This window comes from Mycolicibacterium holsaticum DSM 44478 = JCM 12374, from assembly GCF_019645835.1.
GTDB classification, from domain to species: domain Bacteria; phylum Actinomycetota; class Actinomycetes; order Mycobacteriales; family Mycobacteriaceae; genus Mycobacterium; species Mycobacterium holsaticum.
The window spans coordinates 4,048,244-4,160,757 of sequence record NZ_CP080998.1 but is presented as its reverse complement, the minus strand read 5'-3'; the positions used below and the strand labels follow the sequence as shown (position 1 = coordinate 4,160,757).

Genomic DNA, 112,514 nt, shown 5'->3' with positions numbered 1-112,514 from the left:
GGTTGGGTTGGAGCATGTTCCGGGTGTCGGCGTGGCGTTGCGGATCGTCTCCGTGCTTTTCTCGTTGCTGATCAGCTGGATGCTGTTCTCGTGGATCATCGCGCGGCTGCCACGGGAGTCGGTGAGCTTTCGCAGCGCGCTGCGGGCCGGGTTCTTGGCGGCGGCGGCGTTCGAGGTGTTCAAACTGGTGGCGTCGATCTACTTGCGCTCGGTGGTCACCGGTCCGGCGGGTGCGACGTTCGGCCCAGTGCTGGGGCTGATGGTGTTCGCCTACATCACCGCGCGGCTGATCCTGTTCACGACGGCGTGGGCGGCGACGGCGACCGACAACATGCAGCCCGCGCCGGTCGAGCCGCCCGGGCGCGCGTTGATCGCCCCGCGGGTGCAGGTCCGCGAGGGGGTGGGGCTTACCGGTGCGTTGACTGCTGCCTTACTGGGCGCCGTTGGCGCGCTGAGCCTTTCGCGGTTGATGCGGCGCTAACTGCTGACGAGTTGCAGGCCGACCACACACCCCACGATGCCCAGCAACAAGGCCACCTTGATCGGTGAGGCGCTTTCGGCCCCGGTCGCCAGCGAGTAAACGACGGTGAGCGCCGCGCCGACGCCCACCCATACCGCGTAGCCCGTGCCGACCGGCAGGTCGCGCAGCGCGATGCCCAACCCGCCCATCGAAATGATCAGCGCCACAACGAATATCGCGATCGGTACCGGTTTGCTGAACCCCTCCGATTTGCTCAGCGCAACGGCCCACACCGCCTCGAAGGCACCGGAGACGATGAGTATGAGCCAGGCCATGAAACACCTCCGCGAGGGATCAGCGGGTGAGCTGGGGGCGTCGGTTCAACGACCGGGCGCCCATGATCAGACTGAACACGATGATGGCCCCCACGACCGCCACCCCGACGCGCACCGGCATGGCGTCGACGTCGGAGAGCATGGGCGCGGCATTGACCCCGGCAGCGGTGTCGGCGGCCGGTTTGCGGTCGAGCAGGGAGGGGTCCGGTTCGATCAGCGTGCCCACCTTGGTGCCGGGCGGGGTCGCGAAGCCGTAGTCCAGCAGGTGCGCCGCCTGCTCCCACGGGGCGATCGGCTGGCGGGTGCCGCGCAGCAGCACCGCGACCAGGCGGCGCCCGTCACGGTCGGCGGCGCCGACGAACGTCTGGCCGGCGTCATCGGTGTATCCGGTCTTGCCGCCCAGCGCGCCGGGATAGTTGTTGAGCAGCTTGTTGTCGTTCTCGATCGGATAGCCGACGTCGCCGCGGCCGGGGAAGTCGAAGCTGCGGGTGGACACGATGTCGGCGAACACCGGGTTCTGCCAGGCGTAGCGGTAGAACAGGGCCAGGTCGTAGGCCGATGTGCTCATGCCCGGTCCGTCCAGGCCGGACGGGCTGGCCACCCGGGTGTCGCGCCCGCCGAGCTTGCGGGCCAGGTCGTTGAGCTTGTTCAGCGCGACGTCGTAGCCGCCGAGCTGGGTGGCCAGCGCGTAGGCGGCGTCGTTGCCGGAGTACATCATCAGGCCGTGCAGCAGGTCGTTGACCGAGTAGTGCCCCTCGGGTCCGACGCCCACCTTGGTGCCTTCCTGGGCCGCGTCTTCGGGGGTGCCCGCCACCACCCGGTGAATCGGGAGTTCCTTGATGGCCGCCATCGCGGTGAGCACCTTGATGACGCTGGCGGGCCGGTGCCTGCCGTGGGGGTCCTTGGCCGCGATGACATCGCCGGTGTCGAGGTCGGCGACGATCCATGCCTCGGCGGAGACGTCGTTGGGCAGCGGCGGTGTGCCGGGCGCGGTGATCACCCCGCACCCCGAGAGCGCGTCACCGCCGAGCGGGGTGGCGGGCACCGGTAGCGGGGCGGGTGGGTCCTGGCCGGGCTTGGGGACCTCGGAGGCGTCGACCGCCGGGGGTGTGGTCTCGCGGTACGGGCAGGTGGTGCCTTCCGGCGCCGACGGTGGCTGAGCGCTCGCGACCGCCGGGCTGACCAGCACGAAAAGGGCAGCTGCCAGGCCGACAGCGCGCCGAGACGCGGTTCGAAAATTCGCCATCGTGAGCGCAGATTAGGCCGTCGAGCCCGCGATCGCCCGGAGGCGCGCTGTGACTGATGAGGTTCATGTGACTCGGGGTCGTGGGCGCCGCTCCTCGCCCAAAGGGACAAACGGGCGGGAAAGGTCGAGTAAATCCCGCCATTCCGTCGATCTCGGCGCGGGGGCGTGGCTCGGGTCAGAGGGTGAGCGCCGACAACTCCGCCCACGCGACGGCGCGTGCGCCGATGCTGCCCATCCAGAGCCGGCCGTCGGCCTCCACCAAGCCGGTCACCATGCCGAACCCCGGATGCTCGGTGCGCAGACCGGCGACCACCTCACCGCTGTCCGGGTCGAACGCGACCACCCACACCGTCGACTCCGGCTTGGGCTGCAACGCCTCGGGCAACCGCCACACCAGCTTGCGCAGCAGCGGCGCACCCTTGGCCAGCCGCTCGGCGACCGCGTTGACCGGGGTGACCATGGCGCACCAGATCCGCCCGTCGGCGCCGGTGGACAGGTTGTCGGGCATCGCGGGAAGGTTCACCGCCAGCGGGGTGACCGTGCCCGCGTCGGGGCCGGTGAGCCACAGCTTCGACAGGCAGCGGCCCTGCGTCTCGGCGAACACCAGCGCCGACCCGTCCGCGGTGGCCGTCACCCCGTTGGCGAAATACAGCCCCGACAACACCGTCAACACGGTGCCGTCGGGATCGCGCCGAAACAGGCTGCCGCGCCCACGCGCCTCCAGGATCGCCCCCACATAGTGGGCGTAGGTGAACGCACTGGTGGACTCGGTGAAAATGATTGTGCCATCGGCTAATTCGACAGCATTGGAGCAGAATTGCAGCTTTCGGTTGTCGACTTCGTCGACCAACGTCTCGACCGCGCCGCTGCGCCGGTCCACGGCCAGCAGGCCACGCGGGCTGTCGCACACCAGCAGCCGGTCGTCGCGCCCCATGGCCAGCCCCAGCGGGCGACCGCCGGTCTCGGTGACCACCGACACGTCACCGCCGGGGGAGAGGCGCAGGATGCGGCCGTCGTCGATGCCGGTCCAGATATGGCCGTCGGTGTCGACCACCACGTCTTCGGGTGCGTTGCCGGGCACCGGGACGACGGTCAGCGGCGCCGACGGCAGGTCCGGCAGCGGATCCACCGGCGGGGGCTGCCAGCGGACGGGGTCGATCGGCGGTTTGGTCGGTCCGGCGTTGGCGGGCATGCTGCCAGTCTGGCAGCGTCGGCTACAGCAGGCGGCTGGCTTCGGCGAGGACCCCGCGCAGGATCTCGTAGATGGCGTCGAACTCCTGTTGCCCGCTGATCAGCGGCGGCGCGAGCTGCACCACCGGGTCCCCGCGGTCATCGGCCCGGCAGTACAGGCCCGCCTCGAACAGCGCGGGCGTCAAGAAGCCCCGCAGCAGCCGCTCGGACTCCTCGTCGTTGAACGTCTCCCGGGTGGCTTTGTCCTTGACCAGCTCGATGCCGTAGAAGAAGCCCTCACCGCGGACGTCGCCGACGATCGGAAGGTCGTAGAGCTGCTCGAGCGTGGCCCGCAGCGCCGGCGCGGTGTGCTTGACGTGATCGTTGATGCCCTCGCGTTCGAAGATGTCGAGGTTGGCCAGCGCGACCACCGAGGAGACCGGGTGGCCGCCGAACGTGTAGCCGTGTGCGAACACCGTCTTGCCGTCGTTGAACGGTTCGAACAGCCGGTCGCTGGCGATCATCGCACCGATCGGTGAGTAGCCCGATGTCAAACCCTTTGCGCAGGTGATGATGTCGGGTACATAGCCGAAGTCGTCACAGGCGAACATCGAGCCGATCCGCCCGTAGGCGCAGATCACCTCGTCGGACACCAGCAGCACGTCGTACTCGTCGCAGATCTCGCGGACCCGCTCGAAATAACCTGGCGGAGGCGGGAAACAGCCGCCGGCGTTCTGCACAGGTTCCAGGAAGACGGCCGCTACGGTGTCGGGTCCCTCGAACTCGATCGCTTCGGCGATGCGGTCGGCGCAGTACTGCCCGAAGGCCTTCTCGTCGTCGCGATACGGGGCAGGCGCGCGGTAGAAGTTGGTGTTGGGTACCCGGAAGCCGCCGGGGGTCAGCGGCTCGAACGGCGCTTTGAACACCGGCAGACCGGTGATCGCCAGTGCGCCCTGCGGTGTGCCGTGATAGGCCACCGCTCGCGAAACCACCTTGTGCTTACCGGGTTTGCCGGTCAGCTTGAAGTAGTTCTTGGCCAGCTTCCACGCCGACTCGACCGCTTCACCGCCGCCGGTGGTGAAGAACACCCGGTTCAGGTCGCCCGGCGCGTAATTGGCCACCCGTTCGGCCAGTTCGATCGCGGTCGGTGTCGCGTAGGACCACAGCGGAAAGAACGCCAGCTGCTCGGCCTGCTTGGCCGCGGCCTCGGCCAGTTCCTGGCGGCCGTGGCCCACCTGCACGACGAAAAGTCCTGACAGTCCGTCGATGTAGCTCTTGCCGTTGCTGTCCCAGATCGTGACACCCTCGCCGCGGGTGATGATGGGCGGGGTGATACCGGCGCCGTGCCGAGCGAAGTGGCCCCACAGGTGACGGTCGGCTTTGGCGCCGAGTGCAGCCGAAAGCCCTTGTGCGGTATCGATGTCGGTCACCTGGTCCCCCAGTCATATTGTTGTTTGACCAACTTCAGGTAGACGAGCGTCTCGGTGGAGAGAACGCCCGGCAGGGCGCGGATCTGGGTGTTGAGCAGATCGAGCAGGTCGTCGTCGTCGGCGCACACGACTTCGACGATCACGTCGAACGAGCCGGCAGTCAGCACCACGTAGTCGACCGAGTCGACGGCGGCCAACTTCTCGGCCACCTTGGTGGTGTCGCCCGTGCAGCGGATGCCGATCATGGCCTGACGCGCGAAACCCAACTGCATCGGGTCGGTGACCGCGACGATCTGCATGACGCCCGCGTCGACCATGCGCTGGACGCGCTGGCGGACCGCGGCCTCCGACAGCCCGACCGCCTTGCCGATGCCCGCATACGAGCGACGACCGTCTTCCTGCAGCTTCTCGATGATCTGCTTCGAGAGCTCGTCGAGCTGAAACGCCGCACCAGGGCGGGACTGGTTGACCCGGAACGACGCCGGTCCGGCGCCGTGCACGGGACCCGGGGTAGCCATGCCCAAGATTGTGCACGGAATCCGTCGTGGCAAGCAACCAGGGCTATGAAATCACGCGTGACGGGTGGCTTTTGCGGTTGTAATGCGTAGCTGGCGTGCGCGACGTCGGTTAGCGTTGGCCCATGAACGTCGCGGGTAGCTGGATGGTGGGGGCGCCGGTGGTAACCGGCGGCCGGGCGCATCAGGTTCTCAACCCGGCCACCGGCCGGCCGGTCGCCGGGTACGCGTCGGCTGCGCCCGCCGACGTCGACACCGCGGTGGCTGCGGCGCGGGCGAGCATGCCCGGGTGGGCGGGCGCGACGCCTGCGCAGCGGTCGGCGGTGCTGGCCGCGTTGGCGCGGCTGGCGGGCGAGCATGCCGAGCATCTGGTGGCCGAAGAGGTCAGCCAAACCGGCAAGCCGGTGCGGTTGGCTGCCGAGTTCGACGTGCCCGGCAGCCTCGACAACATCGACTTCTTCGCCGGTGCCGCACGTCATCTCGAGGGAAAGGCCAGCGCCGAGTACTCCGCTGAGCACACTTCGAGCATCCGGCGGGAGGCCGTCGGCGTCGTCGCGACCATCACGCCGTGGAACTATCCGTTGCAGATGGCGGTGTGGAAAGTGTTGCCCGCCTTGGCCGCCGGCTGCACCGTGGTGATCAAACCCAGCGAGCTGACCCCGCTGACGACGCTCACGCTGGCCCGGTTGGCCACCGAGGCGGGACTGCCCGACGGCGTCTTCAACGTCGTGACCGGCGCGGGACCCGACGTCGGGGCCGCGCTGGCCGGCCACTCCGGGGTCGACATGGTCACGTTCACCGGATCCACCGCGGTTGGGCGCACGGTGATGGCCGCCGCGGCCGCACACGGGCACCGCGTGCAGCTCGAACTGGGTGGCAAGGCCCCGTTCGTGGTGTTCGACGACGCCGATCTGGACGCCGCGATCCCGGGTGCGGTGGCCGCCGCGCTGATCAACACCGGCCAGGACTGCACGGCCGCCACGCGCGCGATCGTGGCCGCCGACCTCTACGACGACTTCGTCGCCGGGGTCGCCGAGGTGATGGGCAAGGTGGTCGTCGGTGACCCCGGCGACCCCGACACCGACCTTGGCCCGCTGATCTCGACGGCGCACCGGGCGAAGGTCGCCGGCATGGTGGCGCGGGCGCCCAGTCAGGGCGGGCGCATCGTCACCGGCGGCGCCGCGCCAGAGCGCCCGGGGTGTTTCTACCTGCCGACGCTGATCGCCGGCGTCGGCGAACAGTCGGAGGTCTACCGCGACGAGATCTTCGGCCCGGTGCTGACGGTGCGTGCCTGCACCGACGACGACGACGCGCTGAGGCAGGCCAACGACACCGCCTACGGGTTGGCGGCCTCGGCGTGGACCCGTGATGTGTATCGGGCGGAGCGGGCAGCACGGGAGATCAAGGCGGGTTGCGTGTGGATCAACGACCACATCCCGATCATCAGCGAGATGCCCCACGGCGGCGTCGGCGCCTCGGGCTTCGGCAAGGACATGAGCGATTACTCGCTCGAGGAGTACCTGACCGTCAAGCACGTCATGAGCGACATCACCGGGGTCGCCGACAAGGCTTGGCACCGAACGGTTTTCACCAAACGCTGATGGGGTCGAGAAGCGACTGGGCAAGGGGTAAACTCAGCTCATGACCGCGAGCACGCGGGTCGACGAGTTCGAGGACCTACGACCGCACCTGCTGGCTGTGGCCTACCGGCTCACCGGAACCGTCGCCGACGCCGAGGACGTCGTGCAGGATGCGTGGCTGCGCTGGAACCGGGCCGAGGACGACATCTACGATCTGCGGGCCTGGCTGACGACGGTGGTCAGCCGGCTCAGCCTGGACCGGTTGCGTTCGGCCGCGCACCGGCGCGAGATGTACTTCGGCGAGTGGCTGCCCGAGCCGGTCGTCACCCCGTTGGACGGATCGGATCCGCTGGCGACCGTCGTGGCCGGCGAGGACGCCCGGTTCGCGGCGATGGTGGTGCTGGAGCGTCTCACCCCCGACCAGCGGGTGGCGTTCGTGCTGCACGACGGCTTCGGGCTGCCGTTCGCCGAGATCGCCGACGTGCTCGGGGTCAGCGTCGCCTCAGCGCGCCAACTCGCGTCGCGGTCACGGCGGACCGTGGCGGCCGCGCCCGCCCCGGTGACCGACGACACGCACAACGAGGTGGCCGGGGCGCTGATGGCCGCGCTGGCCGCAGGCGACATGGAAGCCGTTGTGCGCCTGCTCCATCCAGAGGTCACCTTCACCGGTGACTCCAACCGCAGAGCCCCCACCGCGGCCCGCGTCATCCACGGCCCCGACAAGGTGGCGCGGTTCCTGTTCGGGCTGGCGCGCCGCTACGGGCCGGGCTGGCTGTCGTCCAATCAGCTGGCGCTGGTCAACGGTCAGCTCGGCATCTACAGCTCCGGGATCCCTGCGGCCGACGGCCACCCGGAACTGATGCCGCGCGTGACGGCGATAACGGTGCGCGATGGAAAGGTCTGCGCCATATGGGATATCGCCAACCCCGACAAGTTCACCGGTTCGCCGCTGGTTCGTCCGTCGCCCACGGCACCCGGCACGCATCCCCAGAGTTGAAACCCTGCTCGGTGATGCCGAGCGCGGAGTACATGCGCGCCCGCATGTTCTCCACCCCGATCTGATAGGTCAGCTCGACCACCCCGGCGTCGCCGAATCGGCGTTTGAGGTCGTCGACCTGTTCGTCGGTGATGGTGTGCGGGTCAGTGGTCATGGCGTCGGCGTAGGCGATCGCGGCCCGCTCGTCGTCGCTGAACAGCGGCGAGGTGGCGTAGCTGTCGATGTGCTTGAGTCGGTCGACGTCGAGGCCGTCGAGGCGTTGCAGCATCGAGCCGAAGTCCACGCACCACGAGCAGCCGACGGTGCGCGCGGTCCAGAACACCGCGAGTTCCCGCACGCTGACGGGCAGCTTCTTGGAGCCCGACTGCAGCATGCTCTCGTGCACGGCGTTGGCCACCATCAGCCGCGGATGGTGCGCGGCCACGGCGAACGGTTCGGGCACCTCGCCGAAGCGCCGCCTGGCGACCCGGTAGAAGATTCTGGTCAGCAGCGAGGCCTGCTTCGGGGCCACGGGTTCGATGCGGGTCTTCTGTGCGTTCTCGGTCATATCCGTTAGACGAGGCAGCCTGCCGACGTGTGACACCTTTTCCGCCCAAAGGGACAAACGGGCGCGAAAGTGCGGGTGGATTTCGCCCAAACGTCACATTCGGCGGCGAAAAGGCGGCGTTGAGAACTCTCCAAGAATCCCTCAAGGGGTCAGCCTGAACCTTCTTCCAGACCACGCGCCGCCGAGGCGCACCGGAAGAAGGGGAAAGCTCATGACGAAGTTCCGCAAGATGGTGCGCGCGGCGGTGATCGCCGCGCTGATCGGGGCCGCGGCCCTCGGCTTGTCCGGCGGCATCGCCGCGGCGACCGTGTACGGGGACCCCGTCGACGCCGCCCAGTACTGGGTGCAGCAGAACCTCGACGATTGCTCGTTGATGGCCACCGCTGACGTGGTGGGCCAGTTGACCGGGCGGCAGCCGTCCGAACCCGAGATCGTGCACCTGGCCGGGGTGACGCCCAGCGCGCACCACGACGGCCCGGTCTACCTGCCGCCGAGCGACCCCGACGACCCGGACTCGGGACGCGGCACCGATTCGCGCGATCTGCCGATTCTGTTGGCGCACTATGGTATCCACTCGGTCTACACCGACGACGACGTCGCCGACGAGGTCGGCGTGCCGACGGGGTTGACCTCGTTGGCAATCGCGCTCGCCGCCGGTCACAAGGTGATCGCCGGCGTCAACGCCGAGACGATCTGGGACATCGACGGCGATCGCAGCATCGGAAACCACGATCTCGTGGTCACCGCGATCGACACCGACGCCGGCGTCGTGCACCTCAACGACAGCGGAACCGAGGACGGCGCCGACGAGCAGGTCTCCATCGCCACCTTCGAGCGGGCCTGGCAGGCCAGCGACCATGACATGGTGGTGGCCCTGGTCGCCGCGTGAGCCGCTTGGACGCGATGGCGGGCAGCCCGGCCGGGCCGCCCGCCATCGGCGTATCCGCCGCCACAGGTAGTACCGTTTTCAACCAGCCAAGGAGGGGACCCCGCCCACCATCCGACACGATGCGGGCTCGAGGAGAGTGGCAATGGACGACACCCCGCAGCACTCGCGGGTGGGCTCGCGGTTCGGGCCGTACCTGATCAAGCGGCTGATCGGCCGCGGCGGCATGGGTGAGGTCTACGAGGCCGAGGACACCGTCAAGGGCCGCGTCGTCGCGTTGAAGCTGCTGCCCGACGCGTTGTCGGGCGACCCGGTGTTCCGCGAACGGCTGCAGCGTGAGGCCCGGTCCGCAGGCAAGCTCCAGGAACCGCACGTGGTGCCGGTCCACGACTACGGCGAGATCGACGGGCACCTCTTCGTCGACATGCGCCTGATCGACGGCATCGATTTGCGAACCACGCTGCAGCGCACCGGGCCCATGCCGCCCGCGCAGGCGGTCGGGCTGGTCCGTCAGATCGCGGCGGCCCTGGACGCGGCCCACGATGCCGGTGTCATGCACCGCGACGTCAAGCCGGAGAACATCCTGGTCACCCGCGACGGCTTTGCCTACTTGGTCGACTTCGGCATCGCCAGCGCGGCCACCGACCACACGCTCACCGAGAAGGGCACCGCGATAGGCACATACGCCTACATGGCGCCCGAGCGCTTCAGCAGCGACCCGGTCACCTACCGCGCCGACATCTACGCGCTGGCCTGCGTGCTGCATCAGTGCCTGACCGGATCGCAGCCCTACCGGACCGACAGCCTCAGCATGCTGATCACCGCGCACCTGATCCAGCCGGCGCCGCGGCCCAGCCAGGTGCGACCGGGTGTCCCGCCGGCCTTCGACGCCGTCGTCGAGAAGGGAATGGCCAAGCGGGCCGAGGACCGCTACGCCAGCGCCGGTGAACTGGCCCGCGCCGCCGAGGCCGCAGTGGGTCCGCCCGACAGTTCGGCTTACCCCGGTCGCGGCGGCCGCGTTCGCCCCACCGCCACCACGCGGCCGGCGGCGGCCGCTGGTCATCGGGGGCGCGGCGGCGCTGGTGGTGGTCGTGGCCCTGGCGGGCGTCGTCACGTGGCTGGTCGCCCGGTCACCGGGCAACGCATCGGGGATGTCGGAGACACTGACGATCACCCGCACCGTGGCGCGCGGCCCACGCGCGCCGATCGAGACCACCGCCGCGCTGACCCCCCACGAACGCAAGCTGCTCAGCCTGGTCCCCGATTCGGCGGCATGCACGCCGAACAAGCTGTGGAGCGATGCGCTCGCGGCGGTCGACTGCGCGCCGGCCTCGACGGACGATGGGCACGGCTCGGCGTTCTACGCGTTGTTCGGTGACCCCGACACGCTGGAAAACCAGTTCCAGTCCGTCATCGCCGACGACGTGCTCACCGCCTGCCCCGGCGCCGATGACTCGCCGACCAACTGGAACTACGACGACGGCAGCGACGACGCCGAAGGGTCGCTGGCGTGCGGCGCGTTCGACGGCACCGCCGACATCGTCTGGACGAGGACCGCCGACCTGCTTCTCGGCAGCGCCGCGGGCACCGACCTGAGCCGCCTCTACGACTGGTGGGTCAACACCGCGTGAGCGGCTAGCGCGAAATCACGTTCCCGGCCCGGGGATTGAGGTTACCGTTAGCCCTTCGAGGGAAAGGGCGATGCACTGGCGATGGCTGGCTCTGGTGTCGGTTTCGGGGTGTTGGGACCGTTGCAGATGTCCATCGACGGGATCGACGTCTCGGCCGGAACCCCCAAACAACGTGCGGTGCTGGCGATGTTGGTCATCAACCGCAATCGCGCCGTCGGCGTCGACACGCTGATCGGCGCGGTGTGGGGTGAGTCGGCGCCGGCCGCCGCGCGGGCCAGCCTGTACTCGTATGTCTCCAACCTTCGCAAGACCATCGGCGGGGCCGGGGTCGAACCGCAGGCGATGCTGGCCAGCGCACCGCCGGGATACCGACTCGCGGTCGCCGAGCAGGATTGCGACATCGGTCGATTCGGCGCGCAGAAGGCCGCCGGGGTGCACGCCGCGGCGACGGGTGACTTCGAGCGGGCCGCCGGTCTTCTGAGCGCCGCGCTGGGCCAGTGGCGCGGCCCGGTGCTCGACGACCTGCGCGACTTCGCGTTCGTCGACCCGTTCGCCACGGCGCTGGAGGAGGAACGGCTGGCGGTGGTCACTGCCCTGGCCGAGGCCGAACTCGCCTGCGGCCGCGCGGCCGACGTGATCGGCGACCTGGAGAAGTTGACGACCGAGCATCCGTACCGAGAACCGCTGTGGGCCCAGCTGATAACCGCCTACTACCTCGCCGAGCGGCAGTCCGATGCGCTCGAGGCGTATCGGCGGCTGAAGGTTGCGCTTGCCGACGACCTCGGCATCGACCCCGGACCCACCGTGCAGGGGCTCTACGAGCGCGTCCTGCGTCAGCAACCCCTCGATGCCCAGCGGTCGGCGCAGAGCGCGGCCGTCGCCGCCGAAACCGTGCTGGACCAACGCACAAAGGTCGACGGCGCCACCACCTCGGCGTGGTTGGTCGACGCGTCGGGGCAGCGCCACCCCCTGCAGGAGGTCGCCACCCGTATCGGCCGGCTGCCCGACAACGACATCGTCATCGACGACGCCAGGGTCAGCCGACACCACGCGGCGATCATCGACACCGGATCCGGCTGGGTGCTCAGCGACCTGCGCTCTGCCAACGGGGTCTGGCTGCGCCACAGCCGGATTCGCGGCAGTGCGCCGTTGACCCCCGGTGACCCGATCGGCATCTGCGGGCACACGTTCACCTTCGAACTCGCCACCGGGTGATTTCGGTGTAGTTGGTCAACCTCAGCGTGACGAACTACACCGAAATCGCAACGGTTAGCGCGCGAACATCAACGCGCGCTTGACCTCCTGGATCGCCTGGGTGACCTGGATACCGCGCGGGCAGGATTCGGTGCAGTTGAACGTGGTGCGACACCGCCACACCCCGTCCACCTCGTTGAGGATGTCGAGGCGCTCGGCGGCACCCTCGTCGCGGCTGTCGAAGATGAACCGGTGCGCGTTGACGATGGCGGCGGGTCCGAAATAGGACCCCTCCGACCAGTACACCGGGCAACTCGTCGTGCAGCACGCGCACAGGATGCATTTGGTGGTGTCGTCGTAGCGGGCACGGTCGGTCTGGCTCTGGATGCGTTCCCGCGTCGGGGGATTGCCGCTGGTCATCAGGTACGGCTTGATCGCGCGGTAGGCATCGAAGAACGGCTCCATGTCCACCACGAGATCCTTCTCCACGGGCAGGCCGCGGATCGGCTCGATGGTGATGGTCAGCTGCTTCTTCGGGTTCTTCGGCAGCATGTCACGCATCAGCACCTTGCACGCCAACCGGTTCACACCGTTGATGCGCATGGCATCCGAACCGCACACCCCGTGCGCGCAGGACCGCCGGAACGTCAGCGTGCCGTCGAGGTACCACTTGACGTAGTGCAGCAGGTTCAGCAGCCGGTCGGTGGGCAGGCACGGCACCCGGAAGCTCTGCCAGCCCGCCGCGTCGGGGTCCTCCGGGTTGAACCGTGCGATCTTCAACGTCACCATCACCGAGCCCTCAGGCACCGGCGGCAGCTCCGGATCCCTGGTCTGCACGTCAGGAGTAACGGTCATCAGTACTTCCGTTCCATCGGCTCATATCGCGTCTGTACCACCGGCTTGTAGTCCAACCGGATGTCGGAGAGCAGTTCGGTGCCCTGTTTGTAGGCCATCGTGTGGCGCAGGTAGTTGGTGTCGTCGCGGTTGGGGTAGTCCTCGCGGGCGTGGCCGCCGCGGGATTCCTTGCGGTTCAACGCACCCACGACGGTGACCTCGGCCAGCTCCAGAAGGAAACCCAGCTCGATCGCTTCGAGCAGGTCACTGTTGTAACGTTTGCCCTTGTCGTGCACCGTGATCCGGCTGTAGCGCTCCTTGAGGGCGTGGATGTCGGTCAGCGCCTGCTTGAGCGTCTCCTCGGTGCGGAACACCGCGGCGTTGTTGTCCATCGACTGCTGCAGCGCGCCGCGGATATCGGCGACGCGCTCGTTGCCGTGCTCGGAGAGGACGTGACCGACCCAGCCGACGACCATGCCCGCCGGGTCCGCAGGCAGGTCGACGTGGTCGTGGCCCAGCGCGTAGTTGGCCGCGGCGATGCCCGCGCGACGGCCGAACACGTTGATGTCCAGCAGCGAGTTGGTGCCCAGCCGGTTGGCGCCGTGCACCGAAACACACGCGCACTCCCCGGCGGCGTACAGCCCCGGCAGCGGGGTGGTGTTGTCGCGCAGCACCTGCCCGTTGACGGTGGTCGGGATGCCGCCCATCACGTAGTGACAGGTCGGATAGACCGGCACCAGCTCGGTGACCGGGTCCACCCCCAGATAGGTGCGGGCGAACTCGGTGATGTCGGGCAGCTTGGCCTCGAGCACGTCGGCGCCCAGATGGCGCACGTCGATGTAGACGTAGTCCTTGTTCGGCCCGGCGCCGCGGCCCTCGAGCACCTCGAGCACCATCGAGCGCGCGACGATGTCGCGGGGGGCCAAATCGACGATCGTCGGCGCGTAGCGCTCCATGAACCGCTCGCCCTCACCGTTGAGCAGCCGACCGCCCTCACCGCGCACCGCCTCGGAGATCAAAATGCCCAGGCCGGCCAGGCCCGTCGGATGGAACTGGTGAAATTCCATGTCCTCCAACGGAAGTCCCTTACGGAACACGATGCCCAGCCCGTCGCCGGTCAACGTGTGGGCGTTGGAGGTGGTCTTGTACATCCGGCCAGAACCGCCGGTGGCGAACACGATCGCCTTGGCGTGGAAGACGTGGATGTCACCGGTGGCCAGTTCGTAGGCGACGACGCCGGTGGCCACCGGACCCGACTGCGTCTCGGTGATCGCGATGTCCAGCGCGTAGAACTCGTTGAAGAACTCGACGTCGTGCTTGACGCAGTTCTGGTATAGGGTCTGCAGGATCATGTGGCCGGTGCGGTCGGCGGCATAGCAGGCGCGGCGAACCGGGGCCTTGCCGTGATCGCGGGTGTGCCCGCCGAAGCGGCGCTGGTCGATGCGGCCCTCGGGGGTGCGGTTGAACGGCATCCCCATCTTCTCCAGGTCCAGCACCGCGTCGATGGCTTCCCTGCACATGATCTCCACGGCGTCCTGGTCGGCGAGATAGTCGCCGCCCTTGACGGTGTCGAAGGTGTGCCACTCCCAGTTGTCCTCTTCGACGTTGGCCAGCGCCGCGCACATGCCGCCCTGCGCCGCGCCGGTGTGGCTGCGGGTCGGGTACAGCTTGGTCAGCACCGCGGTGCGCGCGCGTGGGCCCGCCTCGACTGCGGCGCGCATACCCGCGCCGCCTGCGCCGACGATGACGACGTCGTAGCGATGTTCAACAATCATTGGTCAAACCCCGATGTTCGCGTCGAAGGTGACGAGCACGTATGTGCCCAGCACCAACGTGAACCCTGTGGCCAGCAACAACAGTGAATTGAGATAGAACTTGGTGACGTTCTTGCGCGAGTAGTCGCCGATGATGGTGCGCATCCCGTTGGCCCCGTGCAGCATCGCCAGCCACAGCAGCGCCATGTCCCAGATCTGCCAGAACGGTGAGGCCCAGCGTTCGGCGACGTAGTTGAAGTCGATGCGGTACACGCCGTCCTGCCACATCAGCATGACGAACAGGTGCCCCAGCGCCAGAAACACCAACGCCACCCCGGAAAAGCGCATGAACAGCCAGGCGTACTTCTCGAAGTACGGGATCCCCCTGGCGCGGCGCGGCGCGCGCGGATGGTCCAGGCTGGCCGGACGGTCGTACTCCTTCTCCATCACCGGGGCGATGCGGCCCTCGCGGTGATGCGGCGTCCACTTTTCTCCCGCCGGCGCGCTCACAGGAACCGCTCCGCCATGTGCATGCCGATCACCCCGAGTGCGGGGATGAACACCGCCAGGAACACACCGACCACCACCCACAGCATCTGCCGTTGGTAGCGCGGTCCGTGCTGCCAGAAGTCGATGAGGATGACTCTGATCCCGTTGAGGGCGTGGTAGAGCACCGCCACGACCAACCCGATCTCCATCAGGCCGACGATCGGTGTCTTGTAGGTCTCGATGACTCCGTTGTAGGCCTGCGGGCTGACCCGCACCAGCGCGGTGTCCAGGACGTGTACGAACAAGAAGAAGAAGATCGTCGCGCCGGTGATGCGGTGCAGCACCCACGACCACATGCCCGGATCGCCCCGGTAAAGGGTGCGTCTGCGCGACGGCCTCGGTTGCGGGGCGGCAACCGCGGTGCCCCCGGGCGTCACCCCCGAAGTTTGAGTACTCATCTGGCCTCCAACGTCTGAACGCTTGGGCACCGGAGGCGCGCACCGCCGAACATCGGTGGTTCGGCCCGGTTTGCTCTCCACCCAAACCTCGGGGCGACTCTAATCCCAGTCGCACTACTAAACGAACTACGGTTTACCCGGCTGTGCACGAAAAACGCGAAAGTTAGGGTTAGCAATTTCACAGCCGCTGTGGCGGCGCCGAACAGTGGAACGCATCCAGAATCGGGCCAGTGGAGGTGGCATGACGGCCGATATCGACTGGGAAATGTTGCGGCACAAGGCAACTGACGTCAGCGCTAGCGCGTATGCGCCGTATTCGGGGTTCGCTGTAGGCGCAGCGGCCCTGGTCGACGACCGTCGGGTGGTGACCGGCTGCAATGTGGAAAATATCTCATATGGCCTTGGTCTCTGCGCCGAGTGCGCAGTGGTCTGCGCCCTGCATTCCGGTGGCGGTGGACGCCTGATCGCGCTGTCGTGCGTGGACGCGGCGGGGGAGTTGCTGATGCCGTGCGGGCGGTGCAGGCAGGTGCTGCTCGAGCACGGCGGGCCCGAAATGCTGATCGACCATCCGCGCAGCCCCAAACCGCTCGGTGAGCTGTTGCCCGACGCGTTCGGCCCGCAGGATCTCGCCCGGCGCAAGGAAACCCGATGACCGCGGCCGCGAACGTGGGTTACCGGCACGGGATTCGCGAGCACGCGTGGCACAACCCCACATTCGACGCGCGGTGGGGCGATGCCGCAGCCATTTGACGCGCCGACGGTGATCCGCACCAAGCGTGACGGCGGCGCGCTCTCGGACGCGGCGATCGACTGGGTGATCGACGCCTACACGCACGGCCGGGTGGCCGACGAGCAGATGGCGGCGCTGTTGATGGCGATCTTCCTGCGCGGGATGTCGGACCCGGAGATCGCCCGCTGGACGGCGGCCATGGTCGCGTCGGGAGACCGGCTGGACTTCTCTGACCTGCGCCGCGACGGTAAACCGCTGGCGTTGGTCGACAAACACTCCACCGGCGGGGTGGGCGACAAGATCACCATCGCCCTGGTTCCGGTGGTGATGGCCTGCGGTGCCGCGGTGCCGCAGGCGGCGGGGCGCGGGCTCGGCCACACCGGCGGCACGCTCGACAAGCTGGAATCCATCCCGGGTTTCACCGCGGAGCTCTCCACAGCCCAGATCCGCCAACAGCTTTGCGATCTGGGCGCCGCGATCTTCGCGGCCGGCGACCTCGCTCCGGCCGACCGCAGGATCTACGCGCTGCGTGACGTGACCGCCACCACCGAGTCGCTTCCCCTGATCGCCAGCTCGGTGATGAGCAAGAAGATCGCCGAGGGCACCCGCGCGCTGGTGCTGGACACCAAGGTGGGTTCGGGTGCGTTCCTCAAGACCGAGGCCGAGTCGCGCCGGCTCGCCCGCACGATGGTCGATCTGGGCACCGCGGCCGGGCTGGTGACCCGGGCGCTGCTGACCGACATGTCCACCCCGCTGGGCCGCGCCGTCGGTAACGCGGTCGAGGTCGAGGAATCGCTGGAGGTGTTGGCCGGCGGCGGCCCCGCCGACGTCGTGGAGCTGACGGTGGCGCTGGCCGCCGAGATGCTCGACGCCGCCGGGATCGACGGGGTGGACCCCGCCGAGACGCTGCGCGACGGGTCGGCGATGGACCGGTTCCGTGACCTCGTCGCGGCCCAGGGCGGCGACGCGACGCGAAAACTGCCGGTCGGGGCGCACACCGAGACCGTGACCGCGCCGCGGGGTGGCACGATGGGAAGCATCGACGCGTTGGCAGTGGGACTGGCGGTGTGGCGGCTCGGCGCGGGCCGCTCGGTCCCCGGTGAGCAGGTGCAGCCCGGCGCCGGGCTGCGCATCCACCGGCGCCCCGGCGAGCCCGTCACCGCGGGCGAAGCGCTGTTCACGCTCTACACCGACACGCCGGAGCGGTTCGCGGGCGCGGTGGCCGAACTGGACGGCGGCTTCACCGTCGCCGACGAAGCACCCCCGGCACGGCCGTTGATCATCGACCGGATGGCGTCATGACGACGCCGCTGACCCTGGAGAGCATCCGTCGCGCCCCCAAGGCGCTGCTGCACGACCATCTCGACGGCGGGCTGCGCCCGGCCACCATCGTCGAGCTGGCCGAGGCGACCGGCTACACCGGGCTGCCCGTCACCGACGCCGACGAACTGGCGACCGCGGTCCGCACAGCCGCGCACAGCGGATCGCTGGTGCGCTACCTCGAACCGTTCGCCCACACCGTCGGGGTGATGCAGACCCCGGAGGCGCTGCACCGCGTTGCCTACGAGTGCGTCGAGGACCTCGCCGCCGACAACGTCGTCTACGCCGAGGTGCGGTTCGCACCGGAGCTGCACATCGACGGCGGGATGTCGCTGGACGCGGTGGTCGACGCGGTGTTGGCCGGTTTCCTCGACGGGGAGAAGGCCGCCGCCGCCGAGGGCCGCGCCATCACGGTGCGCTGCCTGGTCACCGCGATGCGCCATGCCGCGCGGTCGCTGGAGATCGCCAAGCTGGCGATCCGCTTCCGCGACAAGGGCGTCGTCGGCTTCGACATCGCAGGCGCCGAGGCCGGACATCCGCCGACGCGCCATCTCGACGCGTTCGAGTACATGCGGAGCAACAACGCGCGCTTCACCATTCACGCCGGTGAGGCGTTCGGGCTGCCGTCCATCCACGAGGCGATCGCCTACTGCGGCGCCGACCGGTTGGGCCACGGGGTGCGGATCGTCGACGACATCATCGAGGAGCCCGGCCGCCCCGTCCGATTAGGCAGGCTGGCGTCGCTGCTGCGCGACAAGCGGATCCCGTTCGAGATGTGTCCGAGCAGCAATGTGCAGACCGGCGCGGTGGCCAGCATCGCAGACCATCCCTTCGATCTGTTGGCGCGCCTGCGGTTCCGCGTCACCGTGAACACCGACAACCGGTTGATGAGCGACACCTCGATGAGCCAGGAGATGCTGCGGCTGGTCGAGGCGTTCGGCTACACCTGGAGCGATCTGCAGCGGTTCACGATCAACGCGATGAAGTCGGCGTTCATCTCGTTTCACGAACGGCTCGCGATCATCGACGACGTGATCAAGCCGCGCTACGCCGTGCTGATCGGCTAACGCTGCCCGGCCCAGCGGCCAAGCAACCGGGCCGCATCGGCGCACAGCGTCTCGACGACGTCGGCGGCGGATGCGACGGTGTCCAACACCCCGACGCCCTGCCCGGCGTTGACCGGCGCCATCCGGTGGTCCCCGGCGGCGACGGCAGCGGCGAGCGCCTCGCGCTCGGCGCCGGTCAGTTCGGTTTCCCTGCCGTCCCACTTGTCGGTAAATGCGTTGCGCAGCACCCGTTCTGGAAGTGTCGCCGGCCACGGATAGCCCTGCGCGACGTCGAAGACCCGGGTGGTCACGGTGTCGGTGTCGTGTGCGTCGAGCAGGGCGTTGCGCACGGCGGGGGTGACGGACGCTTCGAGGCACGCGCTGAACGCGGTGCCCACCCACGCCGCCGCCGCGCCCGCGGCCAGCACCGCGGCCACGCCGCGGCCCGAGGAGATCCCGCCCGCGGCCAGCACCGGCAGCGAGTGGCGGTCGAGCACCGAGGTGAGCAGCGGCAGGGTGCCCACCCGGGGTGCGCCGTGGCCCCCGCCTTCGGTGCCCCGCGCGATCAGCACGTCGACGCCGGCGTCGACCGCGCGCTGTGCCGCGGCCAGATCGCCCACCTGGGTCGCGGTGGTGACCCCGGCGTCGCGGGCCGGCGCCACCCAGGAGAAGTCGTCACCGAAACCCACCGAGAGCAGCGCGGGACGGGCGGCCAGCGCCGCGTCCAGCAGCCCGGGTTCGGCGGCGGCGACCCAGTCCACCAGGCCGATGCCGAACGGGAAATCCAGGCCGGAGAGGCCGATCAACTCGGTCTCGAGCTTGGCCCGTGAAGCCGAGCTGCCCATCCCGAGCATGCCCAGCCCGCCTGCCCGCGACACCGCGGCGGCCAGCGCAGCGCCGGCCACCCCGCCCATCGGCGCGTTGACGATCGGCACCCGAAGCCCCATCCGGGCCGACCAGTCGGTGGCAAGCATCAGCCGTAGGCTTGCTCCGGGCGCAGCCGCGACTCCACAAACGCCTCCAGCGACTCCCACTGCTGCACGGCCTTGGCGTACGGCGCCGCGGGGCGGCTCACCTTCTTGGGATCCAGGACGTGGGCGAACAGCCGGCCCAGCGGCTGATCGGCCTCGAGGGTCTGCTGCACCGTGGTGTCCTCGGCGTAATCGCCGACGTCCCTGAGCAGTTCGACGGCCAGCTCCAGCTGGTCGCGGTCCAGCGCGTCGGGACCCTCGGCGACGTCGTCGACCAGGCCGGTCAGCACGTAGACGTTCTCGTCGCTGACGTCGACCCGCAGCGACCCGTCGGTGGCCGCGGTGCGGATGTCGTCGTAGGTGGCCAGATCGGACAGGTCATGGTCGTGCTCGTCGGCCAGGTAGCGCGCCAGCGCGCGTTCGGAGCCGAACACGCTGATCCGTCCGTTGCGGCCCAAGAAGACCGGGCGGTCATCGAGGTAGCAGCGCAACGTGTAGTAGGTGCCCGCGCTGGCCATGATCCGCACCGGATCGATGCCGACCTTGATCCAGAAGTCCTCGTCGCTGCCCAACACCAGGTTCGTGGCCTGGGCGGCGAGCGCATCGGATTCCCCGTCGCCGGCCTCATCGGCCGGGGTCTCGGCGTCGAGCTCTGCGATCGGGTCGTCTTCCGCCTCGGGCTCGGGGGCGGATTCGGCCAACTCGGCCTCGGCTTTCTTGGCGGCGGCCGCGTCGACGTCGGGGATGGTGATCACCTCGTCGAGCGCGTCGATCACGCCGTCCCAGCCGCGGTGCACCACCGTCAAGATCTCCGCCCAGCGCTTGCGGCCGCTGCGGCCGCCGAACGCCTCGACGCCGCCGCCCAGCGTGCCCAGCACCGGGTTGCCGTTGAAGAACTTGGTGATCGGCGCGAGTTCACACACCGAGCCGATGGCCGAGACGACGGCCAGCGTGCGGTGCAGACGCGTCACCGAATCCTCGTTGGGCTTGTCGGCGAGCAGTTCCTCCACGCCGATGATGTCGAACTGGCGGTCCTCCGGGGGATCGAGCCGGTGCGCGTTGGCCCCGGTCAGCTTCTCCCACGCCGGATGGTCGTTGAGGTCGTTGTCGTCGTTGGTCCTGACGAACGCGACCATGTCGGCCACGGATTCGAACGCATACAGGTCGTCGCCCTTGCCGAGGAAGGCCTCCCACTCGTCGCCGGCGTCGCGCCAGCGTGGAGCCCACAGCGTGTACAGGTCACCCTTGGTCAGCCCGAGCCGGATCGGCACGATGTCAGCAGCCATGGCGCACAGCCTAACCACCGGGTCTGGCAGGGCCTCACGCCGTCGGGCGCCAGAAGCCCTGGAAGCCCTGTCCGGCGTTCTCGGTGCGGATTGGCGACAGCCTGACCGGATCACCGGCCTCGATCATCGTGCCGTTGCCCACGACCATCGCGACGTGACCGTCCCACACCGCGAGGTCGCCGGGGCGCAGCGAACTCGCGTCCACGGCGGCACCCACGTCCTGTTCCTGCGCCAGCCGCGGGATCGCCAGTCCCGCTTCGTCATAGGCCCACTGGGTCAGGCCGCTGCAGTCCAGGCCGATGCCCGGGGTGGTGCCGCCCCACTCGTACGGCACCCCCAGCTGCGTCAACGCATGGCGCACGGCGCTGGCGGCCACCGCGTTGGGCGCCGTCGCGACGCTGCCGTCGGGCAGCCGCACCGCGACCCCGTCGCCGAACGTCGCGGCGTCCGGTGTCGGCGCCGTGACGTCCGGGCGCGACAGGGACGCCAGCTCAGCCCACCCACCACCGAGGCCCGAACCCGCCGACCCGCCGCCGATCGCGGGCATCGCCGGTATCGACGGGCTGGTCATCCCGGCCGGCGACGTCGGCGCCGGCACGGCCGCCGGCGCTGAGGTCGGCAGCGCCGCGGCGCGGCCGTCGAGTTCGGCTTCCAGTTCCGCGATGACGGCGGCGGCCTCCTGGACCGAGCGTCGCGCCTCGGCCAGCAGCGTCTCCATCGCGCCGGGGGTGTCGAGATAAGGCTCCAGCGCGGCGGCGCGGGCCTCGAAGTCCTCGACGATCGCCTGCAACCGGGCGCGGGCCTGCGCGCCGGCGTGGGCCGCGGTGCGCGCCGCGGTGCTCAGCCGGTCGACATGGTCGGCGATTTCCTCGACGGCACTGACCGTCGCATCGAGGTAATCCGCCGCACCGTCGGCGCCCGCACCCGACCACCACGCATGTGCGTGGCGCACCGACCCCCGCACGGATGCCGCCACGTCACCGAGCGCATCGCGCACGGTGCCGAGCACGACGGCCGGATCCGCGGCGTGGCCTCCCGCACCCGAACCGACCACGGACTGCAGCTCGCGTATCGGCGACGACAACGCGGCCACCAGCGCACCAGGCATCGTCAGATGCCGGCGATGCGGGCGCCCGCGCCGCCGTCGGCGGCGTCGTATGCGGCGGCAGCGGCGTGGGCGGTGCGTCCCGACGACGCCAACCGGTCACTCAGCGCGGCGAGGGTGCGCGCGCCGTCCGCGGCCGCCTGCGCCAGCGCGGCCGTGAACCGCTCGCCGATCGGACCCAGGTCCGGCGGCGGCAGGGACGCCAACACGGCGGCAACGTCGGTGAGTGCGGCGGCATGGGCGGTGGTGGCGGATCCCAGGGCGCGGATCGCATCGGTATCGGCGAACATGCGGTTAGGACGCACAGCGCGCGCGATCGGTTCCATTAAGGTTCGGCGCATGGATGTGCGCGTCGTCGACCACCCGCTGGCCGCGGCGCGGCTGACCACCCTGCGCGACGAGGCCACCGGCAACGCGTCCTTCCGCGCGGCGCTGCGCGACCTGACGCTGATGCTGGTCTACGAGGCCACCCGCGACATGCCCGTCGAGCAGGTGAGGGTGCGCACCCCGATCGCGGAAACCACCGGTTGCCGGCTGACCAACCCGCCGCTTCTCGTGCCGGTGCTGCGCGCCGGGCTGGGCATGGTCGACCAGGCCCACGCGCTGATCCCCGAGGCGCTGGTCGGCTTCGTCGGCGTCGCGCGTAACGAGGAAACGTTGACGCCCACGCCGTATCTGGAGTCGCTGCCCGACGATCTGAGCAATCAGCCGGTGATCGTGCTGGATCCGATGCTCGCGACCGGCGGTTCGATGGCGCACACCATCGCGCTGCTGGTGTCACGCAACGCCATGGACATCACCGCGATCTGCGTGGTGGCCGCTCCGGAAGGCCTTGCGGCGCTGGAGAAGGTGGCCCCGAATCTGCGGCTGTTCACCGCCACCATCGACGAGTGCCTCAACGACATCGCCTACATCGTGCCGGGCCTCGGCGACGCAGGCGACCGCCAGTTCGGTCCGCGCTGACCGTTCTTTCGTCTGCTCGCGGTGAACGGGCAGGAGTCAGAAGCGTTCGGCGACCGCGGCCACCTCGTCAAGCAGGCGTCGCGCGTGGGCCCTCGTCTCGTCGAGGTCACCGACCTCCCCGCACCGAACCTCGATGTAGGACTTGACTTTCGGCTCAGTACCCGAAGGGCGCACCACCAGCCGCAGCCAGGTCGGCCCGTCACCACCCGACAGGACCAACGCGTCGGTGCGCAGCGGAGGATCGGCGTCGCGCAGGTCGGTGAGCGCGACTTCGAAGCCGGCCAGGTGCTCGGGTGGGGTGCGGCGCAGCCGGTCCATCACCGCCGCCGCCTCGTGCGCGTCCTCGACGCGCCGCGACACCGCGGTGGTGGCGTGCACACCGTGGCGGCGGGCCAGGTCGTCGAGCGCGTCGAGCAGCGTGTGTCCGCGGTGCTGCATCGCGGTGACCAGGTCGCACGCCAGCACCGTCGCGCTGATGCCGTCCTTGTCCCGGACCGCCATCGGGTCGACGCAGTGGCCGATCGCCTCCTCGTAGGCGTACACCAGCGTGCAGCCGGGAAGCTCCGTGTCGGCACGTGACAGCCACTTGAACCCGGTGAGGGTTTCGACGTGGCGTGCGCCGTGCTCGGCGGCGATGTCGGCCAGCAACCGCGAGGACACCACCGTGCTGGCCACCACCGTGGCCTCGGTGACCGGGCCGGGCTCGATCTGCGACAGGATGTAATCGCCGAGCAGCCAACCTGTCTCGTCACCGGAAAGCATCCGCCAGCCATCGGGTGTGGGCACGCCGATCGCGCACCGGTCGGCGTCGGGGTCCAGCGCGACGGCGACGTCGGCATCGACGTCGGCGGCCAGCTTGAGCAGCGCCTCGGTCGCACCGGGGTCTTCGGGGTTCGGCGATGACACGGTGGGGAAGTCGGGGTCGGGCGCGAACTGCTCGTCGACCACGTGCACGTCGGCGAACCCGGCACGCACCAGCGCGTCCATCACGATCTCGCCGCCGACGCCGTGCAGCGGGGTGAGCGCCACCCGCACCGAACCGTGCGTGTGGCGCACCTGTGCGGCCCGTTCGACGAAGCGCTGCACCTCGTTGACCCCGGAGGGTTCCACGGCCGCGCGCTGGATCTCGTCGGCGTGCGGCGCCTCGGCCATCGCCTGCTCGATCTCGCGGTCGACCGGCGCCACGATCGGGAAGCCGCCTTCGAAGTACACCTTGTACCCGTTGTCGCTCGGTGGGTTGTGCGATGCGGTGATCATGACCCCGGCGACCGCCGACTGCAGGCGCACGGCGAACGGCACCACGGGGGTCGGCACCGCCGTGAACATCAGCGTGACGGTAAAGCCTTGAGCGGCAAAGACTTCAGCAGCGGCCAAGGCGAACTCGTCAGAGCCGTGCCTGGCGTCGCGTCCGACGACGACGTTTTGGCCCGACAGCCCGCGGTCGCGTAACACCTTGGCCACCGCCCACGTCGCGCGCAGCACGACGGCCAGGTTCATCCCGTTGGGCCCACCGCGCAGCGGGCCGCGCAACCCCGCCGTTCCGAACGTCAACGGATGCGCAAAGCGCTCGGCGAGCTCTTCTTCACTGCATTGTCTGAGCTCGGCGGCGGTTCGGGGATCGGGGTCGTGGGCAATCCACTCCTGCGCGGTGGTCGAGGTCCGCGACAACGTCATGCGGCTAGTGTGCCCACTTTCGTAGCGGATAAGCCCGGTTGCCGTCAGATCTGCGTGATGACCCCGGCCAGCAGGTCACCCATCCGCGTGGCCGACCGCCGACCCGCCGCCAGCACTTCCTCGTGGTTCAGCGGCTGCCCCGTCATCCCCGCCGCCAGGTTCGTCACCAGCGACACGGCCAGCACCTCGGCGCCGGCCGCGCGGGCGGCGATCGTTTCATGCACGGTCGACATGCCGACCAGGTCGGCGCCCAGCGTGCGCAGCATGCGGATTTCGGCAGGCGTCTCGTAGTGCGGCCCGACCAGGCCGGCGTACACCCCTTCGGCCAGCGTCGGGTCGATCTCGCGGGCGACGGCGCGCAGCCGCGGCGAGTAGGCGCCGACCAGGTCGACGAACTGCGCGCCGACCAACGGCGACCGCCCGGTCAGGTTGAGGTGGTCGCTGATCAGCACCGGCTGGCCCACCGCGAGATCGTCGCGCAGCCCACCGGCGGCGTTGGTCAGCACGACCGTGCGCACCCCGCCCGCGCACGCGGCGCGCACCGGATGCACCACATGACGCAGCTCGTGCCCCTCGTAAGCATGGATCCGCCCGACGAACACCAGCACCCGCCGCTCGCCGACCCGCGTGGACAGCACCTGGCCGCCGTGGCCCTGCGCGGTGGGCGGGGTGAACCCGGGCAACTCGGCCACGGGCACCGCGGCCACCGGATCGCCGAACTGCTCGGCGGCCGGCGCCCAGCCCGAGCCGAGGACCACCGCGACGTCGTGGCGCGCGACGCCGGTGCGGTCGCTGATGGCGGCCGCCGCTTCACGGGCCACCGCGTCCGGGGTCGTCACGGTGCGCAGCTTAACCGTCGAAATCGGGCGCCATCGGCGCAGTGAGATACTTCCAGGATGCCCACCTCCACCGCGTCGAGTTGCGTCGAAGACGCCGTCACCCGACGCCGTGGCGACCTGGTGGAGCTTTCCCATTCCCTCCACGCCGAACCCGAACTCGCGTTCGCCGAACATCACAGCTGCGCCAAGACGCAGGCCCTCGCGGCCGAACACGGCTTCACCGTCACGCGCGCGCCGGCCGGGCTGGACACCGCGTTTCGCGCCGAGTACGGCAGCGGCCCGCTCGTCATCGGCGTGTGCGCCGAGTACGACGCGCTGCCCGGCATCGGACATGCCTGCGGGCACAACATCATCGCCGCCTCGGCCGTCGGCACCGCGCTGGCGCTGGCCGAAGTGGCCGACGACCTCGGGCTGACCGTGGTGCTGCTCGGCACGCCCGCCGAGGAGGCCGGCGGCGGCAAGGTGCTGATGCTGGAGGCAGGCGTGTTCGACGACATCGCCGCGACGGTGATGCTGCATCCCGGACCGTTCGACATCGCCGCCGCCCGCTCGCTGGCGCTCTCGCAGGTGGCGGTCCGCTACGACGGCCGGGAAGCGCACGCGGCCGTCGCGCCCTACCGCGGCGTCAACGCCGTCGACGCGATCACCGTCGCGCAGGTGGCCATCGGGCTGCTGCGCCAACAACTGGCGCCCGGCCAGATGGTGCACGGCATCGTCACCGACGGCGGGCAGGCCGCCAACGTCATCCCGGCGCGCGCGGAGATGCAGTACACGATGCGCGCCGACGACGCGGGCTCGCTGCGCGGGCTCGAACAACGCATGGCCGACTGCTTTCTGGCCGGCGCGGTGGCCACCGGTTGCGACTACCGGGTGACCGAGACCGAGCCGGCCTACGCCGAGCTCACCCCCGACCCGTGGCTTGCCGAGACGTTCCGCGCCGAGATGCTTCGGGTCGGGCGCAGCCCGGTGCCCCCCGAGGTCGAGGCGACGTCACCGCTGGGCAGCACCGACATGGGCAACGTCACCCAGGTGATGCCCGGCATCCACCCGATCGTCGGCATCGACGCCGGCGGCGCCTCGGTGCACCAGCCGGCGTTCGCGGCGGCGGCGGCCGGGCCAAGCGCCGACCGGGCCGTCATCGAGGGCGCGATCATGTTGGCGCGCACGGTGGTGCGGCTGGCCGAGACGCCCGCCGAACGCGACCGGGTGCTGGGCCTGCAGGCGAGGCGGGCGGCATGACCGTCCTGCGGCACGCCGCGGCGCGCTGGCTGTCGGCGCACTCCGAGGAGCTGGTGGGCTGGCGCAGGCACATTCACGCCCATCCGGAGCTGGGGCGTCAGGAGTTCGGCACCACGCAGTTCGTCGCGTCCCGGCTGGCCGACGCCGGGCTCAACCCCAAGGTGCTGCCCGGCGGCACGGGGCTGACGTGTGACTTCGGCCCCGAACACGGCCCGCGGATCGCGCTGCGCGCCGACATGGACGCGCTGCCGATGGCCGACCGCACCGGCAGACCGTTCGCGTCGGTGGTGCCCAACGTCGCGCACGCCTGCGGACACGACGCGCACACCGCGATGTTGTTGGGAGCGGCGCTGGCGTTGGCGTCGGTGCCCGAACTACCGGTGGGGGTGCGGCTGGTCTTTCAGGCCGCCGAGGAACTGATGCCAGGCGGTGCGATCGACGCGATCGCCGCGGGCGCGCTCAGCGGGGTGTCGCGGATCTTCGCGCTGCACTGCGACCCTCGGCTCGCGGTCGGGCGGGTGGCGGTGCGCGCCGGCCCGATCACCTCGGCGGCCGATCAGCTCGAGGTGACGCTGAACTCGGCGGGCGGACACACGTCGCGCCCGCATCTGACCGGTGACCTCGTCTACGGGCTCGGCACGCTGATCACCGGGGTGCCCGGCGTGCTGTCGCGGCGCATCGACCCGCGCAACAGCACCGTCATGGTGTGGGGCGCGGTCAACGCCGGGGTGGCGGCCAACGCGATCCCGCAGACCGGCACGTTGGCCGGCACCATCCGAACCGCCAGCCGCGACACCTGGGAGACGCTGGAAGCGATTGTGCGGGAAACGGTTTCAGCACTGTTGGCGCCGCTGGGCATCGAGCACAGCGTGCAGTACCGGCGCGGGGTGCCGCCGGTCGTCAACGAGGAGATCTCCACCCGCATCCTGATGCACGCGATCGAGGAGATCGGGCCCGACGTGCTCGCCGATACCCGCCAGTCCGGCGGCGGCGAGGACTTCTCGTGGTACCTCGAGGAGGTGCCCGGCGCGATGGCGCGGCTGGGCGTGTGGTCGGGTCGCGGGCCGCAACTGGATCTGCATCAGCCGACGTTCGACATCGACGAGCGCGCGCTGGCGGTCGGCGTGCGGGTGCTGGTCAACATCGTCGACCAAGCGGCCCGGTTCTGATTTCTTTTCCGCGACCGACCGTGTCTGCACACCGACACACCGCGGATGGCGTGCATTTTCGGGTCGCTCGCGCCCGGTGAGTATCCACAACCGGCCATTCATCCACAGATGAGGCGCGAGGCCCTGTCGCGGCGGGTCATGGCGGCCCACAATCGCCAACGTGAACACGGAGCTGAAACGACTATTCGACGAGCAGGGGGGCGTCGCCAACAGCGGCCAGATCCTGAACCACACCACCAGGCGGGCCTTTGACCGAGCGGTGAACACGGGTGTGCTGGAACGCATCTGGCATGGCATCTACTGTCTCGGCGAGCCCGACGACATCCTGCGGTTGCGTGGACTGGATCTGTCCTGCGGTGCCGAAGTCGCGGTCTGCCTCAACACCGCGGCGGCGCTGTATGGCTTCGACGTCGAAGAACCGGCCGATCTGCACGTGCTCAGCCCGCCGGGATCCCGGCTGCGATCAGCCGACGGCTTGGTGGTGCACCGCCGCGACGGCGCCCCGCTCGCCGTTGCTCAGGGGCGACGGGCAACCGCCCCGGCGTGGACCGCGGTGGAGGTCGCGTGTTCGCTGCGACGTCCGCGAGCACTGGCCACCATGGACGCCGCGCTACGCAGCGGAACCTGTCAGCGTGCCGACCTGTGGCGTGCCGCGACGGGGCAGGCCGGGCGACGGGGAATCGCCGCGGTGCGCGACTTGATTCCGCTGGCCGATCCGCGTGCCGAGTCACCGATGGAGAGCGAGGCTCGCCTGGCGATGATCGACGGTGGTCTGCCGATTCCAGAGTTGCAGTACGAAGTCATCGACGGAAACGGCGAGTTGCGACGCCTCGACTTCGCGTGGCCTGAGCTGCGGGTGGCGGTGGAGTATGACGGTCTCGCATGGCACAGCGGACCCGAAGCGATGCGGCGGGACCGTCGTCGGACGATGGCGTTGATGGACGTCCGGTGGGTGGTCATCGCGATCGTGTTCGACGACGTGCGGTACCGGTCGCGGGAATTCGTCGCTCGGATCGACACACAACTTCGACGCGCTCGCGCGGCGTGAGTGACCCCAAATGCGCGGCGACACGCCGCGAGTGGGCGTGCAGACACGGTCGCTCGCGGGAATGGAAGCCTAGGACCCCGGACCGATGTTCAGTGCCGGCCTAGTCCGCAGATCGTGCACGTACTCGGGCGGGGCTCCCGCGATTTCGGCTGCATCGGCCATGACCCCGAGATAGCGCGCCGACGGCAGACCGCCCTCCCAGGCGTCGACGACGTACAGCCAGGCCAGCACCGGGTCGGTGGTGGTGTCCGAGGACAACCGGTGCACCCGACATCGGATCTTCTTGTGAAAGCCCAGCTCCGAACCCTCCCAGCGGTCCAGGTTGGCCTCGTCGTCCCTGGTCATGTCGTAAAGCACGACGAACACCTTCGACAGCGGATCTTCGACCAGGGTCGCCAGCGCACCCTCCCAGCCGATGTCCGCACCGGCGAACGTCAGCCGCCATCCATGCAGCCACCCCGTACCGGCCATCGGCGAATGGGGCGCACGCTGCAACATCTGCTCCGGATGCATGTTGGATCCGTAAGCGGCATAGAGCGGCACGGACAAAGAGTAAGCGGTCGTGCGTCGACAGGGCGATCAACGTCCCGCTTCGTTAGGTTGGGGGCGTGGCAACCCGCATCGTGATCATCGGCGGCGGCCCCGCCGGCTATGAAGCGGCGTTGGTCGCGGCGGCGCGCGGCCCGGCAGTCGTCGAGGTCACCGTGGTGGACTGCGACGGCATCGGCGGCGCCTGCGTGCTGTGGGACTGCGTGCCGTCCAAGACGTTCATCGCCTCAACCGGTGTGCGAACCGAACTGCGCCGCGCCCCCGACCTGGGATACGACTTCGAGTTCGACGACGCCAAGATCTCGTTGCCGCAGCTCAACAAGCGGGTCAAGACGCTGGCCGCCGCGCAGTCCGCCGACATCGCCGAACGGCTGCGCAGCGAGGGCGTCACGCTCATTGCGGGCCGCGGTGAGCTGGTCGACGACGTCCCCGGCATGGCCACCCACACCGTCAAGGTCACCGGCCACGACGGCACCGTGCGCACCATCACCGCCGACGTCGTGCTGATCGCCACCGGCGCCAGCCCGCGCGTGCTGCCCGGCGCGGTGCCCGACGGTGAGCGCATCCTGAACTGGCGCCAGCTCTACGACCTCGACAAACTGCCCGAACACCTGGTCGTCGTCGGATCCGGCGTGACCGGCGCCGAGTTCGTCAACGCCTACACCGAACTCGGCGTGAAGGTGACCGTGGTGGCCAGCCGCGACCAGATCCTGCCGCACGAGGACTCCGACGCGGCCGCGGTGCTGGAGGACGTCCTGGCCTCGCGCGGCGTGACCCTGGTCAAGAACGCCCGCGCCGAGTCAGTCACCCGAACCGACGGAGCTGGAGGTCGCCGGCCGGGCGGCTCCGGCGGGGTGCGCGTGACGATGACCGACGGGCGCACCGTCGAAGGCAGCCACGCGCTGATGACCGTCGGCTCGGTACCCAACACCAGCGGGCTGGGGCTGGAGCGCGTCGGCGTCGAACTCGCCCCCGGCGACTACCTCAAGGTCGACCGGGTGTCGCGCACCACCGTGGCCGGCATCTACGCCGCAGGCGACTGCACGGGGCTGATGCTGCTGGCCTCGGTGGCGGCCATGCAGGGCCGCATCGCCATGTACCACGCGCTGGGTGAGGGGCTCGAACCGATCCGGCTGCGCACCGTGGCCGCCGCGGTGTTCACCCGCCCGGAGATCGCGGCGGTCGGCGTGCCGCAGTCGCGGATCGACGACGGTTCGGTGCCCGCCCGCACGATCATGCTGCCGTTGAACACCAACGCCCGCGCCAAGATGAGCGGGCTGCGCCGCGGCTTCGTCAAGATCTTCTGCCGGCCGGCCACCGGGGTGGTGATCGGTGGCGTCGTGGTCGCCCCGATCGCCTCCGAGCTGATCCTGCCGATCGCGCTGGCCGTGCAGAACGGCAACGACGTGGAGGATCTAGCCCAGACCTTCTCGGTGTATCCCTCGCTTTCGGGATCGGTCACCGAGGCCGGCCGACAGCTGATGGCACACGACGATCTGGATTGACCACACGTAACCTGGGAACGGTGAGTGACCCGATCCCGGCCAACGGGCAGACGCTTCTGGGACCCGAGCAGCGGGCGGCGGCATGGGAGCGGCTCGGTAGCGAGCAGTTCGACGTCGTGGTGATCGGCGGGGGAGTCGTCGGCGCGGGCGCGGCGCTGGACGCGGCGACGCGCGGGCTCAAGGTCGCCCTTGTCGAGGCGCGCGATTTCGCGTCGGGTACCTCGAGCCGGTCGTCGAAGATGTTCCACGGCGGGCTGCGCTACCTGGAGCAACTCGAGTTCGGGCTGGTCCGGGAGGCACTGCACGAGCGGGAGTTGTCGCTGACGACGCTGGCCCCCCATCTGGTCAAACCGCTGCCGTTCCTGTTCCCGCTGACCAAGCGGTGGTGGGAACGGCCCTACGTCGCGGCGGGCATCTTCCTCTACGACCAACTCGGCGGCGCGAAATCGGTGCCCGCCCAAAAGCATCTGACCCGCGCCGGGGCGCTGCGGTTGTCGCCGGGGCTCAAGCGGTCGTCGTTGATCGGCGGGATCCGCTATTACGACACTGTCGTCGACGACGCCCGCCACACGCTGACCGTGGCGCGCACGGCCGCCCACTACGGCGCCGTGGTGCGGTCGTCCACGCAGGTGGTGGCGCTGCTGCGGGAGGGCGACCGGGTCATCGGCGTGCAGGTCCGCGATTCGGAGGACGGCGCGGTCACCGATGTGCACGGGCACGTGGTCGTCAACGCCACCGGGGTGTGGACCGACGAGATTCAGGCGCTCTCCAAGCAGCGCGGCCGGTTTCGGGTCCGGGCGTCCAAGGGCGTGCACGTGGTGGTCCCACGCGACCGGATCGTCAGCGAGGTGGCCATCATCCTGCGCACCGAGAAGTCGGTGCTGTTCGTCATCCCGTGGGGCACCCACTGGATCATCGGAACCACCGACACCGACTGGAACCTGGACCTGGCCCACCCCGCCGCCACCAAGGCCGACATCGACTACATCCTCGGCGAGGTGAACCGGGCGCTGGCGACGCCGTTGACCCACGACGACATCGACGGGGTGTACGCGGGCCTGCGCCCGCTGCTGGCCGGGGAAAGCGAAGAGACGTCCAAGCTGTCGCGCGAGCACGCCGTCGCGGTGCCCGCACCCGGGTTGGTGGCGATCGCGGGCGGCAAGTACACCACCTACCGGGTGATGGGTCAGGACGCGATCGACGCGGCCGCGGAGTACATCCCGGCCCGGGTGGCACCGTCGATCACCGAGAAGGTGCCGCTGATGGGCGCCGACGGCTACTTCGCGCTGATCAACCAGACCGAAAGCGTCGGCGCGCATTACGACCTGCACCCCTACCGGGTGCGGCACCTGCTGGACCGGTACGGCTCGATGATCTCCGAGGTGCTGCAGATGGCCAGTGAGAACGACACCGCCCGCTCCGACCTTCTGGATCCGATCACCGAGGCGCCGGTCTACCTCAAGGTGGAGGCGTACTACGCCGCGGCGGCCGAAGGCGCCCTGCACCTGGAGGACATCCTGGCGCGCCGGATGCGGATCTCCATCGAATATCCGCACCGGGGGGTGGACTGCGCCCGCGAGGTCGCCGAAGTCGTCGCCCCAGTGCTGGGTTGGACCGCCGAGGATATCGACCGCGAGGTCGCCACGTACTGCGCGCGCGTGGACGCCGAGGTCCGTTCACAGCAGCAGCCCGACGACGAATCCGCCGACGCGCTGCGGGCCGCCGCACCAGAGGCGCGCGCCGAGATCCTCGAACCCGTACCGCTGAGTTGAGACGTGCCGCGCCGCTTCCGGTGCGCGACGGGCTCGGACCCGCGCGGGTGCGGCTGCGGGGCGGGCCGGTGCTCGCCGAGTTGGAGTCGCGGTTCGGTGCCGGCGCGCGCGCCAAGGTGCTCGCCGGTGAGGTGGTCGCCGCCGACGGCGCCGTGGTCACCGAAACCACCGTGGCCCCCGCCGGGGCGCACGTGTACCTGTACCGCGAACTGCGCGACGAGGTGCCGGTGCCGTTCGACCTGCCGGTGTTGCACCGCGACGACGACCTCGTGGTGGTCGACAAACCGCACTTTCTGGCCACGATGCCGCGCGGGCGCCACGTCGCGCAGACCGCGCTGGTGCGGCTGCGCCGTGAACTCGACCTGCCCGAGCTGGCCCCGGCGCACCGGCTGGACCGGCTGACCGCCGGGGTGCTGGTATTCACCACACGACGCGAGGTGCGCGGCGCCTACCAGAGGCTGTTCGCCGACGGCGCGGTGCGCAAGACGTACCTGGCGCGCGCCGGCGTCGACCAGGGGCTCGCGTTGCCGACCGTGGTGCGCAGCCGCATCGTCAAGCGCCGCGGCCAACTACAGGCGGTCGAGGAACCCGGCGAGCCGAACGCGGTCACGCTCGTCGAACATTGCGGCGACGGGCTGTACCGGCTGACGCCGTCGACCGGGCGCACCCACCAGCTGCGGGTGCACATGGCCGCGCTGGGCGTGCCGATCCTCGGGGACCCGCTGTACCCCGACATCGTCGACGTGGCGCCCGACGACTTCGCCGACCCGCTGCGGCTGCTCGCGCACCGGCTGGAGTTCCCCGATCCGCGCACCGGTCGGCGGCGCGAATTCGTCAGCGGCCGCGCGCTGTGATCTCCGTCAGCGGGCCACGTCGGCCGGATCGCCCGGGTTCGAGCCGGCGGCGATGACGGCGCGGTTGCGGTCCGCGACGGTCCTCAGCACCATCTTGACCAGCCACCGGTCGTAGCTGAGGTAGCCGTTGACCTCGTTTTCCACGTCGGTGGTCTGGGTGTAGATCGCACCGGAGAGCCCGCCCTGCCGGACGACGTCTTCGAGGTCGCGGCTCACCTCGACGTAGCGCTCGGTCAGCCGCGCCTGGCTGTCGGTCATCTCGTAGGCCTCCGGTCGCCCCGGCCAGCGGTTCCTGGCGAGCACCAGCCCGAGCCCGCCGTACTCACCGTTCACCACGACCCGATGCTCGGGCGGCGGCGCGGGACCGCCTCGGTTTTTGGCGCGCGGCTCGGGCCCGTCGTGCAGCACGGGCCGGCCGGGCCCCACGTAGGTGTGGTCGTCGTAGACGTCGCCGGCGCGGGTGTCGGGCCGGGACTTACAGCAGTTCACGCCGCTGTTGGCGTTCACCATCCGGGTCGGGTCCTGGGCCTTCACCTGGTCGGCGATCCTGGCGGTGTCGAACTCGCCCCACCCCTCGTTGAACGGCACCCAGCCGATGATCGAGGTGACGCTGCCCAGCTGGTCGACCATCTCGTGTAGCTCGGCTTCGAAATGCGCCTTGGCCTGCGGGCTGGGCTCGGGGGCCGGGCCCGTCGGGGGATCGAGCGAGACGTCCAGCGACGGCATGTCCTGCCACACCATCAGGCCGAGCTTGTCGGCCCAGTAGTACCACCGCGCCGGCTCCACCTTGGCGTGCTTGCGCACGAAGTTCAGGCCCAGCGCCTTGGTGCGTTCCAGGTCGAACTTCAACGCATCGTCGGTGGGCGCGGTGTAGATCCCGTCGGGCCAATACCCCTGGTCGAGCGGTCCGTGGAGGAACGTGATCTTGTCGTTCAACGCGATCCGCGGCCGGCCCCTGGCGTCGGGTACGACGCCGACGGTGCGCAACCCGGCATAGCTGCCGACGTCGTCGGCCACCTTGCCCGACGAGGTGACCAGACGCACCCTCAGGTCGTACAGATACGGGTCTTGCGGGCTCCAGAGCCGCGGCTCGGGCACCGGCACCCGCAGGCTCTTGCCGGCATCGCCGGATACGCGTGCCACCTCCTTACCGTCGGGCTGGTGGACGACGACTTCGGCGATTCCGTCGGTGTCGGCCGAAACCCGCGGCGTGATGGTGAAACCGGTGAGGTCGGAGGTGATGTCGAGCTTTTCGATGTGCGCGGCGCGCACCGGCTCCATCCACACCGTCTGCCAGATGCCCGAGGCGCCGGTGTAGAACAGCCCGCCGGGCCGGTTGCGCTGCTTGCCCACCGGAAATGGATTGGCCTCGTTGCGGTCCTCGACGCGTACGGTCAACTCCTGGCTGCCCGACCATCGCAGCGCGCCGGTGATGTCCGCGCTGAACGCGGTGTATCCGCCCTCGTGGTGGGCGACCTGCTGGCCGTTGACCCAGACGGTGGCGATCTGGTCGACGGCGCCGAAGTGCAGCAGCACCCGCTGGCCGCGCCAGGTGCCGGGCACCTCGAACGTCTTGCGGTACCACATCTGGTCGTCGTGGCGTTCGATGCCCGAGAGCGCTGACTCGGTGGGGTAGGGCACCAGGATCTTCTCGTCGTACTCGTCGGCGGCCGGCGGGGCGGTCAGGGTGTCCGCGCCGGAGCGGCCGGTGTACCCCCACAGCCCGTTGAGGTTGTGCCACCGCTGCCGAACCAGCTGGGGGCGTGGGTATTCGGGCAGCGCGTTGTTCGGCCCGACCAGGTGCGTCCACGGCGTGGACAACGGCGGCCGCTTGCGCTGCCAGGCTTCGGCGGCGTGCGCCGGCGCCGTGCCGACCGTCGCGACGACCGTCATCAGGGTCGCGCAGACCACTCCGAGGCGGATGAGGCGCAGGCGGCGGGGTTGCGCGCATCGATATGACGGCACGGTGGCAGGCATGAAACTTCCCCACGTTGGGATCCGGCGAAGACCGACGTGGCGGCGCCGTACCCGTAGGTCCCCCGACCGCCGCGGACGTCGCAGCAAACATACCGGGAAGTGGGTGGCGACGCCACCGGCTTTCACCTCGATGTGTTCGTTACGTGGCTAGACACGTGGGTGGCATCGGGTGCCGGGTGCGGCAGTGCGACCGCCACAATCGCGGATCGGCGGAAGTTGGTTTTTCCCAACGGTTGCTGGGCCGTTCGGGTGCAGCTGCGTTCACCTAGGACCATGCGAAACGGGGTGCGAAAACACGGCCGCGAAACCGGTGCTGCGAAGTTGCCAGCCCCGCCCGTCTCCGGGTCGACGCAGGAGGCGCGTCCGGAGCAAATATTTTGCGGGCGTCAATTTAGGGCGGCGGTTTCCGCCGCGCTCAGGCGTGGCTACTGCCACAATTGACGCGACGTACGCCACACTGAAGTGGAACTGGTGAGGAGGACATGTGCGCAAGGTGATCCTGTGGGCGGCTGCCGCGTTGTTCGTCGGCGGCCTGACGCAACCGGTCATCCCTTCTGCCGACGCGACGGTGTGCGGATCCGTGGGCGGCAGGTTCGTCGACGTCACCGGCTGTGCGGACCCGCTGTCCTACCTCAACGACGCGCTTCCACCCCCGCCGCCGCCGCCACCTCCGCCGCCCCCGCCGCCGGGTGAGCCGCCCCCGCCGCCGCCACCACCACCGCCGGCGTATGTGCCGCCACCGCCTGCGCCGAACGTGAGCGTCTGCGCGAGCGTGGGCCGCCGCGTCAGCGTCACCGGATGCACCTGAGGTGAGCGCGCCGTTGGAGCCGACTGCCGAGCAGTTCGCAGCGCTGGCGGCCAGACCGGCCGACGAGCCGGTCGTGATGATCAACCTGCTGCAGTTCAACAACGGTGGCCGGGACAGCTACCTGCGCTATGCGCAGGAGGTCGGCCCGCACCTGCAACGTGTCGGCGGCGCCGTGCGCTACGCCGGTAGCGCGCCTGGTCAGGTCATCGGCGAGGGCGCCACGCCGTGGTGGGATGCGATCGTCGTCGTCGAATATCCCTCGCCCGCGGCGTTTCTCGACATGGTGAGCAACGACGAGTACCGCAAGATCCACGAGCACCGGACGGCTGCGCTGCAGCGCGGCGATCTGATCGCCACATCGATGTGGACCATGGCCGACTAGCGGGCCGCCGATCGCGGTCTGCTTGACTGACCGCTGTGGACCGTACTTCCTTTGACCGTCTGTTCGACATGACGGACCGCACTGTGATCGTCACCGGTGGCACCAGGGGCATCGGGCTCGCGTTGGCCGAGGGCTTCGTCCTGGCAGGCGCGCGTGTCGTGGTGGCCAGCCGCAAACCCGACGCGTGTGAGTCAGCCGCCCAGCATCTTCGCAACCTCGGCGGTCAGGCCATCGGCGTCCCCACCCACCTCGGCGAACTCGACGACCTCGCATCGCTGGTGCAGCGCACCGCCGACGAATTCGGCGGTGTCGACGTCGTGGTCAACAACGCCGCCAACGCGCTGGCCCAACCCCTCGGCGAGATCACGGCCGATGCGTTGGCCAAATCCCACGAGGTCAACCTGCGCGGCCCGGTGTTCCTCGTGCAGGCTGCGCTGCCGCATCTTAAGGCCAGCCCGCACGCCGCGGTGATCAACATGGTGTCGGTCGGCGCGTTCAACTTCGCGCCCGCACTGTCCATCTACGCTGCGGCCAAGGCCGCGCTGATGTCGTTCACCCGGTCGATGGCCGCCGAGTTCGTGACGTCCGGCATCCGGGTCAACGCCATCGCGCCAGGTCCGGTGGACACCGACATGATGCGCAAGAACCCGCAGCAGGCCATCGACTACATGGTCGGCGGCACGTTGATGAAGCGGCTGGCCACCCCCGACGAAATGGTCGGCGCCGCACTACTGTTGGCCTCCGACGCCGGCAGCTACATCACCGGTCAGGTGATCATTGTCGACGGCGGCGGAACTCCTCGCTAGCCGCGCGCATCTCGCCGCTGGTCGACGACAGGATCTGGCTGCGGTTCTCCAGGTGTAGCGCCGCCTCCAGGCTGGATGCCTCGAGGTTGGCCCACAGCACCTGTTTGGTGGACTCCACGCCGAACTTGCCGTAGCCGCAGAGCGTTTCGGCGATGGACAGCGCGGTGTCGAGCGCTTCGCCGTCGGGCACGACCCGCGAGACCATGCCGAGCCGCAGCGCCTCCTCGGCGTCGACAGCGCGCGCCGTCAGGATCAGGTCGAACGCCGGGCCCGCCCCGACGATGCGCGGCAGCGTGTAGCTGACCCCGATGTCAGCGCCGCCGAGGCCGAGCTTGATGAACTGGGTGCAGAACCGCGCCGACTGTGAGGCGACCCGGATGTCGCAGGCCAGCGCGATGCCCATCCCGCCGCCGTAGGCGACACCGTTGACCGCGGCGATCACCGGTTGGCGCAGGCGGTGCAGCCGGGCGGTCAGATCGGCGATGCGTTCCTGCCAGCGCATGCCCGATCTGGGGAACTCCGTGCCGCCGCCCTCCTTGTCGGGGTTGCGATCGGTCAGGTCCAGCCCGGAGCAGAACCCGCGGCCCGCACCGGTGAGCACGACGACGCGGCAGTCGTTGTCGGCGTTGAGCCGCTCGAGGGTGGCGTGCAGGTCCTCGACGAGGTCGTAGTTCAGCGCGTTGAGCTTTTCGGGCCGGTTCAGCGTCAGCACGGCGACGTCGGGGCGCGGGTAGGTCAGGTCCAGATGCGGCATGGGCCACACGCTAACCCGCGCTGCGCCACCCCGTGACGCCGACGACGATCATCCGCAGCTGCTTGACCGCGATACGCCGGATCTCGTCCTGGGCGCGCGGATCGTGCGCGTCCTCGATGGCCTCGGCGATCGAGATCATCGCGTTGACGAACAACGTCGCGAGGATGTTGAGGTCCTCGCTGCTCCACGTGTTGAGCCCGGGGAAGCGGGCCAGGTCGATCGCCAGCTCGGAGGTGATCAACCGGATCTCGGTGCGGATCGCGTAACGCAGCACGGTGAGCCCGCTGGAGCGTTCGCGCCCGATGAAGCGCCAGTGCTCGCGCCGCTCGTTCACGCCGTCGATGAGGATGTCGACCGACGACTCGATGACCCGGTTGGGGTCGAGCTTGCCTGCGCGCGCGCCGCGCAGCATGTCGCGAAGCGCGCGGAACGACTCGTCGATGAGCACCAGGCCCAGCGCCTCCATCGACTCGAAGTGCCGGTAGAACGCCGCGGGCACGATGCCGGCTTCCCTGGTGACCTCGCGCAGGCTCAGCGCGGCGAAGCTGCGTTCTTCGAGCAGCCGCAGCGCGGCCGCGACGATTGCTCGTCGGGTGGCCTCTTTGCGCTCATCCCTGGACAGCGTGTCCCGAGATCGCGACTTGGTCTTGCTCGACTTGCTCGAACGGCCCGTTCGTGAACTAGGCGTACGACTGTTCACTCTGTGAAACGTACCACAAGCTGGGGCAATCTCTTGACCAAAGGAAGTCCTGACCCGCACGGTATACATATGTTCACTCAAACTTTGACGCGGGGGCTGCGGGACCGGGTGCTGCGGTCACCGCTGGTGGATCTGCTCAGCGGACCGCACGGCGTCGACCGATACACCGAGCTTGTCGCCCCGACCTGGACCCAGCGGGATCCCCGCGCGAGGGTGATCGCCGTGCGCCGCCAGACCCCGCGCAGCGTCACGCTCACCCTGGAGCCGAATCAGGCGTTCACCGGATTTCGGGCCGGCCAGCACATCAACTTGACGGTCGAGATCGACGGCCGTCGTCGCACCCGGCCGTACTCGCCGGCGAGCGCGGCCGGGGCGCCCGACATCGAGCTGACCATCGGCCGCCACGACGGCGGCCTGGTGTCGACGTACCTCAACGAGCATGCGCGGCCAGGCATGGTGGTCGGCCTCGACAGCGTCGGCGGGGACTTCACGCTGCCCAGCGGTCCGCCCCCGTCGTGGCCGCAGCGCATCCTGTTGGTGTCGGGCGGCAGCGGCATCACACCGGTGATGTCGATGCTGCGCACGCTGCGCGCGCAGGGATATGCCGGGCAGGTCGCGTTCCTGCACTACGCGCGCTCGGCCGAGGACGTGTGTTACCGCGCCGAGCTGGACGCCATGCCCGACGTCGACGTGCGCTACGGCTACACGCGCACGACGGCGGGTTCGGACCTGCACGGCCGGTTTTGCGCCGAGCACCTGGCCGCCGCGATGCCCGACGCCGGCGCGGTCTACGTATGCGGGCCGCCGGGGCTGGCTTCGGCGGTGCGCAAGCTGCGCCCGGATGCGTACACCGAAAGCTTCGTTCCGCCCGTCTTCGACACCTCGGCCGAAACCTCCGGCGGCACGGTCAGTTTCGCCGAAAGCGGCCTCACCGTGACCGACGACGGACGCCCGCTGCTCGACCAGGCCGAGGCCGCCGGGCTGAGCCCCGAAAGCGGATGCCGGATGGGCATCTGCCACAGCTGTACCCGCCGCAAGACCCGCGGCGCGGTGAAGAACCTGATCACCGGCGCGATGTCGAGCGCCGAGGAGGAAGACGTGCAGATCTGCGTGTCGGTCCCCGTCGGCGACGTCGACCTCGCCCTCTAACCGAAGGAGTCGAAATGACCGTCACCACCACAGCACCCAGGACCATCGAGAAGATCGTCGGCGGCAAGCCGGTGAGCCTGACCGCCGAGCAGACCGAGGCGTTCGGCCGTGAGCTCGACGCGATCAGGGAACGCGTCATCGCCGATCTCGGCGAGCGCGACGCCGACTACATCCGGGGAGTCATCAAGGCGCAACGCACGTTGGAGGTCACCGGCCGGGCGCTGCTGTTCGGCGGGATCCTGCCGCCGCTCTGGCTGGCGGGCACGGCGATGCTGAGCCTGTCGAAGATCCTGGACAACATGGAGATCGGCCACAACGTCATGCACGGCCAGTACGACTGGATGGGTGATCCGGCGATCTCCAGCCGCGGGTTCGAATGGGACACCGCGTGCCCGGCCGACCAGTGGCGCCACTCGCACAACTACATGCACCACACCTACACCAACATCGTCGGCATGGACCGCGATGTCGGCTACGGCATTCTGCGGATGAGCCCCGACCAGAAGTGGCGGCCCTACTTCCTGGGCAACCCGGTATACGCATTCCTGCTGATGGTGCTGTTCCAGTACGGCGTTGCGCTGCACGAGCTGGAGACCGAACGCATCCGGGCCGGTGAGATCACGCTGGCCGACAAACGCGAGATCCTGCAGGGTATCTGGCGCAAGACCCGGCGGCAGACACTCAAGGACTACGTCGCGTTTCCGCTGCTGGCCGGCCCGTTCGCGCCGTGGGTGTTCGCGGGCAACATGACGGCCAACCTGGTCCGCAACGTGTGGTCGTACATGATCATCTTCTGCGGGCACTTTCCCGACGACGTCCAGGAATTCTCCATCGAGGAAACCAAGGCCGAGACCCGCGGTCAGTGGTACTTCCGCCAGATCCTGGGTTCGGCGAACCTGACGGGATTCTTCCCCCGTCGCTCGGCTCGCCCCGGCAACAAGCTGTTTCACCTGCTGTCGGGCAACCTGTCGTTTCAGATCGAACACCATCTGTTCCCAGACATCCCCGCGCACCGGCACGCCGAGATATCCGCGCAGGTTCGCGACATCTGCGAGCGCTACGGCATCCCCTACAACACGGGGTCGCTGCCGGGTCAGTTCGCGACCGTCGTGCGCAAGATCGTCAAGCTCGCGCTGCCGTCGCGAGGTCAGGTCTGACAGACCGGGCACCAGTAGCTGACCCGCTCGCCGCCCCGATCGACCTCGATCGGGGTGGCGCAGCGACGGCACGGCTCACCCGCGCGGCCGTACACCCACAGCTGGTTGCCGCGCCGGGTGTCGCCTGTGGTGGTGCGGTTCCACCGGGACCGGTTGAGCCACAACATGTCCCTGGCGCGTTGCACCATACGCAGCGGGTCCTTTACGCGGCTGACGGGTGTGGTCGGCAGATAGGCTGTGACAAAACACAACTCGTTGCAGTACACGTTGCCGACCCCGGCCATCACGCGTTGGTCCAGCAGCGCATCGGACAGCTGGCGGTGAGGTTCGGCGGTCAGGTTGCGCACCGCCACCTGCGGGTCCCAGTCCGCGCCGAGCAGATCCGGGCCGAGATGGGCCACCACGTCCGAGTCCTGCGCACGGTCGAGCACCTCGAGTACGCCGAGGTCGATGCCCACCGCCTGGATATCGGCGGTCTCCAAGATGATTCGGATCCGGTGGCCTGCCCGGCTCGGCTTGCTCAACGGGTTGACCTTCCAGCTGCCCTCCATCTTCAGATGCGAGTGGATACTGGCCCCGCCGGCCCGGATGAACAGGTGCTTGCCCCGGCTGAGCACTTCGTCGACAACCTGACCCGCCAGGTCGACGGTGGCGTAGCGCGGCACGCGGACGTCGCAGCGCGTCAGGGTTTTTCCCGCGAGCGCGTCACGCAGGAGAACGGCGGTGTGCCAGACGGTGTCGCCTTCGGGCATCGCTACCGCAGCCTCAACCCGCGAGGTGTGCGGGAAAAGCCCGCGCCCGTCAGCGCGGCCTGCACCGCCGCGCGCTGGCCGTCGGCGTCCGGATCCAGCACCGAGATGCCGTTGACCTTCTCCACCAGCAGCGACGAGACGCGCCCGGTGCCGATCAGCTCGGCAAGGGCCGCGGCGGCCGCGACATGGGCTTCGGGGTCCTCGCTGAAGCTCAGCAGCGTGCGGCCGCCCCGTTCCAGGAACCACACCAGCTCTCCGTCGACGATCGCGACCAGTGCACCGGCTTTGCGTCCCGGCCCCTGACCCGGCCACGGCAGCGCCGCCCCGTACGGGTTGGCCGGGTCGGCGGCGGCCAGCACGACAGCGGAATACTCGCGGCGCTCCGGATCCACGCCGTCGAGGTAACTGCGCAACCGGTCCACCGTCGACGCCGCCGCGAACTGGGCGCCGCCCAGCGATTCGACGAAGTAGCCGCGCTGGCAGCGCCCGGCGTCCTCGAACGCCGTCAGCACCTTGTAAAGCATCGCGAAGCCGCCGGGCACCTGCTCGGCTGCCACCGCACCCTTGGTCAGCACACCGTGGCGGCTCAGCAACTGTTCGGCCCGAAAATGCGCCCGCACAGTCGATTCCGGCTCGACCGCGGGCAGTGCAGACCAGCGGCCCGCCACCGTCGGATCGGCACTGCGGGCCTGGGCGTGCGCGACGCTGTAGCGGCTCAACCGCGGCGGCCGCTGCCGTTGCCGGTGCGCGGGGGCGCCGCGTCGACCGGTGCCGCGGCGGGGCCCGGTCAGCATCGCCCGGATCGGTGCGAACGTGTCGCCGGTGACCCAGCCGGCCCACACCAACTCCCACAGCGCGGCTTTGAGTTCATCGGTCGGGTGGTCGGCGAGCTGAGAAAAAAAGGTGTCAGCGAGCTGCCGAAAGAAGTATGCGCCGCCGCCACCGAGGGTCTCCAGAATCGTGCGGTGGGTGTCGGTGAACTCGATCTCGACGGGCGGGCTCAACGTCATCGGGGCCGACTCGGCGTGGTGGAACGCGACCCAACCGTCCCCGGTGCCTATCTGCCCGGCGCCCGACCAGGTGACTTCGCCGGAGGCCAGCAGTTCGTCGAGCATCGCCGGCTGGTAGTCGCGCACCCGTTGACCGAACACCAGCGGTTCCACCGCCGACGCGGGGATCGGCACCCCGGCGAGTTGATCGATGACGGCGGCCAGCCCGTCGATGCCGGCGTTGTGCGAGCCGACCTGTTGCCATGACGGCAGGAAGCGGGCGTAGGCCGCGGTGCTGACCGGCTCGACCTGGGCCCGCAGCGCGGCCAACGACCTGCGTCGCAAAATCTTGAGAACATCGGCGTCACACCACTGTTCACCCTCGGCCGCCGTCGCGGCGTCGGTGAACTCGCCGCGGATCAGCTTGCCGTCGATCGCCATTCGACTCAGCACGTCGGCGCTGACCCGCAGCCCGAGCCCGAATCGGCCCGCGGCGTCTGCGGTGGTGAACGGACCGTGCGTGCGCGCGTAGCGGCCGAGCAGTTCGTCGAGCGGGTCGTGGACCGACTCGGTGAACGCCGCGGGCACCCCCACCGGCACCGCCACCCCGACACCGTCGCGCAGCAGCCCGATGTCTTCGACGGCCACCCACCAGGTTTCGTCGGCGAACGTCACCGTCAGCGCGCGCTTGGCGGCGCGCAGCCCGTCGAGCCAGCCTGCCACGTCGGCCGTCGTCGCGCGCTCGGCGACCTCATGTTCGGTCAGCGGGCCGAGCAGGCGCAGCAGGTCGGCGACCGCCTCGGCGTCGCGGGCCAGCCGGTCCTCGGCCAGATGCTGCAGTTGGCGCGTCGTGGTCGCGATGACCTGCGGATCGAGCAGTTCGCGCAGCTCCACCCGGCCCAGCAGTTCGGCCAGCAAGACGCTGTCCAGTGACAGCGCCGCCGCGCGTCGCTCGGCCAGCGGGCTGTCGCCTTCGTACATGAACGCCCCGACGTAGCCGAACAACAGCGACGCCGCGAACGGCGACGGCGTGGCGGTCTCGACTTCGAGGACCCGCAGCCGGCGCTGCACCACCCGGTGCATCAGCTCGGTCAGTGCCGGCACGTCGTATACGTCCTGCAGGCATTCGCGCACCGCCTCCAGCACGATCGGGAAATCCGGGTACTTGTGGGCGACGTCGAGCAACTGCGCGGCGCGCTGGCGCTGATGCCACAGCGGCGAGCGCTTTCCCGGATGGCGGCGGGGCAAAAGCAATGCGCGGGCGGCACATTCGCGGAACCGCGACGCGAACAGCGCCGAGCCGCCCACCTCAGCGGTGACGATGGGCTCGATCTCGTCGGCGTCGAACACGAACAGGTCCGCGCCGGGGGCGGCCTCGTCGGTGTCGGGCAGCCGCACGATGATGCCGTCGTCGGAGGCCGTCGGCTTCTCCTCGATGCCGTAGCGCTCGCGCAGCCGACGCGAGACCGCCAACGCCAGCGGCCCGTGCACCCGAAGCCCGTAGGGGGAGTGCAGGATCACCCGCCAGTCGCCGAGCTCATCGCGGAACCGCTCGACGACCAGTGTCGTATCGGAGGGCACCACGCCGGTCGCTTGACGTTGGTCGTCGAGAAGCCGCCACAGGTTGTCGACCGCGTACTCGTCGAAACCCATTGTGCGGCAGCGGGTATCGAACTCGCCGCGGCCCAGCTGGGCCAACTCGCCGGTGAACTGGCCGACCGCGGCGCCGAGTTCGGCGGGCCTGCCCACCCCGTCGCCGCGCCAGAACGGAAGCCGGGCCGGCTGTCCGGGCGCGGGGATCACCAACACCCGGTCGTGGGTGATCTCGGTGATCCGCCAACTGGTCGCGCCCAGCGAGATGACGTCGCCGGGGCGGGATTCGTAGACCATCTCCTCGTCGAGTTCGCCGACGCGCGAGGGCTTCTCCGAATCGGTGGCTAGGTAGACGGTGAACAGGCCGCGGTCGGGGATGGCGCCGCCCGACGTCACCGCGAGCCGCTGCGCACCGGGGCGGGCGGTGAGCGTGCCGGTGTCGCGGTCGTAGACCAGCCGCGGGCGCAACTCGGCGAACTCCGTCGACGGGTACTTTCCCGACAGCAGGTCCAGCGTTGCCTCGAAAGCGCTGCGCGGCAACGTCGCGAACGGGGCGCTGCGCCGCACCGTGTCGAACCACCCATCGGCGTCCAGCGGTTCGAGCGCGCATGCGGCCACCGTGTGCTGTGCCAGCACGTCCAGCGGGTTCGTCGGCACCCGCATGCTCTCGATCTCACCGGCCAGCATGCGCTTGACCGTGACCGCGCAGCCGATCAGATCCGTTCGGTGCTTGGGAAACAGCACGCCCTGCGAGATCTCACCGACCTGGTGGCCGGCGCGCCCGATGCGCTGAAGGCCGCTGGCCACCGACGGCGGCGCCTCGACCTGGATCACCAGATCGACTGCGCCCATGTCGATGCCCAACTCCAGGCTGGAGGTGGCCACCACGGCCTTGAGCCGGCCGCTCTTGAGGTCGTCCTCGACCTGAGCGCGTTGCTCCTTGCTGACCGACCCGTGATGGGCGCGGGCCAGCAGCGTCGGAGCGCCGTACGAGGTGCCGCTGCCCATCAACTGGGCGGGCGCGCCGCCGCCGACGTGGCGATTGTGCGCGTCGGGCACCGCGTCGCTGCCCTCACGAGCGGTGGGCTCAGAGCGTTCGGCGGAGATCTCGTTGAGCCGCGAGGTCAGCCGCTCGGCCAGGCGGCGCGAGTTGGCGAACACGATCGAGCTGTTGTGCGCCTCGATCAGGTCGACGATGCGGTGTTCGACGTCGGGCCAGATGGTGTTGTTCTCGAGGTTGGCCATATCGGGCACCGGCACCTGCACCGAAAGGTCGAACGTCTTGGCCGCGGCCGGCGCGACGATCGTCGTGCGCCGCTGGCCGGACAAGAACCGCGCGACCTCCTCGGGCGGGCGCACGGTCGCGGACAGCCCGATGCGTTGCGCGGGCTTGTCGGTGAGCTGATCGAGCCGTTCCAGCGACAGCGCCAGGTGCGCACCGCGTTTGGTGGCCGCGACGGCGTGCACCTCGTCGACGATCACGGTCTGCACCTCGGCAAGCGTTTCGCGGGCTGACGACGTCAGCATCAGGAACAGCGATTCCGGCGTCGTGATCAGGATGTCGGGCGGGTGCACGATCAGCTCACGGCGTTGTTTGGGCGGGGTGTCCCCGGAGCGCACGCCGACGGTGATGTCGGGTGCGGACGCCCCGCGCCGTTCGGCGATCCGGCCGATGCCGGTCAGCGGGGTGCGCAGGTTGCGCTCGACGTCGACGGCCAGCGCCTTGAGCGGGGATACGTACAGCACCCGCGTGCCCGCTCCGGGCCGGCGCGGTTGGGATACCGCCAACCGGTCGATGGCCCACAGGAACGCCGCGAGCGTCTTACCCGACCCGGTCGGCGCGATGACCAGGGTGTTGTCGCCGTCGGCGATCGCCGCCCAGGCCTGGGCCTGCGCGGGTGTCGGCTCGGCGAACGTGCCCGCGAACCACTGCCTGGTCAGCTCGCTGAACCGGGACAGCGCGGTGGAGCTCATCTGGCCATCGTGCCAACGAGGTCCGACATTTCTGCGATTTCGGTGTCGTACGTCACGGTGAGGGTGACCAACTACACCGAAATCGCGTCGTGCAGGGATGCGGGGATGCCGGGCACCCGCCGGATCGCGTCGAACAGGGCGTGCGCGCAGGCCTCGGCGACCTGGTCGACGTCGATCGACGGTTCCAGTACGCGCTGACGACACATCTCGAGGGTGAACGCCAACCAGCTGTAGACCCGGATGCGGATGTCGCGCTCGACCTTGGAGTCCAGTTCGACGCCGGTCGCGGCGTGGATGCGCGCGAGGATCCGGTCGGCCTGGCGTTCGTCGTCGTCTTCTGCGATGCCGCGCAGTTCGGGGTCGTGGGGGCCCATCCCGACGTAGGCCGCCCACGCCCCGTGCGGGTGCTGCTCGTCGTAGCGCAGATAGGCCAGCACCGCCTCGCGCAGCTGGTCGAACAGGCTCTGGCCGGGCCTGGCCGGGGTGTTGGTGGCCTCGAAGAGCCGGTCGACCTCGACGCGTACCACCGCGGAAAAGAACGTCCGCTTGTCGGGAAAGTAGTGATACATCAGGGCGCGGGACACCCCTGCACGTTCGGCGATCTCGTCGATGCGGACCTCGTCATAGGGCCGCTGCCCGAACACCTCGGCACCAAGGGCCAGCAATTCGTTGCGTCGGTCGTCGGGGGACAGCCGCCGCCGGGGTTCAGACATACCGCCATGGTAATTGGCACATGTACAACAGGCATCGCACCGATCGTGGCCATCCGGTTCGTCGCGCCCGGCGCGGGTACTCCGACTGTCGGCTCGCCAAATACTACGGAGGAGGGCGAACGGCAGTGGGCTTTCCGGAACAACAACAGTCACCACCGGGTGTGCAGGCGCGGATGGATCCGGTGCCGGATTGCGGCGAAACCAGCTACCGCGGTTCGGGTCGGCTCGAAGGTAAGCGCGCGATCATCACCGGCGGCGACAGCGGGATCGGTCGTGCGGTCGCGATCGCCTACGCCCGCGAAGGCGCCGACGTGCTGATCGCCTACCTCGACGAGGACCAGGACGCCAAGGACGTCGAGCGCTATGTGCGCGAGGCCGGGCGCAAGTGTGTGTTGATGTCCGGTGACCTCTCCGACCCGGCCCAATGCCGCGCGGTGGTCGACAGGGCGGTGCAGGAGTTCGGCGGCATCGATGTGCTCGTCAACAACGCCGCCTACCAGATGACCCACGACACCCTCGAGGAGATCAGCGACGAGGAATGGGACTACACGTTCCGGCTCAACGTCGGCGCCTACTTCTACCTCGTCAAGGCGGCGCTGCCGCACATGGGCGCCGGGGCGTCGATCATCGGCAGTTCCTCGGTGAACTCCGATATGCCCAACCCGAGCTCGCGCCGTATGCGGCGACCAAGGCCGCGATCGCGAACTTCTCGGCCAGCCTAGCGGAGATGTTGGGGGAGAAGGGAATCCGCGCCAACAGTGTCGCTCCCGGTCCCATCTGGACGCCGCTGATCCCATCGACGATGCCGCCGGAGAAGGTCGAGCAGTTCGGGGAGAACACCCCGCTGGGCCGGGCCGGGCAACCGGTCGAACTGGCACCGGTCTATGTGATGCTGGCCTCCGACGAGGCCAGTTACGTGACGGGCGCGCGCATCGCGGTGACCGGCGGGCGGCCCATCCTGTAGCGGTCAGCCGAAGTGCACGCCCTGGGCCAGCGGTAGGTCGCTCGAGTAGTTGATCGTGTTGGTCGCCCTGCGCACGTACGCCTTCCAGGCGTCCGAGCCGGACTCCCTGCCGCCGCCCGTGTGCTTTTCACCGCCGAAAGCGCCGCCGATCTCCGCGCCCGAGGTGCCGATGTTGACGTTGGCGATGCCGCAGTCCGAACCGTCGGCGGCCAGGAACCGCTCGGCCTCCTGGATGTCGCGGGTGAAGATCGCCGACGAAAGACCGTGGGGCACAGCATTGTTCAACGCTACGGCGTCGTCGAATTCGTCGTAGGTGAGCACGTAGAGGATCGGCGCGAAGGTCTCGGTGTGCACCAGCTCGGTCTGCGCGGACATCCGCACCAGCGCGGGCGCGACGTAGTAGGCGTTCTCGCCGAAGTCGTGGCGCTGACCGCCGAACACCTCACCGCCGTCACGGCGCGCCTGCTCCAGGGCGCGAACCATGTCGCGGTAGGCGGTCTCGTGGATCAGCGGGCCGACCAGCGTGCCGTCGGCGGCCGGATCACCGATCGGCAATTGCGGGTAGGCGGACAAAATCCGCGCCACCGCCACGTCGGCGATCGACGAGTGCACGATCAGCCGCCGGAGCGTGGTGCACCGCTGACCGGCGGTGCCCGCGGCCGAGAACACGATCGCGCGTACCGCGAGCTCGAGGTCGGCCGACGGCGTCACGATCGCGGCGTTGTTTCCGCCGAGTTCCAGCAGCGCCTTGCCGAACCGCTGCGCCACCCGCGGCCCCACCTGTCGGCCCATCCGCACCGAACCGGTGGCCGACAACAGCGCCACCCGCGGGTCGTCGACGAGGCGCGCGCCGACCTCACGACCGCCCAGGACGAGCCGGCTGACCTCCGGCGGGGCGCCCACGTCGGCGGCGGCCCGCTCCAGCAGCGCCTGGCAGGCAACCGCGGTCAGCGGGGTCAGCTCGGAGGGTTTCCACACCACGGTGTCACCGCACACCAGCGCGATCGCGGCGTTCCACGACCACACCGCCACGGGAAAGTTGAACGCCGTGATGACGCCGACCACCCCGAGCGGATGCCAGGTCTCCATCAGCCGGTGCCCGGGCCGCTCCGAGGCGATGGTCTTGCCGTACAGCTGCCGTGACTGGCCGACGGCGAACTGGCAGATGTCGATCATCTCCTGCACCTCGCCGAGCGCCTCGGACGTGATCTTTCCGGCCTCCACGGTGACCAGCGTCGCCAGATCGTCCTTGTGCTCGACGAGCAGTTCGCCGAGCCGGGCCACCAGCGCGCCGCGCACCGGGGCGGGCGTGCTGCGCCACACCGTAAACGCCTGTGCCGCTTGCGCAATGGCGGCATCGGCTTGTTGCGGCGTCGTCTCCGGGATGCTGAACAGCACGTCGCCGGTGATCGGTGTGCTCGCGGGCAGACCGTGCGCGCCCGGCGCGCCGAGTTCGACGGCTGCGCCGATGGTGGCCAGCGCGTCACGCACCTTTGCGCTCAGCTGCGCGCCGGTGGGAAGCGCAGCGGTTCGGGTGTTGGTCATGTCGCCGCCTTCAGTTGGTTTCGTGGGAACGGTGTGCAGATCGCGGGCACGGCCTCCGATACAGTGCCGCCATGGGTGAACCCGACGAACACCCGCGCGCGCCGGTCCCGCTCGACGACATCGACCGGGTTCTGGTCCGCGAGTTGGTCGCCGACGGTCGCGCGACGCTGGCCCATCTGGCCGCCACCGCGGGCCTGTCGGTGTCTGCCGTACAGGCGCGGGTGCGACGGCTGGAGGCGCGGGGCGTCATCACCGGATACCAGGCCCGGCTCGACCCCGAAGCGGTCGGACACCAGCTGTCGGCGTTCGTCGCCATCACCCCTCTCGATCCGTCCCAACCCGATGATGCGCCCGCGCGGCTCGAACACATACCGGCGATCGAGGCCTGCCACTCGGTGGCCGGCGAGGAGAGTTACGTGCTGCTGGTGCGCGTCGACTCGGCGCGCGCGCTCGAAGACCTGCTTCAACAGATCCGCACCACGGCCAACGTGCGCACCCGAAGCACGGTCATCCTGCAGACGTTCTACGACGGACGCCAGCACGTCCCGTAGTCGCCCCCCTGCGTGACAGGAAAATATACGGTGTGAAGTCATCATAGACATAAAATATACGTTAAGATCAGGGCATGACCGCTGTCTTGACGCCACGCGACGTCGCACCGCGCGATGTGCACCAAGTGTTGGCGCGCAGCATGCTGACCGACGGTTTCGACCTCGTGCTCGACCTCGAACGTTCAGCGGGTTCCTGTCTGGTCGACGCCCGCACCGGCGCGCGCTACCTCGACATGTTCACGTTCTTCGCATCCTCGGCGCTCGGCATGAACCACCCCGCCCTGACCGACGTGCAGATCCGCGCCGAGCTGATACAGGCCGCGGTGAACAAACCCAGCAACTCCGACGTCTACACCGTGCCGATGGCGCGGTTCGTCGACACCTTCGTCCGGGTGCTCGGCGACCCCGCGCTGCCGCACCTGTTCTTCATCGACGGCGGCGCGCTGGCCGTCGAGAACGCGCTGAAGGTGGCGTTCGACTGGAAGAGCAGGCGCAACGAAGCCCGCGGTATCGATGCCAGCTTGGGCGCCAAGGTGTTACATCTGACCGGCGCGTTCCACGGCCGCAGCGGGTACACGCTCTCGCTGACCAACACCGACCCGAACAAGGTCGCCCGATTCCCCAAGTTCGACTGGCCACGCATCGACGCCCCCGTCCTGCGCCGGGACGCCGACATGGCTGCGGTGGAAGCACATTCGCTCGCCCAAGCCCGGGCGGCATTCGAAGCCAACCCGCACGACATCGCCTGCTTCATCGCCGAGCCGATCCAGGGTGAAGGTGGCGACCGGCATATGCGGCCGCAGTTCTTCACGGCGATGCGCAAACTGTGCGACGAGTTCGACGCCTTGTTGATCTTCGACGAAGTGCAGACCGGGTGCGGCCTCACCGGAACCGCTTGGGCCTACCAGCAACTGGGCGTGACGCCCGACATCGTGGCGTTCGGCAAGAAGACCCAGGTGTGCGGGATCATGGCGGGTCGGCGGGTCGACGAGGTGGCCGACAACGTCTTCGTGGTGAGCTCGCGGCTCAACTCCACCTGGGGCGGCAACCTCGTCGACATGGTCCGGGCACGGCGCGTCCTGGAAATCATCGAAGCCGACCAGTTGATCACGCGGGCGGCCCATACCGGCGGGTACCTGCTGGATCGGCTGAAGGACCTGGCCGAGGAGTTTTCCGGCGTGGTGCTCGACGTGCGCGGGCGCGGTCTGATGTGCGCGTTCAGCCTGCCGTCCGCAGCGCAGCGCGATGCCCTGCTGCGTGGGCTGTGGGAACGCCGGGTGATCGTATTGGCGACCGGGCCCGACGGGGTGCGGTTCCGTCCGGCGCTGACGGTCACGTGCGATGAGATCGACGCCGCGATCCACGCCGTGCGCGATGCCCTCAGCTGATCTCCGTCGGCGCTGCGGGCGCCGTGAGCCGGCGTATCTCCGCGGGCAACCGGCGTAGCTCTGCACCGCCGATCAGCTCACACCCGTGCAACGCCGCGAGTTTGCGTGCCGCAGGGGTGAACTCGTTGTTGGTGACCACCATGGTCTTGGCGCAGTCCTGCATCGGTGCGCCCGCCACCACCTCCTGCACCGCGGCGGTGCCGACGGGCCGTGACTGGCGCTTGCACTGGATGGCCAACCGGTTGGGCCGCTTCCCGACGATGATGTCGACGCCCCAGTCGCCGGTCAGTGACGTCATGATCACCGGCAGCCCGCAGGAGCGGGCGATCCGCGCGACGTGGTCTTCGAACTCGGTGCCGGACATGGCCTCCGCCGGATCTGCGGCGGACCGCAGCCCCGTGAACGTGCCCGCGAGGAACGACGGCGCCGCGGCCAGAACAAGCGGTGCGGCCACACCGACGGCAATGCTCCAGCCGACGTCGAGGCCGAGCAGGTACGCGGCGGCGCCCGAGGCGACGCCGATGAGCAGGTACACCTTGAACCGCACAGCCGCATCGTAGGCGTGCGCACCGACGTCCCCGGTTGTCCACATTGCGAAGTGTTGCGTGGCCGCAATGTCTGCTCGCCGAAGCAGGGTTAATCTTCCAGGCATGGCTGATGAGTCGGTCGAGTTAGACGGGCAAACCTCCGTCGAGCACGCCCTCGCGGGCGGGGACCCCCAACGGGTCGGTTGGTTCCGCTTCTATTTCGCCGACGAGCGCTGGGAATGGTCACCGCAGGTGCAACGGATGCACGGATACGACCCCGACACCGTCGAGCCGACCACCGATCTCGTGTTGTCGCACAAGCATCCAGACGATTACGGTCAGGTCGCCGCGACGCTCGAGGAGATCAAGCGGACCGCGGGCGCCTTCTCCACCCGCCATCGGATCATCGACACCCGCGGCCAGACCCATCACGTCGTTGTGGTCGGAGACCAGATCTTCGACGATGCCGGCGCCGTGGTCGGCACCCACGGGTTCTACGTGGACGTCACGCCGGCGATGACCGAGCGGCAGAACAGGATGGTCACTGCGGCGGTCGCGGAGATCGCCGAGGCGCGCGGGGTGATCGAGCAGGCCAAGGGCATGTTGATGCTGGTCTACCGGATCAGCGCCGAATCGGCGTTCGAACTGCTCAAGTGGCGTTCGCAGGAGACCAACACCAAGCTCAGAACGCTGGCCCAGCAAATCGTACGGGACTTCCTGGAGTTGCACTATGACGAAGTCCTACCGCCCCGGTCCAACTACGACAGGCTGCTGCTGACCGCGCATAATCGCGTCGAATCCTGAGGTTTATCCGGCTCGCGCGCGGGAATATCCTCCGCGTCATCGGGGGCACGGCGGACAGGGAAACCGGGGAGAAGCGAGCAGTGCATCAGAGTCCTGGCGAATTGCGGCGCATCGATTCGAGTGCGCGCGACGCGGTCCGTTTCGCGGTGGTGGTGGGGGTCGTCGCGGTGGCGTTCCTGATCACCGCCGCCGTCTGGGTGAGCACGTGCTCGGGAGCGACGGCCGACACCGTGGCCTGCGGCGCACCGCAGCGCGCGGTGCTGGCGTTGGGTGCGCCCGCCATCTTGCTGATCGGCGCGTTGCGCGCGTTCTTCCGCACGTATCGGGCATGGCGTACGCACGAGCCCTTCTGGGCCTGGCAAGGCGCCGGCTGGTTCCTGTTGACGCTGATGTTGTTGGTGGTCACGATGAGCTTGCCGGCGGTGGCCGGGCCCACGGTGTTCGGACTGTGAGCGCGCCGGCGAGCGCCCCGCGGCCGCTTACCGCGGTGGCGCTGGTGTGCAGCCTCAAACCCCGCCCCGCACCGTCGAGCAGCGAGTTGATGGCCGAGCACGTTTGCGAGCACCTCCGCAGCGCCGGCGTACAAACCGAAATCCTGCGGTGCGCGGACTACGCGATATCGCCCGGCGTGGAAGCCGACATGGGCGACGGCGACGAATGGCCACAGCTCCGGCAGAAGCTGATCGACGCCGACATCGTGGTGCTGTCCACCCCGGTGTGGGTCGGCCATCCGTCCAGCATCGCCCAGCGCGTGCTGGAGCGCCTCGACGCCGAGCTGTCCACCACCGACGACGCCGGACGGCCGGTCATGGTCGGCAAGGTGGCGGTGGTCGCGGTCGTCGGCAACGAAGACGGCGCGCACAAGATCATCGCGGACATGTTCCAGGGGCTCAACGACATCGGCTTTTCCATCCCGGCCCAGGGCGGCACCTACTGGACCGGGGAAGCCATGCAGTCCACGGACTACAACGACCTGGACGAGGTGCCCGAACCGGTGGCCAAGACCACCGCGGCCGTGGCGCGCAACGCCGCCCACCTCGCCAGGGTGCTGCGCGATGATCAATATCCGCCTTACCAGTGACATCGGCGGTTTCTTTCCCAGCCCAGTCGGGTAGTTCTAGCCGGGAGAGGAGTAGCCATGAAGAGCCCGAACGACCCCGTCGACCATTCCCGGACGACGCGTCCGCATGCCGGCGAGACCATGAAGGACAACAAGAACCTGCCGGCGCTCATCGTGCTCGGCCTTGCGCTTGTCGCCTTCGTCGCAGCCCTAGCCGCGCACGCCACCACCCACCACAGCGTGGGCGTCACGCTGGGCTGCATTTCCGCAGGCCTGTTCATCGTGTCGCTTGGCTGGTTCGCGGTCGAGCACCTGCGCGTACGCAAGATCGAAGACCGTTGGTACGCCGAGCATCCCGACGCACAACGTCAACGACCCAGCAGTTAGCCAACACAGAAAAGAGGCCCAGCCGGATCTCCGGCTGGGCCTCTTCTCGTGATGTCAGCGCTGCTCGGACTCCTGGCGCTCTTCGGCGGCGCGGGCGCCGCCACGGGCCGCCTCGGCCTCGGCTTCCTTCTTGGCCGCGTTTTGCTGAGCGTCGGCCTTGTCCTGCTGAGCCTTGCCCTCACGAACCATGTCGTCACGGCCGGTCACGGTGCCGACCGTTTCCTTGGCCTTGCCCTTGACGTCCTCGACGGCGCCTTTGATGCCCTCTTGCGGGCCGCTGTTCTTCTCTGTCATTGGTCGCCTTTCCGCTATTGCAGTGGATCGGTCTTGCCCACTTCTTGGGCCGAACCGCGGAGTCTCCCCACGCAAACCGTGGGGTTCCCTGGCGGTCGACGGGCTAAACGCGGGGGTATCGGAGCCGCGTCGACTGGGTACTCCCGGTGAAGGCCGCGCGTCGGCCGTGACCGCCATCGATCGGAGTAACCTTGCGTATCAAGACACTTGGGGCGGCCGCAGCCGCCGTCACCGCGACGGCTCTGGTCGGCGGCGCGTCCACGGGCCGCAACCCGCAGTCACGGTGGTTCAACAAGCTGCGCAAGCCGCCGTACCAACCGCCGAGCAGCGTGTTCCCGGTGGTGTGGCCGCTGCTGTACACCGACATCGCGCTGGTCTCGGCGAAGGCACTCGACGACAGCGACGACACCCGGCGTAAGGCGTACACCGCAGCGTTGTCGGTCAACTTGCTGCTCAACGCCGGCTGGTCCTGGATCTTCTTCAGCCAACGCCGGCTGGGACTGGCCGCGGTGACCGCGGCCGCCCTGACGGCGAGCAGCGCCGACTTGACCCGACGGGCGACGGCGGTCAGCGGCAAGAGCGCGCTGGCCCTGACGCCCTACCCGGCGTGGTGCGCGTTCGCTACCGCGCTGTCCACCCACATCTGGCTCCTCAATCGGCATCGATGATGCGATAGCCGTTGCACGAAAACAGCTTTCGGGGGATCGGCCAAATCGGCGGGCGGCCCGCCGCGCAGGCCCCGGGGTGAGAGATCGGCGCGGTGAGCGCTCGGCGGTTCGTTTTACCTCGAAGTGGGTAGTGAACGAACGCCGGACGAGAAAAAGGACGAACCTTGAGCGTAGGTGACGGACAGACGTGCGCCCTTGCCTCGGCGCCCCTGTCGTCGGCCTCGTGGCGCGCAGACGTGCGCGACGCCGTCTCGGATGCGGTGACCGGGTTCGTCGCCGAGCGTGGCGCCGACCAGCTCGGGAAGACCGGCGTCGAAATCACCGGCGACATCCTGTTGCGCTTTCTCACCGGCGGAAAATGCCTGCGTTCGACGTTCACGTACCTGGGCTGGCTGTGCGGCCGAGACGAGGACCCCGCCGCGCTGCGGGCCGCGGCCAGCATGGAACTGCTGCACGCGTTCGCGCTGCTGCAGGACGACGTCATGGACGGATCCACCTTGCGCCGCGGACATCCGGCCGCTCACGTCGCGTTCGCGTGCTGGCATCGCGAGCGCGGGATGACCGGATCGCCCGACCGGTTCGGTGAGTCGGCCGCCGTGCTGCTGGGCGACCTGTGCCTGGTGTGGGCCGAGCAGATGCTGCGGGAAAGCGGCGTGGCGGCCGCGGCGCTGTCCCGCGCCTGGCCGCGATACGACGCGATGCGCACCGAACTCGCCGTCGGCCAGTTCGCCGACCTCGTCAACGACGCGGGCGGCTTTCCCAGCTGGGAACAGGTGCTCGACGTGTCACGACGCAAGTCGGGCAACTACACGGTGCGCCGGCCCCTCGAGATCGGCGCCGCGCTGGCCGGATGCGGCCACGGTGTGCTGACCGCGCTCTCCGTGTATGGCGAGGCGATCGGCGAAGCGTTCCAGATGCGCGATGACCTGCTGGGGGTCTTCGGAGCCCCGGCGGTGACCGGCAAGCCGTCCGGGGTCGACCTGTCCGAGCACAAGGCCACCAGCGTCGTGGTGTCGGCCTACCACCTCGCCGATCCCTCGTTGCGCCGCGAGCTCGCCGCGCTGATGTGCGCAGCCGATCTCGGCGAAGCCGATATCCGCCGGTGGCGGCGGCTGATCGCGCAGACGGGAGCGGTTGAGTCGATCGAGCAGATGATCGACGAGCGGGTGTGCCGGGCCCTGCAGGGCATCCAGATACCGCATATCAGTGAGTCGGTGCGAAAAGCGTTGGCCGACATGGCCGCAACCTGCACCACGCGAGCGGCGTGAGAAGCGAGGGCAGGTGTCGGGTATGCGAACAGTCCAGGGTAGTTGCGATCACGTCGTCGTGGTCGGCGCCGGGCTGGCCGGGTTGTCGGCGGCGCTGCAACTGGCGGGCAGGGGCCGGGCGGTCACCGTCGTCGAGCGCGGTGTGCACCCAGGCGGCCGGGTCGGCCGCATGGACGTCGACGGATACCGGCTGGACACCGGCCCGACCGTGCTGACCATGCCCGACATCATCGAGGACGCTTTCGCCGCCGTCGGCGAGTCCATGGCCGACCGGCTGGACCTGATGCCGGTGCGGCCCGGCTACCGTGCGTCGTTCGCCGACGGCAGCGGCCTCGACGTGCACAGCGACCCGGGCGCGATGGCCGCCGAGGTGGAGCGGTTGGCCGGCGCGGGCGAGGCCGAAGGCTATCTGCGGCTGCGTGACTGGCTCACCCGGCTGTACCGCGTGGAGTTCGACGGGTTCATCGCGGCCAACTTCGACTCACCGCTGTCGCTGCTGACCCCGCAGTTGGCGCGGCTGGCCGCCATCGGCGGCTTCCGGCGCTGGGACCGCATGGTGCGTCGGTTCATCTCCGACGAACGGTTGCGACGCGTTTTCACCTTCCAGGCCCTCTACGCCGGTGTGCCGCCGCGGCGGGCGCTGGCCGTCTATGCCGTCATCGCCTACATGGACACCATCTCCGGTGTCTACTTTCCCCGTGGCGGCATGCGGGCGCTGCCCGATGCGCTGGCCGCCGCGGCCGCCGATGCCGGCGTCGAATTCCGCTACGGCTCGGCGGTTTCGAGTCTGGAGCGCCACAGCGACCGGGTGACGGCGGTGCACACCGACGCCGGTGAGCGGGTTCCGGCCGACGCGGTGGTGCTGACCACCGAACTACCCGACACCTACCGCCTGCTCGGGCGCACCCCGCGGCGGCTGCTGCGGTTGCGTGCCGCGCCGTCCGCGGTGGTCGCGCATGTGGGGTGCCGGGCGGTACCCGACGACACGGCAGGCACCGGGCACCACACCGTCGTCTTCGGCAGGTCGTGGGACCAGACCTTCCGCGACATCATCGACGACGGGCGCGTGATGAGTGACCCGTCCCTGTTGGTGACACGCCCGACCGCCAGCGATCCGAGCCTGGCACCCGCGGGCCGAGATCTGCTCTACATCCTGGCTCCAGCACCGAACACCGTTGTGGGCGACGTCGACTGGGTCAAACAAGGGGACGCGTACGTCGGTGAGATGCTCGACTCGGTCGTCAACCGGCTTCCGCAGCTGGGCGTCGACACCGAAATCCTGCACGCGGTCGACCCCGCCGGGTGGGAGCGGCAGGGCATGGCTGCGGGCACCCCGTTCGCGCTCGCGCACACCTTCGCCCAGACGGGCCCGTTCCGTCCGGCCAACGTTGTGCGCGGCATCGACAACGTCGTGCTCGCCGGATCCTCGACGGTGCCCGGCGTCGGCGTACCGACAGCGCTGTTGTCCGGTCGGCTGGCTGCCGACCGGATCACCGGGATGCCTTCCCGGCACAGGAAATCACAGGTGGTGCAGACATGATCAGTTCCGAGCTTGATGCCGCGGGCGTACGAGATCCGGCGCTGCGCGATGCGTATCTATGCTGCCGCCGGCTCAACGCCGAACACGGGCGCACCTTCTTTCTGGCCACCCGCCTCCTTGCCCCCGAACAACGGCCTGCCGTCCACGCGTTGTACGGATTCGCCCGACGCGCCGACGACATCCTCGATGACTTCGACCCGAGCCTGACCGCGGCCGAGCGGGCCGACCGGCTGCAACATCTGGCCACCCAGCTGTTCTCACGCATGGTCTCCGAGCGCCCCGCCACCGACGACGACGATCCCGCGCTGTCCGCGGTAGTGGACAGCGCCCGCAAGTACGACATTCCGTGGGAGCTGTTCGACGATTTCCTGAACTCGATGCGGATGGACCTGACCGTCACCGAATATGCGAACCGGGCCGCGCTCGACCGCTACATGCACGGCTCCGCGGAGGTGATCGGCCTGCAGTTGCTGCCTGTGCTCGGCACGGTCGGCCCGCGCGAGGAAGCCGCGCCGTATGCCGCCGCCCTCGGGAAAGCCTTTCAGCTCACCAACTTTCTGCGCGATGTCGACGAAGACCTGCAGCGCGGCCGGGTTTATCTTCCCGCGGACGAGTTGGCCGCCCACCACGTCGACCGCGACGTGCTGTCGTGGTGTCACGATCACCGCCGTACCGATGTGCGGGTGCGCCGCGCGCTGGTCGAACAACACGCCACCACCAGGCGCACCTACGAATACGCGCAGCAGGGCATTGCGATGCTGGCGCCGCGGTCGAGGCCGTGCATCTCGGCGGCGCTGACGCTGTACTCACAGATCCTGGACCGCATCGAAGCTCTCGACTACGCGATCTTCAGCCAACGCGCCACGGTCGGCAACGCCCGCCGCGTCCGGGTCGCGGCGGCGGGCCTGCTCAAGGCGTGGCGCGCCCGGCTAGCTGAGAACAGGTCCTAGCCGTGGACCGGTGGAACTACCTGCTGGTATTGGCCGCCTGCCTGGCGATCACCGCACCGCTGGAGCTGTTCGGCGCCGGGGTCTACCGGCGGGCGTGGCGGGCTGCCGCGGCGATCCTGCCGGTGGCGGCGGTGTTCATCGTCTGGGACGTCGTGGCCATCCTCGCGCAGGTCTGGACCTACAACCCGGCCTACCTCACCGGTGTCGATCTGGCAGGCATCCTTCCGCTGGAGGAACTACTGTTCTTCATCGTGATTCCGCTGTGCGGGTTACTCACCTACAACGCCGTCGACACCATCTTGCGACGGTCGAAACGCAAGTCGGTGCGTCAGCGATGACGGGCCTCGGCTATACGCTGCCCGCCGTGCTGGCGGTGGTGGCGGTGTGCGTGTGGGAGGTCGCGGTCCTGCGCACCGGGTTGTTTCGGCGGCCTGCGTACTGGTTGTCCATGGCGATCGTGACCGGGTTCCAGGTCCCGGTGGACGGGTGGCTGACGAAACTGAGCGCACCGATCGTGCTGTACGACGAGCACCACACCAGCGGTATCCGGTTCCCCTTCGACATTCCGGTTGAAGATTTCCTGTTCGGTTGGGCGTTGGTCACCGCGGTGCTGCTGTTGTGGGAACGCCAGCGGTTGAGTGACCGCCGAGAGGAGGATGCGGCGTGAGCCAGACGAGCGACGTACCAGCGGCATTCGACGCGGCGGCCGCGACCTACGACAAACTGGTCGACGCCAACCCCGGATACCACAACCACCTTGAACTGTCGGCGCGGCGAATGCTGCTGCCCGACAACGGGGTAGGTTTACGGCTGCTCGACGCCGGATGTGGCACCGGCGCTTCCACCGCGGCGTTGCTGCGCGTCGCGCCGCAGGCCGAGATCGTGGCCGTCGACGGTTCGGCGGGCATGCTGGCCGAGGCCGACGCCAAGCGGTGGCCGTCGTCGGTGCGGTTCGTACACAGCCGCATCGAGAACCTCGCGCACGCCGGTGTCGAAGGCCCGTTCGACGGCATCTTCGCCGCATACCTGCTGCGTAACCTCGCCGACCCGGACGCTCAACTGCAAGCGTTCCTGGCGCTGCTGAAGCCGGGCGGCACCCTGGCCGTGCACGAGTACTCCGTGCGCGACTCCCGCTTCGCCACGGCCGTCTGGAACACGGTGTGTACGACGATCATCATCCCCAGCGGCAAGCTGCGCACCGGCGACGCGTCGCTGTACAGATACCTGCGACGTAGCGTCAACCGATTCGACGGTGCATCGGCATTCCGGAACCGCCTGCGCGTCAACGGCTTCACCGAGGTACGCAGTCAGACCATGCCCGGTTGGCAACACAACATCGTGCACACTTTCCTGGCAAGGGCCTGCCCATGACCGATCCGCGGCGCGTCACGCACACCGGCCCGGCAGGCCTGGACCACGCAGGTGCACTGGCCACCACGCCCACCGTTGTGGTCGTCGGCGGCGGCATCGCGGGCTTGGCCGCGGCCACCGGCCTGGCTGAACGCGGCGTCAGCGTCGACCTGGTCGAACGAGAGCCCTATTTGGGGGGCCGGGTCGGCGGATGGTCGGACACCCTGGACGACGGTACCGCGGTCGCGATGAACCGAGGCTTCCACGCCTTCTTCCGCCAGTACTACAACCTGCGAAAGCTGTTGGGCCGCATTGATCCCCAGCTGTCGATGCTGACACCCGTGCAGGACTACCCGCTGGTCGACGCACATGGTCGCCGAGACACCTTCCGCGGGCTGCCGCGCACCCCGCCGTTCAACGCGCTGGCGTTCGCCATGCGCAGCCCCACGTTCCGGTTGCGCGACCTGATGCGGCTCGACGCTCGTGCTGCCGCGCCGCTGGCGGCCGTGTCGGTACCCGAGACCTACCACCGCCTCGACCACGTCGACGCCGACACGTTCCTGCGTGCGATCAACTTTCCCGAGGCCGCACGGCATCTGGCGTTCGAGGTGTTCTCCAGAAGCTTCTTCGCCAACCCCGCCGAACTGTCGGCGGCCGAACTGGCCACCATGTTCCACATCTACTTCCTCGGCTCCAGCGAAGGCCTCGTCTTCGACGTCGCGACCGCGAACTTCGATGTCGCGCTGTGGTATCCGCTGCGCAGGTACCTGCAGTCACACGGCGTTCGCTTCCACACCGGTGCGGCGGTGACCCAGGTGTGCGCCGGCACGCGGTTCGCGGTCCGCTGTGATTCCGGCGCCACCCTGGATGCCGACGGCGTGGTCCTCGCGACCGACGTGGCCGGGCTGCAACGCATCGTCGACAGCTCACCCGAGCTGGGAAACCAGCTGTGGCGCAAGCAGCTGACCGCGCTACACACCGCGCCGCCGTTCGTGGTCCATCGGCTGTGGCTGGATGGGCCGGTCCGATCCGATCGGCCGGCGTTTCTGGGCACCGGCGGACTGCCACCGCTGGACAATGTGAGCGTGCTCGAACGGTACGAACAACAGGCCGCCGACTGGTGCGCCTGTACCGGCGGTTCGGTGGTCGAACTGCACGCATACGCCGCCGAGGAACCCGACCTCGGGGAGCGACTCGTCAAACGGCTACACGAGCTGTATCCGGAGACCAGCCAGATGCGGGTGGTCGGCGAACGGGTCCTGTGTCACAACGACTGTCCGCGCTTTGCCCCCGGCGACTTCGCCACCCGCCCCGGTGTCACCACGCCTCTTGACGGGCTGGTGCTGGCCGGTGACGGCATCCGCATCGACCTGCCGGTGGCCCTGATGGAACGCGCCGCAACGACGGGATGGGCGGCGGCCAACCGCCTGCTGGAGCGGTTCGGCATCACGGGGCACACCCTGCACACCGTGCCGGTGCACGGACGCTCGGCGGTCCTGCGCCGCCTTGCCTCGAGGGAAAGGGGCATCAGCGATGAGCGTGCTGGCTGAGATGCGATCGAAACTGTCGAAAACCTGGCCTTTTGAGCTGCTTCCGCCGTCGCGGTGGTCGGCGCAGCGGCCCACGTACCGCGACGCGGCCCCTGCCGTCATCGGCGCTGCGTTGCGGCGCTCACAGGCCCGGCCCAGCGGTAACTGGTATGCGTTCGGCGCCAGCGAGAGCATTCGCACCCGTCCGGTGGGTGCGGTCGTCGCCGGAAACGAGCTGGTGGCTTGGCGCGGGGCCGACAGCACCTTGCATGTCGGCCCGGGCGCCTGTCCGCATCTGGGCGCCGACCTGTCGACCGGAAAGGTCGACGACGGTGTGCTGGTCTGCTCCTGGCACGGGCTGCGACTGTCAGGCGGGTGCCAGTTGGGTTGGGCCCCGTACCCCGCATACGACGACGGTGTGCTGGCGTGGGTGCGCCTCGACGCCGTCGGCAGGCAGACGCCGACCGAGTCGCCGGTGGTTCCCGAACGTCCCGACGGAGCCCGGATGCACGCCGTCACCCGCCTCGTCGGCACGTGCGAACCACGTGACGTCATCGCGAACCGGATGGATCCGTGGCACGGCTCCTGGTTCCACCCGTACTCGTTCACCAAGCTCGATGTGCTGTCGAGCCCACCGGCGAGCGGTGAAGTGTGCGAAACCTCGGACCGTTTCCTGGTTGCGGTGACCTTCCGGATCGGCCGGCTCGGCGTCCCGGTGGTTGCCGAGTTCACCAGTCCCGAGCCACGGACCATCGTGATGCGGATCGTCGACGGGGAGGGCTGCGGAAGTACCGTGGAAACGCACGCCACCCCACTGGGAAACGGACCCGACGGGCTGCCGCGCACCGCGGTGATCGAAGCCGTCATCGCCCACTCCGACCGCCCGGGTTTCGCGCATGCCGTGCGCGGCGCGCCGTTGGTCACACCTTTCATGCGGCGGGCCGCGACCCGGCTATGGCGCGACGACTTGGCTTACGCGGAACGGCTTTTCGCGCTGCGGCACTCGGCCCTCAACCCCAACGGCGATCCGCGCGCGTAGCGGCATCCAGCAGGGGCACCTGCTCGGCCGCCCACGGGCTGATCGACCACGACAGTGCAGCGGCAGACCGCAGCTCGTGCCAGGGCACCCATCGCCACTCCATGACCTCGTCCGGATCGACCTGCACGGCTTGTGCGGTGCGGGCGTAGAACACCGGACATATCTCGTTCTCCACGGTGCCGTCGGCCGCCACCGCCCGGTAGCGAAACTCCGGCAACACGCATTCCAACGCGTCCAACGACAGGCCGAGTTCTTGGCGGGCGCGCCGTCGCACCGCCTCGACGACCGGCTCGCCGGGCGCCGGGTGCCCGCAGAACGAGTTCGACCACACGCCCGGCCACGTCAACTTGCCCAGCGCACGCCGCGTCAACAGGACCCGATCGTCGGCGTCGAACACATAGCAGGAGAACCCGAGATGCAGCGGCGTCGCACGGTGATGGACCACCGATTTCGCCGCGCTGCCCACTTCCCGCCCGGCTTCGTCAAGCAATACCACCAGGTCATCGCTGGCAGCGACCGTCAGCTCCGTCACAACCTAGTTCTACCCGTCGGCGCGAAAACAATGCCTTTGCTCAGATGCAATCCGGTGCGTAATGGGTATCAAACGTTGTATGACGGAGCCGCAGACACAGAGCCGACGCCCCGAGGGTGTGGACGACGCGACGGTGGAGGCCGTCGGCAAGGTGTCGGAGGCATTGGAATGCGTCGAACGCGCCCGCGGGGAGCTGTATTCGTTTCACCAGCTGATGGGTCATGCCGACTTGTTGCTCGGCGAGGCGTGCGACAAGTTGCGAGGAGCAGGCCACGACGGCGTTGCCGAGCGACTGGAGACCGAAATCGTGGGCCGAAACGTCCTGTACGGCCGGTGGACCTTTCAGGTCGTCGAGGAGTTCGACGATCACTACTGGTCGGTATTCCGCCGACACGAGCGCGATGTGCGTGACGAACTGCAGGGCGGTGCGCGCCACGTCTTCGAGGAGGAGATGAAGGAGCGCCGCCGCACCGACGGCCGCCGCGGCCACGAACGCCGGCCGTGACGGTGGGTGGCGCACCGGTCAGCCGGATCGAGCCCGCAGCGCCGCCGAGTACCTGGTGTATCCCTTGCGCAGCGTGACGTGGTCGGTGCTCAACCTGGCGACATCTTCCCAGCCGGCAAGGAACGTTCCTCGATGCCCCCAACGCAACAGTGCGGCAATCGCTTTCGGGCCGTCGATATCGATGCGTTCGTAGCCCAGAAATGATGCCCTGCTGTGCGGGCTGATGATCAGGCCGAGCACCCGTGGTGTCGGCGGGTCCTGCGAGGGATCGCCTGCGACGGTCAGTCGTATGTCGACGACGGTGCCCACCGGATGCGAACCCGCATCTATCACCCGCAGCCCCAGGAGTTCACTCAGCCGCATGTCGGCCTCCCGGTATGTGTTTGATGATGTGGTCCCGAAGCCATCGCTCCACCCACCCGACGTCGAACCGCATGTCGGTGGGTTTCAGCTTCACAGTGATGCCGACGGAATGAACAAGGCGCCAAGGGATCTCCTGAAGGTGTGAACGCGGTGGGGTGCCGCCGAAGATGCGGGTGGCCACCACCTTTCCGGACAGCAGGGCGGTCACTTGGGGCGCCTCGGAACCTATTGCGATGTCGTCGTCGAGGTCGATGCCGGACAACTCCAGATCGTCGACGATGCCGATCGGGTCCTCGTCGGCGTCGACGAGTTGACGGTCCAACAACTGCAGGCGCGCGTCGAGGGAGTTGCCGCGGTGTCGCTTGACCGGTAGGTCGGTGCGGTCGGTCATTGCCCGGCCCCTGTGACGATCATCAGCGGTATCGCCGTCAGCGAAGCCGCCAGGATGATGACGAGGTACGCCGTGCCCAGCGCGTTGAGTACTTTGCCGTTGGTCCGTTCGCCCATGTAGGCGGGATCGTTGGCGACAACCAGAATCGGCAGATACGTCAGCGGAAGCGCGATCGCGGAGAACACCACCGAGTATTCGGTGACCAGGATCGGGTCCACCCCGGTGAAAAGCACCGCGACGGCCGCCACGATGGACACGAACATCAGGACGTGAAAACGTGCCGCCTCGGCGGGTCGGCGGAACTTTCCCCACGGCCAGCCCAGATACTGCGCGACGGTGTACCCGGCGGACAGCGCCGTCTCCAGCGCGGCGCCGAAGGTGGCGGCCACAATGCCGATAATGGCGAAGGCCAGCGCCAGCTTTCCGCCCGCCGCTACCACCGGCATGACGACCTGTGACAGCGATGTCACCTCGATTTGGTTGGGCAGAAGCACAATTCCCGCGCCCGCGGCGATGGCGATCGAGAGCACTCCGCCGAACGGGAAACCGACCATGACGTTCAGCCGCGCCACCCCGAGGTCTTTGGGGGTCCAATGCTCTTCGACTGCGCCCGAGGAGAAGAAGAACACCTCATACGGCGTCATCGCGGCGCCGAACAGCGCGATGGCGAAAAACCAGTAGGTTGCCGCCGATTCTGCTTCCGGGATCGTGGGCGAGGTGGCCTGCTGGGCCAGGTTGGACCAGTCCGGTCCCAGCATGAACACCGCGACGGCGAACACGATCAGGCACAGCCCTGTCAGGCCCGCCACGTTCTCCATGATCTTGAACTTGACGCGCCAGATCACCACCCAGACCGCGAATGCGGCGACCGGAAACCACATCATCGGTCCGACGTCGGTGGCGAGCTGCAACGCCAACGCGACACCGCCGATCTCGGCGGTCAACGTCATCAGGTTGATGAAGAACGAGGCGCCAAGGTTCGCTGCGGCGGCCCGCGGCCCCAGCCGCTCCCGGATGATCTCGAAGGTGGCCCGGCCGCTCACGGCGGCCACCCGCCCGGCCATTTCGGCGAACAGGCAGATCCCGATGACCCCGACCACCACCACCCAGGCCAGCGACAAACCGAAGCGCGAGCCCACGACCGCGTTCATGACCAGGTCGCCGATGTCGAGGAACCCGCCGATCGCGGTCAGGATGCCCAGCGCGATCCCGAAGATCTTGGCCATCAGCGGTATCCGCTCTCGAGCTCATGCGCCGACTTCAGCAGCTCGGAGCGCACAGTGGCCACGCGGGGCTGTGCGCTGACGTCGCGCAGCACCGCCGAGGCCGTGTTGAGCTGGCCGATGATCGCCGTCATCGACTCGGTCAGCATTCGCTGACGTCGCACATCGACCGGGTCCTGCGCCCGCAGATCGGCGATCCCGTTGTAGGCCTTGGCCACATCGTCGCGGGAGTCGCTGATCTGCACGCTGGCCAGCTGTGTCGTCGAGCGGCCCCGGGTCCACAGGTCCAACGCCAGCACCCCACTGCGCGCCGCCGAGGTCGTTTCTTCCATGGCGCGAGCGAGTTGGCCGGGCATGCCGTCCCGATTGGCGGGGCAGCTCGCCAGCAGCAGGCCCAGCCCGACGATCACCAACGTGACCAGCAGTATCTGACGGGCACGCCTGAGGCGTTCACCCGGTTGTGCCATCGCGGCTCCCGTCAGTCTGACTCTCCGCCGTAATCGAATCTCTCGAGGTCGGGGTCCAGGTCGACGGTCTGCTGCTGTTCCTGCCAGTCCGAGGCGCTGGATTCCAACGGCACACTGCGATCTTGGCCCAGGGGGGCGTCTTCGTCGTCGGGCACCGAATCGGCGGGCCGTTGTTGTTCGACCGCGTCGGCCACGGGCACGTCGTAGGGGACCTCGCTGTCCTGCATATCGGGCGGATTACCCCGCCCACGACCGCGGAAAACGCAGCGCAGTACAGGATGCGAAAGACGGTCCGTCCAGATCGCGAAGAGTCGCGACGAACCGTTTTCCCAGAGAAGTACTCGGGTAAGCGGCGGACATGTCCGATATCGATACCGTGCGCTCGGTGCTGGTATGGCACGTGCACGGGTCGTGGACTGAGGCGTTCGTCGCGGGTCGGCACAATTATCTGATCCCGTACCACAGCGCTCGCGACGAATACGGTCGCGGGCGCAGTGGCCGGAATTGGCCGCGTGCACACGAGGTTTCGCCCGCGGGGTTGGCCGAGCAAGACGTTGATCTGGTGGTGTTGCAACGGCCCGACGAAGTCGACCTGGCCACCCGATGGCTGGGGCGCAGACCCGGAATCGACGTGCCTGCAGTCTATGTCGAACACAACGCACCGCGGCCGTTCGCCGTGGACAGCGTGCACCCGATGGCCGAACGCGACGACATCCCAGTGGTGCACGTCACCGACTTCAACCGGTTGATGTGGGACAACGGCGTCGCGCCGACCCGCGTCATCGGGCACGGAATCGCCGACCCGGGACCGCGCTACACAGGCGAGATCCCCGCCGCCGCGAGCATGATCAACGAACCGCTCCGGCGGTGGCGCACCGTGGGCACCGATGTGGTGGTGGCCCTTGGCCTACGTGTGCCGATCGACGTCTGGGGCATCGGCACCGAAACGCTCGACGAAGGACGGGTGCGGGGCAGGGGTGACCTGCCCACCTCGGCGCTGTTGCCGGCGGGTCGCTCGGCGCCGGGTGTTTCTGCACACCGCTCGATGGACATCGCTGGGACTGTCCCTGGTCGAGGCGATGTACCTCGGCATGCCCATCGTCGCGGTGGCCTCGACGATGGCGCCGATGACCGTCCCGCAGGAGGCGGGCGTCGTCAGCGCCGACATCGACACGCTGGCCCAGGCGCTCGAGCAGTTCATCGCGGATCGATCGGCGGCGGCCGCCGCAGGTAAGGCGGCTCGCGACTATGCGATGGCGCACTTCTCGCTCGAACGGTTTCTGCGCGAATGGGACGGCGTCATTGACGAAATCTGCGAAGCAGGACGGGAGGTGAGCCGCGAATGAAAATCGCAATGGTGTCCGAACACGCAAGCCCACTTGCAGTGCTGGGCGGCGCCGATGCGGGTGGTCAGAACGTCCATGTCGCCGAACTGTCGGCGGCGCTGGCCCGCCGTGGTCATCGAGTGACCGTCTACACCCGGCGAGATGACCGCGGAGTTCCCGAGCGCGTCGAGACGGCGCAGGGCTACACCGTTGTGCATGTACCCGTTGGGCCTGCAGAACCGATACCCAAAGATGAACTGCTGCCCTATATGGGACCGTTCGCCCGGTTCCTCGACGCCGAGTGGGCCGCACACCGGCCCGACGTCACGCATGCCCACTTCTGGATGTCCGGCATCGCAACGCAGTTGGCCGCGCGGCACCTGAATTTGCCCGCGGTACAGACATTTCACGCGCTGGGGGTGGTCAAGCGCCGCTATCAGGGCGCCGGTGACACCAGCCCGTCTGACCGGCTGCGTCTGGAGGCGACGGTCGCCCGCACCGCGACCTGGGTCGCGGCCACCTGCACCGACGAGGTGTTCGAGCTGATGCGGATGGGCCGGTCTCGCAACCGGATCTCCGTCGTCCCGTGCGGCGTCGACCTCGACCTGTTCAGCCCGGAGGGGCCCAAGGCCGCGCGAAACCGGTATCGGCGGATCGTCAGCGTCGGAAGGTTTGTGCCGCGCAAGGGGTTTGATGTAATGGTGCGCGCTCTGCCCTATATTCGAGACACCGAGTTGGTGATCGTGGGCGGTCCCGACGCCACCCGGCTGGACTCTGATCCGGAGGCCCGGCGGCTGCGCGCGCTCGCTGCGGAACTCGGCGTCGCCGACCGGGTGAGGCTGTACGGTTCGGTGGCCCGCCAGGACATGCCGGAAATCCTTCGCTCGGCCGACGTGGTGGCGTGCACGCCGTGGTACGAACCGTTCGGGATCGTCCCGCTGGAAGCGATGGCGTGCGGTGTTCCGGTCGTCGCCTCCGCAGTCGGCGGAATGTTGGACACCGTGGTGCACGAGGTCACGGGCCGACTGGTGCAGCCCAAGCGTCCCGACAAGGTGGCCGACGCCATCAACCAGCTGTTGCGCGACGATTTTTTGCGCCAAAGCCTCGGTGCGGCCGGGCGCGATCGCGCCACGGCCCGCTACGCCTGGGACCGCATCGCCGCCGACACCCAGCGCATCTACGACCGCCTGGTGCCGGTCCGCTTCGCCTCGACCGAACCGGCCACCAGCCTTTCATCCGGATGATCGGCTCACTGCGACTCCAGCTTGGCCACCGCTTCCTCCACGTTCGGGGGGAGCAGGCGACGCTGCCGCATGACCGCAGGCAGCTTCCGGATCGCCTCGACCGCACCGCGGGCGTGCTCGCGATCCTTGACCGCGCAGCAGATCAGCTCGGCCGTGATGCGCAAGCACTGCGGCATCGGGCGTCTGAGCCATGTGGTCAACGTGGTGTTGCGCAGTACGCGGGCGTTTTGGGCCGCGGTGCCGGCCCGGACCTGCGACGGCTGGTGGAGCGCGGTCAGCTGCGCGCAGTAGCACAGGTCCCAACCCAGCGCCGCCAGGTCGAAGGCCAGCAGTTGCTCCTCACCGCGGAAGTGCAGGATGTCGCTGAACCCGCCGGCCTGTTGGAACGCGCGTACGCGCACCATCGCCGCGCAGCTCATGAAACCCAAGATAGACGGACCCGGCAGGTCCTGCCGATGGCCCAACGGACTGTTGGCCAGCAGCCCGGCGAACGGGTCTTCGCGCCGCTGCGGCCAGATGATCGTGCGGGCGGCCAACAGCCCCACCGACGGGTGTCTGTCGAAGAGCTCCGCGCCGATGGCCGGGGAATCGGGCGTCCACCAGGAATCGTCGTCGCAAAACGCGACATACGGGGTGATGCAGGCCGCCACCCCGGCGTTACGCGCCACCGCGCCCCGGTTGGTGTCCAGCTCGATCAGCTGCAGCCGCCTCGCCGAGCGGGCGGCGAGCCGGCGCATGATCGCCACGCTGTCGTCCTCGGAGGCGTTGTCCACCACCACGATCGGGCATGCGGTGGTGTCCAGCAAGCGTGCCACCACCGTCGTCAACTCGCCCGCGCGGTTACGGCTGGCGATCACAAAAGACGTATCCGAGGGCTTCATGCCTGTGCTGGCTACCCAGTGAACGAAAGGGCAAACGATGCATGACCTGCGACGTGTCGTGGTGACCGGGGGCGGCGGTTTTCTCGGTGCTCACCTGTGCGAGCGACTGCTCGACGACGGGGTGGAGGTCATCTGCGTGGACGACCTGTCCACCAGCGCACCGTCGGCTGCCACGCGGCTGCGCGACCGGCCCGGGTACCGGTTCGTTCGCCACGACATCAGCGAGCCGCTCAACGACATTCATTACGACGTCGACACGGTCTTCCATCTCGCGTCGCCGGCATCGCCCGTGGACTACATGCGGCTGCCCGTGAAGACGCTGCGCACCGGTGCGCTCGGCACCGCCAACGCGCTCGATTACGCCGAGCGCGCCGGCGCGCGGCTGGTGCTGACCTCCACCAGCGAGGTGTACGGCGATCCGCTCGAGCATCCGCAACCCGAAACATACTGGGGTAACGTCAATCCCGTCGGCCCGCGCAGCGTCTACGACGAAGCCAAACGGTTCGCCGAAGCGTTGACGTTCGCCTATCAGCGGGTGCGGTCGGCCGACGTCGCGGTGGCGCGCATCTTCAACACCTACGGGCCCCGGATGCGGCCCGACGACGGACGCATCGTGCCGACGTTCTGCGGTCAGGCACTGGCCGGTGAGCCGATCACGGTCAACGGCACCGGTGTACAGACCAGATCGCTGTGCTACGTCGACGACACCGTCGAGGCGTTGGTGGCGCTGGCCACGTCCGGGTGCGCGGGGCCGGTCAATATCGGCAACCCCGATGAGGTGACGGTCCTCCACATCGCGGAGTTGATCCGCGCCCTGGTGGGCAGTGACTCGCCCATCCATTTCCTTCCGCCCGGTGAGGACGACCCGCAGCGGCGGTGTCCGGATATCACTCGGGCGCGGGAGCTGTTGGGTTGGCAACCCCGAGTGCGCTATGCGGACGGGTTGGCGGTCACCGTCGAGTGGTTCCGCGCGCAGCTCGGCGCGCCCGTTGCGTCAGCTGCGCTGCAGGGAAGTTAGGAGGCATGGGGTGCGAATTCTCGGGATCAACGCGGTATTCCACGATCCGGCCGCTGCCCTGGTGGTCGACGGGCAGATCGTCGCAGCCGCCGAAGAGGAGCGGTTCAGCAGACGCAAGCACGGTAAGCAGGCCGTCCCGTTCTCGACCTGGGAGCTGCCGGCGGCAGCGGCGCGGTGGTGTCTGCAGCAGGCGGGCCTGAGCGCTTCGGACCTCGATGCGGTCGGTTACTCCTACGACCCGACCCTGATGGACGAGTCGACCGATAACCTCGCCGGGCTCGACCGTGACTGGGAGTACCTGCGCACCATGTACGCCCACCGCGCGCCCAGGTTCCTGCAGTCCGCGCTGCCCGGCCTGGACCCCGGCGTCGTCCGGTACGTGCGCCACCACGTCGCGCACGCCGCCTCGAGCGCACTGGCGTCCGGGCACCCCGACTGCGCCGTGCTGGTGGTGGACGGCCGCGGGGAACGCTCGTCGATGTTGGCGGGCAGCTATCGCGACACTAAGCTCGATGTCCTTGCCAGCCAATCACTTCCGCACTCGCTGGGCCTCCTGTATGAAAGCCTCACCGAACATCTCGGATTTCAACGGTCCAGCGACGAGTACAAGGTGATGGCCATGGGGTCCTACGGGATACCCCGCCATCTCGACCGGTTCAGGGAGTTGGTCTACGCCACCGGTGACGGCGGGTTCCGCACCGAACCGGTGGATTGGGAGTCGTTCACCCCGCGTCGGGACCCCGGCGCCGGTAAGGGCCATGCGCTGGACCGCCCCGACCCGCAGCACGCGGATCTGGCGTGCAGCGTGCAACGGGTCGTCGAAGAGGTGCTGCTGGATCTGGTCGGCTGGTTGAGAAGTCAGACCGATCAGGACAGCCTGTGCCTTGCCGGGGGAGTGGCGCTCAACTGCGTGGCCAACTCCAAGATCTGGGCACGCGGCGGGTTCTCCAACGTGTGGGTGCAGCCCGCGGCGGGCGACTCGGGCACCGCGCTGGGGGCTGCGCTGGCGCTGGCCGGTGAGGCAGGCGAACCGATCACACCGATGCCGTCGGCCGCCCTGGGCCGCGGGTTCTGCGACGAGGAGATCGCCGCCGCGCTGACCGACGCGGCCGTACCGCACGAACGGCCGGCCGATCTGGCCGCCGCGGTCGGCGACGCGTTGGCCGGCAACCAGCTGGTGGCGTGGTTCCAGGGCCGCGCCGAGTTCGGACCGCGCGCGCTGGGGCAGCGTTCACTGCTGGCCGATCCGCGGCGCATCGAGAACCTGGAGCGGCTCAACAACGTCAAGGGACGCGAACAGTTCCGGCCCGTGGCGCCGATGGTGCTCGCCGAGCGCGCCGGCAAAATATTTTCCGGCGGACCGCTGCCCAGCCCCTACATGTTGTTCGTCCATGACGTGGCCGACGGCTGGCGGCCGAAGATCCCCGCCGTCACCCACGTGGACGGCACCGCGCGAATTCAGACCGTCGGGCGCGACAACCCGCTGTTGCACGCCACCATCAGCCGCTTCGCCGCCCACACCGGGGTGCCGGTGATCGTCAACACCAGCTTCAACACGGCCGGGCGCCCGATGGTGGACAGCCCCCGCGATGCGCTCGAATGCTTCGGCAGTGCGCCGATCGACGTGCTGGCGATCGGGCCGTATCTCGTCAGGCGGCCGCGATGACACCCGCGTTCGCGGTGGTGGTGCCGACCGTCGGCAGGCAGTCGCTACACCGGTTGCTGGCCGAACTGGACGGATCCTGCGGCCCGAGGCCGACGGCGGTGATCGTCGTCGATGATCGTCTGGACCCCGAGCCGCCGCTGCGGTTGCAGACCAGCCTGCCCGTCACGGTGCTGCACGGCGGGGGACGCGGACCGGCCGCCGCGCGCAACCTCGGATGGCGCGCAGCAAGCGCCGAATGGATCTGTTTCCTCGACGACGACGTGGTGCCGCAACACAACTGGTTCGAGGCCGTTGCCGACGATCTGGCGAAGGCCGACGCCGAAGATGCGGCCGGCTCCCAGGGCGTCATCGACGTGCCGCGCGCGCCGGGACGACGCGCCACCGACGACGAACGTCGCACCCAGGGACTGGCCGATGCGCAGTGGATCACCGCGGACATGGCCTACCGGCGGTCGGCACTGGTACACGTCGGCGGGTTCGACGAACGCTTTCCGCGGGCCTACCGCGAAGACGCCGACATCGCACTGCGGATCACGTTGGCCGGCAATACGATTGCCAAGGGGACCCGTCGGTGCAGGCATCCGGTCGCATCGGCGACGTTGATGAGCAGTGTTCGCGCGCAGCGCGGCAACCGTGACGATGCGCTGATGCGCCGCAAATTCGGATGGCGTTGGCGCGCGGCGATCGGTGAGGGCCGCGGGCGTCTGCGCGTACACGCCGTGACGGCCGCGGCGGCACTGGCCGCCGCGCTCGCCGCCGTCCTCGGCCGGTGGCGCGTCGCCGGCTACGCTGCCGCGCTGTGGGCGGCGCTGACCGCCGAGTTCGCCGCGCGCCGGTTCTGGGCAGGTCCGCACACCGCACCGGAAGCCGCTCGGATGTTGGTGACCAGCGTGCTGATACCGCCTGTCGCCGTGGCGCACCGGATCGGCGGGGAGTGGGCGTTTCGGTCGTCGCGGCGAGACCGGCCGCTGGCGGTGCTGCTCGACCGCGACGACACCATCATCGAAGACGGCCCGTATCTGCGCGACCCCGCCGGGGTGCGACCGGTCCGCGGTGCGCACGACGCGCTGCGCCGGCTGCGCGACAGGGGTCTGTTGCTGGCGATCGTCACCAACCAGTCCGGCGTGGCGAAGGGGCTGATCAGCCCCGAGGAACTGGCGGCGGTCAACACTGCGGTGGACGCGGCACTGGGGCCGTTCGACTCCTGGCAGGTCTGTGTGCACGACGCCGGCGACGGCTGCGGATGCCGTAAGCCCGCACCCGGACTGGTGCACGCCGCGGCGGACGCGCTGGGCGCCGAACCCTCCCGCTGCGTGCTGATCGGGGACACCGGCGGCGACGTCGAGGCGGCCCTTGCGGCGGGCGCGGACGCGGTGCTGGTGCCGACCGAGCGCACGCTGACCCGAGAGATCAGCGACGCCCGCAGCCGCGCCCGCGTCGCGGCGACCATCGACGACGCGGTCGCGCTTGTGCTGAAGGACTGCCGATGAGCAACGCGGTGGTGGCCCGACTCGACAGTGCAGGCGACGTGCTGATCGCCGGACCGGCGGTCCGTGCCGTGGCCACGCGTCATGACGGGGTGACGTTTCTGGCCGGGCCGCGCGGGCGGGCGGCGGCGAAGCTGCTGCCCGCGGTCGACGAGATCATCGAATGGCAGGCGCCCTGGGTCGATTTCGACTCACCCGAGCTCACCGCGGGACACGTCGACTCGCTCGTCAAGCAGCTGCGTGATGTGGCACCACAGCGGGTGTACATCCTGACGTCGTTTCATCAATCGCCGTTGCCGTTGGCGCTGATCTGCCGGATGGCCTCGGTGCCGTGGATCGGCGCGATCAGCGAGGACTACCCGGGCACCCTGCTCGACCTGCGCCACCACGTCCCGCCCGGCATACCGGAGCCCGAACGGGCCTTGTCGCTGGTGCGCGCCGCCGGCTGCGAACTGCCGCCCGGTGACGACGGCAGGCTGCGCGTGCGGGTGCCGCATCACCTGCCCCGTGCGCTGGCCGAAAAGCTCGGCGACGCACCGTATGTGGCGTTTCACCCCGGGGCGGCGGTACCGGCGCGCAGGCCCACCACCGCGCGCAGCGCCCGGATGGTCGCGGCGCTGGCCGCGGCCGGGCACCGGGTGGTGGTCACCGGTGACGACTCCGAACGCGACCTCACCGCGGCGGTGGCCGCCGACGTCGCGACCGACCTCGGCGGGTGCACGTCGCTTGCCACGCTGGCGACGGTCTACGCGCGCGCCCGGGTAGTGGTGGCGCCCAACACCGGCCCGGCGCACCTGGCGGCCGCCGTCGGCGCGCCGGTCGTCTCGCTGTTCGCGCCGGTGGTGGCCGCCGACCAGTGGCTTCCCTACGGCCACAACGTCGTCCGGCTCGGAGACCAGCAGGCCCCGTGCCGACTCACCCGCGCCCGCAGTTGCCCGGTCGACGGCCATCCGTGCCTGGACGGCATCACCGACGAACAACTGTGCAGTGCGGTCGACCGAACGGGAGGACAACGATGATCGAGCAACATTTCTGCGCGCTGTCGCAGGCCGTCGATCACATCGGCCATGAGGCACCCCGGCTGACACGATGGGGCAGGCGGCTCGCCGACGTGCTCACCACCGGCGGCCGGCTGCTGGCATGCGGCAACGGCGGCAGCGCGGCCGAAGCCCAGCACTTGACCGCAGAACTCGTCGGACGGTTCCACGACGAACGAATGCCGTTGTCGGCCATCTCGTTACACGCCGACACCTCGGCGCTGACGGCGATCACCAACGACTACGGCTCCGATGAGATGTTCGCCAGAGGAGTGAGAGCACACGGCAGGCCCGGCGACATCCTGATCGCCCTGTCCACCAGCGGCACCAGCGCCAACGTGCTGGCGGCCGTCAAGGCCGCCCACGAAGCCGGGTTGACCACATGGGGGCTGGCAGGCCCGGCGCCGAACCCGCTGGCGGCCATGTGTGACGACGCGGTGTGCGTGGATGCGCCCACCACCGCGACCGTGCAGGAAATCCATCTGCTTCTGGTGCACGCGCTGTGCATCGCGCTGGATGACGTGCTGCTGGAGGTGCACCGTGGATAGGCCGTTGGTCATCGTCGGGGACTCGATGCTCGACGTCGACATCGAGGGCAGCGCCACCCGTCTCAGCCCGGAGGCGCCCGTGCCCGTCGTCGACACCGAACGCGTGTGGCAACGCCCCGGCGGTGCGGGCCTGGCCGCGGTGCTGGCCGCCCGCGCCGAACAGGACGTGGTGTTGGTCACCGCCGTCGGCGATGACGCCGACGGGGGTGCCCTGACCGACCTGCTCGCGCATGCCGGGGTGACGGTGCTCGCCCTGCCCATGTCGGGGACAACGGTGTGCAAGACCAGGATCCGCGCGGCAGGGCAGTCCATGCTGCGCCTTGACCACGGCACCGGGGTGGCCGCCGGCGACACGGCGCCGCGGTCGGTGGCCGCGGCGATGGAGCGGGCACGCGCGGTGTGCGTTGCCGACTACGGCCGTGGTGTCACCGCACACCAGGGCATCCGCGAACTGCTGACCCGCATCGCCGCCCGGGTACCTGTCGTGTGGGACCCGCATCCGCGCGGTGCGGTGCCGACCCGCGGGTGCTGGCTCGTTGCTCCCAATCAGGATGAGGCCGCGGGGAATTCACCGGAGTCGCTGCGGCGGCTGTGGGATGCCAAGGCGGTCTGTGTGACGTTGGGCTCCCGCGGGGCGCTGCTGGGAACCGCGGACGGCAGCACGCACATCGCGGTGCCCGGATCCGCCACCCGCGTAGGCGCGGGCGACACGTGCGGCGCGGGCGATCGGTTCGCGATCGCGGCCGCCCAGGCGCTCGGCGCGGGTGAGGACGTGCATACCGCGGTCACCGCCGCGGTGGACGCCGCGAGCAGGTTCGTCGCCACCGGTGGTGCGGTCGCGATGTCCAGCGCGGCGGCGATGGACAGACACCGTTTGGCGGTAGCCGAAACCGAGCTGATCACCGATGACGTCGCCGCTGCGCGTGAGCAGATCCGCCGCTCGGGCAGGACGCTGGTCGCGACGGGCGGCTGCTTCGACCTGTTGCACACCGGCCATATCCGGTTGTTGCGCCAGGCCCGCCAACTCGGTGACGCCCTTGTGGTGCTGCTCAATTCCGACTCTTCGGTGCGTGCGCTGAAAGGGCCGGGACGCCCGGTGATGGCCGCTGTGGACCGCGCCCGCGTCCTTGCCGCGCTGGCTTGCGTCGACGCGGTCGTCATCTTCGACGAACTGTCGCCGGAAGCAGCGCTTGACCGACTGCGGCCGGACATCTGGGTCAAGGGCGGTGATTACACCGAGGCCGAACTGCCCGAGGCCGGCGTCGTGCGCCGCCACGGCGGGGAAGTGGTGCTGCTGCCCACCGTCGCCGGTTACTCGTCGTCCAACTTGATCGCCGCGGCGCGGTCGTAACGGAAAGGGAACTGCACATGAAGTTGGGCAACATCATCATCACCGGCGGTGCGTCGGGACTCGGTGCCGCCACTGTGAAAGCCGTTGAGCGACACGGTGGAACACCGTTGATTATCGACCGCAACGAACCGCAGCCCAGCGACGGCGCGGTCGCGTTCGCGTTCGCGCGAGCGGACCTCGCCGACACGGAGGCCGTCGACAGCGCGGTGAAGGCCCTTGCAGACCGGGTGGACGGACAGCTCCACGGGGTGTTCACCGCGGCAGGCATCGACTCGTGCGGCAGGCTCGACGACGTCCCCGCCAAGGACTGGGAGCGGGTGGTCCACGTCAACCTGCTCGGCACCGCCGCGGTGATCCGCTCGGCGCTGCCGTATCTGAAGAGCACCCACGGCACCATCGTCACCTGCGCATCGACATTGGGCATCAAGGCGGTGAGCGACGCAACCGCCTACTGCGCATCGAAGTTCGGCGTCGTCGGATTCTCCCGGGCGCTGGCCGCGGAGTTGGCCGGCGAAGTCGGTGTGACCACGCTGATCCCCGGCGGTATGCACACCGCGTTCTTCGACGGGCGTGACGAGCAGTACAAGCCGCCGCCGGAGGCCAAGCTGAACCAGCCCGAACACGTCGCCGAGACCGTGGTGTTCGCGTTGTCGCAACCCGCGGGCTGTGAGGTCCGCGAGATGGTCGTGTGCGCATCGACAGAGTCGTCGTGGCCGTGAGCCAGCACACCGTTCTGGTGTTGCGCGCCCTGGGCCTCGGTGACCTGCTGACCGGTGTCCCGGCGCTGCGCGGGCTACGCCGCGCCTACCCCGACGCGCGCATCGTGTTGGCCACCGCGCAGCGGTTCGCGGACTTGGCGATGCTGTCGGGCGCGGTCGACGAGGTCCATCCCACGCCGGGCCTTGGCCAGTTGGCTCCGCTTCGCGACGTGCCCACGCTGGCGGTGAACCTGCACGGCAGCGGCCCGCAGAGCGTTGCCGACCTGCTCGCACTGCAACCCCGCGCGGTGCTCAGCCACCGGCACAGCGCATACCCCGGCCTCGACGGTCCGCCGTGGCGCACCGACCTCCACGAGGTCGACCGCTGGTGCGGGCTGCTGGAGTGGGCGGGTATCCGCTGCGACCCGGCGGATCTGGCCCTCCCGAGACCACCCGGGCCCCCCGACCGGTCGACGGCTGTGGTGATCCACCCCGGGGCGGCGTTCGGGGCGCGCCGCTGGCCACCCGACCGCTTCGCGACCGTCGCGGGCGTGCTGCACGACGGCGGCCACGACGTGGTCATCACCGGTGACGGCGGTGAGGTCGAGCTGGCCAGGTCGGTGGCCGAGATGGCCGGCCTGCCGCAGAGCCGTGTGCTGGCAGGAACCCTCGGCCTGCTCGACCTGGTGGCGCTGATCCGCGACTGCCGGCTGTTGATCTGCGGGGACACCGGCGTCGGGCACATCGCCACCGCGACCGGAACACCGTCGGTGCTGCTGTTCGGCCCGACACCGCCGAGCCGGTGGGGTCCGCGTCGCGCGGGTCCGCACATCGCCGTGTGGGCGGGCGGCGACGGCGACCCGCACGCCGACGACCCGCACCCCGGGCTGCTGCTGATCACGGTCTCGCGCGTGCTCGAGGCGAGCCGACACCTGCTGCGGGACTGCGCATGACCGGCATGCGGGTGGGCGTGATCGGCGCGGGCTATGTCGGTTTGACGACCGCCGTGTGCCTCGCCGAGCGAGGTCACCCGACGATCTGTGTCGACGTCGACGGCCGCCGGGTCGACGAACTCAACCGCGGCACGACGCAGCTGGACGAGCCGGAGCTGCCGCTGCTGCTGCGCCGGGGCCTGGCCGCCGAAACCCTGCGGTTCAGCGCGGATTACGGCGAGCTCGCCGATCGCGCCCTGGTGTTCGTCTGCGTGCCGACTCCGAGCCGGTTCGACGGGTCGGCCGATCTGTCGGCGGTCGAAGCCGCCGTCGGCGAACTCGCGGGGCTGTTGCCGTCCGGCGCCGTGCTGGTACTGAAATCGACTGTGCCGGTGGGCACCACGCGGCAACTGGCGCGGCGGCTGACGCCGACGGGCATCAAGGTGGTGTCCAATCCGGAGTTCCTGCGCGAAGGCCACGCCGTCTACGACTTTCGTCATCCCGACCGTGTCGTTCTCGGCGCCGACGACGACGGCGCCGCCGATGTGGTCGCCGGCGTGTACGGCGAGTCGGCACCGACCCTGCGGATGAGCCCGGAAAGCGCCGAGCTGGCCAAGTACGCCAGCAATGCGTTTCTGGCCGTGAAGGTCTCATACGCCAACTCGCTTGCCCGGCTGTGCGCGGGGGTCGGGGCAGACGTCGGCGACGTCACCGGCTGCATGGGCGCCGACGTCCGGATCGGCGACCATTTTCTGCAGCCGGGCCCGGGGTGGGGCGGTTCGTGCCTGCCCAAGGACACCGCCGCCCTGCTGCACACCGCACGCCAGGCCGGTGTCGCGCTGCCCGAGGTGGAATCGGCGCGCGGCACCAACGCCGCGCAGCCGGCACACATCGCGACCGTCCTGAGCCGGGTGATGGCCACACCGCTGTCGGACGCGCGAGTGACCGTGCTGGGCTTGACATTCAAGGCCGGCACCAGCGACGTGCGGGACTCGCCCGCGTTGGCGATCTGCGCAGAGCTCGCCCGCACCGGTGCACAGATCACCGGCTACGACCCGCGCCTCGGGCAGATCGACCAGGGCGTGCTGCGCCGCTCCTCACTCGTCACCGTGGACGACCCCTACCTGGCGGCCAAGGACGCCGACGCCATCGTCGTGCTCACCGAGTGGCCAGAGTTCCGCCGGCTGAACTGGCCGCTGATCGCCGAGCAGTCGCCGGGCGCCGTCGTCGTCGATACCCGCAACCTGCTGGACCCGGCGTCGCTGGCCGATACCGGGCTCACCTACCTCGGAAACGGGCTCCCCTCCGGCTACTAGCCCTTGGCGACCTTGCGGATCAACCGGGCCGTGCTGCGGTCGAGGATCGCCTGACGCTCACCGGCGTCTCTGGTCATGGCCGCTCGGCGCGCCGCCGGGGCGATCGTGCGGCCTGACTCGTAACTTTTGACCACACGCGGGTCGACGTAGGAGCCGCGCGCCACCGCAGGTGTGTTGCCCAGCTCGTCGGCGACCTCCTTCATCACCGCTGCTTCGACCCGTTTGATCACGGTCTTGTTCACCGGGGGGTCGGCGTCGACGAACGCCGCTGCGGCCAGCACCGTGCCGTGCCAGGTTCGCAGATCCTTGACGGTGTATTCGTCGCCGACCAGCTCCTTGAACCGGGTGTTGAGATCGTCGGCGTGGATGTCCGTCCATCCCGAACCGTTGCGGCACACCAGGAACCGCTCGCCACGGTCGGGTCGGCGTAACAGTGCCCGCACGGATTTGACCACCTCTGGGTCATCGACGTGCAAGGTGCGGCGGACCCCGCTCTTGGCCGGGTAGTCGAACTCCACGCCCGCGCGCTGCACCGTGATGTGCTCACGGTGCAGCGTCGCGATGCCGAACGAGTTGTTCTCCTCGGCGTATTGCTCACTGCCCGCCCGGAAGTACCCGAGGTCGAGCAGGTGCAGGGCCAGCGCGAGGACCCGGTCGCGGGTCAATCCGCGCGTCCGTAGATCCGCCGCGATCCGCCGCCGCATCTCGGGCAGGGCCGCCGACATCGAAAGGACCCGGTCGAACTTCTCTTCGCTGCGCTCTTCCTGCCACCGCTGGTGGTACAGGTACTGACGTCGTCCGGCGGCGTCGGTTCCCACGGCCTGAATGTGTCCGTTGGGATGCGGACAGATCCACACCCGCTTCCACGCGGGCGGGATCACCAGCTCCTTGATGCGCTGCAGTGTCGCCTCGTCGGTGACTGGAGAACCGTCGGGGCGCTGATAGGAGAACCCGCGTCCGCGCCGCACCCGACGCACGCCGGGCCCGTGCACGTCGCTACGACGCAGCCGCATGTTTGGCGCCATGGTTCGTGGGGGTACTGGACGTGCACCATGGTGAAAGAGAACTTAACGAACGCATCGTCGGTGTGGGCGCGACCGTCGGCTTCACTGCATCATCGGCGCGATCATGAGGAGCGCCGCGGCGTATACCGCCACCGCGAACAGGACCAACGCCGCCAGCACCAGCCCGGCCGTCACGAGGATTCTGCGCAGCCGATAGTCCATGACCGGGGATTACCCGCCGCCCGTATGCGTCACACACCGGGCTGCACAGCTTATCGGAGCGCTCGTGGTTAGCTGGGAATCGTCCTGGGGTAATCTCGGCTCGACGTCGCCGGGAGGGCAAATGGCCGAGGCCACCAACACCAACAACGGGCACCAGCGGGGCAGCTCGTCGGTGGAACTTCGCGTCGCCGCCGAGCTCGAGAACCTCGCAGTGCTGCGAACTCTGGTCGCCGCGGTGGCGACCTTCGAAGACCTCGACTTCGACGCGGTCGCCGATCTGCGGTTGGCCGTCGATGAAGCGTGCACCCGCTTGATCCGCTCGGCCGTGCCGGGCTCCGTGCTTCTCGTGGTGATCGATGCGCGCCAGGATGCCGTCGTCATCGACGCGTCGACGACGTGCAAGAGCTCCGACATCCTCGCGCCCGGCAGCTTCAGCTGGCATGTGCTCAATTCGCTGACAGACGAGGTTCGGACGTTCGAGGACGGGCAGGGCGCCGATGATGCGCGGGTCTTCGGGATCTCGATGACGACGAGACGAGCGAGCTCGCTGCAGTGACGCCACCGACGTCACAGGGTTCGTCATCCCGATCGAACTCTGAGTACGCGGATGTCGCCGACATGTTCCGCGAGTTGAAGGCCGTCCCGGAAGGTTCACCCGATTTCCAGCGCCAGCGGGATCGGATCGTCGAACGCTGCCTGCCGCTGGCCGACCACATCGCCCGGCGCTTCGACGGACGCGGTGAACCGCGCGAAGACCTCGTCCAGGTGGCGCGGGTCGGATTGGTCAACGCGGTGATCCGCTTCGACGTCGAGGCGGGTTCGGACTTCGTGTCGTTCGCGGTGCCCACGATCATGGGTGAGGTGCGCAGACACTTCCGGGACAACAGCTGGTCGGTCAAGGTGCCCCGCCGGCTCAAAGAACTGCACCTGCGCCTGGGCGCGGCCACCGCCGAACTGTCACAGCGGCTCGGCCGTGCGCCGACCGCCTCGGAGCTGGCCGCCGAACTCGACATGGACCGCGACGAGGTCGTCGAGGGCCTGGTGGCGGGCAGCTCCTACAACACGCTGTCCATCGACAGCGGCGGGAGCGCCAATGACGACGCACCCGCCATCGCCGACACACTCGGTGACGTCGACTTCGGGCTCGATCAGATCGAGAACCGAGAAGCCTTGCGGCCCTTGCTCGCCGCGTTACCGGAGCGGGAAAGGACCGTGCTCGTGCTGCGGTTCTTCGAGTCGCTCACCCAGACCCAGATCGCCGAGCGGGTCGGCATCTCGCAGATGCACGTCTCGCGGCTGCTGGCGAAATCGCTAGCGCGGCTTAGGGATCAGCTGCAGTAGTGGCCGGGAGTCATCCTGCACCGCCGACAACGCCGCGTCGACGCTGTCGTAGGTGGGCAGGGCCCAGTCGGGATCGCAGATCTGCAGCACACGGGCCACCCCGGCGCTCGACGCCAGCGCCCAGTCGATTTGATCGCCCACACAGCGCACGTTGAACGTGTGCAGCGCGGAAAACCCAGCGGTGCCAAAGAACTCGACACCGGACAGGTCGAGGACCAGTCGCTTGATCCGGCCTGCGTGGCGCAGCGCGTAATTGATGAACTCTCGCGCATTGGCTGCATCGATCTCACCGTGTGCGCTGACGACGGCGATGTCCGGCTTGAGCCACCTGGTGGTGAAGCGCGCGGTGCGGCAGAAGGTCGAGTCCGTGGCGGACTCCGGAAAAGTGCTAACAGAAGACATTGTGTGACTCCATCAGTCGGAATACGGGACTGTGGTTCACGTCAAAAGAGATAGACCCTGCGTTCTCAAAGCCTTATGCAGGCGGGCGTTCTGCCCTGCACGTCGATGACGTTCCCAGCTCGGCTGTGAACTCAACCTGTCTTGAACCCTACGCTGCGGGCAGGCCACAGACAATTGCTCCGCTGGTCTTCTTATAATTGCAGGTCAAGGCCTCGCGAACCTGAGTGTCAAATTTGTCGTTTCTGAGTGCTGGGTCCAGACTGTTGCCATGACGATCGCCGCCGGGGTACTGCTGGCAGCCGGAGCGGGCAGCCGCTACGGGATGCCCAAAGTGCTTGCGGCACAGGGTCAGTGGCTGGACTCGGGCGTCGCTGCACTGCACCGCGGAGGATGCGTCGACGTGGTGGTGGTGTTGGGTGCGGCGATCGTCGATGTACCCGCGCCGGCCCGGGCCGTGATCGCCGAGGACTGGAGCACCGGCCTGTCGGCGTCGCTGCGCGCCGGCCTGGCCGCGGTCGACGCCGACTACGCGGTGGTGCTCACCGTCGACACCCCCGACATCGGCGCCCAGGTGGTGTCGCGCGTGCTGTCGGCAGCGGGTGCGTCGCCGTCCGGCCTGGCGCGCGCGCGGTACGCGAACCTGCCGGGCCACCCCGTCGTGCTGGCACGACGGCACTGGGCGGCGCTGACGGCGCGTCTGCACGGCGACGAGGGGGCACGCGCGTTCCTGGCCGAGCGCGACGACGTCGTCGCCGTGGACTGTGACGATCTCGCCACCGGAACCGACATCGACGTGCGGTAGCGGCTAGCGCAGCGCGTCGGCGAACCGTCGCACCGCATCGCTGGCGGCCCGCGCGGCGGCATCGTGTCCCGGGCGCGCACGCGATCCGATGTGCCCGGTGCCCGGTGCCAACGTCACCTCCGCGAGCAGTTCACCGGTTGTCGGCTCGCACACCGCCCATGAGTAGACGGTGTCGGACTCCCACTGCGCGGCCCGCGTTTCGATGTACTCGGCGGCCGTCTCGCCCATCTCGGCCAGCGCGGGCCGGTCGTCGATGCGGTCGTCTGCCCGCAGCGCGCGCAGGTACCACGCGCCCGCGTTGATCTCCACCGGCTCCATCGCTGTCACGTCCAGTGGCCGGTTCGCACGGCGCTTACTTGATCTCGGCGAGCACCGTGCCCTGGGTGATGGCCGCACCGGCCTCCACCGCGAGGCCGGTGATGGTGCCGTCCTTGTGCGCGGTGACCGGGTTCTCCATCTTCATCGCTTCGAGGACCACGACGAGATCGCCCGCGGAGACCTGCTGGCCCTCCTCGACGGCCACCTTGACCACGGTGCCCTGCATCGGCGCGGTCACCGCGTCACCGGAGGCGGCCGCACCGGCGTTCGCGCCCCGCTTACGCGGCTTGGGCTTCTTGCGGATGACGTTGCCCCCGGCCGCGGCGCCGCCGCCACCGCCGAGCGCGAGATCGCCGGGCAGCGACACCTCCAGCCGACGGCCGCCGACCTCCACGACGATGGTCTGCCGCGGAACGGTGTCTTCCTCCTCGATCGGGTCACCGCCGGTGAACGGCTCGATCGTGTTGTCCCACTCGGTCTCGATCCAGCGGGTGTGCACGGAGAACCCGTTTTCGTCGCCGATGAACGCCGGGTCGGACACCACCGCGCGGTGGAACGGGATGACCGTGGCAAGGCCTTCGACCGTGAACTCGGCCAGGGCGCGGCGCGACCGCTCGAGCGCCTCCTGGCGGTTCGCGCCGGTGACGATCAGCTTGGCCAGCATCGAATCGAACTGTCCGCCGATCACCGAACCGGTCTCCACGCCGGAGTCCAACCGGACACCGGGACCCTGCGGGGCCTCGAACTTGGTGACCGGTCCGGGCGCGGGCAGGAAGCCGCGGCCGGCGTCCTCGCCGTTGATGCGGAACTCGATGGCATGCCCGCGCGGGGTCGGATCCTCGGTGATTTCCAGCGCTTCGCCGTTGGCGATGACGAACTGCTGGCGCACCAGATCGATGCCCGCGGTCTCCTCGGTGACCGGATGCTCGACCTGCAGGCGCGTGTTGACCTCGAGGAACGAGATCAGCCCGTCCTGGCCGACCAGGTACTCGACGGTGCCCGCGCCGTAGTAGCCGGCCTCCTTGCAGATGCGCTTGGCCGACTCGTGGATCTCCTTGCGCTGCGCGTCGGTGAGGAACGGTGCGGGGGCTTCCTCGACGAGCTTCTGGAACCGGCGCTGCAGCGAGCAGTCGCGGGTGCCTGCGACGACGACGTTTCCGTGCTGATCGGCGATGACCTGCGCCTCGACATGGCGGGGCTTGTCCAGGTAGCGCTCGACGAAGCACTCACCGCGGCCGAACGCCGCCACCGCCTCGCGGGTGGCCGACTCGAACAACTCGGGGATCTCTTCGATCGTGCGCGCCACCTTCATCCCGCGCCCGCCGCCGCCGAATGCGGCCTTGATGGCGATCGGCACGCCGTACTCCTTGGCGAAGGCCACCACTTCGTCGGCGTCCTTCACCGGATCCGATGTGCCGGGCACCAGCGGCGCCTGAGCACGCGCCGCGATATGGCGGGCGGTGACCTTGTCGCCGAGATCGCGGATGGACTGCGGGCTCGGACCGATCCAGATCAGCCCGGCGTCGAGCACGGCCTGGGCGAAGTCGGCGTTCTCGGACAGGAATCCGTAGCCCGGGTGGATCGCGTTGGCGCCGGACTTCTCGGCGGCGTCGAGCAGCTTGGCGAAGTCGAGGTAGGACTCCGCCGATGTCTGACCGCCGAGCGCGAACGCCTCGTCGGCGAGCCGGACATGCGGCGCGTCGGCGTCGGGTTCGGCGTACACGGCCACGCTCTGCAGCCCCGCATCCTTGGCCGCCCGGATGACCCGGACCGCGATCTCCCCGCGATTGGCGACGAGCACCTTGGAGATCTTTGAGCTGGCGTGACTTGCCACTGGGCCTCCTGAAGGCATATCTCTAAGAAACGTCTTTAAGAATCTATCCCGGGGCAGTTTAAGCGGCGATACTGGGCACCTGATGAGGCGGTGCCTCAGTCGGCGCCCGAGCCGCCCGCTGAGCAGCTTCCGGCACCCCAGCCTGTCAGACGGGGCTACGAAATGGCTTGCACCCGCGGGGCTTTGCCCACAACGTCGGCGGTCAGCGCAACCGGCGTTTGATGCGGGCCAGCATCGCCGAGATGCCGCGCAGGCGCAGCGGGCTGATCAGCGCGGCAAGGCCGAGTTCGGAATAGAAGTCGTCGGGCACGGCCAGGATCTGGTCGGCGGGGTGGTCGTCGAGCCCGGCGGCCAGGATCGCGGCGAAACCGCGGGTGGTCGGGGCCTCGGCGGGGGCGCTGAAATACAACCGGACATGGTCGCGATCCTGCGCGTCGACGTGCAGGAACAGCGGCGACTGGCACTCGGGCACTGGCTCCATCGCGGCCTCTTCGAGGTCGGTGGGCAGCGGCGGCAGCTCGTTGGCGAACTCGAGCAGCAGCTGCAGTTTGTCCTGCCCCTGCACCTCGGCGAAATCGGACACCACCTCGGCCAAGGCGGGCGGCAGCGAAGACCCAGACGTCACGATGCGGCCGGTGCCGCCCCCGGCTCGGGTCCCGCCACCACGGGCACCCGCACCGCGTTGCCCCACTCGGTCCACGAGCCGTCGTAGTTGCGCACACCGGGCAGACCCAGCAGATGGGTCAGCACGAACCAGGTATGGCTGGAGCGCTCGCCGATGCGGCAGTACACCACCGTCTTGTCGTCGGGCGTCAAAAAGCCGTAGAGCTCCTCGAGTTCGGCGCGGCTGCGGAACCGGCCGCTGTCATCGGCGGCCTTGGCCCACGGGATGGACTCGGCGGTGGGGATGTGGCCCCCGCGCAGCGCGCCTTCCTCGGGGTAGTCGGGCATGTGCGTGCGCTCGCCGGTGTACTCCTGCGGTGAGCGGACGTCGATCAGCGGCTCCTTGCCGAGGATGGCCAGCACGTCGTCCTTGTAGGCGCGGATGGGCGCGTCGTTGCGTTCGACGACCGGATAGCCGGTGGACTGCTTGTTGGGCACGTCGAGGGTGGTCTCGCGGCCGTCGGAGATCCACAGATCGCGCCCGCCGTTGAGCAACCGCACGTCGGGGTGGCCGAACAGGGTGAACACCCACAACGCGTAGGCGGCCCACCAGTTGCTCTTGTCGCCGTAGACCACGATGGTGTCGTCGCGGGAGATCCCCTTGCGGTTCATCAGGTCGGCGAACTGCTCGCCGGTGATGTAGTCGCGCACGTGGGGGTCGTTGAGGTCGGTGTGCCAGTCGATCTTCACCGCGCCGGGGATGTGCCCGGTGTCGTAGAGCAGCACATCCTCGTCGGATTCGACGATCGCCAGTCCCGGTCTGCCGAGGTTGGCCGACAACCAATCGGCCGTGACCAGGCGTTCGGGGTGGGCATACGCCTGTAGGGCGGGGTCTGGATCGGGAGGCAGAGGCACAGCCAAAGCCTACCCAGCGCCCCGCCGCCACACATGCACCCGCCGAGCGAAAAGAACTCTGGCAAAGTATTGTGTGTATTCGTGTCGGGGCCGTTGCATTCAACAAACTCGAGGAATAATGGCTAGTCCAGCAAATTACGACATCGGAATAGTCGGACTCGGTTATGTGGGCCTGACCTTGGCCACGGTGCTCGCGGAAGCGGGTTACTCGGTGATCGGGGTGGAGAAACGCCCTGAGCTGGTGGCGATGACGAACGAGGGCACCCCGCACTTCACGGAGACGGGTCTACCCGATGCGTTGTCCGGGGTGACCAGGTTCAACAAACTGGTGGCCGCCGAGCGGTTCGACGACAGCTTCACGTGTGATACCTACATCATCACTGTCGGCACACCGCTTTCCGCGGCCGGGGTGGCGCGCACCGACATGATCGAGGCGGCGGCGCGCGACATCGCCGAGAACATGCGCGACGGCGCCCTGGTGATCCTGCGCTCGACGGTGAGGATCGGCACGACCCGCCAGGTGGTCGCGCCGATCCTGGCGGCCAGCGGCAAGAAGTTCGATATCGCGATGTGCCCGGAGCGCACCCTGGAGGGCCGGGCGCTGCAGGAATTGCGCGAATTGCCGCAAATTGTCGGTGCCGACAATTCCGAGGTTGCCGATAGGGCTGCCGCGGTATTTCGCCGGCTAACGAAATCCATCGTTCTGGTGTCGGATATTGAGACCGCCGAGATCATGAAGCTGGTCAGCAATACCTACCGCGATGTGCAGTTCGCCTTCGCCAACGAGGTGGCCCGGGTGTGCGATGCCTTCGGCGTCAGCGCGCACGAGGTCATCTCGTCGGGCAAGTTGGGCTACAGCCGCACCAACATCCCGCTGCCCGGACTCGTCGGCGGACCGTGCCTGGAGAAGGACCCGCACATCCTGATGGAAAGCGCCCGCACCCGCGGCGTCAACCTGGAGATCACCGCGGCGGGCCGGGTGGTCAACGAGCGCCAACCCGAGGAGACCGTCCGCTTCATCAGCAGCGAGATCGAGCGGCGCGACCTCGAGGCGTCGGCGCCGATGAAGATCAGCCTGCTGGGCATGGCGTTCAAGGGCCTGCCCGAGACGAGCGATCTGCGCGGATCGATGTCGATCAGGGTGCTCGACGCGCTGAAGAAGGCCCATCCGAACGCCGATATCGGCATCTACGATCCCGTCGCGCCCAGGAGCCTGCTGTCCAGCGAGTTTCCGGACGAGGTGGTGTTCGACCGGTTCGGCGACGCGGTCAGCGGCGCGTCGGTGGTGGTGATCGCGAACAACCACCCGTCGCTCGGCACCATCTCGCCACGCACGATCAGCGAGTTCATCAAGCCCAACGGGTTCGTCTTCGACTACTGGAACCATTTCAGCCACCTTCCGGCGTCCGAACTGGGTGACTCCTACTTCGCGGTCGGCAAGAGTGGACGGGTGGTGTGCAATGCCTGACCGCGTGGTGATCACCGGCGGGTGCGGGTTCATCGGGGCGTATCTGGTGCGGCGGATGGTCGCCGACGGCTGGAACGTGGCCGTCGTCGACTCGATGGTGCGCGGTGACGCACGCCGGCTTGGCGACGCCGCCGACGACATCGAACTGTTCACCAACGACGTGCGCGACCAGGACGCGTTGGAGCGTGCGTTCAAAGGCGCCGACGTCGTGATGCATCTGGCCGCCATCAACGGCACCGAAAACTTCTACAAGAGACCCGAACTGGTGCTCGACATGGGCCTGCGCGGTGCGCTGGCGGTGAGCAACGCCGGACGCAACGCCGGCGTCGCCGACCTGGTGGTGGCGTCGACGGCCGAGGTGTACCAGACACCGTCGGTGATCCCCACCCCGGAGACGGTTCCGCTGATGCTGCCCGACAGCCTCAACCCGCGCTACTCGTACGGCGGTTCCAAGATCGTCAGCGAGCTGATCGCATTCAACTACGGCCAGGAGCACTACCGCAAAGTGCAGGTTTTCCGGCCGCACAACGTGTTTGGGCCCGACATGGGGTGGAAGCACGTCGAGCCGCAGCTGATCATGCGCACGCTGGCCGCGCAGCAGGCCGGTGACGGCGTGCTACCGATCCAGGGGGACGGCACCGAGACGCGGTCGTTCCTCTACGTCGACGATTGTGTCGACGGCATCCTCACGATGTACGAAAAGGGCGCGCACCGCGAGATCTACCACATTGGCAACGACGACGAACTGACCATCCGCGAGTTGGCAGCCCGCATCGCCAAGATCATCGGCGTGGACCTGGACATCCAGCCCGGCGACGCCCCCGAGGGCGGCACCAAGCGGCGCTGTCCTGACATCGCCAAGATGCGCGGGCTCGGGTGGTCGCCGCAGGTCAGCCTCGACGACGGGCTGGAACGCACGGTCGAGTGGTATCGCGCCCACCGCAGCGATGTCCCGCCCAACGACCTGATGTAGGCCCCCTTTTCGCGCTCGCTATTCTCCGCTCGCCGGAAGGGGTGAGGTGACCGGGTTGGCTGCCCAGAGGTCGGCCAGCGCCAGGCCCGCAGCGGTCAACAGCCGCCGGGTCAGCGGCAGGCCGATGCCGACCACCGACGACGGGTCACCGTCGACACCCTCGATGAACCAGCCGCCGAGCCCGTCGATGGTGAAGCCGCCCGCCACCGACGTCGGCTCACCGGAGGCGACGTAGGCGTCGAGTTCGCCCGCCGATGGCACCCCGAACCGCACCGTGGTGGCCGTGCTGTCGGCGCCTCGATACGTAACAGCCTTGTCTTGCAAGCGAATAACGCAGTGCCCGGTGTAGAGCTCACCGGATGTGCCTGCCATCTGCTGCCAGCCGGCACGGGCCGCCTCGGCTGATGCCGGCTTACCTGCCAACGCTCCGTCGCGGTACAGCATCGAATCACAGCCGATCACAACGCAATCGGCCGCCACAGCTGGATCGAGCACGTCGACGACCGCCTCGGCCTTGGCCGCGGCCAGCGCCGCGGTCACCTCCGCAGGTGTTGCCGCGGGGTCCAGGTTTGCAAGCGCAGCGTCCTCGTCGACGCCGGAAACGATGACGAGCGGATCGATTCCCGCCTGACGCAATACTTTTCGGCGACCCGTCGAGGCAGACGCGAGAACTACCCGCGTCATCGGCGCATGTGGGTCCGTTCCACCAACGTCACCTTCTGCCAGCTGAAGGTGGCGTAGCGCAGCCGGTCAACGGGATGGCCCCACAGGTTCTGCTCCTGCTCGCGCGGCTCGGCGGGGGCGCCCGACGCGCCCGCGAGCACGGCGAGCAGCGCCGCCAGTTCCTCGGCGGTCGGTTTACCCGACACCACCTGGATGTGCGCCTCGTGCGCGTGCGGGTCCGCACCCACGGCCTCGCTCACCTCGTTCGCCCCGCTCACAGTGGCTGGATCGTTCGCCCCGCTCACAGTGGAATATTCCCGTGCTTCTTCGGCGGCACCTGGCTGATCTTGCGTTCCAGCAGCCGCAGCGCGGTGCCCACGTAACCGCGGGTGTGCGACGGCGGGATCACCGCATCCACGTAGCCGCGCTCGGCGGCGATGTAGGGGTTGACCAAGGTGTCCTCGTACTGCTGCTGCAGCTGCAGCCGGAGGGCGTCGACGTCTTCACCCTTCTTGGCGGCCTCGGCCAGCTCCTGGCGGTACACGAAGCCGACCGCACCCGAGGCGCCCATCACCGCGATCTGCGCCGTCGGCCAGGCCACGCAGACGTCGGCGCCCATGTCCTTGGACCCCATCACGCAGTAGGCGCCGCCGTAGGCCTTTCGGGTGATCACCGTGATCTTGGCCACGGTGGCCTCGCCGTAGGCGTAGAGCAGCTTGGCGCCGCGCCGGATGATGCCGTTGTACTCCTGGTCGGTGCCCGGCAGGAAGCCCGGCACGTCGACGAGCATGACGATCGGGATGTTGAAGCAGTCGCAGGTGCGGATGAACCGCGCCGCCTTCTCGGAGGCGTTGATGTCCAGGCAGCCGGCGAACTGGGTGGGCTGGTTGGCCACGATGCCGACCGGCCGGCCCTCGACACGGCCGAACCCGACGACGATGTTGGTCGCGTAGCCGGACTGGACCTCGAGGAACTCGTCGTCGTCGAGGATCCGGGTGATCACCGTGTGCATGTCGTAGGGCTGGTTCGGCGAGTCCGGAATCAGCGTGTCCAGCTCGAGGTCCTCGTCGATGAGGTTGTCCTCGATTGCGCCCTCGGGCACCGGGGCCGGGAAGCGCGGCGGGTCGGCGTAGTTGTTGGATGGCAGGTAGGACAGCAGGTCGCGGACGTAATCGAAGGCGTCCTGCTCACCGGAGGCCACGTAGTGCGCGGTGCCCGATTTCGACATGTGGGTGTGCGCGCCGCCGAGCTCCTCCATCGTGACGTCCTCACCGGTGACGGTCTTGATCACGTCGGGTCCGGTGATGAACATCTGGCTGGTCTGGTCGACCATGACGACGAAGTCGGTGAGCGCGGGGGAGTACACGTGCCCGCCCGCGGCGGCACCCATGATCAGCGAGATCTGCGGGACCACGCCGGAGGCCTGGATGTTGTTGTAGAAGATCCGGCTGTACAGGCCCAGCGAGACCACACCCTCCTGGATGCGGGCGCCGGCGCCGTCGTTGATGCCGATCAGCGGGCGGCCGGTCTTGGTGGCCAGCTCCTGAACCTTGACGATCTTCTCGCCGTACACCTCGCCGAGGCTGCCGCCGAACACCGAAGCGTCCTGGCTGAAGATGCACACCTCGCGGCCGTCGATGGTGCCGTAGCCGGTCACCACGCCGTCGCCGAGCGGGCGCTTGCTCTCCAGTCCGAAGTTGGTGCTGCGGTGGCGCGCCAACGCGTCGAGTTCGACGAACGATCCCTCGTCGAGAAGCGCCAGGATGCGTTCGCGGGCGGTCAGTTTGCCCTTGGCGTGGATCTTCTCCACCGCCGCCTCACCCACGGGGTGCAGCGTCTCCTGCGCGCGCTTGCGCAGGTCGGCCAGCTTGCCGGCGGTGGTGTGGATGTCGATCTCGTGCGTTGCGTCTGGTTCGGCGGAATGCTCGGAAACGCTCGTCATGGTGCCCGATGCTACCGGGTTCCTTAATGTCTCCTTAAGCAGGCTTGCGCAGCGCGACGACGGCGAAGCTGGTCAGCGCGGGCACCGGGTGTTTGAGCAGGAACCGGGACTTGGCCTTCTCCAGGGCGTCCAGCGGTTTGACCAGGTGGTAGTAGTGATGGCCGAAGGCGCCGTGCCACTGCTCGAGCTCGAACCCGACGCTCTCGAAGCGCCGAATCGCGCGCTTGGTGGGGCCGGTGGTCCAGCGGTAGTAGGCCGGGAACTTGTCGTGCTTGGGGTCGTCGATGCGCCCGGGCTGGATCTTGCGCAGCAGCGTGCGTGCGGCCTGTTCGGGGATCAGCCGGTTCAGCACGAACGGCAGCGTGTACAGGGTCGGGAAGTAGTGCACCGCCAGGCCGCCGGGGCGCAGCAGATCGAAGCAGTTCCGATGGAACGCATGCCCGTCGGGCACGTGCTCGCACAACATCTTGGAGAACACCACGTCGTACATTTCGCGACCGTCCTGCACGGGCTGGCACAGGTCCAGAACCCGGGTTTCGACGTCGCCGCCGGCCTTCGCCAGCTCCTCGGCCGAGATGTCGACGACGATGCGGTGCGCGGCGAACCCCCATCGGTCCGCGTCGGCAAGGACCGGGTTGGCCCCGCCGCCCAGTTCGGCGATGTGTTGGGCACCCTCGCGCAACGCCAGCTCGCGGACGTATTCGTCGTAGCCTTTCCACAGCGTTTCGATATCGCGGTAGCTAACACGTCCGCTCGCGCGGGACGCCGTCAAATTGACGCCTTCGTTAGTCATGGTTTTACTCCGGAACTCTCGGGGCGACGGCGTGGCAAAGCATACCTTCAGTACGTTCCAACCTACGAGGCCGATACAGCAAATTCAAAATGTCGGCTTGTCACCGCGGCGGGTTTGCGGTTCTATTGGGGCCGCGGAAACAAAATAAGCCATCCAGCCACACACCGGCAAACAGGCGACGGAGCCTCGTGAGGGGATTAGCAGCGTGCAACCAGCCCGCAAATACGACGGTATTGACGGCCCGAAAGTCGCGATTGCCCACGATTACCTGACCCAACTTGGAGGAGCGGAAAAGATCGTTCTTTCGATGGCCAAGGCGTTCCCCGACGCGCCGATCTACACGATGCTCTACGAGCCGGAAACCACCTATCCGGAGTTTGCCGAGTGCGATGTTCGAGTGTCGCCGTACAACCGGTTCGGACCGCTGCGCAAATACCACCGCGCAGCCCTTCCGCTGTACCCGCGGATCGCTCGCTCGGTGTTCGTGGACGCCGACATCGTGCTGACGAGCACCAGCGGATGGGCGCACGGATTCCGCACCAATGGCCGCAAGCTCATCTACTGCTACTCACCGGCGCGGTGGCTGTACCTGTCGGACAAATACCTCGGTGAGGACAGCGGCCTGATCAAGCGGGCGGGGTTGGCGTTGTCGAAGCCCTACCTGAAGGCGTGGGACCGCCGCCAGGCGCTGGCCGCCGACAAGTACTACGCGATCTCCACGCTGATCCAGAACCGCATCGCCGACACCTACGGCATCGACGCCGAGGTGATGTTCGCCCCCGTCGCGATGTCGCAGTCGATGAGCCCCGAGCCGATCCCCGGGCTGGACGTCGCCGAGGAGGGTTTCTATCTGGTGGTCTCCCGGCTGCTGCCGTACAAGAACGTCGACGTCATCGTGCGCGCCTTCGCCGAATCTGACCGACGGCTCGTCGTCGTCGGCAAGGGTCCCGACGCCGAGCAACTACGCGCCATCAAGACCCCCAACGTGACGATGCTGTCGGATCTGACCGACCACCAGATGGCCTGGCTCTACAAGAACTGCCGTGCACTGCTGGCCGCGAGCTACGAGGACTACGGGTTGACGCCCATCGAAGCCGGGGTGTGGGGCCGACCCAGCGTGGCGTTGCGGTTCGGTGGGTTCCTCGACACCATCGACGAGGGTGTCACCGGGATGTACTTCGACGAGCCCGAACCCGCCGCGATCGCCGAGACGCTGAACCGTTTCGAGGCAACCGAATTCGACGCCGACAAGATCCGCCGTCACGTCGAGCAGTTCACCGAGGAAGTGTTCACCGAGAAGCTGCACACCGCCGTCGACAACCTGGCTGCACCGCAGGGGTGAGAACGTGCGCCTAGAACCGACGAAGGTCGATCCCGAGGTCATCGCGCGCAAACGCGCCGCCGCACCGGCGCTCAAGATGAGCCCGAAGTTCGACTACATCACCGACGAGAACGGCCGGATCGTCGACGTGGAGACCGAGGGCGTCACGTTCGCCGACAAGCTGCGCCGGTGGATCGGTCAGCTGACCTTCAACATGATCGTCACGTTCATCCCGTCGCACACCATCCGGCTGGCGTGGTTGCGCGCCTTCGGCGCCGATATCGGCAAGGGCTCCTCGATCATGCGCGGCACCCAGGTGCAGAACATCCACTATCTGGTGATCGGGCAGAACACCACGATCGGCATGAGGTGTGTACTCGACTGCCGTTCGGGCATTTACCTCGGCGACAACGTGACGCTTGCCAGCGATGTGCAGCTCCTGGCCGGCGGCCACGACATCAACCATCCCGACTTTCCGATCGTCGGACCCGACCCCACCGTCATCGAGGACTACGTGTGGATCGCCAGCCGCGCCATGGTGCTGCCCTGCCACATCAAGCGCGGCGCCGTGGTGGCCGCACACGCCCTGGTGGTCAAGGACGTCGACGAGTTGACGGTGGTCGGCGGAAACCCCGCAAGGGCGATCGGCAAACGTGACCCAAACGCGTTGCGGTACAGCGCAAGCTATCGCCCGCTGTTCTTCTGACAGGAGCTATGAGTGTTCGTAGAACCGACGAAAGCCGATCCTGGTGACGTGGCACGCAAACTCGCGGCCGCACCGGACCTGAAGCTGCCCCCGCCGCCGTCGTGGGAGGTCGGTCCCGACGGTGAGCTGGTCAACTACCGCATGCAGACGATGGGATTTGCGCGCAAGGCGCGCAACCGAATCGCGCAGCTGCTGTACAACATGTTCATCACCTACATCCCCTCCCACACCGTGCGGTTGGGGTTCCTGCGGCTGATGGGTGCCACGATCGGCGAGGGTTCCTCGATCATGCGCACGACGCAGGTGCTGGACCCCGAGTTCTTGCGCATCGGACGCCACAGCACGATCGGGCAGCGCTGCCTACTCGACGCCCGCGCCGGGTTGTGGATCGGTGACAACGTCACCATCGCCAGCGATGTGCACATCATTGGCGGCGGCCACGACATCAACCATCCCGACTTCTTGCCGGTGCCGGTGCCGACCGTGATCGAGGACTACGTGTGGATCGCCAGCCGGGCGATGATCCTGCCCAGCCACATCCGCCGCGGTGCGGTCGTGGCGGCCCAAGCGCTGGTGAACCAGTACAAAGAGATCGGCGAACTCGAGGTGGTCGGCGGGGTGCCTGCGAAGGTGATCGCCAAGCGCAACCCCGACGCCCTGCAGTACAGCGCCTATTACCGCCCGCTGTTCGGTTAGTCGAGTTCGGTCTCGTACTTGCGGATCGCGCTGTCGAGCGCCTCGGAGCTGACCGGTTTGGCCGCGGTGATGACTGCCATCCGGCCGTTGACCAGCTGGTCGATCTCGGCGAACTCGGCCACCACGTGGAAGTGCGGGCGGTCGCCGTAATCGTCCATGGCGATGGTCCAGCCGCGCTCGCCGCGCAGCGCGCGCAGGGTCTTGAGCACACAGGCGACGCGGAACCGGCCGTCGACCAGGACGAAGTCCGGCGTCCGTCCACCCTCGAAGCTCTCCGGCGGCAGATCGGAGTAGCGGCGAAACTTCTGCAGCCGTCTCGGCGAGTCCAGGCCGGGCCCAATCGGACGGCCCCAGTGTGCGGTCAGCCCGATATCGGCGTAGTGGAAGCTCTGCCCGGCCGGTCGGGCCAGCCCGTCGTCACGGATCTTGCGCTGCACGCTCTTGAGGAAAAACCGGTCGGAGTCGACCGCGACGAACTCCACGCCGAACTTTGCTGCCAGGTAGGTGGAGCCGCCGGTTCCAAATTCCAGATACCGCTTGGAGCCGCGCAGCGTATCGATGAACCAGTCGGTTCCTTTCTCGAAGCTGCCGTCCGTCCCGTAGAAGACCGGGGTGTCAGGTACGTCAAAGCCGATAAGTCGTTGTGTCGCAAGGAATTTAACTGTTCCAGCTATACCCACGCTTTACTCCTGCCAAATGGCGAAAAAACGTGGCGTAGCATAACACGGCGAGGTTGCTGGACGCCCGGCCGGCAGGCCTCACACGGCCCTTCTGTGGCCGTTGGGGCTGCCGAATCCGCATTTGGGTATTGTTAGCTCCGATCGAGGACGGGAGCATTCGAGGTGACGACGAACCTGGGCGAGTACCGGCTCGTCTTCGTCGGCCCCGGCCAGGGACAGACCGCGGTGGGCGACTACGCCGAGGACTTCGTCGCCGCCGTCAAGCCGCATTTCCGCGACGTCGCCGAGGTCCGCACGTTGGGCCCCGGCGGCGACACCGTGCGTGACATCCGGCGGTATCGACGGACCGTCGCCGACCTGGTCGCCGAGGCGCCGAACCGGGTGCTCGTGCACGCCGAACTGGCCGCCGGCGGCGCGGCGCCGTTCTGGGCCATCGCCGGTCTGCGGGGCACCCCGGTGACCGCCACCATCCACGACCCCCCGCAAGGGGTCTGGTGGCCCGCGGCGACGAAATTCATGTTCGGCCCCGCCCTGAGCCGCAAGCTGGTGTTCCACGGCCTGCACTATCCGCTGCGCCCGCTGTCCACCAAGGTGGAAGGCATGGTCAACGGGCGGCGCACGCTGTTCGCGCTCACCGAAACCGGCCGGCGCTCCATCGCCGAGCGCTACCCGCACACCACCGCCGTCCACGTACCCCACATCGTCCGTGACCGGCCGGTCATCCGGCCCGCGCAGGACCGCCCCAACGCGGTCGGGTTCTTCGGTCACGTGTACCGCGGCAAGGGCTTCGAACAGGTCGCGCGGATCCGCCAGTCGCTGCCCGACGACATCGCCATCCGGGTGGCCGGGCGTGGCACCGAATCGCTGCCGCGCGTCGACGGCATCGAGATCCTCGGCGCCGTCGACGGCCCGGCCGAGGACGCCTTCTTCGCCTCGGTGCGCGCCATCGTGGTGCCGTACGGCAAGCGCCACTGGTATGACGAGACGTATCCGGCGTCGGGCGTGGTGGCCCACGCCACCGCGTACCGCACCCCGGTGGTGTGCACGGCGTACGGCTCCCTCGCCGAACTGGACGAGAAGACCGGAGCCGTCGTCGTGCGAACCTCCGACGAGGACCCCGCCGTGGTCTCCGACGCGCTGGCCGAGGCGATCGAGGCGCTGCTCGGGGATTGCGGGCGGCTGACCGAGCTGGGGGAGTACGCGGAGAAGACGCGCCAGGCCCGCTGCGGGGCCGCCATCGCGCAGGCGTACGCCGCGACCTGGTCGCAGCTGCTGGCCCGACACCACGAGGGGCACTGACCTGTCTGCGCCCGAATCCACGCCCAAAGCCGCGCCCCGCCGATCGGCCAAGACGGTGGTCTCGCTGCTCTACGTCTACGGTGGCCGCGGCACCGGCCTGGTGTGGACGTTGGCGCTGATCCACCAACTGGGTATCAGCGACTACGGGTTGTACAGCCTGGGTTTCGCGCTCATGACGGTGCTGGGCCAGACGCTGAGCAACCCCTATGTGGTGCGCGCGGTACGCGAATCGGAGGAGGACTTCGTCCGCGAGCGGGCGGGCCGATACCTGCTCGGCCTCGGGCTGATGGTGCTGGCGCAGGTCTTCTTGCCGCTGAACTACATCGTCTGGTTCGGCATCACCGTGTCCGGCGGCGAGTTGATCGTCGGGGCCTACAAGGCGCGCGCGATGCGCCGGGGCGACCCGCACGTGACGTCGAGAATCGACACCAGCAGGCAGGTCGGCAGCGTGGTGGCCGGCTGCGCCTACCTGTTCGGCGCGTCCATGCTGGGCATGCACCCGTCGCTGCTCGGTGCCAGCATCGCGTACTGCGTGCCCTATGTGGTGATCGCAGTGCTGGCGGCGTTCACCGTCCGCGGCCACCGGCCCCAGCTGCCGGGCCCGCCCCGGACCATCCTGGTCCTCGCCGGTGAAATGCTGGGCACCTCAACCTTTCTCGCCGGCGACGTGCTGTTGCTGGGGTGGCTCACCGACACCACGGTCGTCGGGTACTACAACCTGACGTGGGTGGTGGCCTCGGCGATCTGCTACGTGGGTCAGGCGTTCGGCACCACCTACACCCAGACGTTGCGTGACAGCGGCGGAGAGCTCTCGACTGGGCCGCCACTGAAATACACCGTGGTGCTCGGCGTTGGCGGCGGTCTGCTGGTGCTGCTCGTCGGCATCGGGCTGCTGATCTCGCCTGCGCCGCATGAACTGGCCGTCGCGATGATCATCATGTCGGCCTACTGCGCCTTCCGCACGGTGATCATGGTCTTCCAGTTCGTGCTCTATGCCCAACGGCGTGACATGGTGCGGATGACGGCGGTGATCGGCCTGGTGCCGGTCAAGTTCGGGCTGTTGGCCGCGCTGGCCCACCTCGGCGCGGTCGGCGCCGCGATCGCGACGTCGGTCAGCGACGCCGCGCTGTTGGTCATCTTCACGCTGGCGATCTACGGAAAGGGACGGCATGGCAACCGGCCGGCCAAAGACGAAAGTGACGTTCCTGCTGTCGAAAGACCCGGTGACGCAGCGGGCGGGTGACGTCGAGCTCGGCCAGCTGCTCATGCGCCTGGCCTGCGATGACTTCGAGGTGTCCGGGTTGTGCCTTTCCGCACAGACCGGCCCGGCCACACTGCCCGGCGGCATCGCACTGAGCCGGGTGCCCAAACCGAAGATCCGGCCCGCTGCGCTGTTGCTGGACTCGACTCGTAAGCGACGCAGCCTGGTCCACGTCCGGTTCGACACCGACGAGCTGGTCGCCGGTATCGACGCATGCGACGCCGACGTGTTCGTCGCAGAGCACAGCTACATGGCCGAATCCTTCCTGCGCAGCACCAAATTCGGTCGTGCCCGCCTGGTGGTCAACACCAATATCTCCGAGGCGCTGGTGTGGCGGGCCAGCCGCGGCGCACTCGGCCGCATCGAGGCACCGCGGCTGCGCCGAGACGAGATCCGCATCGCGCGGGCCGCCGACGCGGTCGGCACCTACGACGCGCCCGAGGCCGAGTTCTACCGCGCCAACGGTGTTCCCGGCGCGCGCTGGCTCGATGTGTCCCTGCCGCCCGTGCGGCAGGTCGACGTGTCCGATACGCCGCGCCGACTCGTGTTCATGGGTCTGCGTGACTGGCCGCCGAACCAGGAGGCGTTTCTGTGCGCGCTGCGGCTGTGGCCGCGGATCGCGGCGGGCATTCCCGGTGCCGAGCTGGCCGTGATCGGCAAGAAGAAGCCCGGCGCGCCCGATCCGGTGTACCCCGAGGGGGTGCGCGACCTCGGCTTCGTCGACGACCTCGCCGCCTTCCTCGGTACCTGCCGTGCGATGGTGGCGCCGATCAAGACCGGTGGCGGTGTGCGGGTGAAGATCCTCGACGCGATCAGGATGGGCCTGCCGGTGGTGGGCACCACCGCGGCGGTCGGGGACCTGGGGTCGCTGTACGGTCTTGAAACTCACGACGACGACGACAGTTTCGTCGCCGGGTGCCGCCGGTACCTTCTGGACCAGCCCGCGGCCGTGGCCGACGGTGAACGGCTCTACGACATCAACCGACAACGCTGGGAGCAGCGTCGGCCCCACCGCGCGGTGGCGGCGCTGCTGCGCGCCGAGACCGTGGCGGCCTGACGGCGGCTCAGGTGAACGTCACCTTGACGCCGATCCACGGCGTCCACGTGATATAGCCGTGCTCGAAATCCATTCGAGCGCTTCCGTTCTGGGTGTACTTGTCGCTGACCGCGAGACCGAGTTCGGGGACCCAGGCCTGCGCCATCAGGCCGTCGAGCCAACGCGCCCCGGTGGCCTGCGACCACCACATCCGCACACCGTTGTCGAAACTCTGCGTGCCGTTCTGAAACGGCGAGGTGGGCACCAGCCTCTTGGACACGGCGATCGCGGCGATCGGGTTCGGGGAGCTGATGTACGAGTTCTGCTTCGGTGTCTCGAACAGCGTGCTGACCGAGCGCATTTGGGCCCACACCTTGGGGGTCAGCGCAAAGACGGGGCTGAGCACCTCACCCCATTCCGGGTTGGTCTGACCAGCGAACCTGGTGTAGGCCCACGACTTACCCGGCGCGAACAACATGATCTGTTGGGCGAGTTTGGGTGTCCAGTTGGTCCGGTACACGCCGAACGTATCGTGCACGTCGGTGCTGCCCGTCTGCCGATCACGGGTGGTGTAGATCAGCAGCGGCCCGGCATAGGGCAGTTCCTGCCACGTCGTCAGGATGTCCTTGACGAACGCACCCTGCTCGGACTCGCTGACCTTCGCCGTCGGCTGGCCGTACTCGGTGCCCCAGATCTTCTTGTCGCTGTCGCCGTTGGCGACCATCACCTGGCGCATCGCGATCAGTTGATTCACCGGTGAGTTCGCCAGGGGCACACCCTCGGAGAACTTCAGCGAGTAGTGGTAGGGATGAAACGACACCGCGTCGAAGAAGTTCTTGGCGCCCGCGTCATACATCTCCTCGAGGAACCTGACCGGGTTGATCGTCAGGTTCCCGAAGTCCACGACGGCGCCGAGCACGCCGCCGATGACCGTCGCCGACGGGTCGGCCGCCTTGATTCGCCCATAGGCCGCCTTGAGCAGGTCGGTGTAGCCGGCGGGATCCGGTGCGGGCGTGTAGAACGTCACCGCGTTCGGTTCGTTCCAGATCTCGTATGCGGAGATCTTTCCGGCGTAACGCTCGACGACCTTGGCGACGAAGTCGCCGTACACCTCGGGGGAGGACGGTTGTCCACTCAGCGGCCGTCCGCCCGGCCCGACCGCCCACGCCGGGGTGGAGTTGATGAAGCCCATCACGGGAATGTTCTTGGCAACGGCGGCGTCGACGACCTTGTCGACGTTGCTCCAATCGAACCTGCCCTGAATCGGCTCCACACCCGCCCACGGGATCATCACCCGTACGGTCTTCGCTTTGGTCAGCGCCCACTTGTTGGCGGCCTGGGCCAGGTCAGCCTGCGACATTCCGTACGCGTCGGCGTCGGCGAAGCCGATGGTGGTGGGAAGCGGGTTGATGGTCGCAGCCTGGGCCACGACGACGCGCCTGGGCGAGGGGGACGGCAGCACGACAGCCAGCAGGACAACGCAACCGATCGAGGTTGCGACCGCCGTCACGACCGTGGCGAAGGTGCGGTGAGGCTTGCGATAGCGCGCACGTCGCACGAGTGACCCTCCAGGTCTGGTCGCGATCCGGCCGTATTCGATCTTGATATGCCGTCAGTGTCCGGCACTCACATCGCATTTGGAGGTATGTCGTGAACGGGCGTGTCGCACCGGCGATCACGACGAATCACCGCCCTACTCGCAGAATTTCGCGACGTTACCGATTCAGCGAAGTTTGGTCAGTTCGCCGGCGGGGACGGTGAATTCACCCGGTACGTGGCCGTCGGCCTGCGGTGCGTGCCGCGTCTGGTCGACGTAGACCATGAACGCCAACAGGATCGAGAAGGTCAGGGTCATCTGCGGCATGTCGACGACCGACTGCTGCAAGTTGGCGGACACCACGGCGATGCCGATGAAGACACCCCCGTAGACGGCGTGGGTCAACGACGGTGAGCGCAGCGCGCGGTAGGCCATCACGGTGCCGACGACAAGGACCGCGACGAAGACCAACCCGGTGATGATGCCGCCGCGGTAGACCGTCAGCAGGGGGGCGTTGGAGACGTAATTGAGTGACTGGGCCAACTGACCGCTACGAAACTCAGGTCGGTCCCACCCCAGCCCGAACAGCCAGTGCCCCGACATGCGGTTCGGGAATTCGGCGATCGAGTCCGCGCGCGCCTCGCGCCCGGTGTCCTGGTCGGCGAACGTGGAGAGGATCCGGTCCCGGATCATCGGGGTCAGCAGCGCCGCCGCGGCGCCGACACCGATGAGCCCGATCGCGATCTGGCGATCGCGGGCGCGCATGCCGTGAAACAGCAGCACCAGCAGCAGCCCGACCGCGACAGAAAAGATCATGCTGCGGCTCAACGTGAGCAGCAGGGCCACCACGATGACGGTGGACATCACCGCCCGGCGCCAGCCGGTGAACAAGATCAGGCAGATGATCAGCGCGGTCGCCAGTGCCAGGCCCGCGCTGTTGGGCAGCACCCATGTCCCGCCCAGCCGCAGCGTCTTGCCGATCGTGCCGCCCTCGTTGGAGTAGACGTACAGCGCGGTCTGTTCGCGCAGCCCCGCGCCCACGCCGTAACCGAAGATCTGCAGCGGCTTGAGCAGCCGCTGCTGCTGATCGACCGTCGCCATGAGAATTCCCACCACGGCATTGGCCGACGCGGCGTAGACGAATATCCGGCCGAACCGGGCGAGGTTCTCGCGCGACAGTCTCAGCAACGCAATTGTCACCGCCGTCGCGATCCCCCACTTCGCGTACAGCAACACCGCCGGAAGGGTCACCCCGGTGCCGACAACCGACAATGCCGAAGCAACCAGCAACGCCATTACGGCGATATCCATGCGGCTGAGCCGTGTTCGCTGGGTGGGATGAATAATTGCCGCGAGCACGGCTCCGGCGGCGAACAGCAGGTACAGCGGGATATGCACGCCGGGGAAGTATCCGAAGGGCAATCCGCCGATCACCGCCGCCATCCCCCAGAACAGCCACAGCGGATGCCGCAAACCGATGTACACCCCGATGACCAGGCCAAGAACGCCCACCACGGCGTACGTCACCAGCGTGCCGTGGCCGAGGGCCGCCCAGGCCACGAGGGGGCAGATTCCGATCGCCGCAAGGGCTAGCATGGATTTGCCGATCAAATCCTGACGGGGCGTCACGGGAACAATGGTGACAGCTTCGCCGACGGGATACCAGCCAGCCCGGTCAGGTGCATTGGCGCGGCCAGGCCGAGCAACCGCTAGTCTGTCGTTGTTTGATTGTTTGTTTGCGGCGCGCTTGTGAAAGGTTCGATCTTGGAGATCATGGAATACCTGCGCATTTTCCGCAGGTACTGGTGGTTGATCGTGGCGCTGACGATCGTCGGCGGCGCTGGCGGTTATGCGGCCACACTTTTACTGACACCTGAATATCAGTCGACCGCGCGCCTCTTCGTAGCAACGCAGAACGGCACCTCGGTCACCGAGGCGTACCAGAACAATCTGTTCTCCCAGGAACGTGTGTACTCCTACGCCGATTTGGCATCCAGCGAACAAGTGGCCGCCCGCGCGGTGGACCAGTTGAAGGCGCCGATCTCCGCCGACGAGCTGCGTTCGAAGGTCACCGCGCTGCCCGGAGAGAAGACGGTTCTACTCGACGTGAGCGTCACCGACGCCGACCCCGCACAGGCGCAGACGTACACCAACGCCGTGGCTGACCAGCTCGTCGGGCTGGTCAGCGAGCTGGAGACGTCACGCCGGGGCGGAAGCCCCGCCGCAGGCCTGGTGGTGGTCGACGAGGCCAGCTACCCGACGGCGCCGACGGGTCTGGGCGTGCTCACCATGATCGTGCTGGGCGCGGTCATCGGCCTGGTGGTCGGCATTGTCGCCGCGGTGCTGGCCGGCATCGTCGACAAGCGGTTGCGTGGGCGCGAGTCGGTGGAGGGCGCCGTCGGCACCCACCTGCTCGGGGCGCTGCCCGCCGAACCCGCGCGGGCCACCACCACGGTCGTCGACCTCGACGGCAACGAGTTCTACGCCGAGCGGGTGCGCGAACTGCGCACCAACCTGCGGTTCGCCGTGCCGCCCGGAAGCGGCGCCCCGCCGCGTCGCATCGCGGTGACGAGCCCCTCGAGCGGCGACGGGCGCACCACGGTCGCGATCGACCTGGCCGCCGCGCTCGCCGAATCCGGCCGTTCGGTCGTCGTCGTCGACGGTGACCTGCGCGGCGCGGAGCTGGCCGACCGGCTGGGCCTGGACGACCAGCGTCGGGCCCGCGCCCTGAACCGGGGGGTGAGCACGGTGATCGCCGGGGAGCACGCATTGGCCGAAGCGGTCATCGGGGAGATCCCCGTCGGCGCGCACGCCATCGCGCTGCTGCCCGCGGGGCCCACGGCATCGCGCCCCGGCGAGATGTGGGCCAACGACCGCGCCACCGCCATGTTCGAAGAGCTCGCCCGCAATTTCGACTACATCGTCGTCGACACCCCGCCGTTGGAGCGTTACGCCGACGGCGCCAACGTCGCCGCGCTTTGCGACGGCGCGGTGTTGCTGGCGCGTATCGGCTCCACCACCAGCTCGGCGCTGCGCCGGGCGATTCAGGCGCTGCAGACCGCGAACGTCGCCCTGATCGGCACGGTGGCGACGTTCGAGCGGGTCGGCGGGCGACTCAAACGCCAGCACCACAAGCAGGTGCAGCGGGATGCCCGGCCGGCAGCGCGGACGGGCTCCGTCGAAGGCGGGCGCGGTGCCGACGCCCGGGCCGCCGGGACCGAGACCGTGGCGACCCAGAAGGGACAGCTCGTCGGATCGGGCAACCCGCGGCGTACCGACGGCGACGCGGCGTACGGACCCGGCAGCCACGCCGGGCACGGAGGCAACGGATAGTGCGGTTGCGGCTTGCGGCGGCCGCCGTCGGCGTGCTCTCGGTGGTGGCCGGCTGCGCGCCGAGCCCGCCGCAGCCACCGGCCGCCTACAACCGGCCGCCGCATTCGTTGGAACCCCCGTTCGCCGGTGCGACGCAGTTGCCGCCGCCCGATCTGACCAACGATGGGCCCGGGTCGCTGGTGGAGGTCAAACCTCTCGACCCGAGCGAACAGTTCACCGACGCCGGTGTGACGGCCGTCCGGGTGGTGTACCGCTCGACCAGCACCGCAGGTCAACCCGTCGAGGTCTCCGGAGTGGTCGCGGTACCGGCCGGAAAAGCCCCCAAGGGCGGATGGCCGATCATCGCGTTCGGGCACTCGCTGACCGGCGTCGCGCAGAACTGTGCGCCGTCGCTCGCCAGGGGTCTCGGCGGTTACGCATCGGCGATGACCGTGATGCTCAACCGCGGCTACCTCGTAATGATGCCCGACTACGCGGGGCTCGGTGTGCCCGGCCGACAGCACGCCCCGCTGGACTGGGTCGCCCTGGGCAACAACATGATCGACGGCGTGCGCGCGGCACGCCGGGTACTGCCCGATGCCAGCGTCAACTGGGCGGCGTACGGCAGCGGCCAAGGTGGTCTTGCCGCCTGGGCGTCGGCAATCAGGGCGGCGGACTACGGGACCGGGCTCAACCTTGTCGGCGCGGTGGCGCTTTCCCCGTACGCCGATCTGGCCGCGCTGGCCGACGCGGCCAGCAACGGCAAGCTCAGCCAAAACCAGTACCGGCTGCTCATGGTGATACTGCAGGGCCTGTCCCAGGAACTGCCCGGCTTCGACCTGAACGCTTACCGGTCCGGCACGGCCAGAGACCATTGGGATCTGCTGACCTCGTGCGCACCACCGGATCCCGCCGAGGCGCAGAAACTGGCATCGCAGTTGCGCCCCGAGGACCTGCGCCCGCGCGACGCTGCCGCCGCCGCGGCGCTGCGCAACACGCTGAGCACCCTGGCGCTACCGGGGAACTCGCCGGCCCCGCCCGCGCCTGTGCTGGTGGTCTACGGGACCGACGACCCGCTGGTGCCACAAGCCGGTGTCGCGGCAGCGGTGAAACAGGCCTGCGCCAAAGGCGATCCCATCGTGGTGAACCGCCGCATCGGGGACACCACGACCACCAACGAGTTGGTCATCCAGACGTCGCTGTCGTGGCTGAGAGCGCGCTTCGACGGGCAACGGCCTGCCGACATCTGCGTGGGGGCGACATGAGACCGCCCGCCAACGTGTCCCGGATACGCGACTACCTGAGGTTGCTCGTCAACGGCTGGTTAGTCGTGCTGTGCGCGACCATCCTGTCGGCGGCGGGCGGCTGGCTTGCCTGGCAGAGCGCACCGCCGGTGTACACCTCGACCGCAAGAGTTTTCGCCGTGACGCCGGGCAGCGCCACCCCGGTGGACGCGCATTACGGTCACCTCAACTCGATCTCGCGAAACGTCACCACCCAGCACCTGGCCCGCAGCAGGCAGGTCACGATGCGCACCGTCGAGCAGCTGAACCTCGACACCAGCCCCGCCGAACTCGCCGCGCGCATCACCGTGGTGGCCAAGAACTCCGCGCTGCTGGAGGTGATGGTGGCCGGCGGCGACCCCGAACTGACCCGGCGCACCGCCGACGGCGTCACCCAGAACCTGGTCGCGCTCACCAAACAAATGGCCGCGGTCGACACCGGAAGCGCCGAACTCGTCGTCGTCGACGCGGCCGGCCCGGCGGTCCGGCAGGGGTCGGTGTGGCGGTTCGTCGTTCCAGCGGGGGCATTGGGATTCGTGCTCAGCGCCATGCTGGTGCTCGCGTACGGACTGCTCAAAGACCGAATGCACGGCGCACGGCAACTCGACCACGTCGTCGACGAGACACTGGCGGGAAGGGATCGATGATCCGCGCGCACATCGGCATTGCGCTGGCGTGCCTTGTCGTCGCGACCGGCACCGTCGTATCCGGTTGCGCCCACGACACTTCGGCCCAGGCCCCATCGGCGATGACGGGCATGCCGCTTGACGCCGACTACAGCGGTGCCGGCCAGCAGCCGGGCGCGCTGGCCGAGGCCAACTCCTTGCCGACCATCGACCGCAGGTTGCGCGCGGCGAGCTCGGTGGCCGCGCGCATCGAGTACACGTCCACCTCCGGCATCACCGACGGTCGTACCCAGGTCACCGGAACCGTCTTCGTGCCGAAGGGTGACGCGCCCGAGGGCGGCTGGCCGATCGTGGCCTACGGCCACGCCACCACCGGGATCGAATCCGAATGCGCGCCATCGCTGTCGCCGACCCTGCTGGGCACGTCGAACGTGGTGACCGCGCTCGTCAACGCCGGGTTCGTCGTCACCGTGCCGGACTACCAGGGTCTGGGCACCGACAACGCGGACGACGGCAGCTATCACCCGTACCTCGATTCCACCACGGCCGGCTACAACGTGATCGACTCGGTCAAGGCCGCCCGCCGGCTCGTTCCCGCGGCATCCGAGCGCTGGGTGGCGATCGGGGTATCCCAAGGCGGACAGGCTACTTGGGCGGCCAACGAGCTGGCGGAAACCTACGGGGCAGGCCTCACCCTGCTGGGCACGGTGAGCGTGGCACCGGCCGCCGACATCACCGGGTTCGCCGACGCGGCCGCCGACGGTCAGCTGACCCCCGAACAGATGCCGGCGCTGGTGGTGATCCTCGAGACGCTCAAGCGCGCATATCCGGATTTCCCGCTCGACGACTACCGGCGCGGCTTCGCAAAAGACCACTGGGACAAGTTGATTGCGTGCGACGGGCCCGCAGCGGCCGAGCGCGCCACGTTGACGCCGCAGCTCACCGGTGAGGACCTGCGGCCGGGCACACCGCAGGCCGTCGACACGCTGCGCACACATCTGCAGCACATGAGCCTGCCCCACCGCCCGACGACGGCGCCGATGCTGGTCATCTTCGGCGGCAACGACGCGTTGGTGCCGCCGGCGTGGACCGACCGGGCGCTGCGGGCCGCGTGCGGGATGGGCGACGTGATCGACATCCAGCTGCAGCCCGACAAGGGGCACGCGGGCATCGACGTCTCCTCGGCGTTCGGCTGGGTCAACGCACGGTTCCGCGGTGAGCCGGCCGCCGACAGCTGTCTGAGCCTGGCACCGCCCGGAGCGCCGCAGTGACGGTCAAGCCGCGGGATTCGGCCGAGCATTCGGCATCGCCGCCGGTGCCGCGCACCACCGGCCGCATCATCGGCCTGGACGGTGCGCGCGGGTTGTCGGCCGTCGGGGTCGCCGTCATGCACGTCGCGGGCAACTTCTCACCGAACACCGCGGCGCAGACGAAGATCGGCATCGTCGGCATGAGCCTGATCTTCTTCTTCGTGCTCAGCGGGTTCCTGTTGTTCCTGCCCTACGTCCGGCGATTGACCGAAGACGCTCCGGCGGCAACGGCGCCCAGCGCGCGCAACTTCGCGATCCACCGGATCGCCCGCATCCTGCCCGGCTATCTGGTCATCTTCCTGCTGTGCAACTACGTCTTCGCGGTGGTGTACGTCGAGAACCCGACCGTGCAGACCATCGGTACGAGTGAGGGCACCGGCACGATCACCGACCCCTGGCAGCTGTTGGCCAACCTGACGCTGCTGCAGACCTACATTCCGAAATACATCTTCACCGGCCTGAACCCGTCGTGGTCGCTGACCCTGGAGTTCGCCTTCTACGCGTCGCTGCCGCTGTCGGCCGTGCTGTTGTTCGCGTTGCGCCGCAGGACGTCGGTGCGTCCGCTTCGGCTGGCGGCCAGCCTGCCCGTGGCGTTCATCGTTCTCGGATTCGTCGGAAAACTGTTGCTGCCCTTGGTGAGCAACCACTTCGGGGTTACCGACCCCGAGCTGATGCAGTGGGGTCCCAACTGGGTTTCGGTGTACCTGAGGAGCTTTCTGGTCAACGCCGACAACTTCGCGTTCGGCATGCTGGCCGCGGTCGTCGTCGTGGCGATCGAACAGGGCGCGGTGCGCAGATCGGTGGCCCGGCGGGTCCGGCCCGCCGCGGCGCTGGCCCTTCCCGTCGTGCTGGCCGTGTCGTTCGCGCTGATCGCGCTGGGCGACATGTTCGGCACCAGCGGTATGGCCCTCGCGTCGGCGTTGGTGATCCTGGTGATCGTGGCGCCGTTGTCTTGCGGGCAGCGTTCCAGGATCGGCGAGGGTCTCGAGCTGACCCCGTTCCTGTTCGTCGGTAAGGTGTCGTTGTCGCTGTACCTGCTGCACTTCCCGACGATGTTGATGCTGCACCGGTTCGGCCTGCTGGCAGGTGACTCGCTGGGCGGGATGTGCCTGAACATCGTTGTGGTGCTTGCGGTCACGCTGATCGTCTCCGGCGTCACCTACTACACCGTGGAGAAACCCGCGATGGACATCGCCCGACGCTACCGGTACCGGTGGCGCTGATGCGCCGACTGCGTGTCGGGCTTGCCGTCGCGGCAGCGGTTGTACTGGTCGCGGCCGTGGTGGTGGCGGCGTGGGCGTCTCGCGCCGACCTCTTCGATCGCGGCGGCGCCGCGACCGCGCACCCCGACACCGAGCCGATCCCGACCGCGCACATCGGTGGGTCTGAACCCGGTGATCTGGTGAGTGCTGCAACGATGCCGGGGTTGTCGCACAGCAAGGTCGGAAGCGAGTTCAACGCCGCACGCGTCGTCTACCACTCCACCAACGGCGACACCGGCGAGCCGACCGTGGTGTCCGGATCCGTGTACACCCCCAAAGGCGCGGCGCCACAAGGTGGATGGCCGGTGGTCGCGTTCGGGCACGGGACGACGGGTATCGACGAGCCGTGTGCGCCGTCGCTGTCTGACTCCCTGCTCGGCATGTCCTCCATGGTGGTGGGGCTGGTGCGCAAGGGCTACGCCGTCGCGTTCGCCGACTACCAGGGGCTCGGGGCGCCCGGCGTCCATCCCTACCTCGACGCGAAGACCGCCGGGCTCAACGTCATCGACTCCGTGCGCGCACTGCACCACACCTTCGACGACATCTCGCCCAAGTGGGCGGCGCTGGGCGGTTCGCAGGGCGGCGGCGCGGTGTGGGCGGCGGGCGAGCAGGCGGGCGGCTATGCGCCCGAACTCGACCTGGTCGGCGTGGTCGCGATGGTTCCGGCCGCCGACGTCACCGGGCTAGTGGACAAGGCGCAGGCCGAGACGTTGACGTACTACCAACGGCCGGCGTTTCAGTCGGTGGTGGAGACGCTGGCCCGGCTGCACCCCGACCTCAACCGCGACGACTACCGGCGCGGTGCGGCCGCCGAGTACTGGGAGGTGTTGTCGTCGTGCTCGGGCGCAAAGGGTTTGGACCGCAAGGAGGCGGCCGAGGCGCTCGCGCCCGGCGACCTGGCGCCGAAGACCCCGCAGGCGGCCGAGCGGTTGCGCGGGCTGCTGCGCGGTTGGGCGTTGCCGCAGCAGCCGCTCACCGCGCCGCTGTCGGTGTCCTACGGTGGCCAGGACGAATACATCGACGCACAGTGGACCACCGACGCGATCGCGCGGGCCTGCGCGCTCGGCGGCCCGGTGGTATGGGACCTACAGCCGCAAGCCGGGCACGGCAACGTGGATATCAGCTCCCGATACGCGTGGCTCGCAGACCGATTCGCAGGAAAGCCGGTGGCAGATGAGTGCACCTCAGCCGCACCAGGGAACTGACGGCGACTGGCCGCTGTGGCGGCGGCTGCTGACCGAGACCAAATGCGTCGTGCTGCGTCTGCTCGCCCCGAAGGGAATCGCCGTCGCGGCGCCCCAGCGGCCGTATCTGGTCGTGCCGGTCCTCGGCCAGTCGAACGCGTTCGGCATGGGGCTGGGCCTTGATCTGAGCGGCCCCGACCGACCGCACCCGCGGGTGCATCAGTGGGCCATGTGCGGACCGTCGAAGGGCAGCCCGGTTTTGGCCGTCGACCCGCTGCTGCACGAGATCCCCGGTAAGGGCGTGGGTTTCGGGCTGACGTTCGGCAGACACCTGGCCGATGAGACCGGACGCACCGTGCTTCTCGTTCCCGGCGCACGCGGTGACACATCGTTCACCCCGAAGAACGGATATACCTGGGATCCCGTCGACACCGGCACCCGGGTCAATCTGTACCGCCGCGCGGTGGCCGCCATCGACAAGGCGCTGGCGGCGTATCCGGGCAGCCAGGTGGCCGCGGTGCTGTGGCACCAAGGCGAAAGCGACGTCCCGCTGACCACCGGGCCGGTCTATCAGGGCAAGCTCGACTCCCTGATCGCGGATCTGCGCGCCCGCTACGGAGAAGACCTGCCGGTGATCCTGGGCGGAATGGCGCCGGAGGAGATGGAGTGCAGCGGGCGCGACTACCCGAAGATCCACGCCGTACACGTCGACACGCCCAACCGGGTACCGGGCACGGCATTTGTTGCCGGAGCACGTAATTCGGTCAACTCTGAGACGGACCGACACTACAACGGCGCGGGTATGCGGCAGATGGGCCACGACATGTGGGACGAATACCGCCGGATGCGCGCCGAACACCTGGCGCGGTATGCATCCAACTGAGCTTTCCGAAGTCAGGTGCCAGGGCGTTCTCATCGGGCCTTGCGCACACGGCTGATATTTCGACAGTGCCTTTCCGGTAGGCCCCGGCGCGGCGCTGATGGCGACGGTGATGGCGGCGGTGCCCGGGGGGCGCCGCTTTTCCCTGCTGCAGCCGGTGGTTCGCTGCCCATATCAGTTTGCCGGCTTCGCGAAGACCGTGTTGCACGACACTCGCCGTTGACCAGCCATTTCGCCAATGGGGTAGCGGAGTTCGGCAAACTTTGACATAGTGAACCAGCGATCGTGCTCTGTCGGGGGGCCGGTGGCCGTCAGCAAATATTAGGAGGAACTCCTAGCCGTGTTCGTGGCTGAAGAGGCTTTCACCCCGGCGAAGCCTCGATTGACGAAGATCGGTACCGCGCACGGCGCGGCCTGGCAGAAGTCATACCGCCTCGCGCTGATTGTCACGGACGTCATCGTCGTCGGCCTTGCTCTGGTCGCCGCGCAGTTCGTCAGGCTCGGCGCACCGGACGCGATGCACGACGGGGCGTACGTCTGGGTCTTCTCCTACTACTCGCTGATGTCGATCATCGTCGCAGGAACCTGGCTGGCCCTGCTGGCCGCCTACCGCACCCGCTCACCCCGGATCGTGGGCGCCGGC

Annotated in this window: 111 protein-coding genes and 4 pseudogenes (2 of these 115 running past the window's edge); 69 read left to right on the top strand and 46 right to left on the bottom strand. The window is 68.7% G+C overall.

Annotation, left to right across the window (positions count from 1 at the left end; translation table 11 throughout):
- On the top strand, positions 1–481 hold the end of the coding sequence (gene yhjD, locus K3U96_RS20040) for an inner membrane protein YhjD (protein ID WP_220690869.1). 560 nt of this gene lie to the left of the window's left edge; 481 of the gene's 1,041 nt are visible here — the last part of the coding sequence; its start codon lies off the left edge, out of view; its stop codon occupies positions 479–481.
- Here yhjD and K3U96_RS20035 read toward each other — a convergent pair.
- From K3U96_RS20035 to K3U96_RS20015, 5 genes are all read right to left on the bottom strand, one after another.
- The gene (locus K3U96_RS20035; protein WP_069407499.1) at positions 478–795 is read right to left on the bottom strand and encodes a DMT family transporter; all 318 of its coding nucleotides are present in this window, start codon (positions 793–795) and stop codon (positions 478–480) included. The genes yhjD and K3U96_RS20035 overlap by 4 nt on opposite strands.
- Before the next feature lie 19 nt (positions 796–814).
- A complete protein-coding gene (locus tag K3U96_RS20030; protein ID WP_220690868.1) occupies positions 815–2,041 on the bottom strand; it encodes a D-alanyl-D-alanine carboxypeptidase family protein in 1,227 nt (408 codons plus the stop codon).
- Positions 2,042–2,216: 175 nt separating this feature from the next.
- Positions 2,217–3,233, bottom strand: a complete 1,017-nt coding sequence (locus K3U96_RS20025) for an SMP-30/gluconolactonase/LRE family protein (protein ID WP_220690867.1) — start codon at positions 3,231–3,233, stop codon at positions 2,217–2,219.
- A gap of 22 nt (positions 3,234–3,255) precedes the next feature.
- The gene (locus tag K3U96_RS20020) at positions 3,256–4,641 is read right to left on the bottom strand and encodes an aspartate aminotransferase family protein (RefSeq protein ID WP_220690866.1); all 1,386 of its coding nucleotides are present in this window, start codon (positions 4,639–4,641) and stop codon (positions 3,256–3,258) included.
- A complete protein-coding gene (locus tag K3U96_RS20015; protein ID WP_220690865.1) occupies positions 4,638–5,159 on the bottom strand; it encodes an Lrp/AsnC family transcriptional regulator in 522 nt (173 codons plus the stop codon). Before K3U96_RS20015 ends, K3U96_RS20020 begins: the two co-directional genes overlap by 4 nt.
- Positions 5,160–5,281: 122 nt before the next feature.
- Here K3U96_RS20015 and K3U96_RS20010 point away from each other — a divergent pair, with 122 nt between their 5' ends.
- Together K3U96_RS20010 and K3U96_RS20005 are read left to right on the top strand one after the other, a co-directional pair.
- Entirely contained in the window at positions 5,282–6,757 is a 1,476-nt protein-coding gene (locus K3U96_RS20010; protein WP_220690864.1) for an aminobutyraldehyde dehydrogenase, read from the top strand.
- Positions 6,758–6,797: 40 nt separating this feature from the next.
- Complete coding sequence (locus K3U96_RS20005) at positions 6,798–7,733, top strand: sigma-70 family RNA polymerase sigma factor (protein ID WP_220690863.1); 936 nt, start codon at positions 6,798–6,800, stop codon at positions 7,731–7,733.
- Here K3U96_RS20005 and K3U96_RS20000 read toward each other — a convergent pair.
- Positions 7,672–8,313, bottom strand: a pseudogene (locus K3U96_RS20000) (carboxymuconolactone decarboxylase family protein); the annotation flags it as partial. The gene K3U96_RS20005 and the pseudogene K3U96_RS20000 overlap by 62 nt on opposite strands.
- A gap of 178 nt (positions 8,314–8,491) precedes the next feature.
- Between K3U96_RS20000 and K3U96_RS19995 the strand changes: the two are divergent.
- From K3U96_RS19995 to K3U96_RS19980, 4 genes and pseudogenes are all read left to right on the top strand, one after another.
- Complete coding sequence (locus K3U96_RS19995; RefSeq protein ID WP_069407313.1) at positions 8,492–9,169, top strand: cysteine peptidase family C39 domain-containing protein; 678 nt, start codon at positions 8,492–8,494, stop codon at positions 9,167–9,169.
- Between the two features lie 142 nt (positions 9,170–9,311).
- A pseudogene (locus tag K3U96_RS19990) lies at positions 9,312–10,154 on the top strand (serine/threonine-protein kinase); the annotation flags it as partial.
- A 379-nt stretch (positions 10,155–10,533) separates the two neighbouring features.
- Positions 10,534–10,797, top strand: coding sequence for a hypothetical protein (locus K3U96_RS19985; RefSeq protein WP_220690861.1), 264 nt, complete (start codon positions 10,534–10,536; stop codon positions 10,795–10,797).
- Between the two features lie 81 nt (positions 10,798–10,878).
- A complete protein-coding gene (locus tag K3U96_RS19980; RefSeq protein WP_220690860.1) occupies positions 10,879–12,012 on the top strand; it encodes a BTAD domain-containing putative transcriptional regulator in 1,134 nt (377 codons plus the stop codon).
- Between the two features lie 54 nt (positions 12,013–12,066).
- Here K3U96_RS19980 and K3U96_RS19975 read toward each other — a convergent pair whose 3' ends face one another.
- The 4 genes from K3U96_RS19975 to sdhC are packed head-to-tail and all read right to left on the bottom strand — an operon-like array spanning position 12,067 to position 15,526.
- Entirely contained in the window at positions 12,067–12,846 is a 780-nt protein-coding gene (locus K3U96_RS19975) for a succinate dehydrogenase iron-sulfur subunit (protein WP_069407316.1), read from the bottom strand.
- Complete coding sequence (gene sdhA / locus K3U96_RS19970; protein WP_220690859.1) at positions 12,846–14,600, bottom strand: succinate dehydrogenase flavoprotein subunit; 1,755 nt, start codon at positions 14,598–14,600, stop codon at positions 12,846–12,848. Before sdhA ends, K3U96_RS19975 begins: the two co-directional genes overlap by 1 nt.
- Before the next feature lie 3 nt (positions 14,601–14,603).
- The gene (locus tag K3U96_RS19965; RefSeq protein ID WP_230982539.1) at positions 14,604–15,026 is read right to left on the bottom strand and encodes a succinate dehydrogenase hydrophobic membrane anchor subunit; all 423 of its coding nucleotides are present in this window, start codon (positions 15,024–15,026) and stop codon (positions 14,604–14,606) included.
- A 59-nt stretch (positions 15,027–15,085) separates the two neighbouring features.
- The gene (gene sdhC / locus K3U96_RS19960; RefSeq protein WP_084223647.1) at positions 15,086–15,526 is read right to left on the bottom strand and encodes a succinate dehydrogenase, cytochrome b556 subunit; all 441 of its coding nucleotides are present in this window, start codon (positions 15,524–15,526) and stop codon (positions 15,086–15,088) included.
- Between the two features lie 241 nt (positions 15,527–15,767).
- Here sdhC and K3U96_RS19955 point away from each other — a divergent pair, with 241 nt between their 5' ends.
- The 3 genes from K3U96_RS19955 to K3U96_RS19945 all read left to right on the top strand — a co-directional run bounded on the left by K3U96_RS19955 (position 15,768) and on the right by K3U96_RS19945 (position 18,643).
- Positions 15,768–16,178, top strand: coding sequence for a cytidine deaminase (locus K3U96_RS19955; RefSeq protein ID WP_220690858.1), 411 nt, complete (start codon positions 15,768–15,770; stop codon positions 16,176–16,178).
- An 81-nt stretch (positions 16,179–16,259) separates the two neighbouring features.
- Complete coding sequence (locus tag K3U96_RS19950; RefSeq protein WP_220690857.1) at positions 16,260–17,558, top strand: thymidine phosphorylase; 1,299 nt, start codon at positions 16,260–16,262, stop codon at positions 17,556–17,558.
- Positions 17,555–18,643: an adenosine deaminase gene (locus K3U96_RS19945; RefSeq protein WP_220690856.1), complete on the top strand. Its 1,089-nt coding sequence runs from the start codon at positions 17,555–17,557 to the stop codon at positions 18,641–18,643. The genes K3U96_RS19950 and K3U96_RS19945 overlap by 4 nt, the downstream gene beginning before the upstream one ends.
- Here the strand turns inward: K3U96_RS19945 and K3U96_RS19940 are convergent.
- Genes K3U96_RS19940 through K3U96_RS19925 form a run of 4 tightly spaced genes read right to left on the bottom strand, consistent with a single transcriptional unit; the run spans position 18,640 to position 22,274 of the window.
- On the bottom strand, positions 18,640–19,596 hold the full coding sequence (locus K3U96_RS19940) for an NAD(P)H-dependent flavin oxidoreductase (RefSeq protein WP_220690855.1): 957 nt from the start codon (positions 19,594–19,596) through the stop codon (positions 18,640–18,642). The genes K3U96_RS19945 and K3U96_RS19940 overlap by 4 nt on opposite strands.
- Positions 19,596–20,879 carry a protein export chaperone SatS gene (satS, locus tag K3U96_RS19935; RefSeq protein WP_220690854.1) on the bottom strand — a complete coding sequence of 428 codons (1,284 nt, stop codon included), beginning with the start codon at positions 20,877–20,879 and terminating at the stop codon, positions 19,596–19,598. The genes K3U96_RS19940 and satS overlap by 1 nt, the downstream gene beginning before the upstream one ends.
- A gap of 34 nt (positions 20,880–20,913) precedes the next feature.
- Entirely contained in the window at positions 20,914–21,987 is a 1,074-nt protein-coding gene (locus K3U96_RS19930) for a C40 family peptidase (RefSeq protein WP_220690853.1), read from the bottom strand.
- Between the two features lie 2 nt (positions 21,988–21,989).
- A complete protein-coding gene (locus K3U96_RS19925) occupies positions 21,990–22,274 on the bottom strand; it encodes a type VII secretion target (protein ID WP_220690852.1) in 285 nt (94 codons plus the stop codon).
- A 49-nt stretch (positions 22,275–22,323) separates the two neighbouring features.
- On the opposite strand from K3U96_RS19925, the gene upp reads away from it, so the two are divergent.
- Positions 22,324–22,947 (top strand): uracil phosphoribosyltransferase, encoded by a 624-nt coding sequence (upp, locus tag K3U96_RS19920; protein ID WP_220690851.1) that lies wholly within the window; start codon positions 22,324–22,326, stop codon positions 22,945–22,947.
- 36 nt (positions 22,948–22,983) lie between these two features.
- Here upp and K3U96_RS19915 read toward each other — a convergent pair whose 3' ends face one another.
- On the bottom strand, positions 22,984–24,621 hold the full coding sequence (locus K3U96_RS19915; RefSeq protein WP_220690850.1) for a phospho-sugar mutase: 1,638 nt from the start codon (positions 24,619–24,621) through the stop codon (positions 22,984–22,986).
- A 44-nt stretch (positions 24,622–24,665) separates the two neighbouring features.
- Complete coding sequence (locus K3U96_RS19910) at positions 24,666–25,460, bottom strand: purine-nucleoside phosphorylase (protein WP_220690849.1); 795 nt, start codon at positions 25,458–25,460, stop codon at positions 24,666–24,668.
- A 57-nt stretch (positions 25,461–25,517) separates the two neighbouring features.
- Between K3U96_RS19910 and K3U96_RS19905 the strand changes: the two genes are divergently transcribed.
- From K3U96_RS19905 to K3U96_RS19895, 3 genes are all read left to right on the top strand, one after another.
- Entirely contained in the window at positions 25,518–26,699 is a 1,182-nt protein-coding gene (locus K3U96_RS19905) for a M20 family metallopeptidase (RefSeq protein WP_069403795.1), read from the top strand.
- Positions 26,696–27,868: an amidohydrolase gene (locus tag K3U96_RS19900; RefSeq protein WP_220690848.1), complete on the top strand. Its 1,173-nt coding sequence runs from the start codon at positions 26,696–26,698 to the stop codon at positions 27,866–27,868. Before K3U96_RS19905 ends, K3U96_RS19900 begins: the two co-directional genes overlap by 4 nt.
- 160 nt (positions 27,869–28,028) lie before the next feature.
- Positions 28,029–28,916 carry a type IV toxin-antitoxin system AbiEi family antitoxin gene (locus K3U96_RS19895; protein WP_220690847.1) on the top strand — a complete coding sequence of 296 codons (888 nt, stop codon included), beginning with the start codon at positions 28,029–28,031 and terminating at the stop codon, positions 28,914–28,916.
- 69 nt (positions 28,917–28,985) lie between these two features.
- Here the strand turns inward: K3U96_RS19895 and K3U96_RS19890 are convergent, their stop codons facing one another.
- Positions 28,986–29,459 (bottom strand): gamma-glutamylcyclotransferase family protein, encoded by a 474-nt coding sequence (locus K3U96_RS19890; protein ID WP_220690846.1) that lies wholly within the window; start codon positions 29,457–29,459, stop codon positions 28,986–28,988.
- Positions 29,460–29,524: 65 nt separating this feature from the next.
- On the opposite strand from K3U96_RS19890, the gene K3U96_RS19885 reads away from it, so the two are divergent.
- Genes K3U96_RS19885 through K3U96_RS19875 form a run of 3 tightly spaced genes read left to right on the top strand, consistent with a single transcriptional unit; the run spans position 29,525 to position 33,596 of the window.
- A complete protein-coding gene (locus tag K3U96_RS19885) occupies positions 29,525–30,970 on the top strand; it encodes an NAD(P)H-quinone dehydrogenase (protein WP_220690845.1) in 1,446 nt (481 codons plus the stop codon).
- A 20-nt stretch (positions 30,971–30,990) separates the two neighbouring features.
- Positions 30,991–32,742 (top strand): glycerol-3-phosphate dehydrogenase/oxidase, encoded by a 1,752-nt coding sequence (locus tag K3U96_RS19880; protein ID WP_069403790.1) that lies wholly within the window; start codon positions 30,991–30,993, stop codon positions 32,740–32,742.
- A gap of 20 nt (positions 32,743–32,762) precedes the next feature.
- Complete coding sequence (locus tag K3U96_RS19875) at positions 32,763–33,596, top strand: pseudouridine synthase (RefSeq protein ID WP_220693607.1); 834 nt, start codon at positions 32,763–32,765, stop codon at positions 33,594–33,596.
- Positions 33,597–33,602: 6 nt separating this feature from the next.
- On the opposite strand, the gene K3U96_RS19870 is transcribed toward K3U96_RS19875, so the two are convergent.
- On the bottom strand, positions 33,603–35,573 hold the full coding sequence (locus K3U96_RS19870; RefSeq protein ID WP_372515004.1) for a glycoside hydrolase family 2 protein: 1,971 nt from the start codon (positions 35,571–35,573) through the stop codon (positions 33,603–33,605).
- A 484-nt stretch (positions 35,574–36,057) separates the two neighbouring features.
- Between K3U96_RS19870 and K3U96_RS19865 the strand changes: the two genes are divergently transcribed.
- Genes K3U96_RS19865 through K3U96_RS19855 form a run of 3 tightly spaced genes read left to right on the top strand, consistent with a single transcriptional unit; the run spans position 36,058 to position 37,569 of the window.
- Entirely contained in the window at positions 36,058–36,381 is a 324-nt protein-coding gene (locus tag K3U96_RS19865; RefSeq protein WP_220690844.1) for an RNA-binding protein, read from the top strand.
- Between the two features lies 1 nt (position 36,382).
- Positions 36,383–36,763 (top strand): DUF1330 domain-containing protein, encoded by a 381-nt coding sequence (locus tag K3U96_RS19860; protein WP_110917245.1) that lies wholly within the window; start codon positions 36,383–36,385, stop codon positions 36,761–36,763.
- Between the two features lie 35 nt (positions 36,764–36,798).
- On the top strand, positions 36,799–37,569 hold the full coding sequence (locus K3U96_RS19855) for an SDR family NAD(P)-dependent oxidoreductase (protein ID WP_220690843.1): 771 nt from the start codon (positions 36,799–36,801) through the stop codon (positions 37,567–37,569).
- Here the strand turns inward: K3U96_RS19855 and K3U96_RS19850 are convergent.
- Positions 37,538–38,323 carry an enoyl-CoA hydratase/isomerase family protein gene (locus tag K3U96_RS19850; RefSeq protein WP_069403806.1) on the bottom strand — a complete coding sequence of 262 codons (786 nt, stop codon included), beginning with the start codon at positions 38,321–38,323 and terminating at the stop codon, positions 37,538–37,540. The two genes, K3U96_RS19855 and K3U96_RS19850, sit on opposite strands and share 32 nt — an antisense overlap.
- 10 nt (positions 38,324–38,333) lie before the next feature.
- Complete coding sequence (locus tag K3U96_RS19845) at positions 38,334–39,023, bottom strand: TetR family transcriptional regulator (RefSeq protein ID WP_069403786.1); 690 nt, start codon at positions 39,021–39,023, stop codon at positions 38,334–38,336.
- Between the two features lie 69 nt (positions 39,024–39,092).
- Here K3U96_RS19845 and K3U96_RS19840 point away from each other — a divergent pair, with 69 nt between their 5' ends.
- On the top strand, positions 39,093–40,172 hold the full coding sequence (locus tag K3U96_RS19840) for a ferredoxin reductase (protein WP_220690842.1): 1,080 nt from the start codon (positions 39,093–39,095) through the stop codon (positions 40,170–40,172).
- 14 nt (positions 40,173–40,186) lie between these two features.
- Positions 40,187–41,329 (top strand): fatty acid desaturase family protein, encoded by a 1,143-nt coding sequence (locus K3U96_RS19835; RefSeq protein WP_220690841.1) that lies wholly within the window; start codon positions 40,187–40,189, stop codon positions 41,327–41,329.
- On the opposite strand, the gene nei2 is transcribed toward K3U96_RS19835, so the two are convergent.
- From nei2 to K3U96_RS19820, 3 genes are all read right to left on the bottom strand, one after another.
- A complete protein-coding gene (gene nei2, locus K3U96_RS19830) occupies positions 41,320–42,081 on the bottom strand; it encodes an endonuclease VIII Nei2 (RefSeq protein ID WP_220690840.1) in 762 nt (253 codons plus the stop codon). The two genes, K3U96_RS19835 and nei2, sit on opposite strands and share 10 nt — an antisense overlap.
- 2 nt (positions 42,082–42,083) lie before the next feature.
- Positions 42,084–46,637: an ATP-dependent helicase gene (locus K3U96_RS19825; RefSeq protein WP_220690839.1), complete on the bottom strand. Its 4,554-nt coding sequence runs from the start codon at positions 46,635–46,637 to the stop codon at positions 42,084–42,086.
- Between the two features lie 71 nt (positions 46,638–46,708).
- Positions 46,709–47,350, bottom strand: a complete 642-nt coding sequence (locus K3U96_RS19820) for a TetR/AcrR family transcriptional regulator (protein ID WP_069403781.1) — start codon at positions 47,348–47,350, stop codon at positions 46,709–46,711.
- A gap of 125 nt (positions 47,351–47,475) precedes the next feature.
- On the opposite strand from K3U96_RS19820, the pseudogene K3U96_RS19815 reads away from it, so the two are divergent.
- Positions 47,476–48,314: pseudogene (locus K3U96_RS19815) on the top strand (SDR family oxidoreductase).
- A gap of 3 nt (positions 48,315–48,317) precedes the next feature.
- Here the strand turns inward: K3U96_RS19815 and amaB are convergent.
- On the bottom strand, positions 48,318–49,859 hold the full coding sequence (amaB, locus tag K3U96_RS19810) for an L-piperidine-6-carboxylate dehydrogenase (RefSeq protein ID WP_220690838.1): 1,542 nt from the start codon (positions 49,857–49,859) through the stop codon (positions 48,318–48,320).
- A 71-nt stretch (positions 49,860–49,930) separates the two neighbouring features.
- On the opposite strand from amaB, the gene K3U96_RS19805 reads away from it, so the two are divergent.
- Positions 49,931–50,410: an Lrp/AsnC family transcriptional regulator gene (locus tag K3U96_RS19805; RefSeq protein WP_069403778.1), complete on the top strand. Its 480-nt coding sequence runs from the start codon at positions 49,931–49,933 to the stop codon at positions 50,408–50,410.
- A gap of 74 nt (positions 50,411–50,484) precedes the next feature.
- The gene (gene lat, locus K3U96_RS19800) at positions 50,485–51,798 is read left to right on the top strand and encodes an L-lysine 6-transaminase (RefSeq protein ID WP_220690837.1); all 1,314 of its coding nucleotides are present in this window, start codon (positions 50,485–50,487) and stop codon (positions 51,796–51,798) included.
- Here lat and K3U96_RS19795 read toward each other — a convergent pair.
- Complete coding sequence (locus K3U96_RS19795) at positions 51,791–52,390, bottom strand: restriction endonuclease (protein WP_220690836.1); 600 nt, start codon at positions 52,388–52,390, stop codon at positions 51,791–51,793. The genes lat and K3U96_RS19795 overlap by 8 nt on opposite strands.
- 58 nt (positions 52,391–52,448) lie before the next feature.
- Here K3U96_RS19795 and K3U96_RS19790 point away from each other — a divergent pair, with 58 nt between their 5' ends.
- From K3U96_RS19790 to usfY, 4 genes are all read left to right on the top strand, one after another.
- A complete protein-coding gene (locus K3U96_RS19790) occupies positions 52,449–53,129 on the top strand; it encodes a PAS and ANTAR domain-containing protein (protein WP_220690835.1) in 681 nt (226 codons plus the stop codon).
- 80 nt (positions 53,130–53,209) lie between these two features.
- On the top strand, positions 53,210–53,581 hold the full coding sequence (locus K3U96_RS19785) for a hypothetical protein (protein WP_220690834.1): 372 nt from the start codon (positions 53,210–53,212) through the stop codon (positions 53,579–53,581).
- Positions 53,578–54,210 carry a flavodoxin family protein gene (locus K3U96_RS19780; protein WP_220693711.1) on the top strand — a complete coding sequence of 211 codons (633 nt, stop codon included), beginning with the start codon at positions 53,578–53,580 and terminating at the stop codon, positions 54,208–54,210. The genes K3U96_RS19785 and K3U96_RS19780 overlap by 4 nt, the downstream gene beginning before the upstream one ends.
- A 57-nt stretch (positions 54,211–54,267) precedes the next feature.
- Positions 54,268–54,576, top strand: a complete 309-nt coding sequence (usfY, locus tag K3U96_RS19775; protein ID WP_069403773.1) for a protein UsfY — start codon at positions 54,268–54,270, stop codon at positions 54,574–54,576.
- A gap of 54 nt (positions 54,577–54,630) precedes the next feature.
- Here usfY and mbp1 read toward each other — a convergent pair whose 3' ends face one another.
- A complete protein-coding gene (gene mbp1, locus K3U96_RS19770) occupies positions 54,631–54,870 on the bottom strand; it encodes a microaggregate-binding protein 1 (protein WP_069403772.1) in 240 nt (79 codons plus the stop codon).
- Between the two features lie 191 nt (positions 54,871–55,061).
- Here mbp1 and K3U96_RS19765 point away from each other — a divergent pair, with 191 nt between their 5' ends.
- The 9 genes from K3U96_RS19765 (at position 55,062) to K3U96_RS19725 (ending at position 63,214) form a co-directional block, all read left to right on the top strand.
- Positions 55,062–55,538, top strand: coding sequence for a TspO/MBR family protein (locus K3U96_RS19765; protein WP_069403771.1), 477 nt, complete (start codon positions 55,062–55,064; stop codon positions 55,536–55,538).
- A 164-nt stretch (positions 55,539–55,702) separates the two neighbouring features.
- Complete coding sequence (locus K3U96_RS19760; protein ID WP_220690833.1) at positions 55,703–56,806, top strand: polyprenyl synthetase family protein; 1,104 nt, start codon at positions 55,703–55,705, stop codon at positions 56,804–56,806.
- 22 nt (positions 56,807–56,828) lie between these two features.
- Complete coding sequence (gene crtI, locus K3U96_RS19755; RefSeq protein WP_220690832.1) at positions 56,829–58,346, top strand: phytoene desaturase family protein; 1,518 nt, start codon at positions 56,829–56,831, stop codon at positions 58,344–58,346.
- Positions 58,343–59,296, top strand: a complete 954-nt coding sequence (locus tag K3U96_RS19750; protein ID WP_220690831.1) for a phytoene/squalene synthase family protein — start codon at positions 58,343–58,345, stop codon at positions 59,294–59,296. The genes crtI and K3U96_RS19750 overlap by 4 nt, the downstream gene beginning before the upstream one ends.
- A gap of 2 nt (positions 59,297–59,298) precedes the next feature.
- A complete protein-coding gene (locus K3U96_RS19745; RefSeq protein ID WP_069403768.1) occupies positions 59,299–59,634 on the top strand; it encodes a lycopene cyclase domain-containing protein in 336 nt (111 codons plus the stop codon).
- A complete protein-coding gene (locus K3U96_RS19740) occupies positions 59,631–59,963 on the top strand; it encodes a lycopene cyclase domain-containing protein (protein WP_069403767.1) in 333 nt (110 codons plus the stop codon). Before K3U96_RS19745 ends, K3U96_RS19740 begins: the two co-directional genes overlap by 4 nt.
- A complete protein-coding gene (locus K3U96_RS19735; protein ID WP_069403766.1) occupies positions 59,960–60,667 on the top strand; it encodes a class I SAM-dependent methyltransferase in 708 nt (235 codons plus the stop codon). Before K3U96_RS19740 ends, K3U96_RS19735 begins: the two co-directional genes overlap by 4 nt.
- A complete protein-coding gene (locus tag K3U96_RS19730; RefSeq protein ID WP_220690830.1) occupies positions 60,664–62,196 on the top strand; it encodes an FAD-dependent oxidoreductase in 1,533 nt (510 codons plus the stop codon). The genes K3U96_RS19735 and K3U96_RS19730 overlap by 4 nt, the downstream gene beginning before the upstream one ends.
- Positions 62,180–63,214, top strand: a complete 1,035-nt coding sequence (locus K3U96_RS19725) for a Rieske (2Fe-2S) protein (protein ID WP_220690829.1) — start codon at positions 62,180–62,182, stop codon at positions 63,212–63,214. Before K3U96_RS19730 ends, K3U96_RS19725 begins: the two co-directional genes overlap by 17 nt.
- Here K3U96_RS19725 and idi read toward each other — a convergent pair.
- A complete protein-coding gene (idi, locus tag K3U96_RS19720; protein ID WP_230982214.1) occupies positions 63,186–63,746 on the bottom strand; it encodes an isopentenyl-diphosphate Delta-isomerase in 561 nt (186 codons plus the stop codon). The two genes, K3U96_RS19725 and idi, sit on opposite strands and share 29 nt — an antisense overlap.
- Positions 63,747–63,825: 79 nt before the next feature.
- On the opposite strand from idi, the gene K3U96_RS19715 reads away from it, so the two are divergent.
- Entirely contained in the window at positions 63,826–64,251 is a 426-nt protein-coding gene (locus tag K3U96_RS19715; RefSeq protein WP_069403763.1) for a hypothetical protein, read from the top strand.
- An 18-nt stretch (positions 64,252–64,269) separates the two neighbouring features.
- Here K3U96_RS19715 and K3U96_RS19710 read toward each other — a convergent pair whose 3' ends face one another.
- Genes K3U96_RS19710 through K3U96_RS19690 form a run of 5 tightly spaced genes read right to left on the bottom strand, consistent with a single transcriptional unit; the run spans position 64,270 to position 66,922 of the window.
- Positions 64,270–64,614: a PRC-barrel domain-containing protein gene (locus K3U96_RS19710; protein WP_069403803.1), complete on the bottom strand. Its 345-nt coding sequence runs from the start codon at positions 64,612–64,614 to the stop codon at positions 64,270–64,272.
- Positions 64,601–65,005 (bottom strand): hypothetical protein, encoded by a 405-nt coding sequence (locus tag K3U96_RS19705; RefSeq protein ID WP_220690828.1) that lies wholly within the window; start codon positions 65,003–65,005, stop codon positions 64,601–64,603. The genes K3U96_RS19710 and K3U96_RS19705 overlap by 14 nt, the downstream gene beginning before the upstream one ends.
- Positions 65,002–66,231, bottom strand: coding sequence for an Nramp family divalent metal transporter (locus K3U96_RS19700; RefSeq protein ID WP_069403761.1), 1,230 nt, complete (start codon positions 66,229–66,231; stop codon positions 65,002–65,004). Before K3U96_RS19700 ends, K3U96_RS19705 begins: the two co-directional genes overlap by 4 nt.
- On the bottom strand, positions 66,231–66,695 hold the full coding sequence (locus K3U96_RS19695) for a hypothetical protein (protein ID WP_069403760.1): 465 nt from the start codon (positions 66,693–66,695) through the stop codon (positions 66,231–66,233). Before K3U96_RS19695 ends, K3U96_RS19700 begins: the two co-directional genes overlap by 1 nt.
- 11 nt (positions 66,696–66,706) lie before the next feature.
- Positions 66,707–66,922, bottom strand: coding sequence for a hypothetical protein (locus tag K3U96_RS19690; RefSeq protein ID WP_220690827.1), 216 nt, complete (start codon positions 66,920–66,922; stop codon positions 66,707–66,709).
- A gap of 131 nt (positions 66,923–67,053) precedes the next feature.
- On the opposite strand from K3U96_RS19690, the pseudogene K3U96_RS19685 reads away from it, so the two are divergent.
- Together K3U96_RS19685 and K3U96_RS19680 are read left to right on the top strand one after the other, a co-directional pair.
- Positions 67,054–68,041: pseudogene (locus tag K3U96_RS19685) on the top strand (glycosyltransferase).
- On the top strand, positions 68,038–69,264 hold the full coding sequence (locus K3U96_RS19680; protein WP_220690826.1) for a glycosyltransferase: 1,227 nt from the start codon (positions 68,038–68,040) through the stop codon (positions 69,262–69,264). Before K3U96_RS19685 ends, K3U96_RS19680 begins: the two are co-directional and overlap by 4 nt.
- Before the next feature lie 5 nt (positions 69,265–69,269).
- On the opposite strand, the gene K3U96_RS19675 is transcribed toward K3U96_RS19680, so the two are convergent.
- The gene (locus K3U96_RS19675; protein WP_220690825.1) at positions 69,270–70,145 is read right to left on the bottom strand and encodes a glycosyltransferase family 2 protein; all 876 of its coding nucleotides are present in this window, start codon (positions 70,143–70,145) and stop codon (positions 69,270–69,272) included.
- Positions 70,146–70,182: 37 nt separating this feature from the next.
- On the opposite strand from K3U96_RS19675, the gene K3U96_RS19670 reads away from it, so the two are divergent.
- From K3U96_RS19670 to K3U96_RS19630, 9 genes are read left to right on the top strand one after another with little or no spacing between them, the layout of a single operon-like run.
- The gene (locus tag K3U96_RS19670) at positions 70,183–71,163 is read left to right on the top strand and encodes a UDP-glucuronic acid decarboxylase family protein (RefSeq protein WP_220690824.1); all 981 of its coding nucleotides are present in this window, start codon (positions 70,183–70,185) and stop codon (positions 71,161–71,163) included.
- Between the two features lie 10 nt (positions 71,164–71,173).
- Positions 71,174–72,829: a carbamoyltransferase family protein gene (locus tag K3U96_RS19665; RefSeq protein WP_220690823.1), complete on the top strand. Its 1,656-nt coding sequence runs from the start codon at positions 71,174–71,176 to the stop codon at positions 72,827–72,829.
- Positions 72,826–74,319: an HAD-IIIA family hydrolase gene (locus tag K3U96_RS19660; RefSeq protein ID WP_220690822.1), complete on the top strand. Its 1,494-nt coding sequence runs from the start codon at positions 72,826–72,828 to the stop codon at positions 74,317–74,319. Before K3U96_RS19665 ends, K3U96_RS19660 begins: the two co-directional genes overlap by 4 nt.
- Positions 74,316–75,335, top strand: a complete 1,020-nt coding sequence (locus K3U96_RS19655; RefSeq protein WP_220690821.1) for a glycosyltransferase family 9 protein — start codon at positions 74,316–74,318, stop codon at positions 75,333–75,335. The genes K3U96_RS19660 and K3U96_RS19655 overlap by 4 nt, the downstream gene beginning before the upstream one ends.
- Positions 75,332–75,901 carry a D-sedoheptulose-7-phosphate isomerase gene (locus tag K3U96_RS19650; RefSeq protein ID WP_220690820.1) on the top strand — a complete coding sequence of 190 codons (570 nt, stop codon included), beginning with the start codon at positions 75,332–75,334 and terminating at the stop codon, positions 75,899–75,901. Before K3U96_RS19655 ends, K3U96_RS19650 begins: the two co-directional genes overlap by 4 nt.
- Complete coding sequence (locus K3U96_RS19645; RefSeq protein ID WP_230982213.1) at positions 75,894–77,252, top strand: PfkB family carbohydrate kinase; 1,359 nt, start codon at positions 75,894–75,896, stop codon at positions 77,250–77,252. The genes K3U96_RS19650 and K3U96_RS19645 overlap by 8 nt, the downstream gene beginning before the upstream one ends.
- A gap of 17 nt (positions 77,253–77,269) precedes the next feature.
- The gene (locus K3U96_RS19640; protein ID WP_220690819.1) at positions 77,270–77,971 is read left to right on the top strand and encodes an SDR family oxidoreductase; all 702 of its coding nucleotides are present in this window, start codon (positions 77,270–77,272) and stop codon (positions 77,969–77,971) included.
- Positions 77,941–78,903, top strand: a complete 963-nt coding sequence (locus tag K3U96_RS19635; RefSeq protein ID WP_220690818.1) for a glycosyltransferase family 9 protein — start codon at positions 77,941–77,943, stop codon at positions 78,901–78,903. Before K3U96_RS19640 ends, K3U96_RS19635 begins: the two co-directional genes overlap by 31 nt.
- On the top strand, positions 78,900–80,198 hold the full coding sequence (locus K3U96_RS19630) for a UDP-glucose dehydrogenase family protein (RefSeq protein ID WP_220690817.1): 1,299 nt from the start codon (positions 78,900–78,902) through the stop codon (positions 80,196–80,198). The genes K3U96_RS19635 and K3U96_RS19630 overlap by 4 nt, the downstream gene beginning before the upstream one ends.
- Here K3U96_RS19630 and K3U96_RS19625 read toward each other — a convergent pair.
- Positions 80,195–81,211: a DNA topoisomerase IB gene (locus tag K3U96_RS19625; RefSeq protein WP_220693604.1), complete on the bottom strand. Its 1,017-nt coding sequence runs from the start codon at positions 81,209–81,211 to the stop codon at positions 80,195–80,197. The two genes, K3U96_RS19630 and K3U96_RS19625, sit on opposite strands and share 4 nt — an antisense overlap.
- A gap of 334 nt (positions 81,212–81,545) precedes the next feature.
- On the opposite strand from K3U96_RS19625, the gene K3U96_RS19620 reads away from it, so the two are divergent.
- Together K3U96_RS19620 and K3U96_RS19615 are read left to right on the top strand one after the other, a co-directional pair.
- On the top strand, positions 81,546–81,980 hold the full coding sequence (locus K3U96_RS19620) for an ATP-binding protein (protein ID WP_220690816.1): 435 nt from the start codon (positions 81,546–81,548) through the stop codon (positions 81,978–81,980).
- A 62-nt stretch (positions 81,981–82,042) separates the two neighbouring features.
- Positions 82,043–82,765, top strand: a complete 723-nt coding sequence (locus K3U96_RS19615; RefSeq protein ID WP_275085806.1) for an RNA polymerase sigma factor SigF — start codon at positions 82,043–82,045, stop codon at positions 82,763–82,765.
- Here K3U96_RS19615 and K3U96_RS19610 read toward each other — a convergent pair.
- A complete protein-coding gene (locus K3U96_RS19610; RefSeq protein ID WP_220690815.1) occupies positions 82,736–83,167 on the bottom strand; it encodes an STAS domain-containing protein in 432 nt (143 codons plus the stop codon). The genes K3U96_RS19615 and K3U96_RS19610 overlap by 30 nt on opposite strands.
- A 268-nt stretch (positions 83,168–83,435) precedes the next feature.
- Between K3U96_RS19610 and K3U96_RS19605 the strand changes: the two genes are divergently transcribed.
- On the top strand, positions 83,436–83,969 hold the full coding sequence (locus tag K3U96_RS19605; protein ID WP_069406793.1) for a nucleotidyltransferase family protein: 534 nt from the start codon (positions 83,436–83,438) through the stop codon (positions 83,967–83,969).
- A 3-nt stretch (positions 83,970–83,972) separates the two neighbouring features.
- Here K3U96_RS19605 and K3U96_RS19600 read toward each other — a convergent pair whose 3' ends face one another.
- From K3U96_RS19600 to K3U96_RS19585, 4 genes are all read right to left on the bottom strand, one after another.
- Positions 83,973–84,287, bottom strand: coding sequence for a GNAT family N-acetyltransferase (locus tag K3U96_RS19600; RefSeq protein ID WP_220690814.1), 315 nt, complete (start codon positions 84,285–84,287; stop codon positions 83,973–83,975).
- Between the two features lie 34 nt (positions 84,288–84,321).
- A complete protein-coding gene (locus K3U96_RS19595) occupies positions 84,322–86,121 on the bottom strand; it encodes an acetyl-CoA carboxylase biotin carboxylase subunit (RefSeq protein ID WP_069406795.1) in 1,800 nt (599 codons plus the stop codon).
- Between the two features lie 202 nt (positions 86,122–86,323).
- Complete coding sequence (locus K3U96_RS19590; protein ID WP_220693603.1) at positions 86,324–86,728, bottom strand: SufE family protein; 405 nt, start codon at positions 86,726–86,728, stop codon at positions 86,324–86,326.
- Between the two features lie 14 nt (positions 86,729–86,742).
- Positions 86,743–87,639, bottom strand: coding sequence for a sulfurtransferase (locus K3U96_RS19585; protein ID WP_220690813.1), 897 nt, complete (start codon positions 87,637–87,639; stop codon positions 86,743–86,745).
- 118 nt (positions 87,640–87,757) lie between these two features.
- On the opposite strand from K3U96_RS19585, the gene K3U96_RS19580 reads away from it, so the two are divergent.
- Complete coding sequence (locus tag K3U96_RS19580) at positions 87,758–89,107, top strand: nucleotide sugar dehydrogenase (protein WP_220690812.1); 1,350 nt, start codon at positions 87,758–87,760, stop codon at positions 89,105–89,107.
- The gene (locus K3U96_RS19575; protein ID WP_220690811.1) at positions 89,100–90,080 is read left to right on the top strand and encodes an NAD-dependent epimerase/dehydratase family protein; all 981 of its coding nucleotides are present in this window, start codon (positions 89,100–89,102) and stop codon (positions 90,078–90,080) included. Before K3U96_RS19580 ends, K3U96_RS19575 begins: the two co-directional genes overlap by 8 nt.
- Before the next feature lie 18 nt (positions 90,081–90,098).
- On the opposite strand, the gene K3U96_RS19570 is transcribed toward K3U96_RS19575, so the two are convergent.
- Genes K3U96_RS19570 through K3U96_RS19555 form a run of 4 tightly spaced genes read right to left on the bottom strand, consistent with a single transcriptional unit; the run spans position 90,099 to position 93,478 of the window.
- Positions 90,099–90,764, bottom strand: a complete 666-nt coding sequence (locus K3U96_RS19570) for a Maf family protein (RefSeq protein ID WP_220690810.1) — start codon at positions 90,762–90,764, stop codon at positions 90,099–90,101.
- A complete protein-coding gene (locus tag K3U96_RS19565; RefSeq protein WP_230982211.1) occupies positions 90,761–91,021 on the bottom strand; it encodes an acyl-CoA carboxylase epsilon subunit in 261 nt (86 codons plus the stop codon). The genes K3U96_RS19570 and K3U96_RS19565 overlap by 4 nt, the downstream gene beginning before the upstream one ends.
- Before the next feature lie 23 nt (positions 91,022–91,044).
- Positions 91,045–92,685: an acyl-CoA carboxylase subunit beta gene (locus K3U96_RS19560; RefSeq protein WP_220690808.1), complete on the bottom strand. Its 1,641-nt coding sequence runs from the start codon at positions 92,683–92,685 to the stop codon at positions 91,045–91,047.
- A gap of 34 nt (positions 92,686–92,719) precedes the next feature.
- A complete protein-coding gene (locus K3U96_RS19555; protein ID WP_220690807.1) occupies positions 92,720–93,478 on the bottom strand; it encodes a class I SAM-dependent methyltransferase in 759 nt (252 codons plus the stop codon).
- A gap of 205 nt (positions 93,479–93,683) precedes the next feature.
- On the opposite strand from K3U96_RS19555, the gene K3U96_RS19550 reads away from it, so the two are divergent.
- Genes K3U96_RS19550 through K3U96_RS19540 form a run of 3 tightly spaced genes read left to right on the top strand, consistent with a single transcriptional unit; the run spans position 93,684 to position 96,201 of the window.
- Positions 93,684–94,820 carry a glycosyltransferase gene (locus K3U96_RS19550; protein WP_220690806.1) on the top strand — a complete coding sequence of 379 codons (1,137 nt, stop codon included), beginning with the start codon at positions 93,684–93,686 and terminating at the stop codon, positions 94,818–94,820.
- Between the two features lie 4 nt (positions 94,821–94,824).
- Positions 94,825–95,505: an acyltransferase gene (locus tag K3U96_RS19545; RefSeq protein ID WP_230982209.1), complete on the top strand. Its 681-nt coding sequence runs from the start codon at positions 94,825–94,827 to the stop codon at positions 95,503–95,505.
- A gap of 48 nt (positions 95,506–95,553) precedes the next feature.
- Positions 95,554–96,201 (top strand): acyltransferase, encoded by a 648-nt coding sequence (locus tag K3U96_RS19540; protein WP_220690805.1) that lies wholly within the window; start codon positions 95,554–95,556, stop codon positions 96,199–96,201.
- On the opposite strand, the gene K3U96_RS19535 is transcribed toward K3U96_RS19540, so the two are convergent.
- Positions 96,198–96,881 (bottom strand): class I SAM-dependent methyltransferase, encoded by a 684-nt coding sequence (locus K3U96_RS19535; protein ID WP_220690804.1) that lies wholly within the window; start codon positions 96,879–96,881, stop codon positions 96,198–96,200. The genes K3U96_RS19540 and K3U96_RS19535 overlap by 4 nt on opposite strands.
- Positions 96,882–97,043: 162 nt before the next feature.
- On the opposite strand from K3U96_RS19535, the gene K3U96_RS19530 reads away from it, so the two are divergent.
- The 3 genes from K3U96_RS19530 to K3U96_RS19520 are packed head-to-tail and all read left to right on the top strand — an operon-like array spanning position 97,044 to position 100,498.
- Positions 97,044–98,180, top strand: coding sequence for a glycosyltransferase (locus tag K3U96_RS19530; protein WP_220690803.1), 1,137 nt, complete (start codon positions 97,044–97,046; stop codon positions 98,178–98,180).
- A gap of 55 nt (positions 98,181–98,235) precedes the next feature.
- Positions 98,236–99,423, top strand: coding sequence for a lipopolysaccharide biosynthesis protein (locus tag K3U96_RS19525; protein WP_230982208.1), 1,188 nt, complete (start codon positions 98,236–98,238; stop codon positions 99,421–99,423).
- Positions 99,350–100,498 (top strand): glycosyltransferase, encoded by a 1,149-nt coding sequence (locus K3U96_RS19520; RefSeq protein WP_220690802.1) that lies wholly within the window; start codon positions 99,350–99,352, stop codon positions 100,496–100,498. The genes K3U96_RS19525 and K3U96_RS19520 overlap by 74 nt, the downstream gene beginning before the upstream one ends.
- A gap of 7 nt (positions 100,499–100,505) precedes the next feature.
- Here the strand turns inward: K3U96_RS19520 and K3U96_RS19515 are convergent, their stop codons facing one another.
- Together K3U96_RS19515 and K3U96_RS19510 are read right to left on the bottom strand one after the other, a co-directional pair.
- Positions 100,506–101,987, bottom strand: coding sequence for a cellulase family glycosylhydrolase (locus K3U96_RS19515; protein WP_220690801.1), 1,482 nt, complete (start codon positions 101,985–101,987; stop codon positions 100,506–100,508).
- A 213-nt stretch (positions 101,988–102,200) separates the two neighbouring features.
- Entirely contained in the window at positions 102,201–103,643 is a 1,443-nt protein-coding gene (locus tag K3U96_RS19510) for an O-antigen ligase family protein (protein WP_220690800.1), read from the bottom strand.
- Positions 103,644–103,787: 144 nt separating this feature from the next.
- Between K3U96_RS19510 and K3U96_RS19505 the strand changes: the two genes are divergently transcribed.
- The 8 genes from K3U96_RS19505 to K3U96_RS19470 form a co-directional block, all read left to right on the top strand.
- A complete protein-coding gene (locus K3U96_RS19505) occupies positions 103,788–105,347 on the top strand; it encodes a tyrosine-protein kinase domain-containing protein (protein WP_230982538.1) in 1,560 nt (519 codons plus the stop codon).
- Positions 105,347–106,591, top strand: a complete 1,245-nt coding sequence (locus K3U96_RS19500) for a lipase family protein (protein WP_220690798.1) — start codon at positions 105,347–105,349, stop codon at positions 106,589–106,591. Before K3U96_RS19505 ends, K3U96_RS19500 begins: the two co-directional genes overlap by 1 nt.
- The gene (locus K3U96_RS19495; RefSeq protein WP_220690797.1) at positions 106,588–107,256 is read left to right on the top strand and encodes a YveK family protein; all 669 of its coding nucleotides are present in this window, start codon (positions 106,588–106,590) and stop codon (positions 107,254–107,256) included. Before K3U96_RS19500 ends, K3U96_RS19495 begins: the two co-directional genes overlap by 4 nt.
- A complete protein-coding gene (locus tag K3U96_RS19490) occupies positions 107,253–108,506 on the top strand; it encodes an alpha/beta fold hydrolase (RefSeq protein ID WP_230982207.1) in 1,254 nt (417 codons plus the stop codon). Before K3U96_RS19495 ends, K3U96_RS19490 begins: the two co-directional genes overlap by 4 nt.
- Complete coding sequence (locus tag K3U96_RS19485) at positions 108,503–109,768, top strand: acyltransferase family protein (RefSeq protein ID WP_230982206.1); 1,266 nt, start codon at positions 108,503–108,505, stop codon at positions 109,766–109,768. The genes K3U96_RS19490 and K3U96_RS19485 overlap by 4 nt, the downstream gene beginning before the upstream one ends.
- Complete coding sequence (locus K3U96_RS19480) at positions 109,768–111,012, top strand: lipase family protein (protein WP_220690796.1); 1,245 nt, start codon at positions 109,768–109,770, stop codon at positions 111,010–111,012. Before K3U96_RS19485 ends, K3U96_RS19480 begins: the two co-directional genes overlap by 1 nt.
- On the top strand, positions 110,981–111,874 hold the full coding sequence (locus tag K3U96_RS19475; protein WP_220690795.1) for a sialate O-acetylesterase: 894 nt from the start codon (positions 110,981–110,983) through the stop codon (positions 111,872–111,874). Before K3U96_RS19480 ends, K3U96_RS19475 begins: the two co-directional genes overlap by 32 nt.
- 379 nt (positions 111,875–112,253) lie before the next feature.
- Positions 112,254–112,514, top strand: the 5' portion of a protein-coding gene (locus K3U96_RS19470; RefSeq protein WP_069406779.1) for a sugar transferase. It continues 1,200 nt past the right edge of the window; 261 of the gene's 1,461 nt are visible here — the first part of the coding sequence; its start codon is at positions 112,254–112,256; its stop codon lies beyond the right edge, outside the window.

Bases quoted from the DNA above. Each gene is read 5' to 3' on its own strand.
- K3U96_RS19630 (WP_220690817.1), top strand. From the start codon at position 78,900: ATGACCGGCATGCGGGTGGGCGTGATCGGCGCGGGCTATGTCGGTTTG.
- K3U96_RS19610 (WP_220690815.1), bottom strand. From the start codon at position 83,167: ATGTCTTCTGTTAGCACTTTTCCGGAGTCCGCCACGGACTCGACCTTC.
- K3U96_RS19840 (WP_220690842.1), top strand. From the start codon at position 39,093: ATGTTCACTCAAACTTTGACGCGGGGGCTGCGGGACCGGGTGCTGCGG.
- K3U96_RS19670 (WP_220690824.1), top strand. From the start codon at position 70,183: ATGCATGACCTGCGACGTGTCGTGGTGACCGGGGGCGGCGGTTTTCTC.
- K3U96_RS19680 (WP_220690826.1), top strand. From the start codon at position 68,038: ATGAAAATCGCAATGGTGTCCGAACACGCAAGCCCACTTGCAGTGCTG.
- K3U96_RS19995 (WP_069407313.1), top strand. From the start codon at position 8,492: ATGACGAAGTTCCGCAAGATGGTGCGCGCGGCGGTGATCGCCGCGCTG.
- lat (WP_220690837.1), top strand. From the start codon at position 50,485: ATGACCGCTGTCTTGACGCCACGCGACGTCGCACCGCGCGATGTGCAC.
- K3U96_RS20015 (WP_220690865.1), bottom strand. From the start codon at position 5,159: ATGGCTACCCCGGGTCCCGTGCACGGCGCCGGACCGGCGTCGTTCCGG.
- K3U96_RS19715 (WP_069403763.1), top strand. From the start codon at position 63,826: ATGACGGAGCCGCAGACACAGAGCCGACGCCCCGAGGGTGTGGACGAC.
- K3U96_RS19955 (WP_220690858.1), top strand. From the start codon at position 15,768: ATGACGGCCGATATCGACTGGGAAATGTTGCGGCACAAGGCAACTGAC.
- K3U96_RS19730 (WP_220690830.1), top strand. From the start codon at position 60,664: ATGACCGATCCGCGGCGCGTCACGCACACCGGCCCGGCAGGCCTGGAC.
- K3U96_RS20005 (WP_220690863.1), top strand. From the start codon at position 6,798: ATGACCGCGAGCACGCGGGTCGACGAGTTCGAGGACCTACGACCGCAC.
- K3U96_RS19870 (WP_372515004.1), bottom strand. From the start codon at position 35,573: ATGCCTGCCACCGTGCCGTCATATCGATGCGCGCAACCCCGCCGCCTG.
- K3U96_RS19980 (WP_220690860.1), top strand. From the start codon at position 10,879: ATGGCTGGCTCTGGTGTCGGTTTCGGGGTGTTGGGACCGTTGCAGATG.
- K3U96_RS19640 (WP_220690819.1), top strand. From the start codon at position 77,270: ATGAAGTTGGGCAACATCATCATCACCGGCGGTGCGTCGGGACTCGGT.
- K3U96_RS19965 (WP_230982539.1), bottom strand. From the start codon at position 15,026: ATGGAGAAGGAGTACGACCGTCCGGCCAGCCTGGACCATCCGCGCGCG.
- K3U96_RS19805 (WP_069403778.1), top strand. From the start codon at position 49,931: ATGGGTGAACCCGACGAACACCCGCGCGCGCCGGTCCCGCTCGACGAC.
- K3U96_RS20025 (WP_220690867.1), bottom strand. From the start codon at position 3,233: ATGCCCGCCAACGCCGGACCGACCAAACCGCCGATCGACCCCGTCCGC.
- K3U96_RS19750 (WP_220690831.1), top strand. From the start codon at position 58,343: ATGATCAGTTCCGAGCTTGATGCCGCGGGCGTACGAGATCCGGCGCTG.
- K3U96_RS19505 (WP_230982538.1), top strand. From the start codon at position 103,788: ATGGAATACCTGCGCATTTTCCGCAGGTACTGGTGGTTGATCGTGGCG.
- K3U96_RS19620 (WP_220690816.1), top strand. From the start codon at position 81,546: ATGGCCGAGGCCACCAACACCAACAACGGGCACCAGCGGGGCAGCTCG.
- K3U96_RS19790 (WP_220690835.1), top strand. From the start codon at position 52,449: ATGGCTGATGAGTCGGTCGAGTTAGACGGGCAAACCTCCGTCGAGCAC.
- K3U96_RS19650 (WP_220690820.1), top strand. From the start codon at position 75,332: ATGATCGAGCAACATTTCTGCGCGCTGTCGCAGGCCGTCGATCACATC.
- K3U96_RS19740 (WP_069403767.1), top strand. From the start codon at position 59,631: ATGACGGGCCTCGGCTATACGCTGCCCGCCGTGCTGGCGGTGGTGGCG.
- satS (WP_220690854.1), bottom strand. From the start codon at position 20,879: ATGGCTGCTGACATCGTGCCGATCCGGCTCGGGCTGACCAAGGGTGAC.
- K3U96_RS19675 (WP_220690825.1), bottom strand. From the start codon at position 70,145: ATGAAGCCCTCGGATACGTCTTTTGTGATCGCCAGCCGTAACCGCGCG.
- K3U96_RS19600 (WP_220690814.1), bottom strand. From the start codon at position 84,287: ATGGAGCCGGTGGAGATCAACGCGGGCGCGTGGTACCTGCGCGCGCTG.
- K3U96_RS19905 (WP_069403795.1), top strand. From the start codon at position 25,518: ATGCCCACCTCCACCGCGTCGAGTTGCGTCGAAGACGCCGTCACCCGA.
- K3U96_RS19570 (WP_220690810.1), bottom strand. From the start codon at position 90,764: ATGACGCGGGTAGTTCTCGCGTCTGCCTCGACGGGTCGCCGAAAAGTA.
- K3U96_RS19560 (WP_220690808.1), bottom strand. From the start codon at position 92,685: ATGACGAGCGTTTCCGAGCATTCCGCCGAACCAGACGCAACGCACGAG.
- K3U96_RS19700 (WP_069403761.1), bottom strand. From the start codon at position 66,231: ATGGCCAAGATCTTCGGGATCGCGCTGGGCATCCTGACCGCGATCGGC.
- K3U96_RS19835 (WP_220690841.1), top strand. From the start codon at position 40,187: ATGACCGTCACCACCACAGCACCCAGGACCATCGAGAAGATCGTCGGC.
- K3U96_RS19940 (WP_220690855.1), bottom strand. From the start codon at position 19,596: ATGCTTGCCACCGACTGGTCGGCCCGGATGGGGCTTCGGGTGCCGATC.
- K3U96_RS19695 (WP_069403760.1), bottom strand. From the start codon at position 66,695: ATGGCACAACCGGGTGAACGCCTCAGGCGTGCCCGTCAGATACTGCTG.
- K3U96_RS19915 (WP_220690850.1), bottom strand. From the start codon at position 24,621: ATGACGTTGTCGCGGACCTCGACCACCGCGCAGGAGTGGATTGCCCAC.
- K3U96_RS19655 (WP_220690821.1), top strand. From the start codon at position 74,316: ATGAGCAACGCGGTGGTGGCCCGACTCGACAGTGCAGGCGACGTGCTG.
- amaB (WP_220690838.1), bottom strand. From the start codon at position 49,859: ATGACCAACACCCGAACCGCTGCGCTTCCCACCGGCGCGCAGCTGAGC.
- K3U96_RS19925 (WP_220690852.1), bottom strand. From the start codon at position 22,274: ATGTTCGCCGATACCGATGCGATCCGCGCCCTGGGATCCGCCACCACC.
- K3U96_RS19975 (WP_069407316.1), bottom strand. From the start codon at position 12,846: ATGACCGTTACTCCTGACGTGCAGACCAGGGATCCGGAGCTGCCGCCG.
- K3U96_RS19475 (WP_220690795.1), top strand. From the start codon at position 110,981: ATGAGTGCACCTCAGCCGCACCAGGGAACTGACGGCGACTGGCCGCTG.
- K3U96_RS19705 (WP_220690828.1), bottom strand. From the start codon at position 65,005: ATGACCGACCGCACCGACCTACCGGTCAAGCGACACCGCGGCAACTCC.
- K3U96_RS19495 (WP_220690797.1), top strand. From the start codon at position 106,588: ATGAGACCGCCCGCCAACGTGTCCCGGATACGCGACTACCTGAGGTTG.
- K3U96_RS19795 (WP_220690836.1), bottom strand. From the start codon at position 52,390: ATGTGGACAACCGGGGACGTCGGTGCGCACGCCTACGATGCGGCTGTG.
- K3U96_RS20010 (WP_220690864.1), top strand. From the start codon at position 5,282: ATGAACGTCGCGGGTAGCTGGATGGTGGGGGCGCCGGTGGTAACCGGC.
- K3U96_RS19710 (WP_069403803.1), bottom strand. From the start codon at position 64,614: ATGCGGCTGAGTGAACTCCTGGGGCTGCGGGTGATAGATGCGGGTTCG.
- K3U96_RS19690 (WP_220690827.1), bottom strand. From the start codon at position 66,922: ATGCAGGACAGCGAGGTCCCCTACGACGTGCCCGTGGCCGACGCGGTC.
- K3U96_RS19605 (WP_069406793.1), top strand. From the start codon at position 83,436: ATGACGATCGCCGCCGGGGTACTGCTGGCAGCCGGAGCGGGCAGCCGC.
- mbp1 (WP_069403772.1), bottom strand. From the start codon at position 54,870: ATGACAGAGAAGAACAGCGGCCCGCAAGAGGGCATCAAAGGCGCCGTC.
- sdhC (WP_084223647.1), bottom strand. From the start codon at position 15,526: ATGAGTACTCAAACTTCGGGGGTGACGCCCGGGGGCACCGCGGTTGCC.
- usfY (WP_069403773.1), top strand. From the start codon at position 54,268: ATGAAGAGCCCGAACGACCCCGTCGACCATTCCCGGACGACGCGTCCG.
- crtI (WP_220690832.1), top strand. From the start codon at position 56,829: ATGCGAACAGTCCAGGGTAGTTGCGATCACGTCGTCGTGGTCGGCGCC.
- K3U96_RS19575 (WP_220690811.1), top strand. From the start codon at position 89,100: ATGCCTGACCGCGTGGTGATCACCGGCGGGTGCGGGTTCATCGGGGCG.
- K3U96_RS19490 (WP_230982207.1), top strand. From the start codon at position 107,253: ATGATCCGCGCGCACATCGGCATTGCGCTGGCGTGCCTTGTCGTCGCG.
- K3U96_RS19480 (WP_220690796.1), top strand. From the start codon at position 109,768: ATGCGCCGACTGCGTGTCGGGCTTGCCGTCGCGGCAGCGGTTGTACTG.
- K3U96_RS19615 (WP_275085806.1), top strand. From the start codon at position 82,043: ATGTTCCGCGAGTTGAAGGCCGTCCCGGAAGGTTCACCCGATTTCCAG.
- K3U96_RS19580 (WP_220690812.1), top strand. From the start codon at position 87,758: ATGGCTAGTCCAGCAAATTACGACATCGGAATAGTCGGACTCGGTTAT.
- K3U96_RS19900 (WP_220690848.1), top strand. From the start codon at position 26,696: ATGACCGTCCTGCGGCACGCCGCGGCGCGCTGGCTGTCGGCGCACTCC.
- K3U96_RS19825 (WP_220690839.1), bottom strand. From the start codon at position 46,637: ATGAGCTCCACCGCGCTGTCCCGGTTCAGCGAGCTGACCAGGCAGTGG.
- K3U96_RS19945 (WP_220690856.1), top strand. From the start codon at position 17,555: ATGACGACGCCGCTGACCCTGGAGAGCATCCGTCGCGCCCCCAAGGCG.
- K3U96_RS20030 (WP_220690868.1), bottom strand. From the start codon at position 2,041: ATGGCGAATTTTCGAACCGCGTCTCGGCGCGCTGTCGGCCTGGCAGCT.
- K3U96_RS19625 (WP_220693604.1), bottom strand. From the start codon at position 81,211: ATGCGGCTGCGTCGTAGCGACGTGCACGGGCCCGGCGTGCGTCGGGTG.
- K3U96_RS19725 (WP_220690829.1), top strand. From the start codon at position 62,180: ATGAGCGTGCTGGCTGAGATGCGATCGAAACTGTCGAAAACCTGGCCT.
- K3U96_RS19520 (WP_220690802.1), top strand. From the start codon at position 99,350: ATGGCAACCGGCCGGCCAAAGACGAAAGTGACGTTCCTGCTGTCGAAA.
- K3U96_RS20035 (WP_069407499.1), bottom strand. From the start codon at position 795: ATGGCCTGGCTCATACTCATCGTCTCCGGTGCCTTCGAGGCGGTGTGG.
- K3U96_RS19850 (WP_069403806.1), bottom strand. From the start codon at position 38,323: ATGCCGCATCTGGACCTGACCTACCCGCGCCCCGACGTCGCCGTGCTG.
- K3U96_RS19820 (WP_069403781.1), bottom strand. From the start codon at position 47,350: ATGTCTGAACCCCGGCGGCGGCTGTCCCCCGACGACCGACGCAACGAA.
- upp (WP_220690851.1), top strand. From the start codon at position 22,324: ATGGATGTGCGCGTCGTCGACCACCCGCTGGCCGCGGCGCGGCTGACC.
- K3U96_RS19950 (WP_220690857.1), top strand. From the start codon at position 16,260: ATGCCGCAGCCATTTGACGCGCCGACGGTGATCCGCACCAAGCGTGAC.
- sdhA (WP_220690859.1), bottom strand. From the start codon at position 14,600: ATGATTGTTGAACATCGCTACGACGTCGTCATCGTCGGCGCAGGCGGC.
- K3U96_RS19555 (WP_220690807.1), bottom strand. From the start codon at position 93,478: ATGACTAACGAAGGCGTCAATTTGACGGCGTCCCGCGCGAGCGGACGT.
- K3U96_RS19930 (WP_220690853.1), bottom strand. From the start codon at position 21,987: ATGCCTGGTGCGCTGGTGGCCGCGTTGTCGTCGCCGATACGCGAGCTG.
- nei2 (WP_220690840.1), bottom strand. From the start codon at position 42,081: ATGCCCGAAGGCGACACCGTCTGGCACACCGCCGTTCTCCTGCGTGAC.
- K3U96_RS19660 (WP_220690822.1), top strand. From the start codon at position 72,826: ATGACACCCGCGTTCGCGGTGGTGGTGCCGACCGTCGGCAGGCAGTCG.